Raw genomic sequence first — 112179 nt, 5'->3', positions numbered from 1 at the left:
CATCGCGAAGCTCGCGGCGAAGGTGATGGCCGGCAACGACCTCGACGACCTCGACGCACACGAGCAGATCCCGGAGCAGATCTCGGTGAAGGAGGTCGTCCTCCCGTTCGACCGGCTGGAGGGGAGCGACCCCCGGCTCGGCCCCGAGATGAAGTCGACCGGCGAGGTGATGGGCACGGCGTCGACGTTCGGCAAGGCCTACGAGAAAGCTCAGTCCGCGACGGGCAAGCCCATTCCGACGGCGGGGACCGCCGTCGTCGATCTCTCGGCCGAGGAGTTCCCCGATCCCGACTCCGCGGAGGGCCAGGCGCTCGTCGACGCCTTCGCCGACTTCTACGCCCTCGCCGAGTTCGACTCCGACGAGGCGTTCCGCGAGGCCATTCGGCGGGGAGCGGTCGACCTCATCGTCTCGCGCAACCGTGACGCCCTCGAAGTGGCCGTCGAGGAGGAGGTCACCTACTTCTCGACGCACGCGTCGGCGCGCGCGGCTCTCGAGGCCCGCCGTCACCACGACGACGACCTCGACGTCGTCGCGGTGACCGACCGGGCGAAGCGAACCGCCGAGTGGGGCCGGTAACGCGCCCGTCGCCGAACCTCGCCCGCGAGATCGGCTCCGGCTGACCTCGCCGGTCTCCCACCCCGAACTTCAGTCGAGTTTTCCGAGCGCCTCGAAGAAGTCAGCCGCTGGACCGGCCAGTCGGACGGGCTGGTCGGCCAGCCCGACGTGGACGGTCGTGCCGGCGTCGATCTCGCGTCTGGCGCGTCCGTCGCTCACCACGACGGCGTACTCGACACCGCTGACGGTCACGGTCACGTCGCGGTCGAGCGGGACTATGAGCGGTGGCATCCCGTCGCGCGCGGCCATCTCGTTGATGACGAGTCCGCCAACGTCCGGGTGGACGAGTGGGCCGCGTTCGCTCAGGTTGTACGCGGTCGACCCGGTCGGTGTCGCGACGAGCACCCCGTCTCCGGGACCCGCGCCGTACGTCGACCCGTCGACGCGGACCTCGATCTGACCGCCGCCCCCACGTCCGCGACGCGGCCCCTGGACGACCACCTCGTTCATCGCTGGCTCTCCCCGCCACCCGTCGGTCCGGGCGGCGATCCTCGGGACCTCCTGAACGGTGAGTTCGCCCCGTCGGTAGGCGTCGACCTCGCGCTGGACGGCCGCCTCCGCCTCGTCGGGACCCACGGCGTTCAGAAAGCCGACCTCGCCGAGGTTCACACCGAGGATCGGCGTCCTGTTCGCCTCGCGGGCGGTGAAGAGGAACGTGCCGTCGCCGCCGATGCTCACCACGAGGTCGCAGGCATCGAACGTGTCCACCGGCCGACCCGCGTCGGCACGTCCGAGCGTGGCGGCGGTCGTCGCGTCGAACCGAACCGTGACGTCGCTCTCCCCGAGGCGCTCGCCGAGCGTCCGAGCCAGCGATGCGGCCCGTTCGTTGTCCCGTTGGGCGACGATCCCGACTTCCATACCCCGCGTTGTTCGGGGGGTGAGAAAAGCCCACCGTCACCGCCGTCGCCAGCTCCGATCACACCAAGACTCACAATCGATTCTAACGCGACAACATTCATTACTGGTGGGGTCTCAATGATGGTAATGGCGGCTCCAGTCCCTTCTGTCGACGTCCGCTACGGAGGGGGCCTCCGTGAGTAGCGACGACGACTGGTTCGAGCGCGCGTTCTCGGACGACGCCGACGAGGGCGAGGACTCCACTGAGTCGGACGAGTCGACCGAACCGGACCACCCCGCCGACGTGGCGGCGACGGATTCACCGTTCGATCCACCGGACGGCGAGGGTGACCAGGACGCCCGATCGCCCTTCGGGGAGGACTTCTCGGAGGCGTTCAACAGCGCCCCCGTACCGGACGGCGTCTTCGAAGACGACGGATCGGCAGCCGGCCCGGGGATGGCTCCGAACGGGCAGGCAGAGGCGGACGCGTTCGGTGGGCAAGAGGACGTCGGGTTCTCCAGCGCGGAGTTCAACGAGGCGGAGTTCGACTCGGACCTCGACCGACTCGACATCGGCATCGAAGGCCTCGACAACATGATCCTCGGGGGGGTCCCGAGCCGTTCGCTGATCGCCGCGATCGGCAGCGCCGGGACGGGTAAGACGACCGTCGGGATGCAGTTCCTGCACACGGGGCTCCAACAGGGTGATCGCGGGGTCTACATCACGCTGGAGGAGAGCCGCGACCGCGTGCTCAGTACGGCGGCCGAGAAGGGATGGGACTTCAGGGGGTACGAGGCGGATGGATCGCTCGCTGTCGTCGACCTCGACCCCGTCGAGATGGCCAACTCGCTGGCGAGCATCCGCAACGACCTGACCAGGCTCATCGAGGAGTTCGACGCCGAGCGACTCGTTCTCGACTCGGTCTCGCTGCTGGAGATGATGTACGACCATCCCGCCCGCCGCCGCAGTGAGGTGTTTCAGTTCACGCGGGCACTCAAGCAGGCGGGCGTGACGACGCTCGTCACGAGCGAGGCGAGCGACGCCGATCCGTTCGCGTCCCGGCACGGCATCATCGAGTACCTCGCCGACGCAGTCTTCATCCTCCAGTACGTGCGCTCGAACAGCTTCCAAGAGACGCGGCTCGCCATCGAGATCCAGAAGATCCGCGACGCCAACCACTCCCGACAGCCGAAGCCGTACGAGATCACGAACGACGGGATCAGCGTCCACCAGCAGGCGAACCTCTTCTAGTCCCGTTTCCGGGATCGACACGGCGAACGTCACGACGACGCCGACGGACGGGCGGCTCTGACCGCTGACCCTGCCGTGGCTTCCCGCCAACCGCCGTGCGTTGCGACGCTCTCCCGCCGTCGGCGTCCTACCGGACGATCGTCACGGGCACCGGCGAGTGTCTGACGACCGCCTCGGCGACGCTCCCGAGGACGACCCGCGACACACCCGTTCGTCCGTGACTCCCCATGACGACGTGGTCGGCGTCGGCGGCGGCGTCGACGATACTCGGTGCGATCCGGCCGACCGTGATGATGGTGTCGGGATCGATTCCGGTTTCGGCCGCCAGTTCCGCGAACGTCTCTCGGGCATCGTCCCGGGCACGGTCGTACCAGTCCTCGGCCGCGGTGGGGAGGACGCTCCGTCTCCCGCCCGAGTTGGCGGGGTTGATGACGTTCAACAGGACGAAGTCGGCGCCGGGCCACTCCTCGGTGGCGAACCGGAGTGCGGCCGCGGACTGGGGCGACCCGTCGACGGGGACGAGTATACGCTTCGCCATACCGATCGATACGCGGGGGGACTGCAAGAATCATCGGCCGGGGCGCGTCGATTGCGCGGTGTCGGTGGGCTTCGGCAGAGACGTGGCTCCGTCAGTCCGGCGAGCAGGCGGTGCATCCGCTCCGCGGAGCGGCGCACCACGCTCCCGCGAGCAGCTCCGCGGCACCGGTCAGGACACGCCGACCGGTGGCCGCGTCTTCGGACAAAAACGTTCGTCGCCGACGGTCGAACGCGCAGTCAGCCGTGGCGGGTCACGCAGGCCGACAGTCCCGTCAGTTCGACCGGTTCAGAGTTGTCGGGCGAGTAGATCACCATCTGGCCTTTCTCCATATACGGCACCTTGTCCTCCAGGGTCGACGGGATGTTCACCGACTTGATGGCGTCCTCGTCGCCGAGGTTGAGCACGAGCTTCGTGTTCACCTGTTTGAACACCGGGTCGGCGATGTCCTGTGGATCCTGGGTGATGAGAAAGAGCCCGAGCCGTTCCTTTCGGCCCTGTTTTGCCGCCTCGGTGAACGTCCGGACGACCTTTCGGGCCTGGACGGAGTCGGCGTCGGCGAGGAAGTTGTGCGCCTCGTCCATGCCGACGACGAGCGGGGTCCGCTTGATCCGGTCGTAGGAGGGGTCGTTCGAGAGCTTCTCGTCGACGAGGAGGCTCGCCACGGCGAGCACGACCGTCACCGTCGCCCGGGAGTCGTTGATGTGGTACGTGGGCACCACGGTCAGGCCGCCCGGTCGGACGAACTCGTGGATCTGTTCGGTGATGGGCCGGGCGGACTGGTCGAACACCCGACCGAACGTCGCAGAACGGACCCGCCGCTTGACCGCGTCGAAGGTCGCCTCGTGGACCCGGCCAGTCTCGTGGAGCTCCTCCTTGAGGCCGGGGTCGTCGAGGAAGGTCGTGAACTGATCGTACGTACCCCCGTCCCCGGCCTGCCGGAAGAACCGGTGGATGAGGTTCTCCAGGGCGTTGTACTGGTTGTCGTTGAGCGCCGCGCCGGCGACCAGCCACGGCCGCGCCCGTGTCATCGAGAAAGGAACGGTGAACGAGGCCTGTTCGGCCCGGTGGCCCTCGCCGGGGTACGACGACCCGGCCACCTCGGGGACGAACGCCACGGTGTCGTCGTGGCCGCCGTGGGCGACGCCCTCGCGGTCGAGGCGTCGAGCCGCCTCCGCGGAGAGGCTCGCGTTGTCGTCGTGCATCTGGGCGTACTCGTCCTGGGGGTCGAACTGCACGACGGCGGGGGCGACCTTGCGGCCGTCGTCCATCTCGTACCGGGTGTCGAGGAACTGCCGGAGGACGTTTTTCGAGGCGTGTGTCTTGCCGGAACCGGTGCCGCCGGCGACGAGGGTATGCCGGAAGACGAGCGGGTCGCCGTCGGCGTAGTCGTTCTTCAGCCGGTAGTCGATCGTCGGGGGCGACGCGGCCGTTCGGACCTTCTCGCCGCCGACGGAGAGGTGGCCGAGGAAGATCCCCTCGCGCGGGATCTTCAGGCCCGCCTTGATCTGGGCTGCGTCTGTCGCCTCCTGCACGACGGCGCCCGGCTTGGGGACGCGGTCGGTCATCCGGCGCTTCCACTCGTCGTCGCTCGAATCGTAAAACAGGACGGCGACGGGGGCGAGTTCGGCGACGAACTTGTAGTCGCGCTCCTCGAAGCCGTCGCGGCGCATCGCCCGCCGGGCGGCGATCTCGGTCGCGTCGTCCTCGTGAAACTCCTGGGCGTACTCGAGAGCGGTGATCCGACAGAAGAGCAGTTCGCGGTCGGGGTAGGGAACGAGGAGATACTTCCCTAGCCGGACCGACTCGCGGTTCCCGGTCGTGATGAACGCCTCCATCGCGGTCTCGTCGCCGTCCTCGGCGACCCTGAGCCCCCGGGAGACGGAGACAACGCCGACGCCGCGGTCCTCCCCGGCGGGCGTCACGTCGTACGACTCGAAGCTCGACTCGTCGCCGCGGTCGGCGACCGCATCGTCCCCGTCGGCTGTCGCGGTCGACGCGGGCCGACCGGCCGGCTCCCCGTCGCCGCCCTCGGTGTCGGGGTCGGACGCCGTGGACGAGCCGTCGAAGTCGGTGAAGTCACCGAGGTCGGACATGTCTCAGGCAGGGAGACCCGCGAATAAATCCCTTTCCCCACCCACGGTCACGCGCCGTGACACGACGGTGGCGAACGGTCGATCGGTCCCGGGTGACGCGACCGGACGGGGTGCCGATCCCGCCGCGACGGACAGCGTTTACCCGTCGGAGCCCCTACCGACGCTATGTTGTTGATCTCCGGTCACGGCGGCGGCACGGCGCTCACCGGGACGCTGTACGAGCGCGGCGAGACGCCGCCGACGTTCAGAGGCGCGCCGAACGAGAAAGCGCCGTACGTCTGGGTCTGCGACGAGTTCTACGAGGTCGAAAGCGGCGGCTCCGTGACGACGATCGACGGCCAAGAGATCCACGTCGCGTTCGAGTCGCCGATGCCCCGTGGGTTCGAGACCAAAGAACAGGCGCTCGCCGCGGCGGAAGAACACGTCCGCACGCAGTTCGCTCGGGTCGGCGTCCCCGCCACCGAGGTCCGGATCGAGGTCGAGCACACCGAGCCCTGACCTGCTCGACGCTACATCACCCCCCAGCGCTCCTCGTCGTACCGGCGAACGGCATCGGAGTCGAGGTACTCCTCGAGTTTCCGGCGAAGCGCCGCCTTCTCCCCCTGGCTGACCCGGGCGAGTTCGTCAGCCTTCCCGACGGCCGGCGGCGGGCCGCGGGTGACCGCGACGTCGTGGAGCAACTGCTGGGTGAGCCGTTCTCGCGTCTCGTCGTCGCGGACGAACACGGCCGGGGACTCGACGCGGTAGCAGACGTCCGTCCGAGGGTCGTAGATCGGGAAGAAGGCGACCTCGTACGCCGTCGGGTCGAGTTCGCGGTCGACCCCGAGCGCGTCGCCGCCGGCGGCCATCGTCCGATCGGTGCCGCCGCGGGAGACGAACCAGTCGGTGAAAGTGAGACAGTCGGTCCGGCGCTCGCCCGCCTCGTCGTCCCACCGCTCCAAGAGCCGGGTGAAAAGCGCCGTGTCGTCGCTCCAGGGGGCTTCGACCCCCTTCTTCCTGAGTGTCTGGACGATCCCCCGCGACGCGGGGTTCTTCACGAAGCCGACGAGGGGGATGTCGCGCTCGGCGAACCGTTCGACGAGCCGGACGTAGTTCTCGACGACTTTCCTGGGTGTGGCCTCGCTCGCGAGGTCGCGCAGGGTCGCGTCGCCGTCCTGCCAGGTGAACACCTCCATCGGGTAGACGGGACCGTCGAGCACGAGCAGGTCGTCGACGGCGTCGGCTTGCAAGAGCGCGTGTTCACCCTCCGCCAGGTACAGCGAGAGCGCGTGGACGACGCCCTCCGCGTAGCGGTCGACGCGGGGGGCGTGGAGCACCTTTCTCCTCGAATACCCCTCGTCGTCGACAATCCAGTCCGTCTCGCAGTCGACGGTCGGGTCGTTGGCGTGGACGGTCACGACGAGCGTCCGCGCGCGGTGGAGGTCGAGGTCGGAGGGGACGCCGGCCATCGCCGCCTGCGCCACGTCGAGCACCAGCCCGTTCTTGAACGTCGTCGGGTTGATCGTCCCCGAGTCGAGCCCGTGGACCGACTCGAACGGCGGGTCGGCGAGGGCGACGTCCTCGATGGCGACCGACCGGCGGCGCTTCTCGTCGACGGGTTCGACGACGACGCGGGAGCCGTCCCGAAGCGGGTCGAGAAAGCCCTCCCAGACCTGCGTTGCGAGGTCGCCGTGGTCCGAGTCGTCGACGGCGTTGGCGATGGCGCTCGCCAGGCGCGCGATGCCGTCGACGTGGACGCGGTCGAGAGTCATACCGGGGCTCTCGCGCCCGGCTACCAAAACCCTGTCCTCGTCGATCGGCGGCGTAAACGGAGTCCCGACGGTCCCGACACGGACGTGAAGCCGCCGGTCGGCCGGAGAACGGAGCCCGCCCGTCAGCCGCCGAGGAAGTCCTGGCGGACCTGCGGGTCGTTCAAGAGGGCGTCGCCGGAGTCGACGTAGCGGTTCTCGCCGTTCGCGAGCACGTAGCCGCGGTCACAGCGGCGGAGCGCTTCCTTGGCGTTCTGTTCGACCATCAGGATGGCCGTGCCGTCGTCGTTGATCGCGTCGATGCGGTCGAACATGTCGTCGACGAGGTCGGGGGCCAACCCGGCCGACGGTTCGTCGAGGAGCAAGAGCGCCGGTTCGAGCATCAGCGCCCGTCCCATCGCGAGCATCTGCTGTTGGCCCCCTGACATGGTTCCGGCCTTCTGTTCTTTCCGCTCGCGGAGGATCGGGAACCGGTCGAACACCGCTTCGAGGGCGTCTTCGGGCACCTCGTCGAGGATGTACGCCCCCATTTCGAGGTTCTCCTGGACCGAAAGAGACGTAAACGTGTTGTCGTTCTGCGGGACGTAGCCGATCCCCTCGTGGATGATCTGCTCGGGAATGAGGCCGGTGATGTCCTCGCCGTCGAAGGTCACCGTGCCGCCCATGTGGGCGGTGAGGCCGAAGACGCTCTTCATGAGCGTCGACTTTCCTGCTCCGTTCGGGCCGACGATGGTGACGTACTCCCCGTTCTCGACGAACATGTCGACGTCCGTCAGGATCTGCAGGTCGCCGTAGCCGGCGTCGAGGCTCTCGACGTCGAGCAGACTCATACGTTCCCCCCGAGGTACGCCTCGATGACTTCCTCGTTCGCCTTGATGTCCGCCGGCGTCCCCTCCGTGAGCACCTTCCCCTGGTGGAGGACGATGACGTGCTCACAGTTGTTCATGATGAGGTCCATGTCGTGTTCGACGAGCAGGAACGTGTACCCCTGCTCGCGGAGCTCGTGGATGTGTTCGAGCAGCCGCTTCTCCAGTGACGGGTTGACACCGGCGAAGGGTTCGTCGAGCAACAGCATGTCGGGGTCCGTCAACAGCGCCCGTGCCATCTCCAGCAGCTTTCGCTGGCCGCCCGAGAGGTTGCCGGCCTCCTCCTCGGCGATGTGGTCGATCTCGAAGAACTCGAGCGTCTCCCACGCCCGTTCGAGGAGTTCTTCCTCCTGTTTGATGACGCTCCCTCGCATGCCGGGCGTCACGGACCGCCAGAGGCTCTCGCCGATCTGGCTCTTCGGGGCCAACATCATGTTCTCCAGGACGGTCATCTCCTTGAGTTCGCGCGCGATCTGGAACGTCCGGACGAGCCCCCGGTTCGCCACCTGGTGCGGTTCGAGCTTCGTGATGTCCTCGCCGTTGAACGTCACGGTGCCGGAGTCGGGGGTGTACATCCCCGTGATGAGGTTGAACGTCGTCGACTTGCCGGCCCCGTTCGGCCCGATGAGCCCGGTCAGCGAGCCGTGTTCGACGTCGAAGCTCGCGCCGTCGACCGCCGTGATGCCGCCGAACGACTTGTGGAGGTCCTCGACCACGAGCGGATACTCGTCGTCGATGTCGACCCCTTCGGTCGCGAGCGCCTCCGGGGCGTCGACGTCGTCCGGCGCGCCCTTGCCACCACCGTCGGGGCTCGACTCGGTGTCCGTGGCCTCACTCATCTTCCTCACCCCCGTCGGCGACGGCTGCACGGCCGCGTCTGGCCGAGAGATCGATGCTCGCTGCCGTCTCCTTCCGGTGACCGAGTAAGCCTTCGGGACGGTTGTGCATCAGCCAGATGAGCACGACACCCATGATGACGAGCTGGAGCTGGCGGACGCTGTCGAGCGTGTACCAGATGAACGGCAGAGGATCCGCCTGTGAGATGAGCGGCGAGATGGCCGGCCCGAACGAGCCGGGCGCGTCCGCCGACGGGAGGATCTCCTCGAGCACGTTCTTCAGGTAGCGCGGCCCCTGGTAGAGCACCGCCGCGAACACCGCCCCGCCGACGATGCTGCCGGTGTTCGACCCCGCGCCGCCGATGATGAGCGCGATCCAGACGAAGAAGGTGATGCGCGGCCGGAACGTATTCGGCGTCACCGCGCCCTGCCCCATGAACCAGAGGATCCCCGCCAGGCCCATGAGCGCACAGCCGAGCATGAACGACTTGATCTTGAAGCCGTTGGTGTCCTTCCCGAGCGAGTTGGCGACGTCCTCGTCCTCGCGGATAGCCTTGAGCACTCGGCCGAACGGTGACTCGCCCGTGCGCTTCAGCAACCAAAAGTACCCCGCGACGAAGATCAAGAGGACGAGCCCGTAGACGAGTCCGTCGACGACGGGCTTGGGGTTGGTGGGAATGATCGCCCTCGACGCCTCGACGACTCCCAGGTACGCGTCCCAGAGCCCGAGCGCCGAGAAGAACGCCGCCAGCGGGTCCTGGTAGTTGAGAATGACGCCCGAACCGCCGCCGAAGCCGACTCTCCTCCCGAAGAGCTGGAACTGCTGGAACTGCGAGGAGAGGAAGGTAAAGCGGACGATCTCGGACATCGCGATGGTGACGATCGCGAGGTAGTCTGCCCGCAAACGCAACGCCGGGAGGGCGACAACCAGCCCGAGAAGGGCCGACGCGACCATCCCAGCGATGATGCCGACGATGAGCGGAAGCCCCAGCCCACCGACCTGTGCGGCGCTGCCGGGCTGGTAGATCGGCTTCGAGACGAGTGCCATGACGTAGATCCCGACGGCCATGAAGCCGACGATGCCGATGTTGAACAGTCCGGTGTACCCCCAGTGGAGGTTCAGCGCGAGCGCCAGCATCGCGAACACGCCGATGAAGAAGGTCAACACGGCGAGCGAGTTCAGTTGGCCGCGGAGCGAGAAGCCGAGGACGACCCCGCTGACGATGTACGCGAGGTAGAGCACTGCGAGGAGCAGGAGGATCAGTCCCGCGTCCCCGCCCGGAACGCGTTCGGTGAACCGATCGACGTCGACGCTCATGCGGTTGCCCTCCCGGCGAAGATGCCCTGCGGTTTCACGAGGAGGATGACGATCATGACGACGAACGCCGCGGCGCGGGCGAACGCCGACGGGATCCAGATGACCGACATCGACGCGGTGAGACCGATGATGAGCCCGCCGGCGATCGCGCCGTAGATGGAGCCGATTCCGCCGAGGATCACCGCCGCGAAGATGAGGAGCAAGAGGAGCCAGCCGTCGTTGAAGCCGAGCGTCCCCTTCCAGAGGACGAACATGTAGCCCGCCACCCCGGTGAGGCCGCCGCCGATGATCCACGTCGACCGGACGACGCGTTCGGTCGGGATCCCCGTGATCCGCGCGAGGTCCTCGTTGTCGGCCATCGCGCGCATCGCCTTGCCGAGTTTCGTCGTCTGCAACAGGACGTGGACGCCGAGCATCAGCCCCCCGGCGACGACGACGAGCGCGATGTCGTGCGCCGAGATGAACACCTGACCGTCCCAGAGGTACGGTCCGATCTGTGGGGGCTGTGCCGTCGTCCCGCGGACGTCCGACCCGAAAATGAACTGCATCATGTAGCGAAGCGCGAAGGCGACTCCGATACTGGTGATGAGAAGGGTGATACCGTCCTCGTTCCGGATCGGCTTGTAGATGAACCGGTCGACGCCGAGCGCGAGGAGGATCGTGAATCCGCCGGCGATCACCAGGCCGAGAAGGACGGCCAGTGGCGTCCCGAGCACGCTGATCCCGAGCGCGCCGCCGAACACCGAGCCACCCGCCCCGACGAGCAGGAGCGATCCGACGTCGGAGCGTCCGAGTCCAGCGATCAGGTACGTCGTCGCCCAGCCGGAGAACGCGCCGGCCGTGATGTAATCCCCGTGTGAGAAGTTCGCGAAGTTCAAGATACTGTACGTCATCGACAGCCCGATTCCGGCGAGGCCGATTACGAGCCCACGCATCAGGCCGTCCCAGACGAGTGACCCGATGTCGTGGACCTGTACGTCGCCGGTGCTGAACTGTCGAAACAGGTCGAAGACCAGCACGACGGCGACGAGCGCGATCAGGAGCACACCAGGGCGCTCGATCGCGATCTGTCGGCCGCGGGAATAGGTGTCAGCGATGCCCATGATGATAACTGTCCTCATGGTCCTGCGGTCGTCAAATATGCATAAACCTTTCTTCCCACGGACGTTTCCTTCAACCGAACGACAGTGTCTCCGGCCGGAACGAGACGGATCTAAACGTACGTCCAGTTATCGTAAGAGAATGCACAGTTATGGGCGCACCTGACCCCGAAACGCACATCGAACCGGCAACGCTGACCGATGTCGACCCCCTCGTCGACCTCTGGGTCGAACTCGCGCGCGACCAGCGTGCGTACGACTCACACCTCGCGGGCGAGGCGAACCGGACGCCCGTCCGCGAAGCGCTCGCACAGCACGTCGTCACCGACGGGGTGCGCGTCGCGCGGGCCGACAGCATCGTCGGGTTCGTCATGTTCGGGCTCGAACAGGGCGACTACGAGCAGACGGTCACCCGCGGCGTCGTCCACAACCTCTTCGTCGTTCCGGGGTCTCGCGGTCAGGGCGTCGGGAGCGCGTTGCTCGGGGCGGCGGAGTCGGCGCTCGTTCGCGCCGGTGCCGACGTGGTCTCGCTTGAAGCGATGGCGGCGAACGAGCGCGCCCGACGGTTCTACGAGCGACACGGCTACCGACCACACCGGGTGGAACTGGAGAAACCGGCCCGAAGCGATACACACTCAAAGGAGGACGGATAACTCGAAAGCGCGCCAGGGGAGCATGGGCGGTTCATGCACTCGACTTGTAATCGAGACTTCACGGGTTCGAATCCCGTCCCTGGCTCTTTCTGCGCGTGAACTCCCGTCCGTCTCCTCGGTAGTGCCATCGGGTGAGCGACGAGACGCCCCGAGAACCACCTGCCGGTAGCCGATCAGATCTCCCGTCCGGGCGCTCTCCCGCGAGCTCTCGCGTCGCGGTCGAAGCCCAGCCAGACGCTGAGGCCGCAGGCGACGAGGAGAAGATACGGGGGGACGACGACGACCGCCAGGGCCAACGCTTCGAGCGGTCGGAACACGCCGTACCAGAGACACGCACCGAACGCCGCACACGCGAGGAGCACCGCGACGATCGAGCCGAGGTTGAACGCCTGCGCCGACAGCGGTCCGGGTTTCAGCCTCACTGTTCCCATCTACTGAACGAACGGACGCCGCTGGCACACAAGTAGCTCACGCCCCGGCTCTCAACTGCGATACTCTGCCCGACCCGACGGTCCGGCCGACAGTCCGGCGCGACGCGATAGCGTCGGTCCCGGACGTCCAGTGGTCGTCGACCGGCTCGTCAGGATCGCCACCGCGCGAGCGCGAGCAGCGCGATCAGGGCACCGAGGACGACGAGCGGGCCGAAGCCGGGTGTGGCGGTCGACGTCGTCGGGGAGGCCGTGGGCGAGGCCGTCTCGGTCGGGGTCGCTGTCGTCGTGGGAGTCGCCGTCTCGGTCGGGGTCGGCGTGGTCGTGGGGGTTGGCGTCGGGCTGTCGGTCGCCGTCTCGGTCGGTGTCGGCGTGGTGGGGGTCGCCGTCGGGGTGTCGGTCGACGGTTCGGCCGGCGGAAGCGGGGTCGCCGTTCGGCGCGGTCCCGTCCGGACGGTCACGGTCTGCGTCGCGTCCTCCAGATCGCTCCCTTCGACCGTGATCCGGAACGTCCCCTCGGGTTCGTCGGAGAGATCGAGCGTGACCGAGTCGCCGCTGGTCGTGAACCGATCGCCGGACGCGACCGCGCTCGTCACGTCCAGGCCGTCGGGACTGTCGACGGTGAGGTCGAGTCGATCGGCCGCGTCGAAATTGTACTCGACGGTGACGGTGAGGCGCTCGCCGGTCGGCTCCCAGCCGTTCGTCACGTTGGCTCCGTTCTGGTTCCTGACGACGACCTCGGTCACGCGCGGCTCGACGACCGAGAAGTCCGCTCGGTCGTCGCCGTCGACCTGGACGTCGTATGCGCCGGTCGGCAGCCCGGCGAAGTCGGCGTCGGTCGACTCGCCGAGATCTTCGATGGTGCCGTCGGCATCGCCCGCGACACCGACGAGCGTCACGGAACCCGGGCCGACGGTCCCGCCGCCGGTCAGCTCTACCGCGGAGACGTTGAGCGTCTCGCCGACGAAGACGCGGACGGGCGGTTCGGTGTCCACCGGCTGGCCCCGTGGTGCCGCCACGGCACCGGCCACGCCGGAGACGACGAGGAGAACGACAGCGAACAGGACGGGGAGACGAACGTTCATACGGATCTGGATACGAACTGAACGGTAATCAGCCTGTCCGCGGCGGAGTCGATGCGCGAGACGCGGTACGATCGAGCGGCTGTCGAGACGACGGTCGCCGAGCCGTGCTTCGGGGGCGGTCCCGGAACGGCGAGTGACGGGCCCGTCCGACGGACGACCGAGTAGCCACTCCACCGGTCGGGTACAAAGAACGAATGAGTCGTTGGCTGGCCGGCGAGATGCGGCCGTGACGGATGCGAGGGTCAGAGACGGTACGTGACTGCGTCCGCGACCGGGGACGAACCGTCTGTTCCGCGACGTCAGCGGATCGTGACCCGTGCTCCGCAGGTCGGACAGGCCGGTCCCCCGTGTGCGTCATCCAGTTCGAGTCTCTCGCCGGTCCACCCGCATCCCGGACAGTGGACTATCGTCGTTGTGGCCATTGTGTTCCCCCATGGACGACTATGATGTATCCTGGCAAATAGCTATCGCCGTCTCGCTCGGCGGGCGCATCGGCGGGCGGAGCGGTCGCTGATCGGTTGGTTCCTCCGATAATACGCCGGGAGACAGCGTCAGATCCGTGTACCCCTACCCGTAGTCTGCCGCTGGACCTCCTCGGTCTGCCGTAATGTACCGACGACTGGAATAAATACCTTGTGTCAGACGCTCGTCGGACGAAACCCGGCCGAGATGGCGGTCAGGACTCCTCAGTCGTCGATTCAGTGGCTTCCGGCGTCCCCGAGAGGAACCGCAGTGGCCCCGACTGGAGGACGACGCCCGGATCCAGCGGCCGTTCCTGCAGCGAGGTCACCTTCAAGCAGGCGACGTAGATCGTGAGGTGGCTCGCGGCGTACGCGAGGACGACCTGGACGAGCAACGGGACCTCGAGCCCCGCGATCCCCAGCGAACCGAAGACGAAGAGGACGGCGGCGGCGGTCGCGACGAGGCTCCCGAGCTGGAGCGTCACACCGATGAAGGCGGTGATCGCGGTGTCGACGCGTGAGGTGGTGTACGGCGTGTACAGCGCCGCGGTGACGACGCTCACCGCGACGAGGACGAGCCCGACGGGGAGCGCTACCACCGCGAACGCGGTCTGCATTCGTTTCCGGTAACGGGCGGCAGCGATTTAATTGTATCTGCGTGACTGACTGACACGGAGTCGGACAGATCGAACCGGGAGCGTTCCGGCCATCGCGGTCACCCACCGCGTGCTTCGCCGCTCCGTCCCGGTGCGTCGTCGCGGCCGTCAGCGCCGTTGCCGTCCGATCCCTGCTCGTTCCCCGCGTCGTCCCGGCCTCGTTCGTCGCCGCTCCCGTTCGGCTGTCCCTCTCCCACCGGCCCGCCGTCGTCGGTGGCGTTCTCGCTCCCCGCCTGGTCGGGTGGGCCGTTCGCCGGGGCACCCTGTCCGTCGTCTCGACTGCTTCGGTTCGCCTGGTCAGGGGGGCCACCCGGTGAGTCACCCGCGCCACCGTCGCCACTCCGGCCGGGCGCATCGGCCGCCGGACCGGCCGGTGCTCCCCGGCTCCGGTTCGCCGCGCGGTCGGGACCGAACCCGGATCCGACCGCTGGCCCGGCGACCGACCGGGCGACGGCCGCCCGCTCGGGACCGGTGAGCGCTCCGGCCGCCGAACGGAGCGACCGTAGCTCGGTCACGTTCACCCCGTTCCGTCCGAGGGCTCCGTCCGGGAGTTCGGCCGCGGTCGTCGACGCCCGACCCGTCACCCGCTGGACGGTGACGACCTGCGCGCTCAGCTGTGCGGTTCGGACACGGTACTCGCGTTCGCTCACCGTCCCGTTCTCGTAGGCCGCGTCGAGTCGCGTCAGCTCCGTTCGGAGCGCCGCCAGCCGGCTCCGGCTCTGGTTCGCCTGTCGGGCGAGCACCGCCGCTTTCGAGTCGGCCGATGCCGAGCGGTTCAGCTGGTGGCCGAGCGAGCGTGACTCGACCTCGCCGCCGAGTTCCGCCCCCTGGACGCCGACGGCGCCGGCCAGCCGTGTTCCCGGTGCGGTCTCGGTTCCGTTCTCGCTTGGATCGTCCGTCGGCTCCGTCTGTTCCCAGCCCGTCGCTTCCGTCGGCGCGACCGACGCCGCGGAGCCCACCGCGACGACCGGAAACGAGAGCGCCCCCAAGACGACGAGGGCGACGACGATCACGACGACGGTCCCGATGCGTGTCATCTCGCTCCTCGCTTCGGGCGGCGTCCGCTTATACACCCGCGACCGTCACGGCGAATCAACCCCGATTCATCCGGGTTTACCCCCGTGCCGTCGTCCGGTTCGAGCGATAACGTCACGCTAAGCCGTCGTCGGGGAAGGAGACGACGTTCTCGCGTCCGATCCGGAACGTCTCGACCGTGTCGGCGTCGCGCATCTTCCCGATCACCTGACTCGTCTTCGCGTCCGACCACTCCAACTCCGCGGCGATCGCCTGCTGTTTCATCCGCCCGTCGTTGTGTTCGAGGAGCGCCAGCACGCGTTCCTCGTTACTGAGGAGTTCGTCGGTCCAGGGGGCGGCCGGCTCGTCTCCGCCGTGACGCGTCTCGGCGTCCGAGTCGTGCGGTTCCGCGCTCGCGTCGCGCCCGCTGTCGGGAGCCACCGAACCCGCGTCGCCGTCGGAGCCGTCGGCCGGCTCGGCGCCGCCACCGCTTCGCGAGCGTCGCCAGGCGAGCGCCGCGAGGACGCCGATCGCGACGACCCCGACGGCCACGAGTAGCGACACCGGCTCGCCAGCCGCGGACTCGCCGGCGGCCGAGTCGCCGTCGTCGGGACCGGCGTCGTCGCCGTCACCGCCCTCTCCGGCGGCTGTCGCCGTCTTCGTCTCGGCCGCCGACAGGACGATAGCCGGCTGGCCCGTGTCGAAGTCGAGCGGACCGACCCAGACGACGGCGTCGTCGCGGCGCTCGTCGGGTGAGGGATCGACGGCGGTCGGCCTGTAGCCGTCGGGCCACGCGACGAGGAGCGTCGTCTGGCGGTCGAGGAAGAGGCCGGCGAGCGCGTCGCCGGCCCGGAGCTCGTCGTCCGACGTGGCGGCGAAGCCCGTCCACTCGAAGCCGTACGTGACGACGCCGTACTCCTGTGGGAGCTGCTGGCGGGCGGTGTCGATCGTGACGTTCCGCACGCCCATCTCCCGCCCGGTCGTGTTCTCGGCCGCACGGGCGGTCGCTCGCATCCGCTCGCCGAACGTCGCCGTGTACGCCGTCTCGTTCGCCGCGATGTCGGTCCGGAGCGACTCGAACGCCGCCGTCGTGTTCTCGTCGTTCAGTCGGACCCGGTACTCGACGGTCCAGCGCGCGCTCCCGTCCGCGCGAAGGTCGACGCCCAACAGGACGCCGTCGGGTTCGATTCCAGCGTCACCCAACTGCGTCGCCCCGAAGCCGCCTGACCCGTGGTCGGTCGCCCGCACGTCCCCGGACGCCGCCCCGCCGCCGACGAGGAGCGCCACGGCGATGAACACGACGACGACTCGGCGGCCACGACTCATTCTGTCCGGTCCGATGGCCGGAGCGTTCTTAAACGTTGCAACACCGGGCGACGCGTTCGGGCGTCGAACCCATCTCTCAGAACGAATAATCGACCCACAGATAACAGGCGCTAGCTTGATAGCCCTGAACGATGCACCGACTGATGTGCGCCCCGATGACCCGATCGCCAAGCGGGTTCTGAGCGATTCGCCGTACGAACGCCTCCAGGCCCGCCAGTTCAGTTACTTCGCCCAGCCGATCGACCGAAAACTCGCGCTCCAGAGCTACCTGCTGTTCGCGCTCGCGGCGCTGCTCCCGATCATCGCTGTATTCCCGCCCGGCCTCCGCCGAGCCTACTTCGCGGACGTGGCCGCCGCGTCGCCGAAGGTCGCGTTCATCGCGCTGGTCGCGGTTGTCTTCGTCGCCGGCACCGGCGTCGGTCACGCGATCGTCGAACACGTCCGGCTCCGCCTCCGGCCGCTCGACGAGAACCAGGCCCGGGAACTCGTGACGTTCGAGACCCTCTGTTCGATGCTCGGCTTCGGCACCGGCGGCTTCGCCACCCTCTCGACGTACGTGCTCGTGCTCATGGGCTTCGGCGGTGAGCGACTCCTCGACTCGTTTCTCGCCCTCGGCGGCGGCAACCCGTTCGCCCCCTCGAACCTCGGCGTCAGCGTCGGGACGGTGACGGTCCTGGCGCTCGTGAGCGGCGTCGCGCTCCAGGTACTCTCGGCTCATCTCCACGTCCGGGCGATGCTCGCCGCGGCCGAGTGAGCGGATCGAGCGGTCAGTTTTATCATCGAGACGGTCCTATCTCTGTGTATGGACGGCGCAGATCAGTTCTTTCTCGTCGTCTCGACCCTGTTGTTACTGCTCATCGTGGTCGGCATCGTCATCAGCGTTCTTTGACGGTCCGGCAGACAGTCGGAGATACCGTCACGAATCCGTCAGACCGCCGTCCGACGGCGGGGGAAAAGTTTACAATACGTGTCTCACATCTCCGTCACGTTATGCCGGAGTGCCAGAACTGCGGTTCTTTCGTAACCCCCGCGTATGCCCGCGTCTTCACCCCCGACGGTGTCGAAAACCCCCGTGTCTGCCCGAGCTGTGAGGACATGGTCCGCGACGGAGCGGACGTCAGGCAGGCTCGTTCCCCGCGAAACACGAACTGACTGCGTACCGCCCTCGCTTTCTTTCCACCAGTCCCTGCTCCGAAAGGGTCCGCAGAACGCTGTAGAGTGTCAGCTTCGTCATCGCCAGCCCGGTCTTCAGTTCGCCGACGGTGGCCGACCCCCCGGTCGCGAGGTAGAGGTAGACGAGTTTCGCTCGCGGCGACTGAACGCCCTCGGGCACCTCGATGTGTGTCGACTGCGCTGTCATCGCTCCACGGATACGGTACGACGATACTAAAACCCTCATTCAACGATCGTCGAAAACCGGGCGACGGGTGAGGGTATCCATCGAACGGATCACGGAGTGGAAGGGGCGGGAGTCGAACCACGCGAAGCCAAATATTCGCCGGATGACACGGGGTCGCCCGGCGTGCTCTACCACTGAGCCACCCTTCCACGTGGGTATCGTTCCGGCCGCGTCAAATAGCCGTTGGTGACGACGGGAAGCGAGTCGGTGGAAACGTGCGACTCCGTCAACAACAGGAGGAAAAGCGGGACGGGACGGGACGACTCAGTAGCTCCGGATCTTCGGTTCGTACGCCTTCTCCTCGCCTTCGAGGATGACGGGACGGAACCACACCTCGGGGGTACCGTCGTTCCACGAGAGCATCGTGTGCTTCAGCCACGACTCGTCCTTGCGTTCTTGATGCTCCTTGCGCCAGTGTGCGCCGCGGAACTCGTCGCGAACGAGCGCGCCGAGGGTGATCGCCTCCGCGATGTCGAGGATGTTCCGCGTCTCGATGGTCTGGATCAGGTCGGTGTTGAACGTCCGCGACGGGTCCGAGACGGCGACGTCCTGGTACGCCTCGCGCGCGTCGCGGATGTCGCGCAGCGCCTGCTTGAGCCCCTCTTCCTCGCGGAAGACGTTGACGAAGCGGGTCATCGACTGCTGGACTTCCGCGCGGATGTTCGCGTGGTTCGTCCCGTCGCGGGACATGAGCGCGTCGACGCGGGTCCGTTCGTCGGTGACCGCGCGTTCGACGCACTCGTCGGGGGTAAGTTCCGCGGTGGCACCGCCGTCAGACCTGGTCTCACGTGCTCCCGAACCGTCCGGCTCGTGACCGCCGTCGGGTGCCGCTCCGCCGTCGGCGGCGACGTCGCCCGGCTCACGGCCGGTGACCTCCCCGGGCGTGACCGGGGTGTCGACCTCGCCGACCTCGTACTCGCCGCGCTTACCCGTCTCGATCCGTGCCGTCCCCAGATCACGGCCGGCGGCGTGCTGGCCGGCGCGCTTGCCGAAGACGATGAGTTCCGGCAGAGCGTTGCCTCCCAGGCGGTTGGCCCCGTGGACCGAGGCACAGGCGCACTCGCCCGCGGCGTACAGCCCCGCCACGCAGGTCTCGCCGTTCTCGTCGGTCTCGACGCCGCCCATGGCGTAGTGCTGGCCGGGTTTGACCGGCATCGGCTCGTCGAGGCCGTCGACGCCCTCGAAGTCCTCCGCGAGGTGGAGGATGTTCTCCAGGCGGTCGATGATGCGCTCCTCGCCGAGGTGACGCATGTCGAGGTGGACGTACTCGTCTTCGATTCCGCGCCCCTCGTTCACCTCCGTGAGTTCGGCGCGGGAGACGACGTCCCGCGAGGCGAGTTCCCCGGCGTTGTTCGCGTAGCCGTGTTCGTACATGAACCGCTCGCCCTCGGCGTTGTAGAGGATCCCGCCCTCGCCGCGGACGCCCTCGGAGATGAGCACACCAGTGGACGGAAGCGTCGTCGGGTGGAACTGGATGAACTCCATGTCCTCGATGGGGACGCCCGCACGGTAGGCCATCGCCACGCCGTCGCCGGTGTTGGAGACGGCGTTGGTCGTGTGATCGAACACCTGTCCCAGCCCGCCCGTCGCGAGGACGACGCCCTTGCGGGCGCGGAAGCCGGCGATCTCGCCGGACTGGATGTCGTACGCGACCACGCCGTGGCAGGTTCGGTCCTCGGGGCGCTCGTCGTCGCTCACGGCGAGGCGGGTGGCGTACCACTCGTCGTACACCTCGATGCCGCGTTTGACCAGCTGTTCGTACATCGTGTGGAGCAGCTGGTGGCCGGTCTCGGCTCCTGCGTACGTCGTCCGGGGGAACGAGAGGCCGCCGAACGGGCGCTGGGAGACGCGGCCGTCCTCGTCGCGCGAGAACGCCATCCCCCAGTGTTCGAGCTGGATCGTCTCCTTCGGGCTCTCGGTACAGAGCGCCTCCACCGCCGGGGCGTCGGCGAGGTAGTCCGACCCCTTCATGGTGTCGTAGGCGTGGTCCTCCCAGGAGTCGCCCTCGCGGAGCGCGGCGTTGATGCCGCCCTCGGCCGCGCCCGTGTGGCTTCTGACTGGGTGGAGCTTCGTGACGATGGCCACGTCGGCCCCTTCTTCCTGTGCTGCGATGGCCGCACGCAGGCCCGCACCGCCCGCGCCGACCACGATGACGTCGTGTTCGTACATTGTGTGAGTGAGTGTCCGTGTGTCCCGCGTTCCTTTTAAACGTCCGTCCGTGTGTGCCGGTTAGGACCGGGTGAACTTGAGGGTTTCCGCCGCCGTCCCCTCTGTCACCAGAACTTCAGGTTGTTCTTGACCGCTTCGCGTTTGAGTTCCTGGATGTGCTCCGTCAGGGGGATGTCCTTCGGGCAGACCTCGGTGCAGGAGAACTGCGTCTGACACCGCCAGACGCCGTGTTCCTGCTCGATGATCTCCAGCCGCTGTTGCTTGATGTCCTCGCCCTCGCGTTCGTCCATCGCGAACCGGTAGGCCTTGTTGATCGCGGCCGGGCCGAGGTACTGGTTGTCGCCGGCGGCGATGTTACAGGAGGACATACACGCGCCACACCAGATGCACCGGGTGGACATCTTGACCTTCTCGCGGTTCTCCCTGGTCTGCCGTTGTTCGTCGAGTTCACCCTCCGGGAGGGAGTTGGTCTGGAAGTACGGCTCGACGGCCTCCATCTGGTCGTAGAAGTGCTCCATGTCCACGACGAGGTCTTTCACCACCTCCTGGTGGGGGAGCGGCTCGACGCGGATCGGCTCCTCTAACTCGGCGATCTGGGTCTTGCAGCCGAGCCGCTGTCGCCCGTTGACGAACAGCGCGTCGGAGCCACAGATGGCCTGGCGACAGGAGTGCCTGAAGGTGAGCGACGAGTCGTACGTGTCCCGCGCGTACATCAGCGCGTCGAGGACGGTCATCCCCTTCGTGAAGGGGACGTGAAACTCGTCGAAGCGCGGTTTCTCTTTCTCTGGTACCTCGGGGTCGTAGCGGAACACCTTCAGCTGGACGGTATCCTCGGCTTCACGCGCGCGCTCGGCCTCCTCGGCCTGCCGTTCGCGCTCGCGTTCGGCCGCTCGCCGTCGGCGTTTCGCCCGCCGCTCGTCGCCCTTCGAGGGCTGTTCGGTCTCCGGTTCCGCCTCCTGCGTCTCGGTCTCGGGAAGTTGCGTACTCATGGTGTTAGAACGTCGGGAAGCCCGCCCACGCGTTCGCCGTCCGGATGCCCTGGACGATCAACACGGCGCTGGCGACGAGGAGCACCCCTCTGACGACCTGTAGTTTCGTGCCGGTGAGCCCCTGGTTGACGAGGGCGTTGTAGACGCCGTTGACGCCGTGGAACGTCGCCGTCACGAGGAACAGGATCATCAGCGAGTAGTACGAGAGCTGTTCCATCCTCGCGGAGGACATCGCGAACGTCACCTCGTCGGCGTGGTTGACGAAGTGCAACAGGAAGAAGTGAAACGCGAGCACGATGACGAGAAACGCCGCCGTGATGCGCTGCCAGAGCCACCGACGGCCGCCGGGCTTGAACGACGAGTAGCGCTCGGCCACCGTCAGAACACCCCCGCCAGGAACGTCGGCACGCTCGCGACGACGATCGCGCCCGTCAGCACGAGCGAGGCGTAGAAGCTCTTGTCCTGCGCGTCCAACCCGACGCCGAGATCCACCAGCAACAGTCGGAGACCGTTGAGGATGTGGAACACCGCGACGGCGAGCAGCCCGACCTCGAGGATGCGCACCACGAGGAGGCTCTCGAGCGCCTGGATCGTATCGGTGTACGCCCCGGCACCCGACAGCGCGGTCGACAGCACCGCGATATGGGTGAAGAGATAGCCCACGAGCACCCAGCCCGTGAACTTGTGGAACACCCAGGCCCACATCCCCGCGGAGAACTCCCGCCACCGACCGAAGTCCTCGACGAGACCACGATTGTAATGCTTACTCATGCTCCTGTGTGGCTCTGTACCGGGGTGGTATAGAAGTTACGCGTTCGCCGAGCGCGGGGCTCCTCAGACGTGTGCGTGGTAGTCGGGTGACTGCCGCTGCTCGACGACGCTCCGGGTCTTGTCGTCGAGTTCGACGAGGTGACAGATGGGATTGCCCGGGTAGACGACCGGGTTCTCCAGGATCCCGACGAGCACGCCCGTAAACGGGGCCTCGACGGACGTGTTGTCGTTCTTGAACGGGTTGGTGATCGTACAGATCCGGTCGCCGGCGTGGACGAGCGAGCCGACCTCGTAGTGCATGTCGACGATCCCGCCGGCGTCGGCGCGGATCCAGGTCTTCTCCTTGTCGTCCGTGATGACCGTCCGCCAGCCGGGCCACCGGACGAGCGTCGACTCCCGGAGGCCGTACTCGGCGAACACGGATTCGGCGCCCGCGAGCGCGTCGTCGATCAGCGTCCGCTGGAAGCGGTGGGCCTCGCCCATCTCGACCGTGATCGTCGGCACGCCGGCCTTCGTCGCCTCTCCCCTCAGCGTCCCGTCGGGGCCCTCGCCGTCGATGATGACGTTCGAGCCGAACGCGCGGGCGAGCCGGGCGACCCCCTTGTGGGTCATGTCGGCGCGGACGTGCAGCATGTTCGTCCGTCCCCGCGTCGAGGTGTGGAAGTCGAGGCCGAAGTCGCAGGGCTCGATGAAGTTCTGGAAGATGCGGTAGGCCATCCGCTTCGCCGAGGTGGACTCCTCGTGGCCGGGGAACGACCGGTTGAGGTCGCGGTCGTAGATCGGGAGGTAGCGCTGCTGGGCGAGGAACGCGGGGACGTTCAACACGGGCATACAGACCAGCGTCCCCGCGAGGTTCGAGAGGTCCCACTCGAAGGCGACTTCGCGGACGACCTCGATGCCATTGAGTTCGTCGCCGTGGGCCGCGGCGGTGAGAAACACCGTCGGTCCCTCGCGCTCGCCGTTGATGATGGTCACCGGGATGCGAACGGGGTCACCCAGATACGTCTCGGAGATGCCGTAGCGGATGTTCTGGGTCTCGCCTGGATCGACCCGTCCCCCGTTGTACGTAAACGCCCCGTCGCTCGTCATATATGCGCTACTGACCGCCCGCGTATTTAAATGGTGAGTCACCGGAACCTGCGCTCGATCGACGTGTGCGTTCCCACACGTGTCGTGAGCGCGCGAGTCAGTCACACGGCGGGGCGGCAACCGTCAACACTTTTTCGACCGGTCCGAAACCCCGAGGACATGACCGAAACGGACGACGTACGGGTGGGTGTTCTCAGCCTCCACAACAGCAAGGAGACGAAGGCGATCCTGAACGCTGTCGAGGACCTGGGCCACACGCCTGTGTGGCTCCGCCGTGAGAACGCCGCGATCAACATCGAGGGGAGCGAGGTGACCGTCGAACCGGAGGTGGACATCATCGCGAACCGCCTGCTCCTGTCGAACACCGAAGAGCCCGCGGAGCTCCTGGGGCTGGCGACGACGTTCAACCGCATCCGCCCCATGCTGAACGAACCCGACGCCGTCCTCACCGCGATCCACAAGTTCGCTACGGCCGCGACCCTGGCGAACTGGAACATCCAGGTGCCGGACGCCCTGCTCGCGCTGTCGAACGAACGGCTCAACCAGGGCAGAGAGCGGTTCGGCGACGTCGGCGTCTACAAGACCGCCATCGGTACTCATGGCGGCGGCACGTGGAAGGTCGACCTCACCGAACCCGTCAACCCGAAGGTCGGCAACCGGCAGGCGTTCCTCCAGAGCCTCATCGACCGCGACGAGACCCGGCACCGCGACCTCCGGGTGTACATCGTCGCCGGCGAGGTCGTCGGCGCGATGTACCGCTACGCCCCCGACGGGGACTGGCGGACAAACGTCGCCCTCGGCGGCGCGGTCGAGGACGCCACGGACGACATGCCGACCGAGGCGCGCGAGACGGCGCTGTATGCCGCCGAGGTCATGGGCCTCGACTACGTCGGCGTCGACCTCGTCGAGGGCGACGACGGCTGGTTCGTCCTCGAAGTGAACCCCACCGCGGGCTTCAAGGGACTCCACCAGGCGACGGGGACCAGCGCCGCGCCGCACATCGCCAAACTCGCCATCGAGACGGCCGGCGGCGCGGTCGACGACGCCCGGGTCGAACAGCTCTCCTCGACGCTCGACGACTCCACGCCCTCCTGTAAGCCGCGGTCGGCGATGACCCAGCGCGAGGACACGCCACTCATCGGCTACATCGAGGACGTCGTCGTCTCGGGCACCAGCGGCTCGACGACCACGCTCGCCAAGTCCGACACGGGTGCGACCCGGACGAGCATCGACACGTCGCTCGCCGCGGAGATCGGCGCGGGACCGATCAAGAGCATGACCCGCGTCAAGAGCGGGTCGGTCAAGGGTGGGAAGGCCCGGCCGGTCGTCGACCTCGTCATCGGAATCGGCGGCCGCCAGCACACCGTCACCGCGAGCGTCGAGGACCGCTCGCACATGGACTACCCCGTGCTCTTGGGACGGGACATCCTCCAGCACTACCGCGTCGACGTCCGCCGGCGCTCCGACGCCGAGGACCGCAACCTCGACGAGGAGGAAGAAGAACTGCTGGAGTGAGGGGCACGCCCGGTGGCGGGCCGACCCGCTGCCCCGACTGTGGCGCACGCGACGTCCGCGAGCGCCGCGAGACCGGCGGTGGCTGGCGGCGTGTCTACCGATGTGGGGAATACGGAGCCAGGGTGCTGCCGGGCGGGGGTGACTGACGCCTCGGAGGGCGTTACCGCTCGATGACCTCCGCGACCGACTCGGCGACGTCCTCCTTCGAACGCCAGAGGTAGAGGCTCGCGTAGCTCCGGTAGGGCCGCCACACCTCCGCCTTCTCGACCATCTCCTCGCGGGAGAGGTCGCCGTACAGCGTCCGCATCCCCTTTCGAATGCCGAGGTCCCCGACGGGGAAGACGTCCGGGCGGCCCAGCGCGAACATGAGCTGCATCCGAGCGGTCCAGTCCCCGACCCCCGTGATCGACGTGAGCTCCGCGACGACCGCCTCGTCGTCCATTCCGCTGAAGCGTTCGTGAGAGTAGTCGCGCTCGACGAAGGCCTCGGCGACGTTCCGGACGTAGCGTGTCTTCTGCCGCGAGAGACCGGCATCCTTCAGCACCGTCTCGTCGGCCGCGAGGACGCCCGCGGGCGTCACGTCGACGGCCGCGAAGAGGCGCTCGCGGGTCGCCGCGGCCGAAGCCATCGACACCTGCTGGCGGAGGATCGAGGTGACGAGTCGTTCGAAGAGGTCCTCGGCGGGTTCGATCCCGAGTTCGCCGTGGTCGTCGATGAGCGCCGCGAGCACCTCGTCGGCCGCGCGGAGGTGGTCGTGGGGGGAGTCCGTCGCTGTCACGTCCGAACGTTCGGCGGCGGGGAAATAGCGGTTTCGTCCCCTCACGGTTGCGTCGCGATGTCCCGCTGTCGTCTCGTGGGCTCGATCGGATCCGGCGCCGAAAAGCGGGGTGTAGAAACGGCACGGAGACGGTCGCGGACGCGACGATACGCCACGAACACCGAAGCGGCAGAGCCGCTTCGAGCCTTCACGCCTTGGTTCGCTTCACCCGATCGCTCCCGCGCGCCGACTGCCTCGGTGATGCGGTGGCGCGTGACGTCGCGCGGTTCAGCCGCGCGACTCACGCGCGAGGGATGACCGAACCAGCGGAGCGAGTGAGGGAATCGGCTGGGGAGGTCGTGGCCTCTCGCCGCGCATCGTGAACTGTTCGGCCGTCCCGCTCTACTCACTCTCTCTCGAGTACGGCCGTCCCGCTCCACTCACACCCTCTCGAACGCGACACGACCAGAGGTCAGAGGTCGTTCATAGAGGCCGTGCCCACTCACGGACACGAGGGAAAGGTTCAACAGACGACCTGCCCACGACCGCGCATGGACGCAGACTCGGAGCCGATCACGGCCGACGACATCACGACCGTCGCGGTCCTCGGTGCGGGGAACATGGGCCACGGCATCGCCGAGGTCGCCGCCCTCGCGGGGTTCGAGGTGACCCTCCGCGACATCGACGAGGAGCTCGTCGGCCAGGGGTACGACGAGATCGAGTGGAGCCTCGGGAAGCTCGCCGAGAAGGGCCACGTCTCGCGTGAGGAGGCCGACACGGCGCTGGCGCGGATCACGCCGCTCGTCGACCTCGCGTCGGCGGTCGAGGACGCGGACGTCGTCGTCGAGGTGGTGCCCGAGAAGACCGACATCAAGAAGGACGTCTACGCCGCCGTCGAGGAACACGCCCCCGACCGGGCCGTCTTCGTGACCAACACCTCGTCGCTATCGATCACCGAACTCGGGCGCGAGACCACGAGACCGGAACGGTTCTGCGGGATGCACTTCTTCAATCCCCCCGTCAGGATGCAGCTCGTCGAGGTCATCTCGGGGGCCGACACCAGCGCGGAGACGCTCTCGCTGGTCGAGTCGCTCGCCGAGCGGATGGGCAAGACCCCGGTTCGAGTGAGAAAAGACAGCCCGGGCTTCGTCGTCAATCGGGTGCTCGTCCCGCTTCTCAACGAGGCCGCCTGGATCGTCGACGCCGGCGACGCCACCGTCGCCGAGGTCGACTCGACCACGACGTACGGCCTCGGCCTCCCGATGGGGAGCTTCGAACTCGCCGACCAGGTCGGTCTCGACGTCGCCCTGCACGTCCTCGAATACATGCACGACGAACTCGGCGACGTCTACGAGCCCTGCCCGCTTCTCACCGAGCAGGTCGACGCCGGCGACTTCGGCAAGAAGTCGGGCGCGGGCTTTTACGACTACGCCGACGGCGACGGTGCGGTGATCCCGAACGACCGGGTGCGCGACGACGTCCGCGAGCGACTGCTCGCGGTGATGGCCAACGAGGTCGCCGGGCTGATCGCCGGCGACGTCGCCGACGCTCCGGCGATCGACCGCGCGATGAAGCTCGGTGCGGGCTTCGCCGACGGCCCGGCGAAACTGGCCGACGACGCCGGGCTAGACCACCTCGTCGACCGCCTCGATTCGCTGCACGACGCGACCGGCGCGGCGCGGTACGTGGCCGTCGATCACCTCCGCGACCTCGCCGCGGCGGGCGGACGGTTCCACGCTACCGTGGACGGGGAGACGGTCGACTACGACACCATCGCAGTCGAACGCCGCGACGGAGTCGGCCAGATCGTCCTCGACCGTCCACACCGGATGAACAGCATCGACGCCACGGTGCTGGACGAACTCGACGACGCCGTCACCAGGCTGGAAGACGACGACGAGACCCGGGCGATCCTGCTGTCGGGCGCCGGCGACCGCGCCTTCTCGGCGGGTGCGGACGTCCAGCGGATGGTCGCCGAACTCGACTCGCTGTCGGCCGTCGACCTCTCGCGCAAGGGCCAGCGCACGTTCGGCCGCTTCGAGGAGTCGCCGCTGCCCGTCGTGGCCGCCATCGATGGCTTCTGTCTCGGCGGCGGGATGGAACTGGCGACCTGTGCGGACCTCCGCGTGGCCTCCCGGCGGTCGTCGTTCGGGCAACCCGAGCACAACCTCGGGCTGACCCCGGGCTGGGGCGGCACCCAGCGGCTCGGCCACATCGTCGGCGAAGGGCGCGCGAAGGAGATCATCCTCACCGCCGAGCGGTTCGACGCCGAGACGATGGCTGACTACGGCTTCGTCACCGAAGTCGTCGCGAACGACGCGATCTGTGACCGCGCGTTCGAACTCGCCCGCGACCTGGCCCGCGGGCCGCCCGTCGCCCAGGCGTTCACCAAGCGCGCGATCCTCCGCGGCCGCGACGACACCGAGGCGGGGCTCGAAACCGAGGCACAGGGGTTCGGCCACGTCTTCGGGACCGACGACGTGACGGAGGGGATCGCCGCGTTCGACTCCGATCGCGACCCGGAGTTCACCGGCGAGTGAACCCGCCTCGCACGGGCGGAACGACGGGAAGACGGAACCCTTAAATTGATTCCGTGGTCACAATCGAGTGCCGCTCGGTTGGTGTAGTCCGGCCAATCATCTTGGCCTTTCGAGCCGAGGACAGGGGTTCAAATCCCCTACCGAGCATCCGACGGCTTAGCCGTCGTGCGATTTTCAACCGTGGCATGGAGCAAGACAGAACCATGCCCAAAGCCGAACACATTAGAAGGAATCACACACCCACCGCCGTCATGCGATTGGGGTTCTTGTCAGGCCGAATTTATGTTTCGGAGTGGTCCCGGTGAGTCTCAACGTCGAAGATTTCGCCGTAACCACCAGCAAGAGCCGAGACATGCTGAATCAGAAGGAACTCATCGACTACCGAAGTCAACGAGAAGATTTCATCCGTTGGCTCATCTACCTCGGTAAGGACCCCCAGATGGCTGAAGGGTACAGTCGGGATACCATCAACAAAACTGCCTACCGTACGGAACAACTCAACCGATGGGTCTGGTCGCAGGAAGGTGGCTATACGATGGCACTCACGCACACACGCGAACGAGTATATGCAGGACCTCCTGTACTCCGATACCTCCAGTTCGCACAAGGGGAACACGCAGAAGTCCACCAAACGGTTCTTCAAATTCCTCACCCACGAGAAGAACGGTGACCTGTGGAACCAGACCGGTCCTTCAGTTCTTCCTCCGGGGATGCTGGCCCCCGAGAGTACCTGACTATCGAAGAGCCGAAAAAGATTCGAGAAGCGGCACTGGAGTACGGCTCGATTCCAGCCTACAACAACCTCACTCCAGAAGAACGAGATAACTGGAAGGCCCATCTCGCACAACGCTTCGACAAGCCAAAGAGCGAGGTCGTCCCAGCAGACTGGGACCGAGCGAACGGCTGGAAGTTCACGACGATAGCGTGGACAAGTCTCGATGCCGGCCTGCGGCCTGTTGAGGTAGAACGAGCGAAGGTCAGCTGGGTCGATGTGGACAATGCGGTTCTCCGCATCCCGAAAGAGGACTCCGCGAAGAACGAAGGCAACTGGGTCGTCAGCCTGACCGATAGAACGGCGGAGGGACTGGAGCGGTGGCTTGATGAACGGGAGCAGTATGACCGCTATAATGGCAGGGACGAGCTTTGGTTGACCCGAGAGGGCAACCCGTACCAGTCAACGAGTCTCCGACGTCTCATCCACAAGCTCTGCGACATCGCCGACATTTCAACCGAGAACCGCAAGATGAGCTGGTACGCGCTTCGCCACTCGGTCGGAACGGCAATGAGTCACGAGCGGGACCTTGCGGCGGCGAAGGCCCAACTCCGTCACAAGAGCGAGCAGACGACGATGAAATACGATAACGTGCCTGTTGAGCAACGGCGGGAGGCGTTAGAGCGGATGGAATAGTCTACGAACAGCGGTTCAGCAAACTTCGGACCGCCGTATTGTATAACGGCCTCTGAGGGGTTCGCATTTCACAAACTCACCTATTTCATATTAGAGGCTCTGTTGAAACCCTCAGCCGCTGATAGTTTGTCGAGGACGTGCTGAATACAGAGCGCGAATCGGTCGAGAGATGAACCCTGGAACCTGCCTCGGGAACCACCCAGTGACCCCAGGGGCAGGGTAACTGGAGCCACCACCGTAGGAGATAGCCAGCAGTTGTAGCAGAATCCCTTGACCGCACGACCCGAGCGCACGAGCGCCTGGCTGCCGCACCGTTCGACCAATGGACAGCAATCTTAATGCTGTATAATACCTATCAACACAATAATGAAAATCGACGAATTCGTGGGTTTCAGCCGACGCTGGCCGGTTCTCGACGTACTGCGGGCGGGACCACTCGACCGGCGTGACCTCCAGGAGCAGGTCGGCGTCTCGCGGCCGACGATTCACCGCCAGCTACGAGCGCTCCGAGACGCCGGGCTGGTGACGAAGCGGAACGGGACGTTCACGCTCACTCCCGTGGGTAAAATCGCGGCCACCGAGTTCAGCCGAACGTTCGAGATCATGGACACCGTCTCCACGCTGGGGCAGATCTTGCCGTGGCTTCCGGTCCCGGAGTTCGACTTCGAGTTCGACCGACTGCGAGACGCGGAGGTCACGCTGCCGGGCCGCACTGATCCGTTCGCGCCGACCAGACGGATGTTGCAGACCATCCACGAGGCCGACCACATCCGTATGGTAACATACACCTTTCTGCCGGAAGGTGACCCGGCTGATAGACGGTGTTTCGTCGAAGAGGGGCAGTCCTTCGAGGGAGTCTTGGACTCGACCCTCGTCCGCTCACTCTCCGAGGACCCGGCCTCGGCAGACCACCTCCGAGAGCTCCTCTCACGAGGGATGCGGATCAGTATCGCCCCTGAACCGGTACCCCTCGTCTTGACCATCGCAGACGAGCAGGTCATCATCGGCGCCGTCGATGACGATGGCAGTCCCCGGGGGCTGATCGTAACCGACGACGAGGTGATTCGAGCGTGGGCCGAGGAGACAGTCGACGACTACCTCGCGCGGGCAGAGCAGCTTACTCCGAAGGCTATCGACACCCGAGTAGTGGCCGCCGACGGTGGTGGGTAACCCGTAAGTCCACCAACCTCATTCGGCCCGTTCGGGGAGCGGGCCCAGGAATTCGAAGCCGTATCGCTCACCGGTCGCGAACAGCGACTGTAGCATCTCCTCGGTCGGCTCGATGGGCTCAGGGAGCGACCGGTTGTCGGTCTGCTGGCCGACATCCCTGAAGAAGCCCTCGGCACCACCTGGCGTCATGACCGCGATGACACGACAGACCTCGTCGCCCTCGTTGGCGAAGCCGTGTACTTCACCGCCCGGGACGTAGCCGGACGTGCCCGGGCCGAGCGTCTGGTCCCATCCGTCGACGTGGAGCCGCGCCTCGCCTTCGATGACGTGGAACACCTCGCTCTGTTCGTGCGTGTGAAGCCCGTTCTCGAACATCGGCGGGACCAGCATATCGAGCACCAGGTACTCACCGTCGGTCGTTTCGGCGTCCGCCGTGATCGACAGATTCGCGCCGAGGACGTGGTAGTGTTCAGGTGTGGTTCGGGTATCGGATTCGGGAGTGTAGTTCGACATAGGGCTTTTTTGTGAGGCGGATGCAGGTCCGCAGCTGGACCGTTGAGCCTGCCCGCCCCGTCGACCGTACCAAGGCTCCAACAAGGATTGTAGTTACCCAGTGAGATTCTCTCGCCCGCCGAGACGTGGGCGTCAGACCGACGCGGAGTACTCATTCACAGAAGCTGTGAAAGGTACTGAGCAACGCAGCCAACTGTCGGTATAGAACGCTACGAGTCCCGTTTTCCCGTCTTCTGCATTCACGCTCTGTATCGGTCACGCCGTTTGTATCAACTTCTAAGGGTTTCAACAGAGCCATATTACATAGTTTCTCTTGGTGCGTGTAAGATGTGGGGCGCGTATCCGGCATAGTTGCTCGGCGAAGAGATTTTTATCCAGCGATATGATGCCGTGATATGGACCTCGCCCGGGCCGCCAAGTTCGGTTCCGTCGGAGCCACCGGTGTCATCCTCATCTCTTTTGGGAGCGCTGGCCTGATGGGAATGGCTTGGGCTGACAGGATTAGCGGCTCCGAAGGAATGGCCATCGGCAGCATGATGATGGTTGGTATTGCGGGGACTGCAATTACAGTATTGTTCTTGTTCGTCGTCATCGGGGCATTCCTTGACCGGGAACTGGAAGCGCGAGGACTCGGTAATCTCGAAGAGTAAAGTCCCGACGACTGACCGAAAATAACTAACTCACCTGTAGATACCGGCCTACTGCATACCCTCTGAGTCTTGCACGCTGTTTCTGTCAGAAGTGATACTATCTGCCCGCTGGTGAAGGGATGAACTCGCAAGTCGAGGCTTGAAGTACCACTACGATTCACTCTCTGATTTTGTGTAGAACAAGATCTCCGACTCGATGCAGAGTTCTAACTTGATGGCCGTCCAAGTTGTTGAGATAAGGACAGATCTTGACAGTCAGTATGGCCGCCGAACACTTCTACGGGGAATAGGCGTGACCACGTTGGGGGTCGGTCTTGCAGGATGTACCGGGCCTGCGTGGCCGCCGGAAGATATTCCACATGATAACCCGCTCGGCTTCGGAAGCGAAACACGTTACCGATCGTTTCGTCCGGTTCTCACGAGTGGTGATTATGGGGTAGTTGTATATACGTCGGGTTCCTGAGTCGAGACGTACCCTGGAGGCCCCCCACAGCATGGCTACTCACCCCCAGCTCGTCGGTGACGAACCGGAGCCCGAGCAGTTGACGAAAGACACCGTCTTCTCGGTGTTGAGTAACCAGCGACGGCGGCGGGTCCTCCGGTGTCTCCGCGACGAGCCGGACGGGTCGAACATCCGCGAACTCTCGCGGCGGATCGCCGCGTGGGAGAACGAGGTTCCGGTCGAGGAGGTCACGTACAAACAGCGAAAGCGCGTGTACACGTCGCTCCACCAGACCCACCTCCCGAAACTCGCCGACGCCCACGTCATCGACTACGACCGCGACCGCGGCACGGTCGCGCTCACGGACCACGCGGCGACGCTCGACGACTTTCTCACCGCCTCCGACGCGCCGTCGGTCCCGTGGCCCCGGATCTACCTCGCCGTCGCCACGGCGGGCGTGGTCGCCACCCTCCTCGCCACCGCCGACCTCCTCCCACCCGGAATCCCCGACGTCGCCGTCGCCGGGGCCATCGCGTTCGCGGTCGCCGTCGTCGCCGGGATTCACAGCTACACGGTCGACGGCGGCTCGGTGCTCCCGGTCGTGGGCGACCGCACGTCGGGCGGCGGGAAAGACGACTGATGCGCCGGTCGAACCCTGCCCGTCTCGGGCCCGGCTCCGGCCCGAACGGATGACGTACGCCCGCCCGCTCCTCGTGGCCGTCACCCTCGTCGCGAGCGTTGCCACCGCCGGCAGCCTCTACTTCAGCCTCGGACTCGGGCTCGTCCCCTGTACGTTCTGTTGGTACCAGCGGATCCTGATGTACCCCCTCGTCGTCGTCGCCGGCGTCGCGGCGGTGGAGGCGAGAGCGGACGTCTGGCGGACGGTTCTGCCGCTCTCGCTCGGGGGGACCGCCGTCGCGGCCTACCACGTCTATCTTCAGTTACGCCCAGCGGCGGCCGGCACCTGCGGGATCGACCAGAGCTGTGCGGCGGTGCAGTACCCGATTGCCGGCGGGTTGCTCACCATCCCGCGGCTGTCACTCGTCGCGTTCCTCCTCGTCTCGGCGCTCGCGCTCGTCGTCGCCGCTACCGACCGCGCCGAGTCGACGAACCCCTGGGCCTGAGTGTGGCGCGTGGCCGGCGTGGTGCGATCGAGCCGAGCTACCGGAGCTTCTCGTACGACGCGTCCAGGTCGAGCATCGGCTCGGGGTAGTCGACGCCGAGTTCGACGCCGTGCGCCGCCTGCTCGTCCGCCGACAGCCGCCAGGGCTCGTGGGCGTACTCCGGCGGGAGCGGCTCCAGCACCGGAAGCCAGTGCGTGACGTACTCCGCCCGGGCGTCGTACTGCCGCGCCTGCTTCACGACGTTGAAGTAGCGGTCGCGGGAGTCGTTGCCGACGCCGGCGATGTACGCCCAGTTACCGTAGTTCGAGCAGGGCTCGTAGTCGACCAGTTGCGTCTCGAAGTACGCCGCGCCGCGCCGCCAGTCGATCCGGAGGTTGTTCGCCAGGAACGAGGCGGCGTTCTGTCTCCCTCGATTGGACATGTACCCCGTCTCGTTCAGTTCGCGCATGTTCGCGTCGACGAACGGGATCCCCGTCTCGCCGTGCGCCCACAGATCGAACGCGCGGTCGTCGTCGCGCCAGTCGATGTCGTGTCGCTCGCGGATGCCCGGTCGGGAAAAGAACTGCCCGCCGTGTTTCGCCACCTGGAACTGGAAGAAGTCGCGCCAGATGAGCTCGAAGAGGAGCCAGTACGTCGAGTCGTTTTTTACCCGGAGCTCCTCGTACCGCCGCACTTCGTCGTGGACGTACCGTGGCGAGAGGCAGCCCTCGTTGAGCCACGGCGAGAGCTTCGAGGAGTATCCCTCGCCGATGAGCCCGTTTCGGGTCTCCTTGTACTCGCGGAGGCGGTCCGCGTCCCAGACGTACGATTCGACGCGGTCGAGTGCGGCTGACTCGCCGCCCTCGAACGGGAGCACGCCCCGGCCGTCCGGGTCGGGCGCGCGGGCCGCGGCGACCGTCTCGTCGTCCAGTCCCGGGAGCGTCGCCGGCGTCGGGACGTCTCCGGGGCCGACTGCGTCCCCGACGGCGTCGGGGAGCGGCGGGAGCGACGGCGTGGCTACTTGCTCGCGGACGCTCGCCTCGCGCTCGACCGACTTGCGGAAGGACGTGTACGTGTCCGAGACCTCCGTGTAGGGGGTGGGGAGGTCGTTGACGTGGTACAGCGTGTGCCCCCAGAGCCGCCGCACCCGCACGCCGCGCTCGCGCAGGCGGGCGGTGACGGATGACTCGACCCGCGCCTCCTCGGGTGCGGGCCGGGTGTGCATCGCGACCACGTCGGCGTCGACCGTCGTCGCGAGGTCGGCGAGCACTTCTTCGGGTGGTCCTTCACGGACGACAAGCTCCGAGCCCCGCTCGCGGAACGACGCCCGGAGGTCCGACAGCGCCTCACAGCGGAAGCGAGCCCGGTGGGGGCCGGTTTTCCCGAACCGGAACGAGTCGGGTCCGCCGTACGGTCGATCACCGTACGTACGGGGGTCGACGACGTACACCGGGAGGAGTCGGTCGGCGGCGGCCGCCTCGGAAAGCGCCTCGTTGTCGTGGAGCCTGAGGTCCCGCCGAAGCCACAGGATCGCCGTGGTCGTCATGGCCGGGCTAGGGAGGGGGGTAACTTGAACGCCCCGCCGGCTCGCGAGTTACCGCATCAGTCGTCGAACCGAAGCACGGCGTCGCGCTGGTCGAAGACGTGGTAACCGGCCGACACCGTGACGACGAGAAACAAGACCGTGGCGAGGAGCGTGCTGTCGACGGCTCCGAGGATCGGAACGCCGACCAACTGCCCGACGATCGCCAGCAGGCCCAGCACGCCGAGACCGAAGTAGTACTCGGCCCACGAGATGGCGTTCTTGGGGACGACTTCCATGTACACCGCGACGTCGTCCGCGTTCTCAGCTCTGAGTACTGCCTTCGCGTTCGCGTCGTACTCGACGATGCCGAGGTCGTCGAGTTTCGGGAGGTGAGTCTGGTGGAGCGAGACGTAAACGCTCTGTCTGACGTTCCGCGGCGGCGGCTCTTCCCCGGACTCGACGGTCGCGATGTACTCCGCGAGGTCGCTGACTGTCTGTCGATCTTCCCCCTCAGCGAGCCGTTCGAGGACCAGTCGGCGGCGGTCGTTACGGAGGACGTCGTGGATGTCCGACTCCGCGAGTGTCCCCTCGGGTTCCTCCTGTTGGAGTCCGATGGTCATCCGTCCTCTCGTCACCCGTCCGACTGTATGAAACTACCCCGTTAATTCTCTCTTTCGATACTGTGCGGCGTTCGGGACGGTTCGGAAGGAGTGCGACGGCAGTCGCCGGCCCATGTGTCAACGGTTCACGGACTACCGTTCACGGCTCAGGGAAGACAGGACCGGCCCGCTCGGTATTCGTTACGCGAGCCAGTCGTCGGGTTTGGTGTCGTAGTCCACGTCGGTCGCCTGGATGCGCGATTCGAGCTCGGAGTCGAGCTCGAAGGTCTCGAACCGGTCGCCGTCGAACCGGATCCGTTTGCCGACCTCGACCGGCGTCGGCTCGCGGTTGCGTCGACGCGCGACCTCCACGTCGTGATCGTCGTACTCCTTGACGATCGTCATCAGGTTCACCGGCCGGCCCCACAGCTGGTAGACCCGCTTGAGGACGGCCTTCGCCTGTGGCATGTCGAGCATGATGCCGTTGTACTGGTGACCGAGGAGGAGTTCGCCCCGGTTGTCGAAGTTGCCGTCGTACACCGCGACCGTCGGTTTCCCGAAGTTGGTGAACTGCAGGAGCAGCTTCTTTTTCACGTCCTCGTACTCCGTCGAGGTGACGCGGTAGTCGCCGCTCGTCTGGGTGTACTCGTACGTGAAGTAGTGGTTGTCCGTGACGAACTCTTGCGTGAGGAACTCGTCGAGGAAGGTGACGTCGTTGTGGCTCGCGCGCACCTCCCGCATCCGATCCCAGCCGGCGGTGTAGTCGACGTCCGCGACCGCCTCCTCGACGGTGTCGTAGCGTTCGTCGTCGAACATGTACCGCGAGAGCTGTTCGAGCTCCGACCGACGGATCCGCGAGAGGAACCCGCGGTTCTGCGGTTTGACGAGCGAGAAGTGCCGTTCGGCCAGCCCCGCGTAGCTGAGCAGCTTCCACGGGTACGCCCCGACGTCGATCTCGCCGTCGCGGGCGGCCGCGAGGGCGTCGGCGTCGACCCGGGGGTCGCCCGCGTCGGCCAGTTCTCCCAGCTCGTCGAGCGTCTCGGGCGTGACCACGTCGATCTCCCGATCGGGCCGGAGCAGCTCCTGCACCTCGTCGAAGTCGACGACGTCGCGGAAGTTCCGCCACGAGATCCCACGGACGCGGAGGAGTTTGTCCGCCACCTCCCGCCTGTTGGTCGTGTTCTCGACGTACTCCCAGAGCTCCTTGCCGAGCTTGTACGGGTTCAGCCCCGGCGAGCCGAGCACCCGCGACTGGTGGTCGGCGTAGGTGACGAACTCGTCGGTACCGGCGAACCGCTCGTCGCCCATCATCAACGACTCCCAGTAGGCGGCCCACCCCTCGTTCATCACCTTCGTCATCTTCTGGGCGGCGAAGTAGTACGCCTCCGTCCGCAGCATATCGAGGAGGTCCTTCTGCCACGTCTCCATCTCCACCGCACGCCCCTCCTCGCCGTCGTAGTGCATCCCATGCTCGCGGAGATACGCCATGACGTCCTTGCGGGGCTCGGTAAGCTTCGCCGCGCGCTCTTCGGCCTCGGCGAGGTCGTCGAGCCACTCCTCGTCGAACACCTGCCGCCGGACCTCCTCGGAGATGTTCATCGAGTCGAGCCGCTTGCGGAGGTCCTCGGGCGGCGCCCGCTTGCGCCCCTCGCCCGCCTCCGCGAACGCGCGGTGCTGGTCGATCGTGTCCTCCAGCGTGAGCACCGCGTCGATGAACGCCTCGACCTCCTCGCGGTCGATCTCCGGGTCGTTCATGTACGACGCGATGGCGTCGGCGTGCCGTTCGAGCATCGCCGCCGCGTCGGGGTCGTCGCCCTCGCCGAGGAAGAGCCCGAACCACTCGTTGTTGGCGAAGAAGTCCGCGTGGGCCTCGACGTGGGTGATGACCGCTTTCTGGTCCGCCAGCGAGTTCGAGAGTTGGAGGAACGCGTGGGAGGGGTTGTCGTTGTTGACGATCTCGAACGCCTTGCCCATTCCGAACTGCCCTTGCTTGCGCTGGCGGTCGTACGTCATCCCCCAGCGCCAGTGCGGATACCGCCGCTGGAAACCACCGTAGGCGATGAGTTCGTTCATCTCGTCGTAGTCGACGATCCAGTAGTTCACCGGATACGGTTCCAGGCCGAGTTTGCGGGCGAGGTTGCCCGCCTCCCGGACCGGCTCTTTCAGTTCGTCCGCCTCGCGCTGTTTGTCGACTCTGTCCGAGTTGCTCATTTGCCGTCCTCCGTGCTCAGGATCTCGTAGATCGCGTCCGTGACGTCGTCCGGCGAGGAGACGTACGTGACGACGACGTTCCCCGTGTCGCCGAGCGCCCGGTCGACCTCCTCGGCGTGGGTTGCGTTGATCGCCGTGCCGCCGGGCTGGGTCTCGACGTACGCGTGGAGGTTCGCCGGGATCTCCTCCATCAGTGGGATGACGTTCTCCGTCGTGTCGTTCGACGAGTTCTCCGAGTCGCCCGCCGCGAACACGTAGCGGTTCCACTCGCTCCAGGGGTACTCCTCTTCTAACACCGCCTTGGCGAGTTCGTAGGCGCTGGAGATCTTCGTGCCGCCGCCCGAACGGATGCCGAAGAAATCCCCGCGGTCGACCCGCCACGCCTCGGCGTCGTGGGCGATGTAGACGAACTCCGCGTTGTCGTACTTGCCCGTGAGGTACCAGTCGAGAGGGGTGAAGGTCCGTTCGACCAGCTCGCGTTTCTTCTCGCGCATCGACCCCGACACGTCGCGGATGTTCACCACGACGACGTTCTTCTCTTTCTTCTCGATGATCTCGGGGTGGCGGTAGCGTTCGTCCTCCCGTCTGAAGGGTACCTCGCGGAGGCCGTCGCGGCGGATGCGCTGGATCGCCGTCGTCCGCTCGACGTTGTCGGCCATCTCCTCGAAGGAGTCCCACGTCCCGCGCTCGTCGTCCGGCACCTCCTCGAACGCCTCCTCGACCCACGGCAGGCCGACGAGGATGTGCTGGTCGCGGCACCACCGGAACACCCCGCGGGCGTCGACGCCGGCGACCTTGCACGCCTCTCGGACGTACTCCTCGTCGAAGTCCATCGAGAGCTTCCGCTTCAGCCCCTGCTTGAACAGCTTCTCGAAGTCGAGTGTCGAGTTGGGGCCGACGCGGGTGATGTCGGTGAAGTCGCCCTCGACCTCCTCGACGACCTGTTTCCCCTTCGGTTCGAGTTCGAGCCCGAGCTCCTCGTCGAGCTCTTCGGCGAACTCCTCGGGGTCCATCTCGTAGTACTCGTGCTCGCCGGCCTCCTCGCCGGGCTCGCCCTCCTCGTCGCCGTCGCCATCGCCGTCAGCGGGCTGGGGCTGGCCGACCGGCTGGCCGACGTCGGGCGTCCCGCCCTGCCCCTGGCCCACGCCGCCCTTGTCGAGCTGGTCGTACTCGAACGACGGGAGGTCGACGACTTTGATCGGGATCTTGATGCTGTTCGGGCCGCTCCCGCCGAGGTCGCCGTACGTGATGAACTCCTTGAGGTCCTCGCGGCGCTCCTCGCCGACTTCGCGGAACCGTTCGAGATCGTCTCTCAGCCCCACTGGTAGCTCACCTCGCGCATCACGTCGCGGCTCGCCAACTCGGCCGAGGCACGCGTGTAACCGTTCTCTGTCATGTGATCGATCGTCCGTTGTTTGATCGCTTCCGTGTCCGTGTTCGCCGGTGGGTCGTCCCACTGGTTCGGGTCCAGATCGGGGAACAGCCGGCGAACGTCGTCCCAGTCGTGCGTGTCGAGCACCGCGCGGATGACCGGCATCTCCGAGAAGTCCACGTCGGTGATCGAGAAGTCCTCGTCGCGGTTCTCCCACGCGTAGCGGTTGAGCGCGCTGATGACCTTCTCGCGGCGGAACTCCTCGACCCCGTCGTTTGGCTCGTTGCCGTCGTAGTCCGCATCGCGGAACCGCCCGAGGTGTTCGGTCTCGAACAGCCGCATCAGCAGCGGGTCGGGGTCGACCGGCCCGTGTTCGGTCTCCAACTGGTCGTCACCCGCCCACGCGTACACGTGCTCAACGTACTCCTCGACCGTCTCGGCCTCGACGCCCTTCTCCGCTAAGAGGGCGTCGAGGACGTCCGACTCCTGCCGTTCGTAGATGTAGTCTTTCACCATCGCGAGCCGCGACTCGTACTCCGTCGCCTCGGCGCGCGAGAAGACGGGAGCCTCGGTCAGGTCGCCCGCCATCGCGTCGAGGACGTCCACCGGGGTGATGACCCGCTCGACCGGGAGCGACTCGTGTCGCCGCCCGGTGTCCGCGTGGAGCAAGTCAGCGATGACGTCACGGGTGTACGTCACGGGGATGCCGTGGGTGCCGTCGCCCTTCCCCTCGAACTCGAACTCATCGGCGTCGACCCGCTCGTCGCCCTCCTGGAGGTAGCCCCGGTCGTACAACAGCGCCTTGTCGACCAGATCCAACCCCGCCGAGAGGTCCTCGGCGTCCAGTCTGGAGACCACGGAGTACATCGACGCCGCCTCGACGGCGTGAGGGGCGAGTTCGCGGTCGGTGAGTTCGCCGGCGCTGTCGCGGACGGCGACGACGAGGCCCTCGCGGATCCGCGCCTCGAGCGCCTCGTACGACTCGGCGTCCCACACCGACGTCTCGTTCGTCAGTTCCCGGCGGATGAGCTCCGCTTCCAGCGAGTGATTCGTCAGGTAGCGGAACTCGTGTTTGTTCAGCCGCCGCTTCAGGGCCTTGAGCGGGTCCCGACCGTTCCGGTCGGCGTACTTGTCGAGTTCGGCGTCGAGGTCCGGGTTCGAGATGATGAGCAGTTGCGTGTCGATGTCCATCCCGATCCCCTTGTCGAGTTTGACGTGCCCCTCGTCGGGCACGTTCAGCAGCTTCTGGAGGAGATCCGAGTGCTGGGTGGCGTCCTCGACGATGGTGAGCAGGCCGTTGCCCTGCGAGAGCACGCCGTCGTACGAGAACGCCTGCGGGTTCTTCCGCCCACGCGAGTCGAGTTCGCGGAGCATCCCGGGCATCCACGACCCCACGAGCCGTTCCTTGGGGCTGCCGTCGTCCTCCGAGTGGAGGATGCCGATCCCCCGTCCCACGTCGACGACGTAGTTCTTCACGCGGAGGTGTTTCTCGGCGGCGACCTCGCTGAAGAGGTTCTGCTTGCCCGCCCGACGGTACTGCTCTTCGAGGTGGGTGTACGCCTCGCGACAGAACGGGTCGAGCTCCTCGTCGAGCGACAGGGGGATGTGGTCGGCGGATTCGGCGTTGAGCGTCGCCACGACGTCGCGGCGGACCTCCGCGGGGAACACCGACAGCGGGTGTGACTGGACCGGCGACTCGTACCAGTCCTCCTCGTGGTCGACCTCGTCGCCGTACGACAGCCCGCGGGTGTCGGCGACGTTGGCGATGTTCCACTCGACCGTGTACCGCCGCCCCGCGTCCGTCTTCGAGTACTCGCGCAGCCCGTTGACGAGACACCGCTTGAGCTCGGACTTGCCCGTCGCGGTGGGCCCGTCGAACCAGATGAGCTTCTCCGCTTTGCCCCTGTCGGCGGCGATGGTCCGGAGATCGTCGACGAAGTCGTTCAGGATCTCGGTGTTGCCGAGGACGGCGTGTTCGCCCTCGTTGGCGGGGTCGTCGAAGAAGCGGTAGCGCTCGCGCTCCTCGCCCGTCTCGACCACCGTCCGGGTCCCCATCGACTCGATTGCTTCGACGAGGTACTTCGAGGCGTGCGAAGCGATCGAGGGGCGCTCGAACGCCCGGTCGACGTACTCCGCCAGCGACATCGGCTCCTCGTACGTCCCTCGGAGTTCCTCGTCGGCGGCGCGGATGAAGTCCGGTCGCTCGGGAGAGTCGTGTCGCATCCTCGTTGTATCACTCCCCCTCCAGCTCGCTCTTTGCCACCTCGGCACCGGCGAACTCGAGGACCTCCCGGGCCCCTTCGCGCGAGTAGCCCTGGTCGACGAGCGCGTCGATCCACGCGTTGCGCTCGTCGTCGTCCAGTTCGTTCGCGCTCACGAGCGCCGAGAAGTTGATGTTGTGTTTCTTGTCCTCCCAGAGCTTGCGTTCGAGCGCACGGCGCAGACGGTCGTTGTCCTGGGGGTTGAACGAGGTTCCCTCGCGCGCCCGCCGGGAGACCCAGTTCGACACCTCCTGGCGGAAGTCGTCCTTCCGGTCTTCGGGGATCGAGAGCTTCTCCTCGACGGAACGGAGGAACTTCTCGTCCGGTTCCTGTTCTCTCCCCGTCAGTTCGTCCTCGACGGTGGCGTCGTCGATGTACGCCATGACGTGGTCCATGTACTTCTCGCCCTGGCGCTGGATCTCGTCGAGGTCGTACGCGAGCGCGTGGCGGACGTCCTCGATGGCGCGCTCTTTGTACTCCTCGCGCACCATCTCCAGGTAGTGGTGGTAGCGCTCGATGTTCTCCTCGAGGATGGAGCCGTGGGATTCGAGGTTCTGCTCGAAGTGGTTGAACACCGTCAGCGGCGAGAGGAAGTCTCTCCCCCTGTGCGTCGAGTCCATGATCGCCTCGGCGATCTCGTCGCCGATGAACCGGGCGGAGACACCGTCCATCCCCTCGGCGATGTCGGCCTTGGCCTCTCCTTCTTCCCTGAGCTTCCGCACGTCGAGGTCGTCGCCGTCGTCGACCTCTCCGTTGTAGGCCTTCGCCTTCTGGACGAGCGTCACGTTGCCGCCGTCGGGTTCGGTGGTCCGGGTCAGGACGCCGAACAGCCCCGCCATCTCCATGGCGTGCGGTTCGATGTGCATGTCCGGGACGTCGGCGTTCCGGAGCATCTTGCGGTAGATGTCGGCCTCCTGTTCGTACTCGAGGACATACGGGAAGTCGATCCGCTTGGTCCGATCATTGAACGCCTCCATCTTCTCGTCGCCCTTCTTCTCGCGGTACTCGGGCATGTTGGTCCGGCCGACGATGACCTGGTCGATGTCGATCCGGGGGTTGTTCTTCGGCTTGATCGTCTGCTCCTGGGAGGCGTGCAGGAAGTCGTAGAGGAACTCCCGCTGGAGTTTGAGCAGTTCCTCGCCGGAGAACAGCCCGCGGTTAGCGTTGCAGAACGCCCCGGAGTAGTCGAACGCCCTCGGGTCCGACTCGCCGTAGACGGCGAGCTTCGAGTAGTTGACGTCGCCGGTGAGTTCGGTCTCGTCTTGGTTCTTCTTGTCCTTCGGCTCGAACGTCTCGACGCACTGACGTTTGTTCTCGCTCGCGACGAGGCGGACGACCTCGATGTGGTTCTCCATCACCGACTGGAGGTCGTCGTCGTAGTGCGCGAGCAGGCGGTCCATGTAGAACTCACTGGCGGGGTCCAGCGACTGTTCGTTGCGGACCGTGTACGGCGCCTGGAGGTTCTCGTTCAGCCGTTCGAGGACGATGTCCCGCTGTTCCTGCGGGAGGAGGACGATGGGGTCTTGATTCATCGGCGACTGGACCGTGTCGTCGGCGGGATCCTGGTCGCGGATGACGTCGCCGAGGTGGGTCCACCGGAACGTGTACATCCGGCCGTCCTCGCGCATGGTGTAATCCTCGAAGTACCGCCGCACCATCCAGTCGAAGTGCGACTTGCCCGATCCCACCGGACCGAGGAGGAGTTTGATGCGTTTCTCGGGGCCCAGTCCGCGAGCCCCGGACTTCACCTTGTTGACGAACTCGTGGATCGACTCGTGGACCTCCCGGCCGTAGAAGACGTTCTCGCCGTCGTGCAGCGGGTCTTCGGAGGCCATGAGGTACTCGACGATGCCGGCGTCCTCGTCGTACGTGGTGCCGTAGTAGTCGAACATGTCCGCGACGCGCTGGTGGGCGTTGCGGGTGATCTTCGGGTCGTCGTACACCTCGTCGAGGTACCAGTCGAAACTCTTCGCCTCGCGGAGGTCCGCGGGGACGGACTCGCGGTAATGCTTGCTCAGGTCTTCTAGTGTTTCGAGTTCACTGCTCATTGTTCATGTTCGGAGTCTCTGAACCGAGTTCACACCCACGACTCGGTGACCGTACTCGGGGGGTGACGCGTGATCGGTCGTCGGGGTCGATTGTCGGTCGTGGCATGGATGTTCATACCACCCTTCCGCACGGCGACACGGATCTTCGACGGTTCGCGGAGAACGACGTATTCGGCTAGCGGTCCACAGGGCGGTGACTCGGCCCGGATCCGAGACTACTTAATTGGTGAGTGGTCGATGTAAATAAGCCTTCCTCCGATATGTGAAGTGGTCGCCACGTTTCGAGCGACGACGGGGACCAGCCTGTGCCCGGGTCGCGCCAGACCGCCGCGCTCTTGACTCGGCGGCCCGCTCTAGCGGGTATGAGCGCCGACTACGACGACCTGCCGGACGGCTGGCAGGTGTGGGCGGACGAACACGAGGGACGGAGCGTCCTCACCTACCGTCCGGACGTGTTCAACACGACGGACTTCCCCGCCCCCTGTCTCCCGACGATCTACGTCACGAACGGCTCACGGCGGAAACGTCCCGGTGCCTCCCAGGTCCGGACCGACACGTGGCACGTATCGCTCTTTCTCGAACCCGAGATCGAAGGGCCGGTCGAGCGGTACGACTCGCGCCCTGCGGCCGTCGACGGGGCGGTCGCGCTCGCGGCCCGGTTCACCAGGGGACGAATCGACTACCGCGGGCTCTACCAGGTTCCCCGCGAGGCGTACCTCGACCGCCTCGACGACCTCGTCGGCGGGGACGACGTGCGCGCCGACGAGTCCACCGAGTGAGGCGCGAACGCACGCGCGGCGGTGCGGTCCGGCGCGACACTTAACCGACGGGGTGGTCAACGAGCTGGTATGCCGCAGGTCACCCTCATCGGTTCTCGTCTCGCCACTCCCGGCCAGGAGTTCGTCTACGAGGGTCGGTCGACCGCGTGCGACGGCTGTCCGTACCAACAGCAGTGTCTCAACCTCACCGAGGGCGTCCGCTACCGCGTCACCGACGTGCGCGAGAACGCCCAGACGCTCGACTGTGCCGTCCACGACGTGGGCGTCAGGGCGGTCGAGGTCGAGCGCGCGTCGATCCCCGCCAACGTCGCCTCGAAGGGCGCGTACGCCGGGAGCAAGGCGCAGTTGCCGGGCCCCTGCCCGCACACCGAGTGTCCGAGCCACCCGTACTGCGTCCCCGACGGGGCCGACTTCGACACGGAGTACCGCATCGAGACGATCCACGGCGATCCGCCGCACGACTTCTGTCTCCTGGACCGCGACCTCACGCTGGTCGAGTTCGCACCGCCGGAGGAGTGACCCGTGACCGGTCCCGAGGCCGAACCGGGCGATGCCGAAACCACCCCTGACGATCGGGCCGTCATCGACTGTCCGCCGAGCGGCAAGCGGGTCCGCGTCCGCGAGTCGGCGGCTGACACCGACGGTCGGCGCGTCCGGTTCGACACGTGGCTCGATCCGCCGGAACGCTCCCACGGCCCGATGCTCCACGTCCCTCCCGAACAGGACGAGGACCTCGCCGTCGTCTCGGGATTGCTCGGCGTCGTGGTCGACGGCGACAGCGACATGTCGGAACCCGGCGAGTCGGTGACGATCCCGAAGGGGGTTCCTCACCGCTTCTGGAACGCCGGGTCGGGAACGCTCCACGTCGTCGGCGAGGTCCGGCCGGCGCTCCGGACGGTAGGCGTTCATGCGCGTCACCTACGGGCTCGCCCGCGACGGGCGCTCGACGCCGTCGGGGATGCCGCTGAACCCGCTCCGACTGGCGCCGCTCGTCGAACGGTTCGACGACATGCTCTACCTGGCGCGACTCCCCGTCTCGATCCAGAAACGGGCCGTCTCGCTGCTCGCGCCCGTCGGGCGGGCGGTCGGCTACGGCACCGACTATCCGGCGTACCGGACGCCGGACTGAGACGGATGGCCGGACACCGGCCGCGGGGGTCGTCGACTCCGGCTCCTCTCGGACCAGGAGCGACTGGGCCCGCTCACGTCACTCCAAGGTCCCCACCCGCTCGGCGACGTAGCCGAAGAGCTCCTCGTAGCCGTCGGCCGACAGCAACACGGGGTAGAAGGCCCGGTCCGCGACGAGCGCCTCGCCGTCGGTCGCGGCGAACCGCTCGCCCTCCGCGACCGGCTCGAAGTTGGCGGCGAACACCTCGTGATCGCCGTCCAGCGCCTTCGGGATCGGATCGAGCAGCCGGTAGACGGTCACGTCGTCGCTCCCGTTCGTCGCCGCCCGGGTCGCTCCCGGCGAGCGCTCGTCGTCGGCGTCGAGGACGTCCGTCGCGTCGAGGAACGCCCGCACGAGGTCGTAGGCGTTCTCCGCGGCCTCGTCCGTCTCCTGGAGGCCGCACTCGACCTCGACGGTGTGGGCGTGTTCGATGAGCCGGCCGTCGGTGAACCGGTCGGTCTCGACGACCACGCTCACGGGCAACTGGGGACAGATCGCCCGCGTGACGGCGTCGACGCGGTCGACGAGCGCGAACGGCTCGGCGAACGACCGCGTCGAGTGCAGCGAGAGCGTCGTACAGCCGCGGAGTTCGCGCGCGAGGTGAGAGGCGAGCCGTCGCTCGTGCGAGTCGGCGTCGGGGTCGCCCGGGAACGCCCGGTTGAGGTCCTCGTCGAGGTAGCGGACGCCGGCGTCGAGCGCCTCCTCGTTGGCGACGACGAGCTTCACCGGGCGGCGCACCGGGGGCGATTCGGCGACCAACCGCTCGATCGCCACCTCGCCGCAGGGCTCGTCGCCGTGGATCGAGCCGACGACCGCGACCTCGGGCGTTCCGTCCCCGAGTTCGTAGATTCGCATCGTGACGTAGTGGGCAGTCGACGGTCAAATCGGTTCGGAATCGTCCCGGTCGGACGCGGGGCGTCGACGGGACGACGCCGGTCCGGCTGTCCGGGCCGGCCGTCAGTCGCGGAGGTGTGGGAGGGCGGCCGCGACGAGGAGACCGAGCGCACAGACGACGGCCCACACCACGGGTGAGAGCAGCTCGAACCCGGGGACGCCGGCGACGCCCGCCAGCGCGGCCACGCCGAGCCCGGCCAGCACTGACGACTCCGCGACCGTGCCCGTCGTCTCTACGGCCGTGCCTGTCGTCTCCGGCGGGATCGTATCGGCCATCGCGGTGGCCGTTAGTGTGGCGTCGCCCCCGCCGCCCTCGGCGTCGAGGTACGGGTACAGTCGTGCCGCGAGGCTTCGGAGCTCGATCGTGCCGCGGTTCTTGTCGAAGCCGACGACGCCGGCGGTCGCCAGTTTCGGCAGGTGGCACTGGTAGAGGCCGATGTAGACGCGTTTTCGCTGTTTCGACGTGATCTCCTCGATCGGGAGGTCGTTCTCCTTCGCGGCGATCTCCTCGATCGGGAGGTCGTTCTCCTTCGCGGCGATGTGTTCGGCCATGTCGGAGAGCGTCGCCCGGCCGCCGTTCGTCTTGAGGTAGTCGAGGGCGTCGCGGCGGCGCTGGTTCTTCAGCAATTCGAACAGCGTGTCGGTCGCGATCTCGGTCGCGGCGGCGGCGCCGGCCGCCACGGGCGGCGCTGGTTCGTTCGACGACGCGACCGCGGTCACCACGGCCCCGTCGATCGGGCGTCCGTCGGCGTCGGTCAGCGGCTCCGTGAGTACGTCTTGTGTCATGGTGAGTGAGGGCGTTTCGGGCGCAACGACTCTCGCACGGCCGGCGGCGGCGCACGGAGGAACACTGCGTCGTCTGTGTATCTCCCGCTGAAGATATAAAGATAACAGAATCTTCTTTAACAATGACTGTAAGAGGGTGTCATAGAAGAGTTCTCACACCGTGATCACGGTACTTCCCGGATTGTCTCCACGTTCGTAGTTGGTGATTGCGACGACGAGGCGAAGGCACAGGGCGAGAAACACCTGCGCCCGTGCGTGGACGCGGCCTCGGGCGTGCGTTCGCCCGAGGCCGCAGTCCTTCACTGATTCGTTGGTTCGTTCGACTCCACTACGGCGGTTGTACGTCTCATCCAACGTGGACTGCTTCAACTGAACGTCCTCGCCGTGTTCGGTGATGCGGTCTTCGACCCTGTACTCAATGTCTTTCGGGTCATCAGCGTTCCGGGCGTTGTATGGAGCGACTGGCACGACCCCTGCGGTCAGCAGGTGGTCGTGCCAGTCGAGCGTGTCGTAGGCGCTGTCACCGACCATCCAGATCGGTGTGGCGACGGCGAGCGCGTCACGTGTGACGCGCATCGCCGTCTCTTCTGGCGCTTGCTTACTCTCGGTGAACTCCGCTCCGATCGGGATCTTTTGCCCGGTCGAGACGATCGTACAGCCGTAGCCGTAGTAGTACTCGTCGTCGGTTGGATCGTAGCACTTTGAGGCGTCTGGATCGGCGGGCATCGCCCTCACGTCTGTTGAATCGATACAGTAGGTCAAGTCGAGCAGGCCGCGCCGGGCGGCCTGCTCGACGAGGTGGTCGAACACCTCGTCAACGACGTGTTCAAGATCGGTGAGAAAGCGATCGACCGCGTCTCTCGACGGCGGTCGATCGAATCCACAGCTCAGCCATACGACCGTGTTCCGAAGCTCTCGTTCAACGGGACGAATGCCGTAGATGTCCTTGTAGTAGCAGTGGAGAAAGCCACGCATCAGTTCTGGTGGTTCGTGGTCTCGTGTTCGCCCCGTCTTCGCCGGGGCGAACACGTCGAACTCTTCGAGAAATTCGAAAGAGAGGTGCTCGAACAGCGCTAGCGTCTCTGTCTCCACGGCATTGAAGAACGAGTCTACCGAAGGATCATCTTGCAGGGTCGCTGAACTCATCCACCTCAGCGTTCACCCTGCTCTTTGGTGTGCTAATCGTTCTATGACACCCTCAATGACTGTAAGGAAAGATCCGATTAGGTGCCGAGAGCCGACGGCCGACCGTGCGATGTGGTGAGCGCGGCACGCGGTGCGGTTCGAGGGCGGGTGGACGAGTGACGGGGAGGTCAGTGGTCGTGTTCCAGTCGCTCGACGTAGTCGTAGTCGGCGGGGTACGCCTCCGGCCGCTGGTCGTCGAGCGTGATCCGCCAGCCGTCGAGTGCGCTCGGGTCGGCCAGCGCGGCGTCGAGCGTCGCGCGCACGTCGTCGACGTCGACGCCGTAGAAGTCGTCGGGGACGCCATGGAGGTACTGCAGCGCCGTCCGGAAGAGCGACCGCATCCCGCCGTCGTCTCGGAAGCCGACGTGTTTGTACGCGCCGGCGGCGACCTGCACCATCCCGTGGAGGAACGCGCTTTCGACCGTTCCGGAGCCGTAGTTGTACCACTCGTCCTCGAAACAGTCGTGAGACTCGTGATACTCACCCGCGTTGAACAGCCGAACGCCGTGTTCGGTGGCACGCCGGAGCGTCGCGTGCTCCCACTGCCGGCGGTCTCGATGCCACCCGGTCGGGTTCCCGAGGGGTGGCGCGACGCTCGGGTCTCGCGTGTGGTCGTCCATACGACCGACAGTACTGTGGAACGCGGCCTGAAACTGTCGGTCGCCGCGGTCACGACGCCTCGCGCCGACCACCGACTGGCGGAGCCGCACTCGCTGCCACGGCTGCTAAGTGCACGCGCCGACCCCGACTCCCAGGGGGAGACGAAATCGGTGGGTTAAACCCCTGCGACCGGATACCCCCGTACTGCGCGAGGGTGGCCGAGTCTGGAAAAGGCGGCGGACTCAAGATCCGCTCTCGAAGGAGTCCGTGGGTTCAAATCCCTCCCCTCGCATCGCTTCTGGAACGACAGTGAGCAGAGCGATGCGTCCGGAGGATTCGAATCAGCGAGTGGAGCGAACGGGGTGAGCGGAACGACCGTGGTTCAGATCCTTCCCCTCACACCTTCTGCCGACGCTCACGAGGGGCGTCTCGCGAACGACTCGGTGTGAAACCGTTCCGGAAAGTGAGAACCGGGGTGAAGCGCCGAGGATATCGACACCGGACGTAGGACTGAAACACGACTTCGTGTGGCAGAGGCAGTCGTTGAGGACCGTATTCGACAGAATCGTTGAACCCGACACCATCTCCGTCGAATCATATCATATCTGAGAACTCACAGCGTGGGTTTATCAACATCGTAGTAATTAGCAGCAGTAGCATCGCCCGTGACCACGGAACAGGACCGCTCCGAGACGAGCACCGTGCGCGTTCTCTGCGTCGACGACGACAGGGACCAGCTCGCCTCGCTCACCGAGCAACTCGAAGGCGCCGGGTCGTTCGATGTCGTCACGGAGACGACCGTCGAGGCGGGCCTCTCGCGGGTCCGAGCCGGAGAGATCGACTGCGTGGTCTCGGAGTTCGACCTACCGGAGGCGGACGGGCTCGCGTTCCTGACCGCGGTCCGCGACCACGACCCCGGGGTCCCGTTCGTCCTCCGGACCGACGCGGGGGACGAGGCGGTCGCCGCGGCGGCCATCTCCGCTGGCGTGACGGACTACGTCCGGAAGGACGCCGACGGCCGGGGAGAGACGCTCGCGGATCGGGTCGCCGACGCCGTCGAACGGTCGTGGGGCGACGCGGGGAGCGACGGGACGGCGGCCCGACGCCGCGAGACGTTCGGCCGGATCACCGATTCGTTCCTCTCGATCGACGACGAGTGGCGGATCACGGACGTCAACGAACGGGGGGCAGCCTTCCTCGGCTCGTCCGTCGGCGAGTTGCTCGGGACCGACCTCCGGGAGCTCCCACCGAGCGGGGCGGCGCGGTTTCACGAGAAGTACGCCGAAGCGTTCCGGACGCAGGAACCGGTCTCGTTCGAGGCGGAGTCGCTCACCCAGCCCGGCCGGTGGATCGATATCCGGGCGTACCCCGCCGCGGACGGGCTCTCGATCTACTGGTCCGACATCACGACCGTGCGCCGGCGCGAGCAACTGCTCGCCGACCTGTGCGAGGGAGCGCGCGACCTGCTGTCGATCGGCGACGGCGACTCCGTCTGCGCTCGCGCGGTCGAACTCGTCGAGTCGATGCTCGGCTTCGAGGCCGCGTGTCTACACCGACGCGACGAGCGGGAAGCCGCAGGCGGCGAGCCGTCGGCCCCTCGCGGTCGGACGCCGGCCGCGAGCACCCCCGGGGGCGGCGAGCGTCTCTCCGCCGAGGCGACGCACGCAGTGTTCGAGGCGACCGCGGACCACGACGAACCGCTCGTCGTCGAATCGTCCGCCGAGGGGGCGACGGTAGCGTCGGTCCCCGCGGGCGTGGTCGACCCCGGCCTCTACCTGCCGGTCGGCGACGACCGACTGTTGGTCGCGTGGGATCCGGGCGGAGGGTTCGAGGAGTTCGACGTCTACTGCTTCCAGTTGCTCTCGACGGCGGTCGAGATCGCGCTGACCCGGACCCGTCGGGAGCGGGCGCTGGCGGCGAACCGCAACGCGATCCGCGCGCTGCACGGGTCGGCGATGGAGTTCCAGGCGTGCGAGCGGACCGAGGAGGTGCTCGACGTCGCGATCCGGACCGCGCGTGACGTGGTCTCGTTCGACCGGTGTCTGTTCGCCCGGCACGACGAGGGCACCCTCGAACGCGTCGCCCAGTCGGGCGAACTGCCGACGACCGACCGGCGGCTTCCGGTGACGGCGGGATCGTCGGGGCGAGCCTACCGGACCGGGGAGTCCGTCGTCGTCGACGACGCCCGCCAGGACGACGACGTCAACCAGCCCTGCCCGTTCCCGTCGTTGCTCACCGTCCCGCTCGGCGACTGGGGGGTGTTCCAGGCGGTCGCCGAGGAGCCCGGCGCGTTCGACCCCGAGGACCGTGAACTCGCCGAACTGCTCGTGATGCACGTCCGCGCGGCGCTCGCGCGGGTCCGGTCCGACGAGGCGCTCCGCCGCGAGCGCGACCTGCTCGCGGCCTTCTTCGAGAGTTCGGGCGAGCCCGTGGTTCGCGTGCGGTTCGAGGGGGGCGTCCCGTGCGTCGACCGGGTCAACCCCGCGTTCGAGCGCGTCTTCGGGGTCGACGCCGACGAGATCCGCGACGAACCGCTCGACGACCACATCGTCCCGCCGCACGACCGCGAGGCGGCCCGGTCGATCAACGAGGAGTCGCGAACCGGCGAACCCGTCGAAGCCGAGATCTGCCGAGTCGCGGTCGACGGCCCGCGCGAGTTCCTCTTCCGCTCTGTTCCGTTCCGCGGCGACGACGGGTCGCGGATGGCCTACGGGATCTACGTCGACATCACGGCCCGCAAACGGCGCGAGCGCGAACTCGAACGGTACCGGACCATCGTCGAGAGCACGGGCGATCCGGTGTACACGCTCGACGACGAGGGCTACATCACCTACGTCAACGAGGCGCTCGAGTCCATGACGGGCTACGACGCCGAGGCGCTCGTCGGCGAGCACATGCGGTTGCTCGTCCCCGACGAGGACGTCGAGACGAGCGAGGCGCTCATCCGTGACCTCCTGGGCGACCCCGACCGGACGAACGATACGGTCGAACTCGACATCGTCCGTGCCGACGGCTCTCGCGTCCGGTGCGAGAACCACATCGCGCTCCTGCCCTTCGAGGAGGAGTTCCAGGGGACCGCGGGGGCGATCAGGGACATCACGGAGCGGAAGGCGCGCAAGAGCGAACTGGAGGCGCAGAACGACCGTCTCGACAAGTTCGCGTCCGTCGTCAGCCACGACCTCCGCAACCCGCTCCAGATCGCCCAGGGACACCTCGAACTCGCCGCGGACCGACTCGACGGCGAGGACGAGTCGCTCGACCGCGTCCACGACGCGCTCGAACGGATGGACGCGCTCGTGGCCGACGTGCTGGCGCTCGCCCGGGAAGGCGAGAGCGTCTCGGAGCCGGCGTTCGTCTCGCTGGCCGACACGGTCCGTCTCGCGTGGTCGTCGGTCGACACCGCCGGCGCACGGCTGGTGGTCGAGACCGACGCGACCGTCCTGGCCGACGCCGAACGGCTCCAGCGCCTGCTCGAGAACCTGATCCGGAACAGTGTCGAGCACGGCTCGACGAGCCCGCACTCGCAGACTCGCGAGGACAGCGTCGAGCACGGCTCGGCGGGCAGTCGGTCGGAAGCCGAGGACCGGGAGGTGACGGTTCGGGTGGGAACCCTCGGGAGCGACGGCTCCGACGGAGCAGAGGGCTTTTTCGTGGCGGACGACGGTCCCGGAATCCCTCCGGACGAGCGCGAGCGAGTGTTCGAGGCGGGCTACTCGACGAGCGACGACGGGACGGGCTTCGGGCTCGACATCGTCCGGAGCATCGCGTCGGCACACGGCTGGACCGTCGGCGTCACGACGAGCGACCACGGCGGAGCACGGTTCGAGTTCCGCCTCCCGCCGGACGCGCTCTCCGTCTGAGCCTCGCCTCCGGTCCCGTCGGGACGTGGGGGAACAGCCCGTGCGACGGGCGACGAACCCGTTTTCGACCGACTCCCGGGTGCCGCGGCAATCTGTTACTCGTACGAAACGTTTATGTGGGTTGGTACCATATCTAAGGATCCGCGAGAAGCGGCAAGGGCTAACCGGACGACCGGAACCGTCGTAACAGACGGATACGGCGTCGGTGCAACCACCAAGCGTCCCGTAACGGGGAATCGAGGTCAACGCGCCGACGGAGAACCGCAGCAGCCCACAACCGTCCCACGAACGGTGTGAAGGCCAAGTAGCGAGGAACGCGAAAGCGGACCGAGCGAACTCGGCGGCAGCCGAACCGGCCGTAAAGACTGGGGAATACACAACCAGTCCGCATCCGTTCAGCGAACGGCGGAAGGCCAAGTAGCGGGTCACGTGAGAACAGGGCTCGTGAACTCGGCGGCAGCCGAACTGGCCGAGAGGACCGGGGAAAACACAAACCGAACCGGTCCGACTCCGTTCCGACAGCGGGACAAGGCCAAGTACCGGGTCACGCGCGAGCGGGATCCGGGAAGTCGGCGGCAGCCGAACTGGCCGTAAGGAGCGTGGACAACAGGCAGACCGAAGCGCTCCGAAACCGCTCACGGAACGGCGGAAGACCAAGTAGCGGCTCACACGAGAGTGGAGGTCGTGAAGTCGACCCTTCAGGGTCGAGAAAGGTCGTGAGGCCCGGGGAAAACACCAACCGAACCGGGCCGAATCCGATCGCAGAACGGCGGAAGACCGAGTACCGGGGTCACGCGAGAGCGGGTCCCGCGAAGTCGACCCTTCGGGGTCGAGAAAGGTCGTGAGGCCCGGGGAAAACACCAACCGAACCGGGCCGAAGACGTTCGACAGGGCGGCGAGAAGGCCAACTACCGGACGACGCGAAAGCGGCGTTCGGGAACTCGACGTATCCGGATCTCCGGAATCCGGGGCAAGTCGAACGGGCCGTACGGGCTGCGGAAAACGTCTCCCGACCGGGTCCAAATTGCGGCTTTTCGCGTTTCCTATCGATCAACTGCGAGTCGCTTACCGTCGGCACGTATTACCGTCGGCCGGTCGCGCGAACGTGTGTCGCTCACGACGAACGGTAAGCGGCGTGCGTGTACTGATCGAGGGCGGTCGAGCGGGACTCGACGCGTTGTGCGTGGAACTGGACTGAACGAGCGCAGCTGCCAGGGTGGTTACACCGCCCCCTCCCCAGCCGACTCGCTCGGTCGGTCGCTCATTCCTCGCGCGTGTCGCCGGGCGGAGCCGGCGACGTCGCGCGCAACCGCACTGCGGTCGACACCGAGGAAGCCGGGGGACGAGAGCGGCTCGAAGCGACGCAGTCGCTTCGGTGGATCGAGACAGATTGCCACCGTCGCGCGTCGCCCCCATTCAGTTCGGTTCCCCCGTCCGCTCTCGTCTCTCTCACGCCGACCGCACGAGCCGCTCCATCGCGTCGAGATACTCCGCGGCGACGAGAGGTTCGTCCACCGAGAGCCGTTCGACCGACGCACAGCCGTGTTCGAGTCGCTCGCACAGGAGTCCGGCCGGGACCTTGTTCCGGACGACCGTCTCGACCGTGTCGACGATGGCCGATACTGCCTCCCCCTCGCGGCGTCTGGCCGCCGCGGCCGCCTCCGCGAGCAGTTGCGCGAGCGTCGCCTCGACGTCCGCCGGGAGGTCGGCCCCGACGTCGTCGCCGTCACCTGACACGCCCGCGATCTCTCGCCCGCGAAACAAAAAACCCGAGGGATATACGGTGATGGCGCGAGCGCTCCCGCCATGGACACCAGTTCGGAGTCGGACGCGGCGGCGCGTGCCCGTGTCGCGGAACAGGCCGCACGCGTCGGTGCCGCCGTCGCAGCCGGCTCCTTCCGGCGGGAGATTCCCGTCGAGATCAAGGAGGACAAGACGGACGTGGTGACACAGGCCGACCGCGACGCACAGGCGCGCGTCATCGACTGCATCCACTCGACGTACGAGGCGAACGCCATCGTCGGCGAGGAAGCGGACGAACTCAAGTCGGTCCCCGAGTCGGGACCCGCGTGGGTCATCGACCCGATCGACGGCACCAACAACTTCGTCCGCGGGCTGGGGGTGTGGTGCACGGCCGTCGCCGCGGTCCGAGACGGGGAACCGGTCGCCGCCGCGGTCGCCGCGCCCGAACTCGGCGACGTCTACGTGGCCGACGACGAGGCCGTGACGCGGAACGGCGAGCCCGTCTCGGTCAGCGACCGGGCGGATCCCGAGACCTGTGCGGTCGTGCCGACGATGTGGTGGGAGCCCGATCGGAGAGACGAGTACGCCGCGGCCTGTCGCGCCATCGTCGACCGCTTCGGCGACCTCAGACGGCTGGGCAGCGCCCAGGCGCAGTTGGCGATGCTCGCGGCGGGGACCATCGATGGAGTCGTCACCAACGTGTACGCCAACCCGTGGGACACGGTCGCCGGCGTCCACCTGATCCGGCTCGCGGGTGGGACGGTCACCGACGTCCACGGCGACCGCTGGCGACACGACTCGCAGGGACTCGTCGCGTCGAACGGTGCGATCCACGAGGACCTCCTCGACGCGGCCCAGGAGATCCAGGCGGTCGCGGAGCGGTGAGTGGGATGGCGATCGAACTCGACGAGACGGACCGTGCCATCCTCCGCACGCTCCAGGCGGACGCGCGGACCCCGTTCAGCGAGATCGCCCGCCGGATCGAGATGTCCTCGGCGACGGTCCACGACCGCGTCAACCGCATGAAGGAGGCGGGCGTCATCGAGGGGTACCACGCGAAAGTGAACCCGCAGGCGGTCGGCTACAGCACGTCGGCGTTCGTCGGGCTCCGGATCGAACAGGGCCGCGACGACGCGGTCGCGGGATTCGTCGACCGGCTCAGAGGGGTCGATGGCGTGCAGGAAGTCCACCTGACGACGGGCGACTGGGACGTCCTCCTGCGGGTCTACGCCGAAGATACCGACGGCCTCCGGGAACTGCTGTTCGAGAACGTCGCCAGCACGGAGGGCTTCGCGCGGTCGTACACGATGGTCGTCCTCGGCACCGAACACGACGATCCCGCCCTCCCGCTCTGAGCTTCGCCACCCCTGCCGACGGCTCCCGCCGATTCGGTGGGCGCTGACCCGGGCCGTCGGAGACGGCAGCAGGTCACGGCGCCCGGGGAGTGTTGTGCGCTCAGTCGGCTCAGCCGGCCACGACGGGTGCATCGCGAGCGCACGAGACCACAAGGGTATTAATCGACGGACGCAGGATTCAGGACATGGCAACGGTCGCAGAGCGTGTCGGTCTCGATCCCGAGCGGCTGTGGACCCTCGCGGTGGCGACGCTCGGACTCGCCCTCGTCGGCGGCTCCGTCGCGTTCCCGCGCGCGGTCTACGACGGCTTCGTCTGGCAGTACTTCTGGGGGCCCGTGCAGGCGGACGCCCAGTCGGCCGTCTGTGCGGTGCGTGGCACCGGCGGGACGGAGTATCTCGGGAGCGCGGCCGCCTGTCAGGCCGCGACCGGCGTCGTCGCCTACCCCGGCTACACCCTCGTCTCCGAGGTCGGCTACATGATCGTTCTGCTCATCGCGCTCTCTGGCGTCGTCTTCTTCATGCGTCGGCTCGACATCGGCCGTCAGCGCCGGTTCTTTTACGCCCTCCTGCCGTTCGTCTTCTTCGGCGGCGCGCTCCGGGTCGTCGAGGACGCGAACGACGCGCCCGGCGTCGCCGACGCCCTCATCACCTACCCGCTGAACACGCTGTTCATCAGCCCGATCATCTACTTCACCGTCTTCTTCGTGACGGTCGTCGCCGTCGTCGTCTCGGTCGTGCTCGAACGGCAGGGCCAGGTCACCGACTACCAGCGTCCCCTCTCGGTGATCGGTGTCGCCGTCCTCGCACTCACCGTGGGGTATCTCGGCTCGCTCGCGGTGTCGGGTGAGAACGGCGTGACGTTCTACCCGCAGGTCCTGGTGATCGTCCTCGTCGGCGCGACGCTCACCGCCATCGCAACGTGGAAGCTCGTCGAGCGGTACGCCCCGCAGGTCAACGCCGGGACGGGGCTCATCGGTCTCGTCATTATCTGGGGCCACGCCGTCGACGGGGTGGCGAACGTCGTCGGCCTCGACTGGATGACCGCGATCGGTGCCGGCCCGAACCTCGTGCCGAAACACCCCGTCAACCAGTTCGTGGTCGACTTCACCGCGTCGACGCTCCCCGCCTCGGTGCTCGCGGTCACGGGCGACGCGTGGCCGTTCCTGCTCGTGAAACTCGTCGCGGCCACGTTCGTGATCTGGGTGTTCGAGGAAGGGGTGTTCGAGGAGTCCCCTCGGTACACGATGCTCCTCCTCGTCGCCGTCCTCGCGGTCGGACTCGGGCCGGGGACGCGTGATATGCTTCGGGCGACGTTCGGCGTGTAGCTGCCTCGACAGACAGCTGCCGGGACGTCCGGCCTACGACGTCCCCACGTGTCGGCGTCGACGCCACAGGTAGCGCCCGTCACGACGACGTTCACCAGTGGGGTCACCGCGCCAGGTAGGACAGCCTCTCCCGAGGGAAGAACACAGCGTTCGTCGCCGTGACCGAGGGTTCAAACCGGAAGCTGCGGCCAGACCGCCCGTGCGCTGAGGATCGCCGGAGCGCGTCCCGCAGTCGTGCGGCACGCCGCGCTCCGTCACGAAGCGGGTGCCGCCTGTTCGCAGACAGCGTCACACAGGCGTCGGCGGTTGCTACGGATACGGGTGATACGGTCCGTCCAGCCGCGGCTCGAACCCCAGTTCCCTCGGGACTGTCTCGGCCCGCTCGGCGAAGAACGGTTCGCCGGTGAAGAGCGGTTGTGCCTCGGGAACCAGGACACGAACCGCCTCGAACCCCAGCTCGGCCACGTCGCGCGTCGTCGTCCGCGCGGCGTACGCGTCCAGTCCGGCGTCGGTCACCCGCTCGATCACGGCGTCGAGTTCGGCCGCTCCCTCGGGGAGTCGATCCGGACCGACCGATCCGGCGGGGACGGTCGCGCCGGCGTCGACGAACCGCTGAGCGGCAGGTGGAAACGCCGCGTACTCGCCGATCGCGGCCTTTTCATCTGCCGCTTGCTCGGGACCCATCGCGCGGAGTTCCATCCAGTTCTGGAGCGCCTCGGCGAGCGCCGCGCACGCGGCTGCGACCGGATCGAGAGCCGCCCCCGATCCCATCGCGAACCGCGGCCACGCGTCCTCGTTCTCGTGGTCGGCGTCGCGGTGGACCGCGGCGGCGACGACGGGCACGTCGACGTCCTGCGTCACGAGCAGGGGCGTCACGTCGAGTTCCTCGGCGCGCGCTCGTTTCACGAGCGTTCGGAACCGTTCGTCGTCGACCGCCAGGCCGAGGGGCTCGAACGTCGAGTACCACGCGAGCATCGTCGCGTCGCGTTCGATCACCTCGTACAGTCCCGACAAGAGCGCCTCGACGCCGGAGTTACCCAGCCCCAGCCCCGTCGTGATCGCCGGTTTGTGCCGTTCCTGTGGCGGCGGGTAGTGGACGAACTCCGCCGGCAACGAGACGCGCTCCCCAGTCGCGAGGTGTTCGCCCTCGACCCAGGGGAGCGACTCCTCGCGGTCGACCTGGCGGTATCCTTCGGGACGGGCAAAACGAGCGGGCGAGACCGGCCGTGCGCGGTTCGCCTCCGGCGCGACGACGAACGCCGACTGACGGTAGACGCCGGCACAGTAGCGCTCGAGCCCCTCGCCGAGTGCCTTCATGAACGCGCGATCCCAGTCGGGATCCGCACCGGCGGCGAACTCCGCGGCCCGGGCGTCGCTGTAGCCCGTCGTGTCCGCGGTGGTCGCGAGGTAGTACGGCACGGGGAACGACTCGCGCTCGCCGACCTGCGTGAGGAGCCCGACACGGTCGTCGAGCGCCCGCTCCGCGCGGTCGAGCGACGCTCCGAGGTCGACCGCACGCCACGATCGGTCGAGGGTGCGGTCCCGCTCTGCCTCGGGGGTCGGGAGGAACCGCCGTTCGTCGCCGGGCACCTCGACGACGGTCCCGCCGAGGGGGTCGCCAGCGAGCAGGCGAACGGCGCGCCGCCCGGCGACTGCCCCGGCGAAGCGGACCGCGCTTCGGTCCCCGGAGGGACGCTCCGCCGTCGCGTCAGTGGTCGACGCGACGCGGCGCTGGAGGTCGGAGAACCGTGCGGAATCGTGCGTGAAGACGGAGACGGCGGCGTCGAGAGAATCGAGCGGGTGACCGCCGACCCCGCCGACCTCACACGCGACGAGGCGATCGCAGACGGCGTCGGCGCGGGCGACCTGGTCGGCACCCGCCGGCGCGACGACGACACCGAGATCGGACTCGGCGAGCGATTCCATCCCGGTGGCGACAGTGGCGTCGACGTCCGCAAAGGCGGCCCGGATCGCCGCTTCGGCGGGACCCGAGCCGACGAGTCCGACGTGCATACGCGCACGTCGGGTGAAGAATAAAAAAGCGCGAGGGTTCCGGCTCTTCAGGTGAGAAGGCTCTGGGCGACACCGGCGAGCTGGTCGGCGTCGGCCTGCCGGAGGCGGTCGTCGCCGAGCTTCAGTCGGAGTCGCGGACGACCGACGTCGATGGGGACCTTCTCGGTGTCGATGAGTCCCATGTCCTCGAGCTTCGTTTTCGTCCGGGAGAACGTCGCCTTCGACGCGATCCCGATGTCCTCGCCCCACTTCGAGATGTCGTACAGGAGCACGTCGTTCTTCGCGGCCACGAGGAGGCTGATGGTGACCTCGTCGAGACCCTGCCCGTCGCCGCGGGCGGTCTGCAACGACGAGAGGACGGTGTCGAAGTCGGCGCGGATCCTCTCGGAGATGTCGGCTTCCAGCGACTCCCGGACGACGGAGATCGAGGGTGTGCGAAGCTTGAACTCCGGTGCCTCCTCCGACTGCTCGACGTAGGTCTCGTACGCGGAGTCGACGAACTCCTCGTCGTCGGTCGCGAGCGCCGCGACGCGGTCGCCGGTCGTTACGAGCGCCAGCACGGCGTCCTCCGTGACGATGAGCGAGTTCTCCTCGCTCCCGGCGCCGGTCTTCAGCGAGAGCACGCCCTCGTCGACGAGGTTGGCGGCGTTACTCGCCACGATGAAGTCGTCGACCACGGTCTTCAGAAGCGTGTCGTCGGCCACCACTCGGACCGTCGGCAGGTCGCCGTCGAACGCGGTCGCGACGGAGACGAGTGCCTCGACCGTCTCGGCCGTCGGGTTGATCACGAGGAGTTCGTCGTCACCCGCTGAAAGTACCGTGTGCAGGATATCATCAAGCCCCTCGGCGAGTAAATTCGAGTGGACAACCATGTGATGATTATGTGTGCGTAGCTATTTAATATTATCGAACAACGACCATCGCTGTACGGCTAGTACAGTGTATTTTAATCCGGCTGAAGGCTAAAATACCGATTCACGTTTCAGAAATTATACCATTACAAATCAAGCTGTTTTTTATACGTCGAGCGTACCCTGAAGATCCGTCGACCACTGGATGTCGCCGTCGAAGACGACCGGGAGATCGACACGGCCGACGAACCGCTCGGCTTCGGCCGGCGTCAGCACCGTCTCGGACTCCGCCCCGAACAGGCGAGGGCGGTCGTCGAACGGTTCCGGAAGAGTGAAAACGTCGCCCGTCACCCGTGGCGAGGACGCGTCGAACGTGACGCGGTACGCCTCGCGGTCGTCGGCGGCCGTGATGGTGGCCGCCAGGGGAACCGTCTCCGGCGCACCGCTGAGTTTGTGCGTGCCGTCGCCGACGACGGTGTAGTCGGTCCCCATGATGATCCGACGCCGGGCGAGGTCGAGCGCACGCTCGATGCTGAAGCCGTTGACCAACAGGCGCACGAACATCGTTCCGACGCGCGCCGCGTGGCCGTCGAGAACCTTCTCGAACGTGACCGCCCCGGCGACGCTCCCCTTGGTGACGAGGTCGATCCCCTCGTAGTACGAGCCACAGGCGTTGAGGAAGAACGTCTCGGCACCGGAGTGGCCGATGTCGACCGCCGAGAGGGCACCGTCACGACACCGGAGCCCGGCCTCGTCGCAGTGGCCGATGTAGTGGACGAAATCGTGGTCCGCCTCGAACACCGCGGCGAGTTCCGCACGCGAGAGGCGCTCGCGGACGGAGACGTCGATGTCGAGATCCGCCGTCCCGCGGCGGTAGAGGTCGGCCGCGTCGTCGTGTTCCGAGGACATCTCGACGTCGTTGAGCACCGCGACGACGGACGTCGGCCGGTTCTCGCGTACGCCACGGGAGCGGTGTTCGTACGCTTCGGGAAGCGTCTTGAACACGTCGATCGGAATCCCGTCGGCCAGCCAGCCGTGGACCCGGCCGGGGCCGAGGAGCGGTTTGACGGGCTCGACGTTCGGCGACACCTCGTCGTCGTCGCGGTAGAAGTCGTCGAGCGACCGGGTCAGCCGTTCGTTGCTGCGCAACGGCTGGGAGTCCGGCGTGAAGACGTTCGGGAGGTTCGAGACGACGTGTGGGAGGGTCCGGACGTGGTCGTACGTCGGTTCGACGTACATCGAGAGGTGCCACTCGGGGAGGTCGGGCGAGACGAGGTCGAACGGGGCGTCGAGATACGCCTCGAGGCGTCGGCCGATCGGCGCGTCCGCGAGCCGGTCGGGGTCGAGCGAGAGCCGTCCGAGCAGGTCGCTCTCGGCCAACCGGTCGCTCCCGGGGAGCGCCTCGCGGACGAGACAGTCGAGGAGGAACACGCGCCGCAGCAGCGACGCGGCCTCGTACTGGAACCCCGGCATCGTCTCGAAGGCGTGGTCGACGCCGGGCGTGCGCAACGTCGGCGTCGCGTCCGCGTCGACCCGCACGTCGGCCCCGAGGTAGTGTGCGAGCGACGACGCCGAGAAAGCGTAGTCGAGCCGCGCCGGCAGAGTGAGCGTGACGTCGCGCTCGGTCCGGCGGCGGTCGACCCACTCGGGGAGCCGCGTCTCCGCGGCGAACTCGACGAGCGGGGGATGCTGGCGCATCCGGGAGTGCGAGCGGGCCGCCGTCGTCGTCAGGGTGGTCGCCGACAGCGCCGACAGCGCGGTCGCGACACCCGCCGGAGTCCGCGGCACGCCGATCGACCCCGGCGGATCGTCACCGGTGTCGGCGAACCCCACGCGAACCGCGGTCTCGGCCGGGAAGGAGAGCACCGTGCCGTCTGCTTCGGGCGCGAGTTCGGCAGCGGACGCGAACGCGACCCGGACCTGGACCACCGACTCGGTACACAGTTCGTACGTCCCCGCGGGGAGCGACTCCTCGCCGATCAGATCCCAGGTCTCGTCGGTCACGGCGCGCGTGGCAGTGACCGGTCCCGGCGGGAGCCGCACTGCGGTGGCTCGGCCCACTGCGCTGTCGTCGACCGGCGCTCGGATCGCGGGCGTATCGGTAGCCCCATCCGAGCCGTCGCCAGCCCGCCAGTCGACCGCGCGGACGGCGACGGAGGGCCGCAGGCGGCTGACGGTGACGACGCCGTCGGCCGTGACCTCCGCACGAAGCATCACGTGGTTCAACACTCCCTGGCTAGCGTATATATCTGTCGTAAAAGCGAGTAATTACAATTTGATTACCTGTACGAATCTGTATATGTAATAACAGCTCTGGCGGTCGATCGAGCGCCGATCGAACCGACCATCAGCGCGCCTTGGCCGGGAGGCGAGATGCGGAGTGGACAGGCTTATACCCGACTCACCCCGCAACGTAACCATGCACGACGAGCACGTCCGCTCGGTCGACCCCGAGGTCGCCGAGGCCCTCGCCGGGGAAGCGGAGCGTCAGGAGCAGACCCTCGCGATGATCGCGAGCGAGAACCACGCCTCCGAGGCCGTCCTCGAAGCGCAGGGGTCGGTCCTCACGAACAAGTACGCCGAGGGCTACCCCGACTCGCGCTACTACGCCGGCTGTGAGTACGCCGACGTGGTCGAGAACCTCGCCATCAAGCGCGCCACGGAGCTGTGGGGCGCAGAACACGTCAACGTCCAGCCCCACTCGGGGACGCAAGCCAACATGGGCGTCTACCTGGCGATGCTCGATCCGGGCGACAAGATCCTCTCGCTCGAACTGAACGACGGCGGCCACCTCTCGCACGGCCACCCGGCGAACTTCGCCGGCCAACTGTTCGAGGTCGAACAGTACCACGTCGACGCCGACACGGGCTACATCGACTACGAGGCGCTCGAAGCGACGGCCGAGGAGTTCGAGCCCGACATCGTCGTCTCGGGTTACTCGGCGTACCCGCGGATCGTCGACTGGGAGCGCATCCAGGCGGTCGCCGAGGACGTGGGCGCGTACCACCTCGCGGACATCGCTCACATCACGGGACTCGTCGCCGCCGGCGTCCACCCCTCGCCAGTCGGCGTCGCCGACTTCGTCACCGGCTCGACGCACAAGACGATCCGCGCCGGCCGCGGCGGGATCATCATGACGAGCGACGAGCACGCCAAGGCGATCGACAACGCCGTCTTCCCCGGCGCACAGGGCGGCCCGCTCATGCACAACATCGCGGGGAAGGCCGTCGGCTTCAAGGAAGCGCTCCAGCCCGAATTCGCCGAGTACGCCGAACAGGTCGTCTCGAACGCGAAGACGCTCGCCGACACGTTCGCCAACCACGGACTCGACGTCGTCTCCGGCGGCACGGACACCCACCTCGTCCTCGTCGACCTGCGCGAGTCCCATCCCGATCTCTCGGGTGGCACCGCCGAGGACGCTCTCGAACGGACCGGCATCGTGCTCAACGCCAACACGGTCCCCGGCGAGACCCGCTCGCCGTTCGACCCCTCGGGCATCCGCGCGGGGACGGCCGCGCTCACCACCCGCGGCTTCGAGAACGCCGAGATCCGCGAGGTGGGCGAACACATCGTCCGCGTCGTCGACAACCCCGAGGACCAAGGCGTCATCGGCGAGGTCAGCGACCGCGTGACCGAACTCTGCGCGGGCCACCCCCTCTACCGGTAACGCGCTCGGAAGGTCTCGCGTCGCGCGCACACGACCGCCGGCGGAGTTATTCGGCGGGAGACACTGGGCTCCGACATGGCTCTCGACCTGCTGTCGCGTCGCCGACTCCTCCTGAGTGCCGTCGCCACCGCGAGCCTCGCCGGCTGTAGCGGCGCGCCCGGGGGCACGACAGCGACCGGCGACGCCGGTGACGCCGCCGAGACCAGCGACACCGACGACGCCGCGTCGCCCGACGCGACCGCCTCACCCGGCTCGGTCGACGGCGAGACGACGGACGAAGCGGCGGCGACCGACGACGCTGCGACCGACACTTCCACTCCCGACCACGACGCCACGACGGCCGACGAACGCACGACTGCGGCGGACGGCGACCTGGATCTCCGTGAGGCGAACGTCGTCGGCATCGAGTTCGACTCCGTCGGCGGAGGATACCGCTTCGACGTGACGCTGTATCACGACGACGACGGCGAGTCGGGCTACGCGGACTGGTGGCAGGTCGAGACGCTCGACGGCGACCGCCTCGGTCGCCGCGAGTTGCTCCACGCCCACAGCACGGCCCCGTTTACCCGCTCCGAGACCGTCTCGATCCCCGACGGGACGACCCACGTCGTCGTCCGGGGCCACGACCAGACACACGGCTACGGCGGCCAGGCGATGGTGGTCGGAGTCGACTCCGGCGAGGCCCAACGGGTTCGGCAGGGGCCGGAGCCACGCTCGTTTTCGAGTTTCGAGCCGAGCGCCTGAGTGCGACGGGTCAGCCGCTCGACAGCACTATTAGCCGTCCGTGCCCTACGACAGGTATGGCATCCGTCCGCCGCCTCGTGCTCGACGTTCTGAAGCCCGGAGAGGTCCCGACGGTCTCGTTCGCCGGGGAAGTGAGCGACCTCGACGGGGTCGACGCCACGGCCACCCATCTCGTCGAGACCGACCGCGAGGTGCAGAACATCATCCTCGTCGTCGAGGGACCGGCGATCGGGTACGACGCGGTCGTCGACCGCGTCGAAGACCTGGGGGGGACGCTCCACTCGGTCGACGAGGTCGTCTGCGGCGAACACGTCCCGAGGGCCCACGACGACCACCGGGTCGACGCGACGTGGCTCCGGTGAGTCGGCCGCGGGCGTCCGCCCCGCTCAGTCGTCGCGCGAGGGCTCGTGCGTGAACAGCAAGAGGCGTTCGTCGGCGTGTGCGACGCAGAAGCCGACCCGACGATCCGGACGGAACGACTCCGCTCCGTCCGTCGCGTAGAACTCGTCGAAGCACTCGCCGCAGACGGGACACGCGACGCCGTCGCGGTTCTCGTACAGCACCGACGCGCCGGTGTCGGTGACGAGTTTGAGCCGGTGCCGGACCGCGTGTTCGTCGAACATCTCACAGGAGCCGCGAGAGTCGATCGGCTGCTCTCGCGAGCGCGCTCCCGTCGCCCTCCCGCAGGTACGTCGACACGTCGCGTGTGGCCGTCACCAGCGTCTCGGAGGTGTCGAGCGGGACGTCGCCACCGAGAGCGTGCGTCCGTCTGACGAGGTCGGAGACGGTTCCGAGCGTTTGCCGGGCCTCGGCGTCGGGGTTGTCGTCGAGCCACGAGAGCATCTCTCGCCGGTAGTCGTCGACCGCCTCGGCGACAGCGAGCCCTCGGGCGGCCCGCATCGACTCGGGGACGGTCTCCACGGTGGGACGCTCGCCCGCGTCCGCCCCGCGGAGGAGGTCGAGCAGGTAGAACTCCTCGTCGTCGGTGACGTCCTCGTCGTCGGCGCGGGCGAGCACGTCGACGACGTGGAGTAACTCCGTCGCCGCGAGGAACGTCCCGTCGAGCGGGCGGAGCTCCCCGCCGCGGATGAAGCCGCGTCTGTTCCGATAGCCACGGAGTTCGCGCTTGAGATCGGCCGCGGCCTCCCCGATCCCGTCCGCGTCGACGGCGCGCCGGTGCGGGGAGAGGTCGAGCGAGACGGGGGTGTCGGTGTGACGGGTCCGCTCGTCGACGCCGACGCTCCGGAGGCTCCCGCAGGCGGGACACTCGACCGCGCCGGTGTCGTAGTACGACCAGCGGTGTTCGCAGTTGCGACATTCACGGCGTCCCCGGACTTTCATGCGGGGCATTACGGCATCGACGGGAAAAAGCACGGCGGAGCGATGAAGACGGGGGCGTCCGTAGCCGGCGTATGCGCTCCGAAGCGGAGATCAGAGAGCAGTACGAGTTCCTCGACGAACAGCTCGAATCCCCGGAGATGCGCCACGAGGGCGTCCGTGAGATGTTCACCTACTACCGCCGCGCACTCGGGTGGGTGCTCGAAGAAGAGCACATGTGACCGATCGGCGTCGGCGGCACGGCGGAACAGGCGGGTCCGTGAGTCGATCGGTCATCCGTGATCGATCCGCTAACTCGTTACCGGCCGTGTCGCGGTCCGACATCTTTAAGTAAGAGAGGTCGTTACGTGGAAGTGACGCTTCGCTTTGGAGGGCCGAAGCGTCAGCGGGGACCAATTCAGGGCGGCAAGCATCACGCGATTTTCGCGTGTCTTGCTTCCTTTTCGGACCGATCGACCGCCGAGCGACGCGCTCGTTCCGTCGATTCGCTCGTTCTACCCGAGGGTTACAGAGAGTCACGACACCCCTCCCGCCCGCGTGACTTCCTCCGTCGTCGGTGACGGCTCGGCGAACACCTGCTCTCGGCGCGTGGCGTCCCATCCGGGTGTCCGCTTGCCGGCGCCGGAATAATCACCCTGACAGGTCGGCGACTCGCCGGCGGAGTCGTCACCAGTCGTTCGGCCGACAATCGTCTCGCGGTCCATAGCTCATGTTCGTAACGCGCCGCGAACTCACGGACGCGACGGGTCAGGGGGTATGCACTTTGCGACGACATACCAGAATTTCGATACACTTATTCTACTCGCTGGCTAATTATCAGGACGAATTCACCGATGTACGATCTGACAGGATTTCAGCGTGACCTCCTCTACGTGATCGCGGGACTCGACGAACCGCACGGCCTCGCGATCAAAGAGGAGTTGGAAGACTACTACGAGAAGGAGATCCACCACGGTCGACTCTACCCGAACCTCGACACGCTCGTCGAGAAGGGACTCGTCGAGAAGGGACAGCGCGACCGCCGGACGAACTACTACACCCTGACGCGTCGCGGCCGCCGTGAGATTCGCGCCCGCAAGGACTGGGAAGGCCAGTACGTCGACGAGGAGTTCGACGAGTAACCACTCGGTCCCGATCCCCGGCCGTCGCGCTCAGTCGTCGCCGGGATCGCCAACCGCGTCGCCGTCACCGCCCGGTCCCCCGGTCGGCGTTCGCGTCCCCTCGACCACCTCCCTCTCGGCCGACTCCGCGGCCCCCACCGTCTTCTCGTTGGCGTCCACCGCCGCGTCCACCGTCGGCGGGTCGACATCCACCGTGCCTCCCTCGTCGACGACGCCCGGATCGACCGCCGACGGTTTGATCTCGCTTCCCTGGACGAGCTCCGGGAGCACGAGCCGTGCGAAGTGAAAGACGAGCACGAGGAGCATCGGCATGAGGAAGATGCCGTACCAGCCGAACAGGAGCGGGCCGAACGTGTACGCGATCATCACACTCCCGACGTGGAGGCTCCGGCCGGAGACGTACGGACGGAGGACGAGGTCGGGGATCGTGTCGACGACGACGAGCGAGACGACGGCGAACGCGAGGACGAACCACAGCAGCTGGGGGTCGACGAAGAACGTCACGACGGCCATGTAGAGGGCGACCGGGACGTAGACGAGTTTCATCCCTACGACGGGGATGATGCTGGCGACACCGGCGAGGAGGCCGACGAGTCCCGCGGCGGGAATGCTGGTCTCCGGAACCGGTGCGAAGACGTTGAGGACCGTGTACGCGATGACCCCGATCGTCCCCGTGAGGACGGCGTTGAGGATGTTCCCGAAGAAGATGGTGCTGAGGTCGTGATCGACGGCAGTGCCGTACGCGAGGACGATCCCGCGCTCGTCGCCGAACGTCGAGACGACCCAGTCGCCCAGCCGACGATCGTCGCGGAGGAGGTAAAAGGCGAGCGCGATCATCACGAACAGGTGGACCGCGCCGATGCCGACGAACGCGACCGTATCGACTGCCGAGGTGAGCGAGCGACTGAACTGCCCGACCGTCTCCGCCGACAGGTACGAACCGAGGTCGAGGTCGAGGAGTCGCTGTGGGTCGGTGACGACGACGAGGAGGTCCTGGTCGACGGGGTACCGCGAGAGGTCGAACGCGCCGCTGTTTGTGTATCTGACCGCCTGCCGGACGACGATGAGGAGGGCGTACAGGACGAGCAACAGCGCCGGGAGCGCCAGTGCGAACAGGGAGACGGCGGCGGCGAGACTCGGCGGGCCGATCCGACGGCGGAGCCGGCGGTAGATCGGCCGCGTCGAGTAGTAGAGGAAGAGTCCGAAGACGAAGGTTCCGACGAACGCGTGGAGGACGAAGACGAGCGCACCGGCGAGTGCGAGTCCCAGCAGCCACCACCCGAGGCGGGAGCGCTCGATGTCGGGGAGGGACATGGTGGGGACTGCTCCCGGAGACGGCAAGAATCTACCCCCGACTAGTCGCGTCGGCCCCCCGATGGCATTCGAGCGAACGAGCGATCTCACCGCCGACGCTCGCCGCCACCCGTGGCGCGACGCGAGCGTGACCACCAGGTCGGCGAACGCCTTTTTAGCGCAGTTGGCGTACCAGGCTCATGAACCGAGACACGGCGGAGCCGCGCGTCGACGGCTTCCCCGGTGAGCGCGCCCGCGAGTGGGTCGACTACCACCGATCGACCGCGGCGCCGAGCACGTACGTTTACGACTTCGTCTGGGACCGCACCGCCCCGGCCGAGGGGCCCTTCTGCACCGACCTGGACGGCAACGTCCTGCTGGACTTCACCAGTCACGTCGCGGCCGCCCCCCTCGGTTACAACAACCCCAAGCTCGTGGACCGGCTCCGCGAGTTCGACCTCGTCGACCCGCTCAAGATCGCCGGCCAGGACTTCTACGTCGCCGGCGGCCACCACCATCCGGACGAACAGGACGTGCCCGGGCCGGCGGGGCTGATGGATCGGCTGACCCGTCTCACCGCCCACTACGACATGGACACCGTCTTCCTCTCGAACTCCGGCGCGGAGGCGGTCGAGAACGCCATCAAGGTCGCCTACGACGCCTCGGGCGGGGCGAAACACGGTGTCACCTTCGAGGGGGCCTTCCACGGACGGACGCTCGGCGCGCTCTCGTTGAACCGCTCGAAGGAGAAGTACCGACGGGACTTCCCGGAGGTCGCCGGGATCGTCGACGTGCCCTACTGCGACGACCGGACGTGTACCCCCGAGACGTGTTCCTGTGGCTTCTTCGTCGACGGGGGCGAGGCGTCGCGGATCGGCCGCAAACTCGATCCCGATCGAGGTCACGTCGCCGCCGACGATGTCGCCTACGTGATCCTCGAACCCGTCCAGGGCGAGGGCGGTTACCGGTTCCCCAGCGAGGCTTTTATGAGAGAAATCGCCGCGCTCGCCGACGAGTACGACCTCACGGTCGTTGCCGACGAGATCCAGACGGGCGTCGGCCGGACGGGCGAGTGGTGGGCCTCGGACCACTCGGCGCTCGAACCGGACCTGCTCTGCTCGGCGAAGGCGCTCCGGGTGGGCGCGACCGTCGGCCGCGGCGACCTCTTCCCCGAGGAGGAAGGGCGGCTCTCGTCGACCTGGGGTGCGGGCGACCTACTCGCCGCCGCCGGGGGTGCGCTCACCATCGACGCCATCGAGGAGCACGACCTGCTGTCGAACGCGGTCGTCCGGGGCCGGCAGTTCGTCGAGACCCTCTCGGACGCCGCGCGGTCGACCGTCGTCGACGTTCGCGGGCTGGGACTGCTGCTCGCCGTCGAGTTCGACACGCCGGAGCGACGCGACGCGGTCCAGGAGGCGGCGCTCGCGCGCGGGTTGCTCACGCTCGGCTGTGGCTACAAGACCCTGCGCGTGTTGCCGCCGTTAGACGTCACCGAGCGCGAGATCGAACTGGGTGCCGATCTACTCGTGCGAGCGATCGACGACGCCTCCTGAGCGCGTCCGGGGTTCGGAGACGAATAAAAGAGCCGTCAGCGGAGTTTGAAGTAGAGCCAGCGCCAGACGCCGAGGCCGACGACGCCGACGACGAGCGTGACGCCGAAGAAGATGGCCAGCGAGAGGGGGCCGCCGGTGGCGTCGAACGGCAAGACGACTCTGAGACCGATCCCGATGACGTCGGCGACGACCCACGAGCGGATCGCGAGCGGGATCGCGGCCTTGGCTGATTCGGCCGCGCCCGCGGAGTACGCGCCGACGAGCGGGGCGGCGACGAGCCACCCGACGAGGAAGGGAAGCAGCGTCAGTGCGAGCGCCACCGGCTGTTCAGTGAGGTAGGCGACGCCGTTGTGGCGCGCCGTGCCGAACGACAACAGGAGGACGAGCACCAACACGTCACCCACCGCGAGCGGGAGCGCGGCCGTGTCGATGCGCCCGTTCAGGAACGACCCTGTCGAGGTTGCCATACCCGCCCTTCCGGGGCATCCCTCTTGGCTTCCCCGGTTCGGTCGTCGCTCACGCGGGAACCCGCCCGACGACGACGTAGCCGAACCCCGGTTCGACCACGCGTCCCTCGAGGCCCTCCCGTTCGAGGAAGCGCGCGAGGTCGTCGGGCGTCGAGAAGACGGAGTCGAAGCCGACGTGTCGCTCGGCGGCGACGAGCGCACGCCCGCGGACGGTCGTGGGATCGAAGTCCGCGACGACGACGACCCCGCCGGGGGCGACAGCGCGCCGGGCCTCCCGGACGAGCGCGCGCTGGTCGCGGACGTGATGGAGCGCGTCGACCACCGTGACGGCGTCGACGGCGTCGTCCGGCACCGGGAGGTGGCCGGCGTCCGCCGCGACGCACTCGTGGTCCCGCGAGCGTGCCACACGGAGCATCTCGCGGGAGCGGTCAAGGACGACGACGCGTCCCCGGGCGACCTCGTCGTCGGGGTCGGCGCCGCCGACGAGTCCAGACAGCGTCCGGGCGGCACGGCCGGTTCCGCCGGCGACGTCGAGGACGGTTCGGACGGGCCGGCGCGAGACCGCGAGCGCGTCCGCGAGCGGGGCGGCGCGGGCGGCGGGCATTAGGCGGTCGTACAGCGGTGCGACGCGATCGAAGAAGCGGACGTCGCCGGGGCCGTGATCGAGCATACTGGCCTATCGGGACGCTGCGTCGAGAACGTTGGGCTTCGCGACTGAAGCGCTTCTCCCCCGACTCGTTGAAATTCACTCACTCGTCAGTAAATCTTATTACCCGGTGCTGTTAGCGTTCGAACATGAAATCGTCAGGGCAGTCTGCGGACGACGCGACCGTACCGGCTGGGCTCGACGCCGCCAGCTCGAAACTGGTCTACCTCTGTCTCGCCGAGGCCGACCGGGCGACGATCACGGAACTCGCCGAGACGCTCGACATGCGGAAGCTCGCGCTCTACAGCATCCTCGGCTCGCTGGCCGACCGGGGGTTCGTCGAACGGGAGGGTGAGGCCTACCGGCTCGTCGACTGACCGCCGCGCCGAAAGACACTCGGCGGTCCTCCGTCTGTCGTTGGGTATGGAGTACGCGCTCGTCGGCTGGCACGACGACCCCGGTGGCGGGCCGCGACTGCGGCTGGACTACCGCGCGTTCGCCTACGCCGGCAAGTTCGTGACCTCGTCGACGGGGACCGCCGTCGCTCGCGACGACGACGACCCGTGGGCGCTCGACCACGACCACACCAGCGGCGACGGTGACGTGGACGGACCCTCACGCATCGGCGACCCGACAGTCGTCGCCGCCGTCGCGTTCAACCCGGACCGCACCGACGGCGACACGCTGTGGCTCCGCTACGTCACCGTCCGCGGCGACCGGCGCGGCGAGGGGATCGGCCCACGCCTCGTGGCGTTCGTCCGCGAGCGGGCGTGCGACCGGGGCTACGCGCGGTGTCGGATCGCCGTGAACAACGTCTTCTCGTACGAGGCGCTCTCGAAGGTCGGGTTCGCGTACACGGGGCGGGAGACGGGGCTCGCGGAAGTCGTGCTCGACTGCGACCTGCGAGGAGTGTCGGAGATCGACGCCGGGACGTACCGGCGCGGGCTGGACGTGTTCCGTGAGCGCGACCTCTCCCCAGAGGAGCGGGCCTTTCTGGACGAGCGGGAGGGGGCCGAGCCGCCGACACTCGTCGACCCACCGAACGAGGCGTGAGGCGATCGCATGGCCCAGCGGTGGCGCGGCCGGGGCGACGCCGTGTCGCCCCGCCGCGCGAGGGACGAGGAGCGCAGGGAGCGAGCGAAGCGAGTTCCCGAGCACCGCAGTCGGCTGGGGAGGCTCGTGGCATCACCGCCCTACGTGTCGCACGCCCCTGTGCTCGACCGGTTCCTCGCTCGGCCCACCGAGCGCGGATGCGCCGACGCGGGCACGCTGTGAATCACTCATCGGCGTCAACAACGTCTTCCGGACGGAAACGCCGACAGTATAAGACGCTCGCCCCCCGAACGGTCGACAATGGGAAACGCAGACCTCCGCACGCTGGCGCACCTCTCGGACGTCGCGTGGGACGATATCGCCGGGAGCGTGGTCGCCGTCGACGCGCACAACTGGCTCTACCGGTATCTCACGACCACGGTAAAGTGGACTCGTGACGAGGTGTACACGACGAGCGAGGGAGCGGAGGTCGCGAACCTCGTCGGGGTCGTCCAGGGCCTGCCGAAGTTCTTCGAGCACGACCTCGTCCCCGTCTTCGTCTTCGACGGCGGCGTCACGGAGCTGAAAGACGACGAGGTCGAGAAGCGCCGCGAGGCCAAAGAGCGCGCCAGAGAGCGGCTGGAGGAGGCGAGAGAGCGCGGCGACTCCATCGAGGCCGCCCGCCTCGAGGCCCGCACACAGCGGCTGACGCCCGTGATCCAGGAGACCACCCGCGAACTGCTCGAACTGCTGGACGTCCCCATCGTGGAAGCGCCCGCAGAGGGCGAGGCACAGGCGTCGTACATGGCACGGGCTGGCGATGCCGACTACGTCGGGAGCGAGGACTACGACACGCTGTTGTTCGGCGCGCCGTACACCCTCCGAGGGCTGACGAGCAAGGGCATCCCCGAGCTGATGAGCTTCGAGGCCACCCTGGAGGAGAACGGCCTCACCTGGGAACAGTTGGTCGACGTCGCCATCCTCTGCGGGACGGACTTCAACGAGGGGATCTCCGGGGTCGGCCCCAAGACGGCGATCACGGCGGTCAAAGAACACGGCGACCTGTGGGCCGTCCTCGACGCGCGGGGCGATCACGTCCCGAACGCCGACCGCATCCGCGACCTCTTTCTCGATCCCCCTGTTACCGAGGACTACGCGTTCGACGTCGACCTCGACCCCGACCTCGACGCCGCGCGTCGCTTCGTGGTCGAGGAGTGGGAGGTCGACGAGAGCGAAGTGCGGAAGGGCTTCTCGCGCATCGAGCAGTCGGTCGTCCAGACCGGCCTCGACCGCTGGACCTAGGACCTAGGCGTCGGCCTTGACCACGTGGACCGGGACGTCGGCCACCCGAACCACGCGTTCGGTGACGCTACCGAGGAGCCGGCGGTACTCCCCGCTTTTCCGTTCGGTCCCCATCACGACGAGGTCCGCACCGACCATCGCGACGGCGTCGACGATCGCCTCGTGCGGCCGCCCCTCGACGACGTGGCGCTCCGTGGCCACTCCCGCGGCCGCGGCTCGCGCGGCGGCGGCGTCGAGCGCGTCCACACCTTGCGCTTCGAGCGCCCCCTCGACGCCCTCGATGGCGTCGACACCGGCGTAGTGGTTCACCACGTCGGTGTCGATGACCGAGACGAGATGGAGGGTCGCGTCGTACCGCCGGGCGAGGTCGACCGCGTGTTCGACGGCCAGTTCGGAACCGGCGCTCCTGTCGGTCGGGACGAGGATCGTCTCGTACATCGCGGGCCGGGTTTCGGCGGCGAGCGGTAAATCCGTGTGGGCCGTCGTCGATCGATCGTCGGTCGATCGCGCCGATCGTCCGCCGACGCCCGGCCCGCCCCCGACAGGGTCGGCGTCCTGTCACGGGGCCGCCGTCTCCGGGCGTTCGTTCCGGACCAGATACGCGCCCAGCCCCGCGGCGACGACGGCGATCCCCGCGAGGATGACGAACAGTTCCGCGGGGGCGGCGTACGTCAACACGACGCCCGCGACGGTGCCGCCGAGCGCCCCGACGCCGAAGACGCCGAGGTAGGTGTAGCCGTACGAGAGCCCGCGGGCACCCGCCGGGGTGTACTCGGCGACGGTCGCCTGGTAGAACGGCTGGACGAAAAAGAGGAAGAAGCCGACGACGGCACCGAGCACCGCGAGCGGGGCGACGCCGACGCCGGCGACGGGGAGAAAGAGGACGGCCAGCACCGCGAGCGCCCCGAAGCCGACGACGATCCCCTTCTCGACGTCGATCCTGTCGGAGAGCTTCCCGCCGGCGTACTGGCCGAAGACGCCGACGACGAGCAGGCCGGCGTAGAAGTACCGCTCGGGCCGGACGAGCTGTGAGCCGCCGCCGATCGCCCGGGCGACCTCGGCCGGGAGGACGGCCGAGAGGGGGAACGGCTCGAATCCCGGCACCGACTCCAAGACGCCAGGGAGGAACGTGAGAAAGCCCCGGTAGTACAGCCCCGAACAGAGCGCGACGACAAACACGAGGACGAAGCTCCCCGCGAACAGGCGGGCCGATTCGGCGCGGAACTCGGCGAGCGAGTCGATGCCGGAGGTGGCCTTCGACTCGCCGCCGGAGGTCGCCTCCGACGACTCTCGCCCGCCGTCCACGCGCTCGCCGCCGTCGGTGCTCGCGGCGACGGCGGCCGTCTCGTCGAACTCCGCACGGGAGGCGTAGACGCCGGCGACGAGCGCGGGCACCGCCAGGAGCGCCGCAACGGTCGTCCAGTCGAGAAACAGCAGGAGGATCGTCGTCACGAGCGGCCCGCCGCCCTGACCGACGTTGCCGGCGATGCCGTGGTAGGCGAACCCCGTTCCCCGCTCTTCGACGCCCTTCGACAGCAATGCGAGCCCGGCGGGGTGGTAGACTGAGGCGGCGAGCCCCCAGACGAGCAGCGCGAGGGTGACCGCGACGAGTCCGGGCGCGACCGCCAGGAGGAGAAACGACGCGCCCATCCCGAACAGACAGGCGCGGATGAGCCGCCGCGACCCGACCCGGTCGACGAGCACGCCGCTGGGGAGCGACCCGGCCCCGAACAGCCCGTACCCCGCGGTCACGACGACGCCGAGCGTGGCGGCCGTGACGCCGACTTGGGTAAACCCGAGATCGACCGCCGAGAACTCGACGAGCCAGATGGAGACGAAGATCGGGATCGAGAGCTCGTACGTGTGGACCATCCCGTGTGCGAGGCTCACGAGCGCGACGATCGCGCGGTCGTTCCGGTTCACACCTCGGTTCACACTGTCGATCGATTTACCGCTTCGGATCGCCAGCGGAGCACATCAGTGTTCCGAGCTGTCAGACGAAGCTAACGCTCTCAAAGTGCTGAATTACGGGTTTTAGAGGGCCCTGAGGCGTTTTTATCAATATAACTTATGAGTAAGCACAGGCAATCTCACCCGACTACTACCAGTTGGCCACGGGAAAGAATTATATGCCATGCACCCATACTATGTACTGTATTATGATTGGATATTACGACTACGTGCTCGGTCTCATTCCGCTAACCCTCCTCGGCCTCACGGGCCTGTTACTCCTCACTGGGATGGGACTGACGACCGCAGTACCGCTCGGTGCGGGGGTGTCCGGGCTCGTCGTCGGGCACGCTCTCTTCGTCAACGGACCCGTCGACACGACCGAGATCGCCCCCACCCCGGCCTCCACCGAACCCGCCGACGCTCCGACCTCCCTCCCCGAACAAGCGTAATCCGATCTCGACTCTCCACTCCGTCTCCTCTCTCTCACTCGGCCCATCCCTCTCGCTTCTCCGCTCTTCACCGCGCTCCGTTCTCCCCTCTCTGTTCCCCACCGCCTGCTGGGCGATGCCCCGGCACGCGTCTCCTCGCCCGCCGATAGACCGGTCGATCGCTCCGGATCGCGGGTTCGCTCGTTCGTCGGATGGACTCGGCAGTGACCGGGGGTGCCGGCGACCCATCACGACGTGGCAGTCCCAGCTCGCGCCGTCGTTTCGTCCCGTACGGTTTTGCCGCTCGGCGTCCTTTCGATGGGCATGACCGAGACGCTGTTCCTGTCGAGCGACGACGTCGCGGGGCTGGCGACGCCCGCCGAGTACGTCGAGGCAGTCCGCGACGGCTACCGACAGCGTGGCGAGGGAGCCCCTGCCGAGCCACGAACGAAGTTCCTCCCGACCGACCCGCCGGGCATGCTCACGACCTACGGGGCCGTCCTCCCGGACACCGGCGCGATGGGCGGCTACATGTACAGCGCGGGCTTCGGTGCCCGGGACGCCTGGTTCGTCACGCCGCTTTTCGACGCCGACTCTGGCCAGTTGCTCGCCGTCGTCGACGGTGCACACATGAACCCGTACAAGACCGGTGCCGCCGGCGCGGTCGGAGTCGACGCCCTCGCGCGCGAAGACGCCGCCTCGCTCGCCGTCATCGGCAGCGGCTCACAGGCGAGCGGACAGGTGCGCGCGGTCGCCACCGTCCGCGACCTCGACACGGTCTGGGTCTACTCCCCGACGAAGGAGAACCGCGAGCAGTTCGCCGGCGAGATGGACCGCGAACTCGACGTGAGCGTCGCGGCGGTCGCCTCGGCGGCCGCCGCCGTCGAGGACGCCGACATCGTCGTCACGGCGACGACCGCCTCGGAGCCGGTGTTCGACGGCGATCTCCTCGAACCGGGGACACACGTCACCGCGATGGGACAGTACCACGCCGAGAAACGCGAACTCGATGCGACCACGATCGAGCGTGCGACGTACGTCCCGGACCTCCGCAAGCGCGCGACGACGGACGCGGGATCGTTCCTCCTCGCGATGGAAGAGGGGGCCGTCGACGAGACGCACATCCACGCCGAACTGGGTGAGATCGTCGCCGGCGTCGCCGAGGCCCGGACCACCGAGGAGGAGATCACGGTCTTCGACTCGGGCGGCACCGGTATCGAGACCGTCGCCGCCGGCTTCCTCCTGTACGAGCGGGCCCGCGAGCGGGGGCTAGGCACGACGGTGGAGTTCTCCCCCGCCTCCGAAGCGTTCTAAAAGTGGGGCCGGCCCGACACGTGACCACTCGCCGAGCGTCGGGAGCGTCCGCCGTGCCGCGGTACCGGATCGGGAACCCAGAGCCGACCAGGTCGGCGGCGACCCCTGGATCGGCGGAAACGCCCACGCCGAGGACGACGACTGCGTCGGCGAGTCGGGAGCGGTGATTCACCGGCGGCCGGATCGCTCAGGCCCACGCCGGTTCGGTGCGGGCCAGGCGCTCGATCCGTCCGAGAACCCACGGAAACGGCCAGAGGACGGCGACCGACACCACGGCGGGGACACCGACGCCCGGCCACGGTGACCCCGTGAACAGCTGCGCCTGCACGCCGACGTACGTCGCCGCGCCTACGACGACGCCGTAGTACGCCGCCCGGAGCGGGAGCGTGGCGAAATGTCCCGGCTTCGGCCACCAGCCCACGTCGACGTACCGACCCCGAAACGTACCGACGGCGACCGACGCGACCACCAGTGCCGTCATCGCCGAGAGTGAGACCTCGGCGGGGTGGGCGGCCACCAACAGGAACCACAGCACCGGAAGGACCAGCACGTTCACCTCCATCGCGGCGAAGAACGTGTGATCGAGCCAGCGATCGACCCGCTGGAGCAGCGTCAGCTTCGAGTTCTCTGCCACAGTACTGCTGTGGTGTCGAGGCGCTAAACGGTTACTGCCGACGGTGTGCGCCGCACGAACGTGAACGGGTGCGACGGAGTCGGCGGCGGCAGAGAGCGGATAACCGAGAGCCGAGAGCGACCAGCTGAGGACGTATGGCTCCATCGCCACATCCCCGTCAGTCACGACGAACGGGACAGCTCTCGTGAGCGGTTCTCCCCGCTTACGAGCCGTTCGCGCTCTCCGAAGGGGCCGAAGAGTCGACGCCCATCGCCAAGAACAGTTTGCGGCGGACCGCTTCCTCCGTGAGCTGGAGGAGCGTGTCGCGGTTCCCGTCACCCGTTTCGATCCCCGTGAAGATCCCGAGCGGGATCTCGACGCTCCCCTGTGTGGAGTGGCCGGCGGCCTCGCCGATCCCGGTAAACGCGTCCTGGAGGATGTTTCCGATGTTGATCCGGATGTCCTTCGAGCGCGCCGCGAGATAGATCCGGTCGTCCGCGATGCCGAACACCGCCGTCGTGGTGATGCCTTCGAGATTGAGGAGGTGCTGGGCGGCCTGGGTGAGCGCCTCGCGGTCGCGGATGTACCCCGCGTTGGAGACGAGGTGGCTCCCCTGTACCTCGCGGTTCCGGATGGCCTCGGCGAGCACGTCGAGCGTCTCCGGCGACATCGACGGCGACTCGACCTGTTCGAGCGTGTCGTGGTTCGCAAAGGGGTACAGATACGCCGCGGCGGTGAGGTCCGCGGGCGTGGTCTCGCGCTTGAAGTCCATCGTCTCCGCGCGGATCCCGTACAGCAGCGCCGTCGCGACCGCCTCCGACGGGGAGAGATCGAACTCCTGGATGTACTTCGTGAGGATGGTCGAGGTCGAGGAGACGTTTGGCCGAACGTCGGTAAAGGCGGCGTCCATCCCCTCGTCGGGCTCGAAGTGGTCGATGAAGATGTCGACGTCGACGTCGGCTTCGATGTCGCCCGACTTCATGTGGTCGACGAGTGCGACGGCCCCGTACTCCGCCAGGGATGTCTCCCCGCGGGGGAGCAGTTCGATCCCGAGCAGGTTGACGAACGCGCGGTTCTCCTGGTGGCCGATGTCGCCGGCGTAGACGATGTCCGCCTCGACGTCGTACTCCTCGGCGATGGCCTGCAGCGCCACGGCGCTCGCGATCGAGTCAGGATCCGGGTTGTCGTGGGTCAAGATGGCCAGCGGGCCGTCGGTCTCCACCAGGAGGTCGGCCAACTGGCGCGCCTTGTACTCGAGTTCGCCCGTCTCCAGCGCGCGGAGCGCGGAGTCGGCGATCACCTCGGAGGGGTTGATCACGACGTCCGCACCCAGGTCGAGGAGTTCGTCCTTCGAGACGGGGTCGGAGGCGCGGACGACGATGAACTGGTCGCCGTCGGCGTCACGGATCGTCGACACCGCGGCCTTGTTCGCCTCGACGTCTGAAGAGAGGATGAGGATGACGTCGCGGTCCTCGACCGCTTCACTCACGGACGCGTCCATGATGTCCGTCTGTCGCGCGTTGAGGTCCTGATCGCGGAGCGCTTCGACCCGGTTTTCGTCCTTGTCGAGGATGAGGACCTGCTTCCCCTCCTCGGCGAGTTCCTCCGCCACCGCGTGGCCTACGCTCCCACACCCGAGGATGGCGTAGGTAGACATCGACGAGACGGTGACCCCAGTGCTCATTCGTACCTGAACTAGTCGCGGGGCCGCACTTAACATCCTCCCTTTGCGAAGCGTTCGTCGATCGGCCGACGCAGCGTACGAGCGCGGCGTTCGTGGCGTCTGACGCGTCGCACAGGTGGCTGCGTGACTCGGTTCCTGCCAGCGACCGACCGCCGGTTTACCGCACGAGTTCGCCGTCGTGAAGCCGGATCGCGACCGACGGTGTCGAAGCCGGCTCGCCGCCGACGATCCACCAGTCACCGTCGCGTCGGCGGAGCGTGAATCCGGCAGGCGCTGCCTGTAGCTGCCGGTCGACCAGCCGATCGCCCGTCTCGGCGTCGAAGACGACCAGCCGCCGACGGAGTCCGCGCGACGGCGCCGACGTATCGGGCCGCCGGGGCGACGGCGAGGCTGCCGACGTGGGCCTCGAACCGCCGCGTGAACCGCTCGGTGCCGTCCCGGGTGAACGCTCGGACTCGCGCCCCGGCGTCGCCGGTCCGCTCGTCCAGAAGCCGCTTGTCCCGACTCGCCGCGACGACGAACACGAGGCCACAGGCTGGAACCGACAGGGCGACCAGTCCGGCGACCGTGCGCACGATCGGCGAGACGTCGAGGGATCGAAAGAGGCCCGCGGCCCCGCCGCCCTCGATTCCGACTCCGAGACCGAACAGCGCGAACGGGATCGCCGGACACTGCCGCACGAGGGCCCACCAATGGATGTCGAGCGGTTCGGCGTCGGTTCCCACGGAACCGTCTGTCCGGAGCCGGTCGGGACGGCCCCCGGCTGACGTGCCCGATCGGTCCCCTGAGGAGTGGGTGTGCGTTCGAGCCGACCTGTTTTGACACGCGCTTATACGTCCCCTGGCGTGAGTATCAGCGGTGGGACTGAGACCGGTCGCCCGGGAGGGCGTCACGGAACAAGGAGGCCGTCGCCGAGCCGAAGCGCCGCGTCGGGCGAGGGCTGCGACTCGTCTCCGACGACCAGCCACCGGTCCGCCCCGCTGTCGCGGAACTCGACGGCGTCCGGGTCGCTCGCGATCCCGCGGGCGACGACCTCCGCCCCCGTCGCGCCGTCGAGGACGACGAGTCGGGACGGCGATCGGACGCCGACACCGACGCGGGGGTCGTGCCGACCGCTGACGGCGACGGCGCGTACCTCCCCGTCGAAGCGCCGGTCGGCCACCGTCGTTCCGGTCGGCGAGAGGATCCGGAGTCGCGAGACGCCGTCCCCGTCGGACTCGACGATCGCGACGGTGCCGTCGTCGCCGACGGCGCACTCGCTCAGGCTCACGGCCTCGACCGTCGCCTGCCGCGCCTCGTACTGGAGGAGGAACACCCGCCCGACCGTCTCGCCGGCTTCGTCGACGCCCGCTCCCCACGCGACGCGCCAGCGGCCGTCCGGCGAAGCGACCGACGTACACCGGAAGTCGACGCCGTCGTACCGGACGCTCCGGGACTCGCGTGGCGGTCGGCGGACGGGCGGGCCGAGGTCGACGCCGTCGGACGGGATCGATGCGTCCCCGTCGGACGTACCGGCCGACCGATCTGGCGCACGCCCGGCGTCCGTGTCGTGGTCGGCGTCCGACTCCGTCCCCGTTTCGGCAGTCTCCTGCCCGTTCGTGCGGTCGTCGACCCGATCCCCCGTCGCGTCGTTCGTGCCCCCGGACGTGGAACGCCCGGGCGAGCCCGCCGCGCGCCGGCCTCTTCTGCCGGTGTCACCCGAGGCATCGGCCGACTGCCGCGAGCGTCCGAGCCGCGCGCGCAGGCCCGCAGTCAGGCTCGCGACGCCCGAAAAGACCGTTCCGGCGGCGACGGCGAGCGGAGCGCCGATCCGGCCGACGGCGCGTCCCAACGCCCAACTGGCCTGGGCTCCGCCCCCCGTCGTGTCGGTTCCGCCGCCTTTCTTCGAAGCGTTGCTCCCGTCGCTGTCGGCGTCAGTCCCGCGACGGGCACGCTCGCGGCGGAACAGGTAGCCGGCACCGGCGACCGCTCCGAGAAACGGGACGCATCCGAGCGCGACGACCGGCCGCGACGCCGCCGCGGGACTCCCGCGACCGTCGAGGAAGACGCCGACGGGAACGGCGAGCCACGAGCACAGCGCCACGACGGTCGTCGTGGGGCCGAGCGGTCCGCTCACCCAGCCGACGACCGCGACGAGCCAGCCGATCGTCCCGCCGACGACAGCCCAGTACCACCGCCCCCGCCCCAGCAGTCGCCACGGAACCCGATCGCGCCCGTGAGTTCGCTCGGCCGCCAGCCGGGAGCGGAGGGCGGCGGCGCCGGCGACGGGTGCGAGAACCCGAACCCAGGGCGCGAACAGCAAGCACAGGACGACGACGACCCCGACGGCGGTCCCCTGTCGGCCCCGGTACCCGGCGTACCCCGTCGCCCGCGCGTCGAACAGGACGCCCGCGACGAGCAGGAGATACGAGGGGACGAAGACGGCCGCGGCGGCGGTGCCGCGGATCGACTCGAACAGGGCGGCCGCGAGCAGGCTACCCGCGGTCGACACGACGAGGAGCGTGAACCCGCGACCGCGAGCGAACTCCGTCCGGCCGTCGGCGTCGCTCGGCTCCGCGGCACTCTCGTCGGTCTCCGGCCGTGGCGTCGCGTCGGGGTCCGCGGCCGCCTCCCCCGAGCGCTGCTCGCGGCGGCGACGAAGCCGTTCGCGCGCCGCGGGGCGAGCGAGCACGTAGTCGTCGACGACGTCGACCGCGTCGAGTTGCTCGACGAGGGTGACGAGTCCGCCGACGCCGACCAGTTCGGCCGGGTGGGTTGCGGTCGTGGCGTCGACGGACCGCGGGACCACGACGACGTCGACGCCGATGCCGTCGGAGCGGTCCGCGATCTCGCTCGCCCGTCGCGTCGGACTCGTCACGAGGCGGAGCGTCTCGCCGTTGTCGTGGCGAGCGAGCACGGTCGCCGACCCGTCCGTCCCCGGGTCGACGAGCGCGCAGTCGTAGCCGGCCCGCTCCCAGAGGTCCGCGACGAAGCTCGCGAACACGTCGGGTTCGTACGCCGCGAACTCGCGGATCCGCGCCTCGTCCATCGGCCGTCGATACCGCGCTCGGGATAATAAAGCCGGGTCCACGCGCGGGGTGTCCGCCAGCGGGTGACAGCCCGTGTCGTCCCCTGATCGAATGGAAACGCCTTTTAACGTACCTCCGTTACGCGTAGTCGAGGGCCGGTAGCTCAGTTAGGGAGAGCGACGGACTCTTAATCCGTCGGTCGGGGGTTCAAATCCCTCCCGGCCCGCTTCTTCACCGTTCGATTCAGAGTTGCCACACGGCGAGGAGTTCTCTACAGCACAGCGTTGTGAGCGACGTGCGCCCATCCTCGGGTGAGCGGAGGCGTCAGCCAGTCACGACGCGTCGAGTGTGCCGTCTCGAACAGGAACACGGCCGGCGGCGTCCCGACCGTCGAGACTGGACAGCCGTCCGTCCCTTCGACCCGCCGGCGTTGACCGGGGGCCCGGGAGCGGTGCGACCAGTTAGTCGACGCCGGGGATCGGCTCGCACTCCGCGCGACGAATCTACGGGGCACGGACTCGGCAACCCATCACACCACCCAGCCACTGATCGTGAGCAGATACCGGTCGCCGTCGTACGAGACGTACCACTCGCCGTCGCGCGGCCGTGGGAGCTCCCGGGCCACGGTCAGCCGCTCGCGGAAGCGCTCCAGCGCCGCCGACCCCGGTTCACACTCCTCGTACCGCTCGTCGATCGCCGACTCCGCGATCTCCCGCTCGGCGGAACTGAGGTCGTCCAGCGACACGAGGTACTCGGCGGCGACGAACGACCGGAACGCGGCGGGCGAAGCGCCGATCGGTTCGAACTCGTACCGGTACGTCCGCCGCTCAGTTTCGGTCTCGCCGCCGACGCGAACGTGGTACACGCGGCCCCGCCACTCGACCCACGCCTCGCCGTTGGCGACGATACGGGAGTCGGCCGTCCCGTCGGGGTACGGCGCGGGGAACGCGCGAACGCTCAACCCCTCCTGTGGGTGGCGGTCGAGATCGCGCTCGTACACGGGGCCGAAGACCGCGAGCCGAAGCGCACGTCGGTCGCTCTCCGGTAACGCCGCGTACGACACAGTCGAGGCGTCGTCGGGCGCGTCCTGGCCCGCCTCCCACTGGACGGCGAGCCTCCGCGCCGGCACCGACTCGCGTCCGACCTGCGAGTGGCGGCACCGGTAGAACGAATCCCCGGACCGGACGAAGACGCCGTCGGCGATCGGCGGCCGACCGTACGTCGACACCACGGTGGGTCCCTCGGTGGACCCATCGCCGACCGCGTCGTCGACGATCGGGCGTGCGGGCTCGTCGACGGCAGTGACGACCTGTTCGACCGGGGCGAACGCGTCCGTCGAGACCGTGATCCCCGACTGACAGTCGTCGACCGGACGCTGCTCGGTCGGAGGCCCACTCGAAACGGATCCGGACGGCGATTCCGACCGCGTCCCCGAGCGGTCGGCCGCGGTTGCCGGCGACCGGGAGCCGAGACAGCCGGTACTCGCGAGTGCGGCGGCGCTCACCAGTACGTGTCGGCGGGAGGGCATATCGCCCCGTTACGTCGACCAGGGTATATGTCTTCGGCAGGTGCGTCGTGCCGCCGAACGGATGTCTGTCGAGGCCGACGGGCGAACCTGTCACGGCACTCCGAAGTCGGCATAATTTCAAGAGCCCTCATGTCGAACCGAAGCCGAGTGATTGTGAGTTGGGTGCCGAAGAGACGGAGGATGACGGAGTGAGCGGCGACGAGACGCCGGGAGACGCCGGACCGACGGCCGACGCGTTCGTCCCTGGGGGCGTCGGTGACCTGGTCGAGTACGTCGCGTCGGTCGACACCGAGGTGCTCTTGTTGCGACGGACCGGTGGGGACCGCCGGGGCGAGTTGGTCGTCGACGTCGCGCCCGTCCCGGCCGGCGTGCGGACCGACGTCGCGCCGGCGGTCGACGTGTGGTGCCTCAACGCGGGACCGCCGGTCGCGTCTCCGGTTCCCCTCGCAGAGATCGAATCCATCCGGCCGGTCCCGGACGCCGAGACGGCGACCGCGGCGCTCCCGGCCGACCCTCGCGCCCGCGCCGCCGTCCTCCGTGAACTCGCCAGCCGTGACCCGACGCTGGTCGACGTGGCTGTCGTCCTTCCGGCGCTCGACCGTCGCGCCTCCGCGGACCGGGGGCTCGTGATCGACGCACTGGGCTGTCTCACGAGCGTCGCACACGAGCGTCCCGACGACTGCGTGGCCGCGGTCCCGCAGGTACGGACGCTCGTCTCCGAGACGGTCGACCGGGAGGTTCGGACCGGCGGACTGGCCTACCTCGCGGCCCTCGCGGCGACGCGCCCCGAGGAGGTCGCACCCCACGTCGCGGTCGCGACTCCCTCGCTCGACGCCACGGACCCGGCGGAAGCGACTGCGGCAGTCGCGTGCGTCTCGCACGTCGCGGGCGCAGAGCCCGGTGCCGTCGTCGACTGCGTGGCCGACCTCGTCGCGATGCTCGACACGGACGACTCCGAGCGACGGATGCGAGCGGCGTACGCCATCGGTCGCGTCGCCGTCGTCGACCCCGCGGCTGTCCGGACCGCGGTCCCCCGGCTCGTCGCGACCGTCGCCGACCAGCGCGCACGAACGGCGACGCGGTTGAACGCGACCTGTGCGGTCGGTCGCGTCGTCGGCGACCGACCCGCCGCCGTCGTCGACCACCTCCCGACGTTCGTCGACACCCTCTGCCACGGCGACGCCGGGCTCCGCGCCAACGCCGCCGGCGTCGTCGGCGACCTGGCGGCGACCCACGCCGTCGACGTTCGCCGCCACGTCGCCCCGCTCGTGGCACGGCTCGACGACGAGGACGAGGTCGTCCGGGTGAACGGCTCGACGGCGCTCGCACGCGTCGCTCGCGAGTTCCCCGAGGCCGTCGCCGAGCACGTCGCGGCGCTGATCGACGGCCTCGACGACGAGGCGTCCGTCGTCCGCGAGAACGTCTGCTGGTCGCTCGGCTACCTCCGCGGGCGGGCGCGGACCGCGCGTCCCCCGCTCGAACGCGTCCGCGCCGGCGACGCCGACGGTCGGGTCCGCGACCGAGCATGCTGGGCGCTCGACCGAGTCGAGGGCGGTGCCGACGGGGACGCCGACCACGACGGCGTCGGGATCGGCGACTGAGCCGACAAGGACGGTCGACAGTGAACCGGAACGGGTTTGACGGCCGTCAGTCGACCCCAGGTGTGACCCGTCGTCTCTCCGCGGTCAGTCCTGCCTCCTCCCCGTTCTTCGCGCTCTATCTCGCCCGCTTCGCCGGCGGCTTCGGTTTCATCACCCTCGCGACGCTCCTCCCGAAGTACATCGAGGCGCTCGACCCCTCGGCCGTGACGCTCCTCGGCGTCACCGTCTCGGCGGGGCTCGTCATCGGCCTGTTCACCGCCGGCTTCACGCTCTCGTCGGGGCTCGCCGTGGTGCCCGTCGCCTGGTGGGGCGATCGGAGCGACAAACGCCGAGTCCTGCTCGTGGCGCTCGCCCTCGGCGTCGGCGTCTACGCGGCGTACCCTCTGGTCGAGACGAGCCTCGGGTTCATCGGGCTCCGACTCGTCCAGGGCGTCGTCTTCGCCGGTATCTCGCTCATGGCGCTCGGACTGGTCGGCCAACTCGCCACCGGGGGGACACGCGCGAACTACATCGGTAAGGCGAACGCCTGGGCGTTCGCCGCCTCGATCGTCGGCAGCCTGAGCGCGGGCGTGCTCTACGACCGGTTCGGCTTCGGCCCCGTCTTCACCGTGGTCACCGCCGTCTTCGTGGTGACGACGGCGCTCGTCTGGTGGGCCCTCCCGCCGGACGAGACCGTCGTCGAGGGGTTCCCGTTCTCGGATCTCGCGCTCAACCGCCGGGTCCTCACGATCGCCACCTTCCGGACACAGTACGCCGTCGCCGTCACGCTCGTGCGGACGTGGGTGCCCATCTTCGCCGGCGTCTCCGCCGCGACCGGTGGCCTCGCGTACGGCGGCCTCGCGGTGAGTCTAACCGTCGTCGCCGAGAAGTTCACGAACATGCTCGCTCAGCCGACGATGGGTCGGCTCTCGGACCGTCACGGCCGGGCGGCGTTCGTCGCGTGCGGTGGCGCGTGTTACGGACTCGTCGCCGTCGCCGTCCCGTTCGCTCCGGCGGTCGGCGCGACGCTCGGGCTCCCGGCGACGCTCCCACTCCTGGGCCCGCTGTCGCCCGCGTTCCTCCCGCTCGTCGGGCTGAGCGGGCTGTTGGGCGTGGCCGACAGCCTGCGGGAGCCGGCCAGCATGGCGCTGTTCGCCGACGAGGGGACCGACTCGGGAGGCGTCGCCTCCAGTTTCGGCGTTCGCGACCTCCTCTGGCGGCCCGGGAGCATCGCCGGCCCGCTCCTGGGTGGGTGGCTCATGACCGAGGTCGGCATGGGCTGGGTGTTCTACACCGGTGGCGCGTTCGCGCTCACCGGCGTCGTCTCCTTTCTCGCCACGCTCGTCATCCTCCACGGGCCGAACGCGCTGTCGGAGTGGTGAGACGCTCGCTTCGACCGTCCCGGGTTCCGTGCCCGGACGTCCGACGAGCCGGATCGGGACACACGTATTTGACCATTGACGTGTATCGTCGGGTATGGCGTCTCTGGGATCTAGCGTCCGCCGGTTGGCCGTCACTCGCCCGCTCGTCGCGCTCGCGCTCGCGGTGCTGGCCGTCGAACTCGTCGGCGCGTCCGGAGCCATCTTCACCGCGCAGGGGCTCGGCGAGTGGTACGACTCGCTCGCACGCCCGGCGTTCGCCCCGCCGAACTGGGTCTTCGGCCCGGTGTGGACCGCCCTGTTCGCGCTCATCGGGGTCGCGGTGTGGCTCGTCTGGCGGCAGGCCGACGCCGCGCCGCGGGACGTCCGGCTCGCGTTCGGCGTGTTCATCGTCCACTTCGTGTTCAACCTGGGCTGGTCGGCCGCCTTCTTCGGCGCGCGGCGGATCGGTCTCGGCCTTGCCGTCATCGCCGTCCTCTGGCTGTTGATCGTGGCGACCGCGTGGACGTTCGACCGGGTCGACCGACGCGCGGCGCTGCTCTTGCTCCCGTACCTCCTCTGGGTCTCGTTCGCGGCCGTCCTCAACTACCGCTTCTGGGTGTTGAACTAGCCGCCGATCCCGCCACGTCGACTGCAGTCGCTCCCGTGGGAGCGTTGGAGGCCTGCCGGCCCGGGGATCAGTCGTCGGAGACGGCTTTGGAGGCCTGCTGGTCGGTGTCGTACCCCTCCCGCTCGAGCGCGTCTTCGAGCGCCGAGAGGACGTACTCGACGTTCTTCGGCCGCGCGGAGTGGCCCATACAGCCGATGCGCCAGATCTCGCCGGCGAGGTCGCCCAGCCCGGAGGCGATCTCGAGGTCGTACTCGTTTAGCAGGAAGGAGATGACCGCGCCGTCGTCCACCCCGCCGGGCACGCGCACGGCGTTCAGCGACGGGAGCCAGTAGTCGTCGGGGGCGTTCATCTCCAGACCCATCGCCTCCAGCCCCGACTTCAGGCCGCCCGCGACGGCGAGATGTCGCTCCCAGCGGTTCTCGATGCCCTCCTCGGCCACGAGCCGAAGCGCCTCGCGCAGGGCGTAGACGTTCGTGATCGGGGCGGTGTGGTGGTACGCTCGCTCGTCGCCCCAGTACCCCTCCAGGAGCGAGAGGTCGAGATACCACGAGCGCGGCTCGGTCTCGCGGGAGAGCACCTTCTCCATCGCGCGGTCGTTCAGCGTCAGTGGCGACGCCCCGGGCGGACAGGAGAGACACTTCTGCGGCCCGGAGTAGGCGACGTCGATTCCCCAGTCGTCGACGCGGAACTCGACACCTCCCAGAGAGGTGACGCAGTCGGCGATCACGTACGCGTCGTGGGCGTGGGCGATGTCCGTGAGCGCCGACACGTCGGGCTGTTTCACGCCGGTGGAGGTCTCGGCGTGGACGAACCCGAACACGTCGGGCTGGTGTTCGTCGAACGCCGCCTCGACGTCGGCGGAGTCGAGCGGTTCGCCCCACGGCGCGTCGACGTGGACCACCTCGCCGCCGGCTCGTTCGGCCATCGACTGCATCCGGCCGCCGAAGTAGCCGTTCGTCGGCACCAACATCGTGTCGCCGGGCTCGACGAGGTTGCCGATAGCCGCCTCCATCGACGCCGAGCCGGTTCCGGAGACCGGGATCGTCCACTGGTTGTCGGTGCGGAAGGTGTAGCGGAGCAGCTCCTGCACCTCGGTCATGATCTCGATGAACGACGGGTCGAGATGACCCACGAGGGGCGTGCTCATCGCGCGAAGCACGCGCGGGTGAACGTCGCTCGGACCGGGCCCCATCAGCGTCCGCGTCGGGGGTGTCAGCTCGCCTACGTCTGGTGCTCCGTCCATACTCTCGGTCCACTCTCCCGTTTGAAAAACCGTGCGAATTCCCGCCCGCGGTGTCGTCCACACGGGAACTGTCAATACGCTGTTGTCCCAATCGGTGAGTATGCAGCAGCTCGAAACGCCCGCTGTTCACCGTCTCCTCCGCTCGCCGGTCGGTCGCGCGCTCGACACCCAGTGGCTCGAGCAGCTGAAGACCCGCACGCTCCGCCGCGACTTCGCCGTCCAGCGGGCCCGCGCCGCGGCCGACGTCGCGCTCGGCTCGTCGCCCGAGCGGTACCTCCGTGCCGTCGATGCGCCGCCAGCGCCGAGCCTCCACGACCGCATCGAGGCGGCGCTCGCCCGCTACGCCCCCCGGCGCGAGACTGCGCTGGAGGCGACCGAACGCTGGGAGACCGTCGTCTGGGATCCGGCGTCGACGGTTTCCGAGCGTCTCGCCGCCGAACGCGAGCGCCGCCGGACCGAACACCGACGACGCGACGCCACCGACTGCTTCGGCTTCCTCGTCGACGACCACTACGTCCCGCCCGTCGCGTACGACGTCCCCGATCCGGGGACGACGATCACGAAGTACCACACCGGGCTCGCCTCACCCGAGACCGTCTACCGGTACCCCGAGCGCCCGCCGCGCGTCGAGCGCTCCGGCTGGGTTCCCGGACCCGACACCGTCGAGTACTGGCTTCGCTTCCCGTCGCCGTCTCCGTTCGTCGGCGACGACGCGGTCGCGCGCGTCTACGAGCCGGCCGACGCTGGCGGCGAGGTTCCGACGCTCGTCTACTACGGCGGGCTCGGCATGGCGAACGACTGCGTCGACTACTGGCCCGAGGAGGCGTTCCTCGGCCGCACGCTCGCGCCCGACGGCGTGCGGGTCGTCCTCCCCGACGCGCCCTGGCACGGCCGGCGCGAACCGCTCGGGCGGTTCAGCGGCGAGGCGTACCTCGCCCGGGCACCCGAGTCCATGCTCCAGCTGTACGCGACGGCCGCCGTCGAGGCGGGGGTCTTCGTCGAGTGGGCACGCGGCGAGGGGTCGTCCGTCGTGCTCGGCGGCATCAGCCTCGGCGGAATCGTGACGATGCACGTCGCCGGGCGCTGTGACGCGTGGCCCACGGCGGCCCGGCCCGACGCCGTCCTCCCGGTGGCGGCGACGGGCGACGTCGACGCGGTCCTCGTCGAAGGGGGCCTCACGCCGCTTTTGGACCTCGACGACGTGCTCGGGGGTGCCGGCTGGTACCCGCGTCTGCACGAACTGGGGCCGGTACTGAACCCGCCCGCGTCCTGCGGGATCGACCCGGACGGCGTGTTTCCGGTGTTCGGGTGCCGCGACGACCTCGTCCCCACGCACACGCTCACGGCGACGCTCGACGCGTGGGACGTCCCTCCGGCGAACCGCACGGCGTGGGAGACCGGCCACTTCGGCGTCCTCCTCCGTGCGATCCGCGGAGATCTCGAGGGGGTCGTCGGGTCGGCGCTCGCGTTCGCCGTCGACGGCGCGGATGGCGCGAATGGCGTGGACCCCGTGGTGAGACGGTCCGACGACGCGCACGGGCGGGCAACGCCGAAGTAGTTCGGGCGCATTCTCTCCCCCGTGATCCACAATATCGCACGCGACGTGGAGGCGTTCACGAGCAACGCCTTTCTCGTGTCACCCGGCGAACGCGGCGACCACGGCGCGGACGGCCGGACGGTCCTCGTCGACGCCGGCGCGAACTTCGACGCCGTGTCGCATCTCGACGGGGACATCGACCACCTCGACGCGGTCGTGCTTACTCACACCCACCCGGACCACGTCGGCAACGTCGACTCCCTTCGCGGGCGGTTCGGCGTCGAGACGTGGGGATTCGACGCCTCTCACGAGGCGGTCGACCACGCCATCGCGGACGGCGACGTGGTCCGCATCGGCACCGACGAGTATCGCGCGCTCCACACGCCCGGCCACGCCGTCGACCACCTCTGTCTGTACGCGCCCGACTCGGGAGTCCTGTTCGCCGGCGACCTCGTCTTCGCCGGGGGTGGGTTCGGTCGGACCGACCTGCCGGGGAGCGACCGCGCGACGCTCGTCGAGAGCATCGAACGCGTGGTCGAGACGGTGGGCTCCGACGTGCAGGTGTTGCATACGGGGCATGGACCCAGTGTGGTCGACGACCCGTCGGGGGCGCTGGAACTGGCGTTGCAAGCCGCACGTACGAGGTGAGCCGCGGGCGCGCCGACCGCGAGCCTATCCCGCGAGCCTAATCCCCCCGGCTCAGTCGTCGCCGCGTTCGTCGTCCAGCGCCTCGACGGCCGCCTCGCTCACGCCGAAGTAGCCCGGTTCGTCGCCTTCGGGGTCGTTGATCACGAGCTCGTCCTGGTTGTACACCAGCCAGGGGATGGTCCAGGCGATGATGCGGGCCTCGGTTTCCTCTTCGAGGTGGGTGTCGGGCGCGAGGTCCTGCAGGCGACGGCCGATCTCGGGGACCGTGTACAGCAGGTCGGGCTCGAGGATCTCCGCGGGCGTGTACATCTGGTAGGGGTAGAGCGTGTCGAACTCCGCTTTCGGACGGGGCATGGGCGGGGATTCGACGCGGCCCGGTAAACGTGTGTCCTCTCCGATCGGCCGGACCCAGGGTGAATTCATCGCCCGTACCGCAGGTACGAGTAGACGAGGAAGGCCAGCACCACGCCGACACCGAACCCGAGAAAGAACCCCGGCGGGCCAGCGAACCGCCAGACGACCGTTCCCCCGACCACGCCTACGAGGGTGACTCCGAGCACGACGAAGAAGCCGGTCTGCCACTCCTCGACGAACTCGACGACAGTCTTGCCCGGCATGTCCCGATCAACCGACGGGCCGGTGTTAGCCGTACCGACGGGGCGGGGGGAGCCGCGGCGTCACGCGCCGCCACACCGCGCTGTCGGCGCGCGAGGAACGAGCGAATCGGCGGGGGAGGTCTCCGTGAGCGAGTAACGCGAGCGAACGAAGGCTCGAAGCGGCTTGCCGCTTCGGTGGTCGTGGCATCACCGCCCTGGCGACTGTCTCTGTCCTCCCTGGCTGGCTTCGGCTCTCTCTTCCCCGATCGACCGATCGTCGGGCCAACGGTTCCGAGGACACCGTCACGCGCCTCTACGAGGTGCGGGAACGATCAGACCGGCTCGTCGTCTCCGACAGTCCCAGCTGTCGGATCGCGTCGTGACGACCGCAAAAAAACGAATCGAAGGTTGACCGGGTCTGCGCTTACTCGAACAGCTCGACGGCCTGCTCGTAGCGGGCCGACGGCTCCTCCCAGTCGACGACGTCGAAGAACGCGGAGATGAAGTCACCGCGGGCCGGGCCGTAGTCGTAGTAGTACGAGTGTTCCCAGACGTCCAGCGCGAGGATCGGATGGCTGCCCCAGAGGGCGCCCTGGTCGTGCTTGTCGACGACCACGTTGCGCAGCTGGTTCGAGAACGAGTCGTACACCAAGAGCGCCCAGCCGCTCGCCGCGCCGCCGGCGGCCTCGAACTCACCCTTCCACGCCTCGTAGGAGCCGAAGTCCTCCTCGATCCTGTCGGCGAGTGCGCCGGAGGGCTCGTCGCCACCTTCGGGCGACATGCACTGCCAGAAGAGGTCGTGGAGGATGTGCCCACAGCCGTTGTGGGTGACGTTGCGGATCGCACCCGCAGAGGAGCCGAACTCGTGGTTCTCGCGGTTCTCCGCCAGCGTCTCGTCGGCGGCGTTCCACCCGTTCACGTAGCCCTGGTGGTGCGTGTCGTGGTGCCACGTCAGCACCTGTTCGGAGATGCTGCCTTCGAGCGCGTCGTAATCGTACGGTAATGGGTCGAGTTCGTAGCTCATGATTTGGCCTCCGATATTCAGGTGGGGCGGAGCGCTGTTAAACCTTGAGGATCCCTATGTTAACAGTAGACATACACTTTCGGGGGCGGCGGAGTCTCGCGGTTTGTGCCTCGAACGAACCCGGAGCGCACTTGTGTCCGCTCCACCGAACCCCGCGTGTGACGTGGCGAGGTGTCGGAGTCGTGAGCGGCTGGCAGGTCACCGCGAGCCTCTGCTTCTACGCGGTGTTCGCCGCCACCGCGTCGATCCGCGGAACGTTCGGCGTCTCGCGCACGCTCGTCGGCGTCGCGCTGACGATCACGCTCGCCGGCTACACCGTCTTCCTCTTCGGGGCGGGGGCGGCCGTCGACGGCTTCGGCGAGCGGCCGACGATGATCGCCGGCCTCGTGGGCCTCGGGGTCGGGATGGTCGGCGTCGCGCTCGCCCCGTCGTACGCCCTCTTGCTCGTCGCGCTGGTCGTCGTGGGTGGGGCGTACGCGACGGCGATGCCGGCGACCAACAGGGCGGTGCTCGTCGTCGCCCCCAAGGGGCGGCGGAACCTGGCGATCAACGTCAAGCAGGTGGGCGTCACCGCCGGAAGTGGGCTCGGTGCCGTTCTCGTCACCGTCGCGGCGGGCACGCGGTTCGGCTGGCAGGTCGGCTTCGCCGTCGCCGCCGCCCTCGCGGCGTGTGTCGCCGTCGTCTTCGCCGCGGTCTACCGCGGGCGCGACGGCTCCGGAGTGCTGGCACCGCCGGACGTCCGCGGGCTCGCCGGGTTCGACGGCTACGCTTCGCTCGTCGGGGCTGGCTTCTTCCTCGGCGCGGCCGTGTTCACCACGACCGGCTACGTCGTCCTCCACCTCACGGAGTCGGTCGGGACGGCCGCGGCGTTCGCGGGAGCGGTCCTCGCGACGCTCCAGGTGACGGGGAGCGTCGGCCGCCTCGTGGGCGGGAGCGTCGCCGACCGGCTCCCGGGCAGCAACGTACAGGCCTCCGCACGGGTGCTCGTCGCGCAGTCCCTGCTCGCGTGCGTCGCGTTCGGCGGCGTCGTCGCCGCCGACACGTCGCTCGGGGGAGCGGTCGCCTTCGGCGTCCTCGGCCTGTTCGTGCTCGGATTCCCGGGCGTCTACTACGCCTGTCTCACCGCGCTCGTCCCCGACGAACGGGTCGGCGCGGCCACGGCGGGCGGACAGACGGCGCTCAACCTCGGCGGCCTCGCCGCACCGCCCGTCTTCGGCTACCTCGCCGACACCGTCTCGTACGACGCCGGCTGGACGGTCCTCGCGGGAGCGGCCCTCGTCGCGGGGATGTTACTCGTCGGTCTCGCCCGTGACGACGACGCCTGAGGCGTCGCGGTCGTACTCCAGTTCGGTCGCGACCGCCGTGGCGGCCGCAGCGCCGCACCACCGTTCGACGAGGTGGAGCGCGAGGTCCAGCCCCGACGTGATGCCGCCAGCGGTGAGCACGTCGCCGTCGTCGACGACGCGGGCGTCGACGACCGTCGCCCGCGTGGCTCGCAGGTCGTCCATCGCGCCGCCGTGGGTGACCGCGGACCGCCCGTCGAGCAGTCCCGCCTCGGCCAGCAGCATCCCGCCCGTACAGACCGACGCGACCGTCGCGCCCGCCTCGTGCGCCTCCCGGACCGCCGCGGGGACCGCCCCTCGTTCCGCCTCGCGACGCGCCCCGGGGCGGTCGTCGCCCGCGTTCCACCCGCCACCGGGAACGACGAGCACGTCCGGCTCTCCCAGGCGACCGTCGACGCCGACCCGGAGACCGTGGCTCGCGGTCACCCACTCGGCGTCGTCGAGCGCGACCGTCCGCGCCTCGACGGCGGATCCGAACGCCGCCGCCGTCTCGAACACCTCGTACGGCCCGACGCCGTCGAGTTCGTCGAACCCCTCGTAGAGCAGTACCTCGATCCGAACCGGCTCCGTCTCACCCTCCATCGTGTGCTGTCGTCACCTCGGCTCCCCCGCTGAAAACGTTTGCCGGACGAACACGTGTCATATGGCTCATAAATGCAATACGTTATTACACACCGCGTCCCAAAGATACTGAATAAACGTTCAGTCACTCCCATGTCTCAGAAACTCCTCACTGTCGTCCTCGCTCTCGCAATCGTGTTCTCCGGGGTGCCGCTCGCCGCGGCGGCGGAGAACCAGGTCATCGGTCGCCCCGAACTCTCGCTGTCCGTTCCCGACAATCGGGTCGAACCGGGGGAGACGAAGACGCTGAACGTCTCGATCGTCAACGACGGGACCCTCGTTCGCGGCGGTCCCGAGGCGTTCACCACCCGGGTGACGACGGCCCGTGCCGTGCGCCTCGACATCCAAGAGGTCCCCGGGCTCGACGTGCAAACCGACGACATCGCCGTCGGACAGGTGGCCGAAGGCGTCACTGGTCCGGCTCAGATCGCGGTCACGGTGCCGGAGGACGTTCCGCCCGGAACCTACCGGCTCCCGGTCGAACTCTCGTACACGTACACCAGCGTCGTGACCTACGACGAGGCGAACCCGAACAACAACCCGAAGTTCAACGACCGCTCGGCCACCCAGCGCGTCACGATCCCGATCGTCGTCCAGGATCGGGCCCGGTTCCGGGTGGTCGACGTGGAGACGGACACCCAGATCGGTGACAACGGAACGATGGTCGCCTCGGTGCGTAACGTCGGCACCGACCCCGCCCGCGAGGCCAGCGTCCAGCTCACCTCCCAGAACAACGACCTGCAGTTCGGGCGGGCGGAGACGGCCGAGAGCTTCGTCGGCGAGTGGGCACCCGGCGAGACCAAGCAGGTGACGTTCCCCGTCGACCTCGCCGACAGCGCCGAACTCAGGGACTACACCGTCATCGGGCGGGTGACGTACACGGACACCGACGGAATCGTCCGGAGCTCGAACGAGCTCCGCGCGAGCGTCCGACCGCTCGAAGAGCAGTCGTTCGCGCTCTCCGCGGTCGAATCGACGCTCCGCGTCAACTACGAGGGAACCGTCACGGGAACGGTGACGAACCAGGGCCCCGGGACGATCAGCGACGGCGTCGTCGTCTACCAGCCCGCGAGCGAGAACTTCGACGCGAGCGAGACCGAGTACGCGATTCCGGACCTCGCGCCGGGCGAGTCCGCGGAGTTCGCCTTCGACATCGAGGTGTCGAGCGCCGCCGACCCCGGGTCACGCCAACTCCGGTTCCTCGTCCAGTACGAGAACGAGGGCGGCGACAGCCGGCAGAGCGGTCCGCTCAACGCCCGGGTCGCCGTCGACGCCGAGCGCGACCCCTTCACCGTCGAAGCGTCGGAGGCGACCGTCGCCGCGGGCGACTCCGGTCGGCTCACGTTGACGGTCACCAACGCCGAAGACGAGACGCTGTCGGACATCTCCGCGAAGCTGTTCGTCGACGACCCCATCTCCTCGAACGACGACGAGGCGTTCATCGGCGAACTCGGTCCCGGCGAGTCCGCGGAGATCACCTTCGAGGTGAGCACCGCCGGCTCGACGTTCGCGAAGGACTACCCGGTCTCGGTCGACTTCGAGTACGACCGCGAGGACGGGACGACGCAGGTCTCGGACACGTTCCGACTGCCCGTCACCGTCGAGACAGGCGGCGGGGGCGACCTGCCGATCACCCTCGTCGCCGGGCTGGGTGCCCTCGTGCTGATCGGGGTCGCGGTCGTCGTGGTCCGGCGGAGGTAAGCGATGCCCGCGAAGGTCGACTACCAGCGGTTCATCGACGCGGCCGACGACTGGATCACCGGCCGGCCCGGCACCGTCGTCCTCGCGTTTCTCGTGCTAACCGCGGGGTTCGCTGTCGGGCTCCCGGCCGTGTCGACCGAGTCCGGCACCGAGCAGTTCTCCGAGGACATCCCCGCCGAACGGGCGCTCCAGGACGTCAACGACAAGTTCTCCGACCCGTTCGCGCCGGACGAAGGCTCGACGCAGCTGATCCAGCGCGACGAGAACGTCCTCTCGAAGCAGGGGCTGTTGCGGATGCTCACCGTCCAACAGCGCATGGCCGAGGACCCCGACATGCGCGTCGTCGAGACCGAGAGCGCCGCCCGCATCGTCGCCCGCCAGCTCGATCCCTCGGCGTCGACGCTGGAAGCGGAGATCGACGCGGTCGAACGTGCGACCCCGGGCGAGATCCGGACCGCGGTCGGGACGCTGGCGCGGGAGAACCCCGGCTTCGCCTCGCTGTTGAGCGACGACTTCAACCCCACCGCGCCCTCGGCCTCGGCGACCGTCGGGATCGTCCGCCACGAGGTGCCCGCGGGGATCTCCAGCGGGTCGGGCCAGGGCGGCTCCAGCCCGCTCGAACCGATCCAGGTCGAGGCGATCTACGTCGCCGACGCCGCCGGCGGCGACATCGTCGTCTTCGGCTCCGGCGTCATCGCCCAGGAGTTCGGCACCGTCATCGGTGACTCGCTGTTGATCGTCGTGCCCGCGGCGGTCTTTTTCATCATCCTCTTTCTGATCGTCGCCTACCGCGATCTCGTCGACCTCCTCCTCGCGACGGTCGCACTCGGAATGGCGATCGTCTGGACGTTCGGCTTCATGGGCTTCGCCGGCATCGCCTTCTCGCAGATCCTCATCGCTGTTCCACCCCTGCTCCTCGCCGTGGGGATCGACTTCGGCATCCACGCCATCAACCGCTACCGCGAGGAGGGCTTGGACGAAGACGACCCCGTCCGGGCGATGCGCACGACGACCGATCAACTCCTGGTGGCCTTCTTCATCGTCACCACGACGACGGTCATCGGCTTCTCCTCGAACCTCGTCAGCGGACTGCTCCCCATCCGGGAGTTCGGCGTCGTCGCCTCCATCGGGATCACCTTCACCTTCCTCATCTTCGGCGTCTTCCTCCCCGCGCTGAAGCTGTACACCGACGGGCTCCGCGAGCGCTACCCCATCCCGACGTTCTCGCAGGCTCCGATCGGCTCCGAGGGCTCGTCGCTCGGCGGTGTGCTCTCCCTCGGCGTCGAGATCGCAAAGCGCGCTCCCGCCGTCTTCCTCGTCGTTGTGCTCCTCTCGGCGGGCTTCGCGGGCTACTACGCCACCGGCATCGACACGACGTTCTCCCAGGAACAGTTCCTCCCGCCAGAGGAGACCGCCGACTTCTACGACGTCCTCCCCGAGCCGTTCAGACCCAGCGACTACACCATCACGGCCACGATCAACTTCCTCGAAGACAACTTCGAGTCGAGCGAGGACGACGAGACGGTCGTCTACGTCGAGGGGCCGATGGAGCGCAACTCGGCGCTGGAGTCGATTTGGCGGGCGGGCGAGGATCCCCCAGAGAGCTTCGTGAAAGACGGCCGTCACGCCCGCGAGACGTCGGTCGTGACCGTCATCCGCGACTATCAGGAGCGCGATCCGGCGTTCGATGCGCTCGTCGCACGAAACGACCGCAACGCCAACGGCATCCCCGACCAGAACCTCGGCGAGGTGTACGACTATCTGCTCTCCTCGCCCGCCCGCGAGCGGACGCTCAACTACCTGACCGAGGATCGCCGCAACGCCCGCGTGGTGTACGCCGTGCAGGCCGACGCGACCGACACCGAGGTCACGGCCGACACCCGTCTGGTCGCGGATCGCTACCGCATGGGTGCGACCGCGACCGGCAACATCGTCGTCTTCAAAGCCATCTCGGACATCATCTTCGAGTCCGCCATCGTCAGCCTCGCGCTCGCCATCGCCGGCACCGCCGTCTTCCTGTTGTTCATCTACTGGGTGCTCGAAGGCCGGGCGTCGCTCGGCCTCGCGAACCTCGTTCCCATCGTCGTCACCGTGGCGTTCGTCGCCGGGTCGATGCGCTATCTGGGCTTCTCGCTCAACGCCTTCACCGCGACGGTGCTCGCGATGACCATCGGGCTGGGGATCGACTACTCCGTCCACCTGACCCACCGGTACATCGACGAGCGCCGCGTCCAGCCGACGGTGCTCACGGCGCTCTCGCGGACCGTCTACGGCACCGGCGGCGCGCTCCTCGGGAGCGTACTCACGACCGTCTTCGGCATTGGCGTGCTCGTGCTGTCGGTGTTCCCCGCCATTGGAGACTTCGGTCTCCTTACCGGACTCTCGGTCATCTACGCCTTCCTCTCGTCACTGCTCGTGTTGCCCGCCGCGCTGGTCGTCTGGGAACGGCTCTTCGGCGTCGGCGACGTCGACGCCGAGACGCCCGGCAACGGGTCGGGGGCTCCCCCGACAACGCCCACCGTGGAGTGACGCCACTGTCGGTCTCACGACTGAGAACCGAGGCGCAAACGTATAGACGGTTCGCACCCGTCCTCGGACGAAGGTGACGCTCCCCACGACACAGCTGCTCTACGTCACGACGTTCGCGCTCGCGACCGTCGGCTGTCTGGCCGGCGCGTGGCGCGCCGCCGAGCGCCTGCGGGGCGACGTGCGCTGGGGACTCGTGTCGCTGTTCTGCACGTCGGGGCTCTGGGCGGCGCTGACCGTCGCACAGCTCGTCGCGACGACCGAATCCGCGAAGGCCGCGCTGTTCACTGTCGGCCTCGTCGTCGGCTTCGCCACCGTCGGCTGCTGGCTCTACTTCGTCTCGGCGTACTCCGGGCGAGCGTTTCACCGCGACCCGGCGCTTCGCCTGGTCGCCCTCGTAGGGTTTCTCGTCGTCACGTCGGTCAAACTCTCCAACGTCGCCCACCACCGATACTTCAGCCACACCCTCGAAGTCGACCCGTTCCCACATCTGGTGTTGATGCGCCACTGGCCGCACTGGGTCGTCACAGCCGTCGCGTACACGCTGGTCGCGGCCGGCTTCGTCCTCCTGGTTCGAATGTACGCCCGGTCGGGTCAGGATACGGGCCGCGTCACTCTGCTCGCGGGTGCGGCCGGGGTGCCGATCGTCCCCGACGTCGTGTCGGTGTTGCGGCCGGACCTCCTCTTGGGGGTGACGTACGAGCCGGTCGGGGTGGCCGTGTTCGCTGTCGGCTCGCTGTTCGTCGTCGAGAGCGACTTCGATCGACTCCGCACACCGGCGCGCACGCAGGTCATCGACGACCTCCGCGACCCGGTCGTCGTGCTCGACGATCGTGACCGCGTCCAGGACCACAACCCGGCCGCCGCCGACCTGTTCGCGCCGGCGGCCGAACGCCTGGCCGTCGGTGAACCGGCCCCGGCGGCCCTCGCCGAGACGGCCGATGGCGCGATGGACGAGACGCCGGTCGTCCTCACGGTTGACGGTCGCCCGCGGCACTACGTCGTCCGGCGCTCTCCCGTCGACCTCGGCCCACATCGGCTCGGGCGCGTCTGTGTGCTCACCGACGTCACACGGATCGAGAGTCAGCGGCGGGATCTGCGACGACAGCGACAGGAGATGGACAACTTCGCCGAGGCGGTCGCCCACGAACTCAGAAACGACCTCAACATCGCGGCCGGCTACGCCGACATCCTCGGCGACCGGCTGACGGCCGACACGACGGACGCGACGGCGATGCGGGCGGCCGACGCGATCGGCGCGGCCCACGGGCGGATCGACGACGTCGTCGGCGATCTCGCGACGCTCGCCGAACTCGCCCAGTCGACGTTCGAGGTCGAACCGCACGCGCTCGGATCGGTGGTCGACGACGCCCGGGCAGGGCTGGACCACCAGGACGTGCGGGTCGTCGCTGGCGGCGACGGCACCGTCGTCGCCGAGGGGAGACGGCTCCGGGAGCTACTGTCGAACCTCCTCGCGCACGCTGCGGCGCGGGACGCCGAGCGGGTGACCGTCGCGCCGACCCACGACGGCTTCGTCGTGCGACACGACGGGCGGCCGATCCCGCACGACAGAGCGGCCTCGGCGTTCCGGTACGGTACCGCCGTGACGGAGGGGATCGCGCTGGCGAACGCGGGAGCGCTCGCGCGGGTCCACGGCTGGTCGCTTGACCTCTCGACGACCGCGACCGGCGAGACCGAGATCGCCGCTCACGGGGCCGAGACGACCGTCGGATCGGCGCGTGGGCCGGTCCCGGCCGCGGAGTCGAGGGCAGGGGCAGGGTCAGGGTCGGGGTCGGGGTCGATCGAGGAGGCGACCAGGGAGGCCGGTCAGTCCTCGCCGCGCGCCCGCTCGAACATCGACAGCGCCGCCTCGCGGCGCTCGGAGTGATCGACGATCGGCTCGGGGTACGCCGGCGCGGCGTTCCGGCGCTGGAGGGGTGAACACTCGTGCCACGAGTGCACGACGGAGGGGTCGACGCCGCGCAGTTCCGGCACGTACTCCGCGATGTACTCCGCGTCGGGATCGTAGCGCTCGCCCTGGGTCATGGGGTTGAAGATGCGGAAGTACGGCTGGGCGTCGGTGCCCGTCGAGGCGGCCCACTGCCACCCACCGTTGTCGTTCTGCGTATCGTGATCCGCCAGCTTCGCTCGAAAGTGGGCGTAGCCGTGCCGCCAGTCACAGCGGAGATCCTTCGTGAGAAAGGAGGCGACGATCATCCGCACGCGGTTGTGCATGTACGCCTCCTCGCGGAGCTGACGCATCCCCGCGTCGACGATGGGGTAGCCCGTCTCGCCCGCGCGCCACGCCGCCAGCTCCTCGGGGTCGTCCCGCCACTCGATTTCGTTCTCGTACTCCTTGAAGTTCTCCGTGACGACCTCGGGGTTGAAGAAGAGGACGTGCGTGTAGAACTCGCGCCACGCCAGCTGTGACTGGAACTCCGCGACCGACTCCTCCGCTTTTTCCTCGCCCGCCTCGGCCATCGCCGCCGCCGTCGCCGCGTACACCTCGCGGACGCCGATCGTCCCCCACTTGAGATCCGCCGAGAGCCGCGAAACCGCGTCGCGCGTCGGGTAGTCTCTGTCCGATTCGTACCGGAAGACGGCGTCGTCGCAGAACCGGTCGAGCCGCTCGCGGGCCGCCGCCGTCCCCGCGGTCGGGACCGTCGCGTCGGGTGCCTCGAAGCCGAGGGCTTCGATCGAGGGGAGGTCGCCGGTCGTCTCGGCGTCGACCGCGGCGAGCGCCCCCTCGTCGGGGTCGGGGTACGGATCGGCCTTCTCGCGGTCGCGCCACTTCTTCCAGAAGTAGGTGTACACCGAGTACGGATCGCCCTTGTTCGTCGTGATCGAGCCGGGTTCGTGGTGGAGGTGGTCGTGGACGGACTCCCGCGCCACGTCGGCGCCGTCCAGCGCCCGCCGGACCGCCGCGTCGCGCTCGCGGGCGAGCCCCGAGTAGTCCTTGTTCCAGACGACTCGGTCGGCGTCGAATTCGCGGGCGACGCGGACGACGACCTCGCGCGGGTCGCCGCGGCGGACGACCAGATCGGAGCCGAGCGCCCGGTAGCGCTCGCGCAGTTCCGCTAGCGCGTCGAGCATGAACCGGACCCGCGGCGCGCCGGCGTGTGCGAGTACTGCGTCGTCGAAGACGAAGAGGGGGACGGTCGGGCCCGCGTCCGTCGCCACGGAGAGTCCTCGGTTGTCCGCGGTTCGGAGGTCCCGGCGGTGCCAGTGAACCTGCATACCGGCCCCAAGGACGGACTCGTGGTGAAGTTACCGACCCACCGGTCGGCGTTCGTACCTCGCGACGGTCGGGGGTCGTGACTGGTCACACGGCCGTCCGGTCCGCTCGACGGCTAGTGCGGACGGCGTCAGTCAGGCGATCCGACCGGTTCACGGCGTCCTACCGGGCCGAACCGTCACGTAATCCGTTAGTATCCGGTTCATACCTAACTCCGGATCCGGCGAACTCCCGAACGACGCCCGGCCACGGGCCAGCTCCACCTATGCACCTTCGCGCGTTCGTCGGCTCGCTCGCCCACCCTGCATACACCGGGCAGGCCCGCGACCCCGGGTTCGTCGTGGCGAACGTGCTGGTCGTGAGCCTCCTCGCGGTCGCGGCCGAGTCGCTCGTCCCTCTCGCCGGGTCGGTGCTCATCGCGGTCGGCTTCGCGTTGCTCGTCGGGCGCGGCTACGCCATCCCGGGGACGCCGTGGGCACTCCGGGCTGTCGAGCGGCGCGCGGACGCGCTCGCCACACCGGGGCCGGAACGGATCCCGCGGGACGAGCGGGAGCTCCTCCGGGCCGGCGTTTTCGCGGTCCGGGGCGACGAGTTCCGACCGACCGAGTCGTTCGCCGCCGCCTGGAGAACCCACGTCGTCACCGCGGGGCGGCGCGAGAACGACGCCCGGTCGCTCGCCGTCGTGCTCGGGCTCCCGTCGGACGCGGTGCGCGTCGCCCCGGTCGGCGAGTTGCTCGTGGCCGAGGCGCGGGAGCGACGGCTCGGCGCGTGGCTGTCGCGGGCTGCCCTCGTCGCCGACACGGCCAGCATCGCCGAACTGCGCCGGTTCTGTCCGCAGTGGGACCTGCTCTCGCCGCGGCTCCGCGGCGCGATGCTCGCTACGCTCCGACTGTACCTCGACGTCTGCCCCGTCTGCGACGGCGAGCTCAGCCTCGACCGCGCGACCAGTCGCGTTCCGGGCGCGGTGGACACCGTCGTCGCGGTGACCTGTACGGGGTGTGACGCGCGTCTGTTCGAGAGCGGCTTCGTCGCGAGCGTCGCCGTGGCCGACGACGACACCTCGCCGTCGGTCGTCGGCCACTGACCCCCTGGGACCCGATCCCATCCGATCCGACCCGATCCGACCCGATCCGACCTGCGCCGACCGTGCGACCCTGACTCTCGGATCAGAGCGGATCGCGGTGACCGTCGAGGACGGCGTAGCGCTCGTCGCGGCGGTCCTCCAGCCAGGTCAACAGGCGTGCGGCCCACCGGAGCTTCTCGGCTTTCATCGCGTCGACCCCGGGGTCGTCGAACTCCCAGCCGACGAAGACGAGCGACCCCGCGCCGAGGTGGTCGGCGAGGAAGGCCGCCCGGTCGCCGTCGGTGAAGCCACCGAAGTTCTCGACCGGGGGGACAGGTGCCGCCTGCGTCGTCGGGATCGTGTCGCCGAGATCGAACTGGGGGAGCCACTCGCGGACCGCGGGGACGTTGTCGCCGTGGGCGTGCGCCGCCACCGGCGTCCCGGCGCGGGTGAGCGCGACGGCCGTCTCGGGGTTCTTGTCCAGATCGGTCACCATGAGGTCGACGACCACCCCGTGGTCGCGGCAGACGTCCGCGGCGGTCGAGGCGGCGAAGACGTGGTCGGCCGCGGCCGCCCGGTCGACCTCCGCCGCCAGCGAGGGCGCGGCACCGACGACCGCGACGGTGTCGCCCGCGACGCGCCCCCCGAGCGTCTCGGTGTCGAAGCACGCGCGATCGGAGACGAGCGATTCGAGAACGTCCCGGGCCCGCTCGTCGGCTGCGCGCTCGAAACCGAACGCCGCGAGGATCTGCTCGTACACCGGTTCCCATTCGGCGAAGTTCATCGGTGTCCCTCCGGGGGCGCGTCGCGACGAGGCCGCCGCTGGCGAGCGAAAAATAACGAACCGCACGAGCCGGAGTGGCAGCGTGTACCCCTACCCGCGTGCCCCTCCGGCCTCCGCATTGTCGGTTTACGGTAACCCTGCATAAGTTTTCTCGTCCGTGAATGTCGGTCGGGATGGCTGTTCAGTTCGTCGGAAGCCGTTCGAGCGCGGCGTCGAGGGCGTCGGTCACACCGCTGCCGGCCGATCGGAGTCGTGCGTACCCCCCAGGCGTGCCGAACAGCAACAGGCGGTCGCCGTCGGCCGCCGTCACGAGCGTCACGCCGGCCTCGCGGGCGGCGTCATCGAGCGCCGCGCGCTCGTCGGTCGACGCGCCGGTCAGTTCGACGGTCCTGACGACGCTCTCGGCCGCCGTCTCGGTCGCTCCGCCGACCCGATCGAGGTGGCGTGTGGCGTCGCCGGGGGTCGCCACGTCGAGTTCCTCCACGTCGATCTCTCCCGCGACGCACACTCGGTCGCGCGTGAACGCCCGGCCGATGAGCGCCGCGTCACGCGTCTCGGCGACGTCGTGGGTGCGAATCACGTGTGCGCCGCGCTCGACCGCCATCGACGTCGCCGCCAGCGAGGCCGGCAGCGCCTCGTCGGTCGAGCGGCCGGCAACCTCGCGGAGGAAGTTCTTGCGGTTGATCGAGACGAGGATCGGGCGGCCGTACCCCCGGAACTCCCGGAGGCGACGGAGCGTCTCGCGGTCCTGGTCAGTGGTCTTCGCCTCGGACCACCCGCCGAACGCCGGATCGACGATGGTCTTGTCGGTAAAGCCGTTCAGCGCCAGGGCGTCGTAGATGTCGTCGACCTCCTCGACCGCGCCGGGCCGTTCGAGGTCCGGGGGAGAGGCCATCTTGGCGACCGCGACGTCGTGCTCCTCGCAGACGCGCGGCATCTCGGGGTCGGCGAAGCCGCAGATGTCGTTCACCATGTCGAACCCCCCTTCGAGGGCCGCCTCGGCGACTTCGTGGTAGCGCGTCTCGATCGAGAAGACGGCGTCGCCGGAGACGCTGTCGAGCACCTCCAGTGCGGTTTCGAGCCGATCGAGTTCGCCCTCAGCGGAGAGCACCTCGAACTTCTTGTTCGCGGATTCGAGCCCGACGTCGACGATGTCCGCCCCCTGGTCGATGAGTTCGGTGTCGACGTACTCGGCCGCCGCACCCGCGTCGTCGAAGACGCTCGGCTTGTACGGCGACTCCTTCGAGACGTTCAACACACCCATGATCCGCGGCGGGGCGTCGTCACCGATCTCCAGGCCGGCAGCGTTGACCGTTCGCATACGCCCGCTGAGGACTCGGTGAACATATGCCGACCGGTCGCGGCGACGGCCGTGCGGCGGGTCCGGCGTCGACCGACCGGGTGACGGACTCGCGAGTCACGCTCTTTTTGTCCGCCGCCCCGGTACGACGAGTATGGCGAAGGTCAGCATCGGGCTCCGCGGCTGGCGGTTCGAGGAGCGCGAGGTGTTCACTCAGGAAGGGGAGTTCCGACCGCTCACCGAGATCCCCGAGGAGGCCCGACAACGGCTCGTCCGGCTGTCACTCATCGTCGAGCGCGCCTGCGACGCCTGTTATCTCGTCCACGGCGACGAGGAGAAAAAGCGGTGCCGGCAGGCGACGATCGTCTACGGCGAACCGCTCGACGAGGTGTTGCTCTGTGACGACCACGAGGCCGACTTCCTCTACTGGTTCCGCGAGGAGAGTGGGCGCGAGCTCGTGGGCGACGACGAGTTCCGCGACGCCTTCCACGAGTGGTTCGCCGGCGGCGGCCGCGCACCCGACGGATACGCCGGGCTCGACTACGTCGAGACCGACCCCGACGCGCTGCCGGAGCCGCCGGATCCGAGCGAGATCCAGCGGCGGCTCGAGGAGGCGAACGAGTTCGAGGGCGAGCGGATCGACCTCCGCGAGGGAACGGGACTCGACCGCGGAACGGGCGACGGGGCCGACGACACCGATGAAGAGGGCGACGACGCCGACGCGGGCGACGAGGAGAGCGAGACCGACCGGGAGTTCGCCGACGTCGACTTCGGAGCGGACTACCCGACGCGATGAGCTCGGAGCCGCCCGCCGCGCCCGTGGTCGTCGTGGTCGAGCCGCAGACGCCGGGGAACGTCGGGACCATCGCCCGCGCGATGAAGAACTTCGGCTTCTCGGACCTCAAGCTCGTCGACCCCCCCGAGATCGACCGCGAGAGCGAGGCGTACGGCTTCGCCGGCCACGCCCGCGAGGACGTCCTGCCGGCGGCCGACGAGGTGACGTTCGACGAGGTCGTCGAAGGGTACCACACGGTCGGGTTCACCGCGATCACCAACGAGGACGCCCGCCGGCACGTCCGCTTTCCGTTCCGAACGCCGAGCGAGCTCGCCGACTCGCTCGCCGCGGTGGAGACGCGGACGGCGCTCGTCTTCGGCCGGGAGGGGACGGGGCTGTCGAACGCCGAACTCGAACGGCTCGACGAGGTGTGTTCGATCCCCGCCTCCGCTGAGTACCCCGTGTTGAACCTCGGCCAGGCCGCGACCGTCGCGCTGTACGAGTTGCGGACGCTCACGCTCGGGCCCGACGGCGACCGAACGCAGTTGCCGGACGTCGAGCGCGAGCGCGCGGCCGAGGCCGATATCGACCGATTTCACGAGTTCTTCGGCTCCTTCCTCGCCGGCGTCGAACACCGCGAGCACAAGCGCGAGAAGACCCTGCGGATGATGCGGCGACTCGTCGGGCGCGCCCACCCCACTGAGCGCGAGATCACCACGCTCACCGGCCTGTTCCGGAAGGCCACGGAGCGGGTCGATCCGCCCGACTCCTGAGCTAGCGCTCGCGGCGGGCGAACAGCACGTCGGCGAGCATCGAACACACCGTCTCGTCGGCGTCGTTCGTCGTCACGATCGACAGGCGGACGAGCCCGCGCTCGGGCCGTTCGGCCTCGCGATCGACCACCTCGATCGTCGCGGTGAGCGTATCGCCCGGCGTGACGGGCCTGCGCCAGCGGAGTTCGTCGACGCCTTTCGCCCCGAGCGCGGCCGAGTCGGCGAAGAAGCCGTCGACGAGCAGCCGCATCGTCATCGCGGTTGTGTGCCACCCGCTCGCGATGAGCCCGCCGTAGATCGACTCTTCGCGGGCGCGCTCTGGGTCGGTGTGGAACCACTGTGGGTCGTACTTTTCGGCGAACTCACGGATCTCCGACTCGGTCACGTCGTACGAGTCGAGCGCGAACGTGTCGCCGACCGCGAGGTCCTCGAAGAAGACGGTCATGGCCGAGGGTTCGCCGGTCGGACCCAATAGCCTGTCGTCGCTCGGTGGAGACGTGATCGCCGGGCGATCCGCCCGAGGACCGGCTCAGCAGTCGGGGACGGCGCGGCGTGATCTGACGAGCCGGCAGAGCGTATCGCGTTTGAGGAGCGCGAAGCCGACGAACACGACGGCGAAGCCAGTCACGGCAGTCGCGCCGAGGACCTGCCCCAGGAGAGCCCAGCTCACGACCGCCGCGACGACCGGGACGAGGTAGTTGACCAGGTTGAGTTCGGCGGGGCCGACCCGATCGAGGAGCTCGAAGTAGAGCAGGTAGCCGAAGACGCTCGACGCGAGGACGAGATACGCGAACGCGGCGAACAGGGTCGGGGTCCAAGTGGCCGCCCACGCCTCGCCGCGGACGGCGCTGGCGACGTGGAGGACGACTCCCCCGGCGAGCATCGTCCAGGCGATGTGTGCGGTCGCGGGGAGTCGGCTCCGGAGCGGACGGCTGGCGACGCTGCCGAACGCGAAACTCGCCGCGGCGAGGAAGACGAGCGTGACGCCGACGAGCGCCGTCGAGCCGAACCCGATCGCGGTGGGGTTCGCGACGACGGCGACGCCGACGAAGCCGAACGCGAGCCCGGCACCGCCGACGGTGTCGACGTCCCCGTCACCGAGCAGGGAGTAGTCGAACAGGACCGTCAGGAGCGGAACCAGGCTGACGACGATGGCGGCGATGGCTCCCGAGACGTAGCCCTGGCCGAGGTACAACAGCGCGTGGAAGGCGGCGATGAGCAAGACGCCGTCGACGGCGACCGAGAGCCACTCCGAGCGTCGGGTCGGGAGCCACCGCTCGCGGGTGATCGCCGCGTAGCCGAGGACGATCGCGCCCGCGACATCGTAGCGGAGCGCGGCGAACAACAGCGGAGGGAGGCGTTCGAGTCCGACCTCGATCGCGACGAACGACCCACCCCAGATGGTCGCAAGGAGGACGAACAGAACCGGTGCAGATTGGAGGTTTCTTTGGCCGAATCTCATTCTATCGAATCTACTTCGGTTTCAGAGCCGGAGAGTTGTTAAATGCTTCTACAAAGAGACGAGTTGTTGTTGAATGTTCCTCCCAGTTCGGCGCGGTTCGTTGGCTGTCGCTCGCGCGGACGCGGTCGAGGTGATACGGAGATTCAAGACCCCCAGGCCGGTAGCGGGGTGCATGGACGAACGCGACGTCAGGCTGTTGAAGGCCATCTCGGACCTCGGGACGGGGAGCCCGGATCGGCTCCACGAGGAGACGGGCATCCCGGTCTCGACGATCCACTACCGGCTGAACAACCTCCGCGAGGCGGGCGTCATCGAGAACGACCTCTACGACCTCGATCTCGACGCCGTCGGACTGGGCGTGACAGTCATCGTCGAGGTGCTCGCGGACTACGACCGCTACGAGGACATCTCGGAGAAGCTCCTCGCCGTCGAGGGCGTCACGCAGCTGTACTTCACGATGGGCGAGACGGACTTCGTCGTCGTCGCCCGCCTCCCCGACAGCGACGACGTCGAACGGCTCGTCCGTGACTTCGAGTCGATCCCCGAAGTCGAGCGGACCAACTCGACGTTCGTCATCGCGAGCCTGCGCGACAGCGCCCGCCCGCTCCAGAGCTACGGCCTCGACAGCCTCCTGGAGGCGCTGGTGGACGAGTGAGACGGACCCGGGCGAACCGGCGAGTGGGTGATGGCGGAGCTGGTACATGAGTCAGTGAGCGGGCCGCGTCCCGCGCTGCTCACTCACCCCTCGCGAGCCGCGAGGCTGGGGAGGTTCGAGGGGTATCGCCGGGCCCGGATGCCGTCTCTCCCCGTCTGTCTCAGTCGCTGATTTTCGCCTCAAACGGTGCGCGTTACGGACACAGGGTCTCTCACGCCGACGCTCCCGGACGTCGAAACGTGTCAGCAGACAGTACGAGCAACGCGGCGAATCCGCTTCAGGCGCGCTTCTGGATCTCCTCGCGCAGGACGTCGCTCACCTGGCCGCCGTCGGCCTTCCCTCTGAGCGCGCCCATCGCCTCGCCCATGAGCGCCGAGAACGCGCCCATCCCCTCCTCGTCGATCTGGTCGGCGTTGCGCTCGACGACTCCGACGACCGCCTCGCGGACCTCCTCGTCGCCGACGCCGGCGAGGCCCGCCTCCTCGACGGCCGCTTCGGCCGTGAGGGATGGGTCGTCGGCGAGCACGGTCAGCACCTCGCCGATCCCCTCCTTCGCGAGGTCGCCGCCGTCGACCAAGAGCAAGAGGTCCAGGAGATGCTCGTCGGTCAGACGGTCGACGGCGACGTCGTCCCGGCGGAGTTCGGTCAGCGTCGACTCCAGCGTGTTGGCCGCCAGCGTCGGGTCGACGCCCTGCTGTACTGCTGTTTCGAACAACGTGAAGCGGCGGCCGTACGCCACCTGTTCGGCGAGCCCGGCGTCGAGGCTGTGCTCGCGCTGGTAGCGCTCGGTCTTCTCGGTGAGCAGTTCGGGGACCTCTACCTCGGAGGGATCGGGGTCGACGGGCGGGACGTCCGTCTCGGGGTACATCCGCGCCGCGCCCGGCAGGGGACGGAGGTAGCGCGTGGTTCCCTCCTCGGTGGCGTCCCGGGTCTCCTCGGGGACGCCGTCGAGCGCCGTGCGGGCGCGTTCGGCGACCGCGTCGATGGCGATCTCGGCCGTCGCCGTCCCGTCGGCGACGAGCGCCACGGCGTCGTCGGGCCCGGCCCCGACCGCCTCGCGCAGGGCCGCGACTTCCCCCTCGGTCACGCCGTAGGCCGGCAGTTCGTCGGTGTGGAAGACGCCGCCCGCGCCGTGGCGCTTCGCGTGGTCCGACAGTTCGGTGCCGAGTCGGCGATCGGGCTGGAGCTCGTGGCCGACGAGAGCGTCGAAACCGGCGAGGCGGACGGCCTGGACCGACCCGCCCGCCGAGAGCGCCCCGGCGATGACGCCCGACTCCGTGTCTGCGAAGACGTCGGTGACGTCCTGCGGTTCGCCCACCGACGCCTCTCGCTCGTGCAAGCGATCGCGGATCTCCAGCAGCTCGACCTGCCGCTGTACTTCGAGGCGAACGATCTCGTCGATCTGGTCGAGCGCCTGGACGCCCTTGATCTCCACGCGGGCACCGTCGGCGATCGAGACGTTGACGTCCTGCCGGATGGTCCCGAGCCCCCGTTTGACGTTCCCCGTCGAACGGAGCAACATCCCGATGGTCTCGGCGGCCTCCCGCGCCTGCTCGGGCGAGGAGATGTCCGGCCCGGTGCCGATCTCCACCAGGGGGATCCCCAGACGGTCGAGCGACCACCGCACGCCCGCCTCCGTGGCTTCGACGCGCTGGGCCGACTCCTCTTCGAGCAGGAGGTCCTCGATCGAGACCGGCCCCTCGGAGGTCGAGATCTCGCCGGCCTGTGCGACGAGCGTCGTCCGTTGAAACCCGGAGGTGTTCGAGCCGTCGATGACGAGCTTCCGCATGACGTGGGCCTGATCGACGACGTCCATCTCGAGGAGGGCGGCGATCTGCATCGTCACGTCGAGCGCCTCGCGGGAGAGCCGCGACGGCGGCTCGTCGTCCTCCTCGACCAAGCAGGTCGTGTCGAATCCGAGGTACTCGAACTCGCGGTCGACCCGGCTCTCCTCGAGGGCGGCGTCGTCGAGTTCGCCGAGTTCGCTCTTCGTCGGGTGGAGATAGCGGGTGAGCGTCCGCTCGGCCTCGTCGGGCTCGCGTCGCTCGGTGGGACACTCGCAGAACAGTTTGCGCGAGGTGTCCAGTTGCTGGTGGATCTCGAGCCCGGCGACGAGCCCGAGGTCCGCGTAGTCGTGCGCGCTCATTGGTGTCCTCTCCGAACGGCGGGCCTAAAAAAGGCTCCAGTTCCGCCGTTCGCTACGTCCGGAGTGGTCCGTCGGGTGCTTCCGGACGGAGATCCCGCCAGGCCGCCTGTTGAAGTAGCCGCCGGGCGTACACCCACGCATGTCCCCGTCTCGGACGTGCATCCGGACGGCCGTGGCCGTCCTCGTCGCCCTCCTCGTGGTGCAGGTCGTGGCGACGCCCGTCGCCGCCGTCGACGGCGGCGGGACGGCCCCGCCGACAACCACCACGGATCCCGCGGACGCGGATGCCGGTGGTCCGTTCGCGGACCGCCACGCGCCGAACGGGCCCGCGGTCAACACGAGCTACACGTTCGCGTCCGACGAGCGAGCCGGGGTCGTGCGACTCACCGTCGCGTACACCCTGCCCGACTCGGTCACGGTGTTCCGCGTCCGACTGCCCGGAATCGCTGGGTCGTCGGTGTCGGTCGCCGACAGCGACGGGTTCGACCGACGTGACCAGACGACGTTCGAGTGGACGCGGTCGGCGTCGACGCGGACGCCGACGCTCGATCTGCGGCTGACGGTTCCGACTGACCACATCGCCGCCGGGAGTCGGGGCGTCGAACGGGACGAGTGGGCGTTCGCGACCGCCCCGCGGACCGGGGTCGGCATCACGTACAGCGGTCCCCGGCCGCGGTTCGTCTCGACGACGACGGTCGAGAGGACGGGCTACGGAGCCGACCGGATGGCGTTCATGGGGCCACACGACGTCGTCGAGACGGACGAGGGCACCGAAGCGGTCACGTTCGTGGTCGGCAACGACACGGCGGCGGCGAACCTCTCGTCCGCCCGGGCGTTCCTCGACCGGGCGCGGGGCCGGTTCGACTTCGGCGTGCGTCGCGACCGGCTGGTCGTCTTCGTGCTGCCGACGGAGGACCACGCCGCCGCCGCCGAGGGGACGTTCGTGACGGGCGAGGCGTCCGGCGACGCCTTCTGGGTGACCGCCGACGCCACCAGGGTCACCGAGCCCGAGAACGCCTTCGCACACGAGTACGTCCACTCGCGACTGGGCGGGGTCGGCAACGGCTCAGCCGCGTGGCTCACCGAGGCCACCGCGGAGTACTACGGCTACCTCTCGACGCTGAACGCCGGCGGCGCGTCCTACGAGGCGTTCTACGGGGCGACGACCGCAGAGCGCTTCGCCCCGAACCGGACGGCGGTGGTTCTCGCGGACCGGGAGAGCTGGCGCGGGACGCTCGGCGACTACGAGAAAGGGGCGCACGTGCTGGCCGCGCTGGACGCCGAGATCCGCGACCGAACGAGAGGCGAGCGGACGCTGTACGACGTGTTCGTCACGACCCGGGCGTTCGACGACTACGACGCCTTCCGGGCGCAGGTGGTCGAGACGACGGGTGACGACGCGATCGGCCCGTGGCTCGACCGCTACGTCACGACGGACGCGCTCCCACCCGTCCCCGACGACCCGACACGCTACGTCCACGGTCCCGACCTGGATCCCGACGGTGACGGTCTCACCAGTCGGGCGGAGGTCGAGAACGATCCGGAGACGAACCCCTTCACGGCGGACACG

104 protein-coding genes, 5 tRNA genes and 1 pseudogene (2 of these 110 cut by a window edge) are annotated in these 112179 nt (G+C 68.2%); 50 read left to right on the top strand and 60 right to left on the bottom strand.

Annotated elements, in window-relative coordinates; translation table 11 throughout:
* On the top strand, nt 1–577 hold the final stretch of the coding sequence (gene carB, locus NKJ07_RS04400) for a carbamoyl-phosphate synthase large subunit (RefSeq protein ID WP_318569377.1). 2657 nt of this gene lie to the left of the window's left edge; only the last 577 of its 3234 coding nucleotides appear in the window; its start codon lies off the left edge, out of view; it ends in the stop codon at nt 575–577.
* Between the two features lie 69 nt (nt 578–646).
* On the opposite strand, the gene NKJ07_RS04395 is transcribed toward carB, so the two are convergent.
* Nucleotides 647–1474: an NAD(+)/NADH kinase gene (locus NKJ07_RS04395; protein WP_318569376.1), complete on the bottom strand. Its 828-nt coding sequence runs from the start codon at nt 1472–1474 to the stop codon at nt 647–649.
* Nucleotides 1475–1649: 175 nt separating this feature from the next.
* On the opposite strand from NKJ07_RS04395, the gene NKJ07_RS04390 reads away from it, so the two are divergent.
* Nucleotides 1650–2705, top strand: a complete 1056-nt coding sequence (locus tag NKJ07_RS04390) for a KaiC domain-containing protein (RefSeq protein WP_318569375.1) — start codon at nt 1650–1652, stop codon at nt 2703–2705.
* Between the two features lie 127 nt (nt 2706–2832).
* Here NKJ07_RS04390 and NKJ07_RS04385 read toward each other — a convergent pair whose 3' ends face one another.
* Nucleotides 2833–3243 (bottom strand): universal stress protein, encoded by a 411-nt coding sequence (locus tag NKJ07_RS04385; protein ID WP_318569374.1) that lies wholly within the window; start codon nt 3241–3243, stop codon nt 2833–2835.
* A gap of 236 nt (nt 3244–3479) precedes the next feature.
* Nucleotides 3480–5336: an ATP-binding protein gene (locus NKJ07_RS04380; protein ID WP_318569373.1), complete on the bottom strand. Its 1857-nt coding sequence runs from the start codon at nt 5334–5336 to the stop codon at nt 3480–3482.
* Nucleotides 5337–5501: 165 nt separating this feature from the next.
* Between NKJ07_RS04380 and NKJ07_RS04375 the strand changes: the two genes are divergently transcribed.
* On the top strand, nt 5502–5834 hold the full coding sequence (locus tag NKJ07_RS04375; RefSeq protein ID WP_318569372.1) for a DUF7113 family protein: 333 nt from the start codon (nt 5502–5504) through the stop codon (nt 5832–5834).
* A gap of 11 nt (nt 5835–5845) precedes the next feature.
* Here the strand turns inward: NKJ07_RS04375 and NKJ07_RS04370 are convergent, their stop codons facing one another.
* From NKJ07_RS04370 to NKJ07_RS04350, 5 genes are all read right to left on the bottom strand, one after another.
* Nucleotides 5846–7087, bottom strand: coding sequence for a DNA double-strand break repair nuclease NurA (locus tag NKJ07_RS04370; RefSeq protein WP_318569371.1), 1242 nt, complete (start codon nt 7085–7087; stop codon nt 5846–5848).
* A 122-nt stretch (nt 7088–7209) separates the two neighbouring features.
* Nucleotides 7210–7914: an ABC transporter ATP-binding protein gene (locus tag NKJ07_RS04365; RefSeq protein WP_318569370.1), complete on the bottom strand. Its 705-nt coding sequence runs from the start codon at nt 7912–7914 to the stop codon at nt 7210–7212.
* Complete coding sequence (locus tag NKJ07_RS04360; RefSeq protein WP_318569369.1) at nt 7911–8789, bottom strand: ABC transporter ATP-binding protein; 879 nt, start codon at nt 8787–8789, stop codon at nt 7911–7913. Before NKJ07_RS04360 ends, NKJ07_RS04365 begins: the two co-directional genes overlap by 4 nt.
* Complete coding sequence (locus tag NKJ07_RS04355) at nt 8782–10104, bottom strand: branched-chain amino acid ABC transporter permease (protein WP_318569368.1); 1323 nt, start codon at nt 10102–10104, stop codon at nt 8782–8784. The genes NKJ07_RS04360 and NKJ07_RS04355 overlap by 8 nt, the downstream gene beginning before the upstream one ends.
* On the bottom strand, nt 10101–11039 hold the full coding sequence (locus tag NKJ07_RS04350) for a branched-chain amino acid ABC transporter permease (RefSeq protein WP_318570530.1): 939 nt from the start codon (nt 11037–11039) through the stop codon (nt 10101–10103). Before NKJ07_RS04350 ends, NKJ07_RS04355 begins: the two co-directional genes overlap by 4 nt.
* A gap of 317 nt (nt 11040–11356) precedes the next feature.
* On the opposite strand from NKJ07_RS04350, the gene NKJ07_RS04345 reads away from it, so the two are divergent.
* Together NKJ07_RS04345 and NKJ07_RS04340 are read left to right on the top strand one after the other, a co-directional pair.
* Entirely contained in the window at nt 11357–11857 is a 501-nt protein-coding gene (locus NKJ07_RS04345; protein WP_318569367.1) for a GNAT family N-acetyltransferase, read from the top strand.
* Between the two features lie 11 nt (nt 11858–11868).
* A tRNA-Thr gene (locus NKJ07_RS04340) sits at nt 11869–11942 on the top strand.
* A gap of 88 nt (nt 11943–12030) precedes the next feature.
* Here the strand turns inward: NKJ07_RS04340 and NKJ07_RS04335 are convergent.
* The 5 genes from NKJ07_RS04335 to NKJ07_RS04315 form a co-directional block, all read right to left on the bottom strand.
* On the bottom strand, nt 12031–12288 hold the full coding sequence (locus tag NKJ07_RS04335) for a hypothetical protein (protein ID WP_318569366.1): 258 nt from the start codon (nt 12286–12288) through the stop codon (nt 12031–12033).
* A 149-nt stretch (nt 12289–12437) separates the two neighbouring features.
* Entirely contained in the window at nt 12438–13370 is a 933-nt protein-coding gene (locus NKJ07_RS04330) for a hypothetical protein (protein ID WP_318569365.1), read from the bottom strand.
* Between the two features lie 676 nt (nt 13371–14046).
* Nucleotides 14047–14448, bottom strand: a complete 402-nt coding sequence (locus NKJ07_RS04325) for a DUF8133 family membrane protein (protein WP_318569364.1) — start codon at nt 14446–14448, stop codon at nt 14047–14049.
* Nucleotides 14449–14546: 98 nt separating this feature from the next.
* Nucleotides 14547–15524 (bottom strand): hypothetical protein, encoded by a 978-nt coding sequence (locus NKJ07_RS04320; RefSeq protein WP_318569363.1) that lies wholly within the window; start codon nt 15522–15524, stop codon nt 14547–14549.
* Nucleotides 15525–15636: 112 nt separating this feature from the next.
* Nucleotides 15637–16827 (bottom strand): helix-turn-helix transcriptional regulator, encoded by a 1191-nt coding sequence (locus tag NKJ07_RS04315; protein ID WP_318569362.1) that lies wholly within the window; start codon nt 16825–16827, stop codon nt 15637–15639.
* A gap of 145 nt (nt 16828–16972) precedes the next feature.
* Here NKJ07_RS04315 and NKJ07_RS04310 point away from each other — a divergent pair, with 145 nt between their 5' ends.
* The gene (locus tag NKJ07_RS04310; RefSeq protein WP_318569361.1) at nt 16973–17581 is read left to right on the top strand and encodes a hypothetical protein; all 609 of its coding nucleotides are present in this window, start codon (nt 16973–16975) and stop codon (nt 17579–17581) included.
* Nucleotides 17582–17817: 236 nt separating this feature from the next.
* On the top strand, nt 17818–17979 hold the full coding sequence (locus NKJ07_RS24385; protein WP_425504719.1) for a DUF7563 family protein: 162 nt from the start codon (nt 17818–17820) through the stop codon (nt 17977–17979).
* Here NKJ07_RS24385 and NKJ07_RS04305 read toward each other — a convergent pair.
* The 7 genes from NKJ07_RS04305 to NKJ07_RS04275 form a co-directional block, all read right to left on the bottom strand.
* Nucleotides 17945–18187 carry a helix-turn-helix domain-containing protein gene (locus tag NKJ07_RS04305; protein ID WP_318569360.1) on the bottom strand — a complete coding sequence of 81 codons (243 nt, stop codon included), beginning with the start codon at nt 18185–18187 and terminating at the stop codon, nt 17945–17947. The genes NKJ07_RS24385 and NKJ07_RS04305 overlap by 35 nt on opposite strands.
* A gap of 97 nt (nt 18188–18284) precedes the next feature.
* Nucleotides 18285–18375 (bottom strand) — tRNA-OTHER (locus NKJ07_RS04300).
* 115 nt (nt 18376–18490) lie between these two features.
* Entirely contained in the window at nt 18491–20395 is a 1905-nt protein-coding gene (locus NKJ07_RS04295) for an FAD-binding protein (RefSeq protein ID WP_318569359.1), read from the bottom strand.
* 104 nt (nt 20396–20499) lie between these two features.
* Nucleotides 20500–21384 carry a succinate dehydrogenase/fumarate reductase iron-sulfur subunit gene (locus tag NKJ07_RS04290; RefSeq protein WP_318569358.1) on the bottom strand — a complete coding sequence of 295 codons (885 nt, stop codon included), beginning with the start codon at nt 21382–21384 and terminating at the stop codon, nt 20500–20502.
* Between the two features lie 4 nt (nt 21385–21388).
* On the bottom strand, nt 21389–21760 hold the full coding sequence (locus NKJ07_RS04285) for a succinate dehydrogenase hydrophobic membrane anchor subunit (protein WP_318569357.1): 372 nt from the start codon (nt 21758–21760) through the stop codon (nt 21389–21391).
* Nucleotides 21761–21762: 2 nt separating this feature from the next.
* Nucleotides 21763–22155, bottom strand: a complete 393-nt coding sequence (gene sdhC / locus NKJ07_RS04280; RefSeq protein WP_318569356.1) for a succinate dehydrogenase, cytochrome b556 subunit — start codon at nt 22153–22155, stop codon at nt 21763–21765.
* 63 nt (nt 22156–22218) lie between these two features.
* The gene (locus NKJ07_RS04275) at nt 22219–23244 is read right to left on the bottom strand and encodes a succinylglutamate desuccinylase/aspartoacylase family protein (protein ID WP_318569355.1); all 1026 of its coding nucleotides are present in this window, start codon (nt 23242–23244) and stop codon (nt 22219–22221) included.
* Between the two features lie 159 nt (nt 23245–23403).
* Here NKJ07_RS04275 and NKJ07_RS04270 point away from each other — a divergent pair, with 159 nt between their 5' ends.
* Entirely contained in the window at nt 23404–24759 is a 1356-nt protein-coding gene (locus NKJ07_RS04270; protein ID WP_318569354.1) for a putative ATP-dependent zinc protease, read from the top strand.
* Nucleotides 24760–24919: 160 nt separating this feature from the next.
* On the opposite strand, the gene NKJ07_RS04265 is transcribed toward NKJ07_RS04270, so the two are convergent.
* Complete coding sequence (locus NKJ07_RS04265) at nt 24920–25537, bottom strand: DNA-3-methyladenine glycosylase family protein (RefSeq protein ID WP_318569353.1); 618 nt, start codon at nt 25535–25537, stop codon at nt 24920–24922.
* Nucleotides 25538–26088: 551 nt separating this feature from the next.
* Here NKJ07_RS04265 and NKJ07_RS04260 point away from each other — a divergent pair.
* From NKJ07_RS04260 to NKJ07_RS04245, 4 genes are all read left to right on the top strand, one after another.
* A complete protein-coding gene (locus NKJ07_RS04260) occupies nt 26089–28056 on the top strand; it encodes a 3-hydroxyacyl-CoA dehydrogenase/enoyl-CoA hydratase family protein (protein ID WP_318570529.1) in 1968 nt (655 codons plus the stop codon).
* Nucleotides 28057–28128: 72 nt separating this feature from the next.
* A tRNA-Glu gene (locus NKJ07_RS04255) sits at nt 28129–28203 on the top strand.
* Nucleotides 28204–28729: 526 nt separating this feature from the next.
* Nucleotides 28730–29464: a tyrosine-type recombinase/integrase gene (locus NKJ07_RS04250; RefSeq protein ID WP_318569352.1), complete on the top strand. Its 735-nt coding sequence runs from the start codon at nt 28730–28732 to the stop codon at nt 29462–29464.
* Between the two features lie 366 nt (nt 29465–29830).
* Nucleotides 29831–30634, top strand: coding sequence for a helix-turn-helix transcriptional regulator (locus NKJ07_RS04245; protein ID WP_318569351.1), 804 nt, complete (start codon nt 29831–29833; stop codon nt 30632–30634).
* 18 nt (nt 30635–30652) lie between these two features.
* On the opposite strand, the gene NKJ07_RS04240 is transcribed toward NKJ07_RS04245, so the two are convergent.
* Nucleotides 30653–31147, bottom strand: a complete 495-nt coding sequence (locus tag NKJ07_RS04240; RefSeq protein ID WP_318569350.1) for a cupin domain-containing protein — start codon at nt 31145–31147, stop codon at nt 30653–30655.
* 395 nt (nt 31148–31542) lie between these two features.
* Between NKJ07_RS04240 and NKJ07_RS04235 the strand changes: the two genes are divergently transcribed.
* The 3 genes from NKJ07_RS04235 to NKJ07_RS04225 all read left to right on the top strand — a co-directional run bounded on the left by NKJ07_RS04235 (nt 31543) and on the right by NKJ07_RS04225 (nt 33363).
* The gene (locus NKJ07_RS04235; RefSeq protein WP_318569349.1) at nt 31543–31797 is read left to right on the top strand and encodes a hypothetical protein; all 255 of its coding nucleotides are present in this window, start codon (nt 31543–31545) and stop codon (nt 31795–31797) included.
* A 494-nt stretch (nt 31798–32291) separates the two neighbouring features.
* On the top strand, nt 32292–32879 hold the full coding sequence (locus tag NKJ07_RS04230) for a DUF7344 domain-containing protein (protein ID WP_318569348.1): 588 nt from the start codon (nt 32292–32294) through the stop codon (nt 32877–32879).
* Between the two features lie 49 nt (nt 32880–32928).
* Nucleotides 32929–33363 (top strand): disulfide bond formation protein B, encoded by a 435-nt coding sequence (locus NKJ07_RS04225; RefSeq protein WP_318569347.1) that lies wholly within the window; start codon nt 32929–32931, stop codon nt 33361–33363.
* Between the two features lie 37 nt (nt 33364–33400).
* On the opposite strand, the gene NKJ07_RS04220 is transcribed toward NKJ07_RS04225, so the two are convergent.
* The 6 genes from NKJ07_RS04220 to NKJ07_RS04195 form a co-directional block, all read right to left on the bottom strand.
* Complete coding sequence (locus NKJ07_RS04220) at nt 33401–34888, bottom strand: DASH family cryptochrome (protein ID WP_318569346.1); 1488 nt, start codon at nt 34886–34888, stop codon at nt 33401–33403.
* A 56-nt stretch (nt 34889–34944) separates the two neighbouring features.
* A complete protein-coding gene (locus NKJ07_RS04215; RefSeq protein WP_318569345.1) occupies nt 34945–35487 on the bottom strand; it encodes a DUF7344 domain-containing protein in 543 nt (180 codons plus the stop codon).
* Nucleotides 35488–35667: 180 nt separating this feature from the next.
* Nucleotides 35668–37677, bottom strand: a complete 2010-nt coding sequence (locus tag NKJ07_RS04210) for a SpoVR family protein (protein ID WP_318569344.1) — start codon at nt 37675–37677, stop codon at nt 35668–35670.
* A complete protein-coding gene (locus tag NKJ07_RS04205) occupies nt 37674–38999 on the bottom strand; it encodes a YeaH/YhbH family protein (protein ID WP_318569343.1) in 1326 nt (441 codons plus the stop codon). The genes NKJ07_RS04210 and NKJ07_RS04205 overlap by 4 nt, the downstream gene beginning before the upstream one ends.
* A complete protein-coding gene (locus NKJ07_RS04200; RefSeq protein ID WP_318569342.1) occupies nt 38990–41272 on the bottom strand; it encodes a PrkA family serine protein kinase in 2283 nt (760 codons plus the stop codon). The genes NKJ07_RS04205 and NKJ07_RS04200 overlap by 10 nt, the downstream gene beginning before the upstream one ends.
* A 10-nt stretch (nt 41273–41282) precedes the next feature.
* Nucleotides 41283–43358, bottom strand: coding sequence for a PrkA family serine protein kinase (locus NKJ07_RS04195; RefSeq protein ID WP_318569341.1), 2076 nt, complete (start codon nt 43356–43358; stop codon nt 41283–41285).
* Nucleotides 43359–43720: 362 nt separating this feature from the next.
* Between NKJ07_RS04195 and NKJ07_RS04190 the strand changes: the two genes are divergently transcribed.
* From NKJ07_RS04190 to NKJ07_RS04180, 4 genes and pseudogenes are all read left to right on the top strand, one after another.
* Nucleotides 43721–44137, top strand: a complete 417-nt coding sequence (locus tag NKJ07_RS04190) for a DUF5820 family protein (RefSeq protein WP_318569340.1) — start codon at nt 43721–43723, stop codon at nt 44135–44137.
* Nucleotides 44138–44206: 69 nt separating this feature from the next.
* Entirely contained in the window at nt 44207–44656 is a 450-nt protein-coding gene (locus NKJ07_RS04185) for a UPF0179 family protein (RefSeq protein WP_318569339.1), read from the top strand.
* Nucleotides 44657–44836: 180 nt separating this feature from the next.
* Nucleotides 44837–44944, top strand: a pseudogene (locus NKJ07_RS24380) (hypothetical protein); the annotation flags it as partial.
* 100 nt (nt 44945–45044) lie between these two features.
* The gene (locus tag NKJ07_RS04180) at nt 45045–45266 is read left to right on the top strand and encodes a hypothetical protein (RefSeq protein ID WP_318569338.1); all 222 of its coding nucleotides are present in this window, start codon (nt 45045–45047) and stop codon (nt 45264–45266) included.
* A 78-nt stretch (nt 45267–45344) separates the two neighbouring features.
* Here the strand turns inward: NKJ07_RS04180 and NKJ07_RS04175 are convergent, their stop codons facing one another.
* The 4 genes from NKJ07_RS04175 to NKJ07_RS04160 form a co-directional block, all read right to left on the bottom strand.
* Nucleotides 45345–46160, bottom strand: coding sequence for a M14 family metallopeptidase (locus tag NKJ07_RS04175; RefSeq protein WP_318569337.1), 816 nt, complete (start codon nt 46158–46160; stop codon nt 45345–45347).
* A 102-nt stretch (nt 46161–46262) separates the two neighbouring features.
* Complete coding sequence (locus NKJ07_RS04170) at nt 46263–46985, bottom strand: DUF7344 domain-containing protein (RefSeq protein ID WP_318569336.1); 723 nt, start codon at nt 46983–46985, stop codon at nt 46263–46265.
* Nucleotides 46986–47138: 153 nt separating this feature from the next.
* Entirely contained in the window at nt 47139–48131 is a 993-nt protein-coding gene (locus NKJ07_RS04165) for a transposase (protein ID WP_318569335.1), read from the bottom strand.
* A 167-nt stretch (nt 48132–48298) separates the two neighbouring features.
* Nucleotides 48299–48790 (bottom strand): DUF309 domain-containing protein, encoded by a 492-nt coding sequence (locus tag NKJ07_RS04160; RefSeq protein WP_318569334.1) that lies wholly within the window; start codon nt 48788–48790, stop codon nt 48299–48301.
* 188 nt (nt 48791–48978) lie between these two features.
* Between NKJ07_RS04160 and NKJ07_RS04155 the strand changes: the two genes are divergently transcribed.
* Nucleotides 48979–49062: transfer RNA gene (locus NKJ07_RS04155), tRNA-Leu, on the top strand.
* Nucleotides 49063–49435: 373 nt separating this feature from the next.
* Nucleotides 49436–52630: a PAS domain S-box protein gene (locus tag NKJ07_RS04150; RefSeq protein ID WP_318569333.1), complete on the top strand. Its 3195-nt coding sequence runs from the start codon at nt 49436–49438 to the stop codon at nt 52628–52630.
* A 1220-nt stretch (nt 52631–53850) separates the two neighbouring features.
* Here NKJ07_RS04150 and NKJ07_RS04145 read toward each other — a convergent pair.
* Both NKJ07_RS04145 and NKJ07_RS04140 read right to left on the bottom strand, forming a co-directional pair.
* Nucleotides 53851–54027, bottom strand: a complete 177-nt coding sequence (locus NKJ07_RS04145) for a hypothetical protein (RefSeq protein ID WP_318569332.1) — start codon at nt 54025–54027, stop codon at nt 53851–53853.
* A 52-nt stretch (nt 54028–54079) separates the two neighbouring features.
* The gene (locus NKJ07_RS04140) at nt 54080–54367 is read right to left on the bottom strand and encodes a DUF8101 family protein (RefSeq protein ID WP_318569331.1); all 288 of its coding nucleotides are present in this window, start codon (nt 54365–54367) and stop codon (nt 54080–54082) included.
* 69 nt (nt 54368–54436) lie between these two features.
* Between NKJ07_RS04140 and NKJ07_RS04135 the strand changes: the two genes are divergently transcribed.
* The 3 genes from NKJ07_RS04135 (at nt 54437) to NKJ07_RS04125 (ending at nt 57053) form a co-directional block, all read left to right on the top strand.
* The gene (locus NKJ07_RS04135) at nt 54437–55258 is read left to right on the top strand and encodes an inositol monophosphatase family protein (RefSeq protein WP_318569330.1); all 822 of its coding nucleotides are present in this window, start codon (nt 54437–54439) and stop codon (nt 55256–55258) included.
* Between the two features lie 11 nt (nt 55259–55269).
* On the top strand, nt 55270–55728 hold the full coding sequence (locus tag NKJ07_RS04130) for an Lrp/AsnC family transcriptional regulator (RefSeq protein WP_318570528.1): 459 nt from the start codon (nt 55270–55272) through the stop codon (nt 55726–55728).
* A gap of 185 nt (nt 55729–55913) precedes the next feature.
* Complete coding sequence (locus NKJ07_RS04125) at nt 55914–57053, top strand: DUF63 family protein (RefSeq protein ID WP_318569329.1); 1140 nt, start codon at nt 55914–55916, stop codon at nt 57051–57053.
* Between the two features lie 309 nt (nt 57054–57362).
* Here the strand turns inward: NKJ07_RS04125 and NKJ07_RS04120 are convergent, their stop codons facing one another.
* The 3 genes from NKJ07_RS04120 to NKJ07_RS04110 form a co-directional block, all read right to left on the bottom strand.
* The gene (locus NKJ07_RS04120) at nt 57363–59066 is read right to left on the bottom strand and encodes a YcaO-like family protein (RefSeq protein ID WP_318569328.1); all 1704 of its coding nucleotides are present in this window, start codon (nt 59064–59066) and stop codon (nt 57363–57365) included.
* Nucleotides 59067–59113: 47 nt separating this feature from the next.
* Nucleotides 59114–59938, bottom strand: a complete 825-nt coding sequence (gene tbsP / locus NKJ07_RS04115; protein ID WP_318569327.1) for a transcriptional regulator TbsP — start codon at nt 59936–59938, stop codon at nt 59114–59116.
* A gap of 144 nt (nt 59939–60082) precedes the next feature.
* Nucleotides 60083–62131, bottom strand: coding sequence for a hypothetical protein (locus NKJ07_RS04110; protein ID WP_318569326.1), 2049 nt, complete (start codon nt 62129–62131; stop codon nt 60083–60085).
* Nucleotides 62132–62336: 205 nt separating this feature from the next.
* Between NKJ07_RS04110 and glyA the strand changes: the two genes are divergently transcribed.
* The 3 genes from glyA (at nt 62337) to NKJ07_RS04095 (ending at nt 64690) form a co-directional block, all read left to right on the top strand.
* Nucleotides 62337–63584, top strand: a complete 1248-nt coding sequence (gene glyA, locus NKJ07_RS04105) for a serine hydroxymethyltransferase (RefSeq protein ID WP_318569325.1) — start codon at nt 62337–62339, stop codon at nt 63582–63584.
* 75 nt (nt 63585–63659) lie between these two features.
* Complete coding sequence (locus NKJ07_RS04100) at nt 63660–64328, top strand: hypothetical protein (RefSeq protein ID WP_318569324.1); 669 nt, start codon at nt 63660–63662, stop codon at nt 64326–64328.
* 56 nt (nt 64329–64384) lie between these two features.
* Entirely contained in the window at nt 64385–64690 is a 306-nt protein-coding gene (locus NKJ07_RS04095; protein ID WP_318569323.1) for a DUF211 domain-containing protein, read from the top strand.
* A gap of 24 nt (nt 64691–64714) precedes the next feature.
* On the opposite strand, the gene NKJ07_RS04090 is transcribed toward NKJ07_RS04095, so the two are convergent.
* A complete protein-coding gene (locus tag NKJ07_RS04090) occupies nt 64715–64951 on the bottom strand; it encodes a DUF7385 family protein (RefSeq protein WP_318569322.1) in 237 nt (78 codons plus the stop codon).
* A 1-nt stretch (nt 64952) separates the two neighbouring features.
* Complete coding sequence (locus NKJ07_RS04085; protein WP_318569321.1) at nt 64953–65669, bottom strand: DUF7117 family protein; 717 nt, start codon at nt 65667–65669, stop codon at nt 64953–64955.
* A 71-nt stretch (nt 65670–65740) separates the two neighbouring features.
* On the opposite strand from NKJ07_RS04085, the gene NKJ07_RS04080 reads away from it, so the two are divergent.
* The gene (locus tag NKJ07_RS04080) at nt 65741–65887 is read left to right on the top strand and encodes a hypothetical protein (protein WP_318569320.1); all 147 of its coding nucleotides are present in this window, start codon (nt 65741–65743) and stop codon (nt 65885–65887) included.
* A 612-nt stretch (nt 65888–66499) separates the two neighbouring features.
* Nucleotides 66500–66787, top strand: a complete 288-nt coding sequence (locus tag NKJ07_RS04075) for a helix-turn-helix transcriptional regulator (protein ID WP_318569319.1) — start codon at nt 66500–66502, stop codon at nt 66785–66787.
* Nucleotides 66788–66817: 30 nt separating this feature from the next.
* Here NKJ07_RS04075 and NKJ07_RS04070 read toward each other — a convergent pair whose 3' ends face one another.
* Nucleotides 66818–68101 (bottom strand): AI-2E family transporter, encoded by a 1284-nt coding sequence (locus NKJ07_RS04070; protein ID WP_318569318.1) that lies wholly within the window; start codon nt 68099–68101, stop codon nt 66818–66820.
* Nucleotides 68102–68280: 179 nt separating this feature from the next.
* Between NKJ07_RS04070 and NKJ07_RS04065 the strand changes: the two genes are divergently transcribed.
* Complete coding sequence (locus tag NKJ07_RS04065) at nt 68281–69633, top strand: class-III pyridoxal-phosphate-dependent aminotransferase (protein ID WP_318569317.1); 1353 nt, start codon at nt 68281–68283, stop codon at nt 69631–69633.
* Between the two features lie 35 nt (nt 69634–69668).
* On the opposite strand, the gene NKJ07_RS04060 is transcribed toward NKJ07_RS04065, so the two are convergent.
* A complete protein-coding gene (locus NKJ07_RS04060; protein WP_318569316.1) occupies nt 69669–70100 on the bottom strand; it encodes a DUF3054 domain-containing protein in 432 nt (143 codons plus the stop codon).
* Between the two features lie 49 nt (nt 70101–70149).
* Nucleotides 70150–70770: a class I SAM-dependent methyltransferase gene (locus tag NKJ07_RS04055; protein WP_318569315.1), complete on the bottom strand. Its 621-nt coding sequence runs from the start codon at nt 70768–70770 to the stop codon at nt 70150–70152.
* 125 nt (nt 70771–70895) lie between these two features.
* Here NKJ07_RS04055 and NKJ07_RS04050 point away from each other — a divergent pair, with 125 nt between their 5' ends.
* The 3 genes from NKJ07_RS04050 (at nt 70896) to fen (ending at nt 73080) form a co-directional block, all read left to right on the top strand.
* Nucleotides 70896–71123: a helix-turn-helix domain-containing protein gene (locus NKJ07_RS04050; protein WP_318569314.1), complete on the top strand. Its 228-nt coding sequence runs from the start codon at nt 70896–70898 to the stop codon at nt 71121–71123.
* A gap of 46 nt (nt 71124–71169) precedes the next feature.
* Complete coding sequence (locus NKJ07_RS04045; RefSeq protein ID WP_318569313.1) at nt 71170–71799, top strand: GNAT family N-acetyltransferase; 630 nt, start codon at nt 71170–71172, stop codon at nt 71797–71799.
* A gap of 300 nt (nt 71800–72099) precedes the next feature.
* Nucleotides 72100–73080, top strand: coding sequence for a flap endonuclease-1 (gene fen / locus NKJ07_RS04040; protein WP_318569312.1), 981 nt, complete (start codon nt 72100–72102; stop codon nt 73078–73080).
* Nucleotides 73081–73083: 3 nt separating this feature from the next.
* On the opposite strand, the gene NKJ07_RS04035 is transcribed toward fen, so the two are convergent.
* Nucleotides 73084–73518 (bottom strand): universal stress protein, encoded by a 435-nt coding sequence (locus NKJ07_RS04035; protein WP_318569311.1) that lies wholly within the window; start codon nt 73516–73518, stop codon nt 73084–73086.
* 120 nt (nt 73519–73638) lie between these two features.
* Nucleotides 73639–75003 carry an MFS transporter gene (locus tag NKJ07_RS04030; protein ID WP_425504717.1) on the bottom strand — a complete coding sequence of 455 codons (1365 nt, stop codon included), beginning with the start codon at nt 75001–75003 and terminating at the stop codon, nt 73639–73641.
* Nucleotides 75004–75239: 236 nt separating this feature from the next.
* Between NKJ07_RS04030 and NKJ07_RS04025 the strand changes: the two genes are divergently transcribed.
* Both NKJ07_RS04025 and NKJ07_RS04020 read left to right on the top strand, forming a co-directional pair.
* Nucleotides 75240–75482, top strand: coding sequence for a DUF8015 family protein (locus NKJ07_RS04025; protein ID WP_318569310.1), 243 nt, complete (start codon nt 75240–75242; stop codon nt 75480–75482).
* A gap of 303 nt (nt 75483–75785) precedes the next feature.
* On the top strand, nt 75786–76775 hold the full coding sequence (locus NKJ07_RS04020; protein ID WP_318569309.1) for an ornithine cyclodeaminase family protein: 990 nt from the start codon (nt 75786–75788) through the stop codon (nt 76773–76775).
* 187 nt (nt 76776–76962) lie between these two features.
* On the opposite strand, the gene NKJ07_RS04015 is transcribed toward NKJ07_RS04020, so the two are convergent.
* From NKJ07_RS04015 to NKJ07_RS04000, 4 genes are all read right to left on the bottom strand, one after another.
* Nucleotides 76963–77409, bottom strand: coding sequence for a DUF8215 family protein (locus NKJ07_RS04015; RefSeq protein ID WP_318569308.1), 447 nt, complete (start codon nt 77407–77409; stop codon nt 76963–76965).
* Between the two features lie 202 nt (nt 77410–77611).
* Entirely contained in the window at nt 77612–79072 is a 1461-nt protein-coding gene (locus tag NKJ07_RS04010) for a DHH family phosphoesterase (protein ID WP_318569307.1), read from the bottom strand.
* Nucleotides 79073–79308: 236 nt separating this feature from the next.
* A complete protein-coding gene (locus NKJ07_RS04005; RefSeq protein WP_318569306.1) occupies nt 79309–79797 on the bottom strand; it encodes a hypothetical protein in 489 nt (162 codons plus the stop codon).
* 164 nt (nt 79798–79961) lie between these two features.
* On the bottom strand, nt 79962–82100 hold the full coding sequence (locus tag NKJ07_RS04000; protein ID WP_318569305.1) for a hypothetical protein: 2139 nt from the start codon (nt 82098–82100) through the stop codon (nt 79962–79964).
* Nucleotides 82101–82232: 132 nt separating this feature from the next.
* On the opposite strand from NKJ07_RS04000, the gene NKJ07_RS03995 reads away from it, so the two are divergent.
* Nucleotides 82233–82306, top strand: a tRNA-Lys gene (locus NKJ07_RS03995).
* Between the two features lie 303 nt (nt 82307–82609).
* Here NKJ07_RS03995 and NKJ07_RS03990 read toward each other — a convergent pair.
* Entirely contained in the window at nt 82610–83608 is a 999-nt protein-coding gene (locus NKJ07_RS03990; protein WP_318569304.1) for a hypothetical protein, read from the bottom strand.
* 158 nt (nt 83609–83766) lie between these two features.
* Here NKJ07_RS03990 and NKJ07_RS03985 point away from each other — a divergent pair, with 158 nt between their 5' ends.
* From NKJ07_RS03985 to NKJ07_RS03975, 3 genes are all read left to right on the top strand, one after another.
* The gene (locus NKJ07_RS03985; protein ID WP_318569303.1) at nt 83767–85209 is read left to right on the top strand and encodes a HEAT repeat domain-containing protein; all 1443 of its coding nucleotides are present in this window, start codon (nt 83767–83769) and stop codon (nt 85207–85209) included.
* 62 nt (nt 85210–85271) lie between these two features.
* A complete protein-coding gene (locus tag NKJ07_RS03980; protein ID WP_318569302.1) occupies nt 85272–86570 on the top strand; it encodes an MFS transporter in 1299 nt (432 codons plus the stop codon).
* A gap of 94 nt (nt 86571–86664) precedes the next feature.
* Nucleotides 86665–87177, top strand: a complete 513-nt coding sequence (locus NKJ07_RS03975; protein WP_318569301.1) for a TspO/MBR family protein — start codon at nt 86665–86667, stop codon at nt 87175–87177.
* 67 nt (nt 87178–87244) lie between these two features.
* Here NKJ07_RS03975 and NKJ07_RS03970 read toward each other — a convergent pair whose 3' ends face one another.
* Entirely contained in the window at nt 87245–88420 is a 1176-nt protein-coding gene (locus tag NKJ07_RS03970; protein WP_318569300.1) for a pyridoxal-phosphate-dependent aminotransferase family protein, read from the bottom strand.
* A gap of 100 nt (nt 88421–88520) precedes the next feature.
* Here NKJ07_RS03970 and NKJ07_RS03965 point away from each other — a divergent pair, with 100 nt between their 5' ends.
* A complete protein-coding gene (locus NKJ07_RS03965) occupies nt 88521–89978 on the top strand; it encodes an alpha/beta hydrolase family protein (RefSeq protein WP_318569299.1) in 1458 nt (485 codons plus the stop codon).
* 21 nt (nt 89979–89999) lie between these two features.
* Entirely contained in the window at nt 90000–90605 is a 606-nt protein-coding gene (locus NKJ07_RS03960) for an MBL fold metallo-hydrolase (protein ID WP_318569298.1), read from the top strand.
* A 51-nt stretch (nt 90606–90656) separates the two neighbouring features.
* Here NKJ07_RS03960 and NKJ07_RS03955 read toward each other — a convergent pair whose 3' ends face one another.
* From NKJ07_RS03955 to sod, 3 genes are all read right to left on the bottom strand, one after another.
* Nucleotides 90657–90959: a DUF5827 family protein gene (locus NKJ07_RS03955; RefSeq protein WP_318569297.1), complete on the bottom strand. Its 303-nt coding sequence runs from the start codon at nt 90957–90959 to the stop codon at nt 90657–90659.
* A 65-nt stretch (nt 90960–91024) separates the two neighbouring features.
* Nucleotides 91025–91222 carry a DUF8144 family membrane protein gene (locus NKJ07_RS03950; RefSeq protein WP_318569296.1) on the bottom strand — a complete coding sequence of 66 codons (198 nt, stop codon included), beginning with the start codon at nt 91220–91222 and terminating at the stop codon, nt 91025–91027.
* Between the two features lie 403 nt (nt 91223–91625).
* Nucleotides 91626–92225, bottom strand: coding sequence for a superoxide dismutase (sod, locus tag NKJ07_RS03945; protein WP_318569295.1), 600 nt, complete (start codon nt 92223–92225; stop codon nt 91626–91628).
* 182 nt (nt 92226–92407) lie between these two features.
* Between sod and NKJ07_RS03940 the strand changes: the two genes are divergently transcribed.
* Nucleotides 92408–93550: an MFS transporter gene (locus NKJ07_RS03940; protein ID WP_318569294.1), complete on the top strand. Its 1143-nt coding sequence runs from the start codon at nt 92408–92410 to the stop codon at nt 93548–93550.
* Here the strand turns inward: NKJ07_RS03940 and NKJ07_RS03935 are convergent.
* On the bottom strand, nt 93515–94150 hold the full coding sequence (locus NKJ07_RS03935) for a DJ-1/PfpI family protein (protein WP_318569293.1): 636 nt from the start codon (nt 94148–94150) through the stop codon (nt 93515–93517). The two genes, NKJ07_RS03940 and NKJ07_RS03935, sit on opposite strands and share 36 nt — an antisense overlap.
* A 132-nt stretch (nt 94151–94282) precedes the next feature.
* Here NKJ07_RS03935 and NKJ07_RS03930 point away from each other — a divergent pair, with 132 nt between their 5' ends.
* From NKJ07_RS03930 to NKJ07_RS03920, 3 genes are all read left to right on the top strand, one after another.
* Nucleotides 94283–95890 carry a COG1361 S-layer family protein gene (locus NKJ07_RS03930; RefSeq protein WP_318569292.1) on the top strand — a complete coding sequence of 536 codons (1608 nt, stop codon included), beginning with the start codon at nt 94283–94285 and terminating at the stop codon, nt 95888–95890.
* Between the two features lie 3 nt (nt 95891–95893).
* Nucleotides 95894–98419, top strand: a complete 2526-nt coding sequence (locus NKJ07_RS03925; protein ID WP_318569291.1) for an efflux RND transporter permease subunit — start codon at nt 95894–95896, stop codon at nt 98417–98419.
* A 73-nt stretch (nt 98420–98492) separates the two neighbouring features.
* A complete protein-coding gene (locus NKJ07_RS03920; RefSeq protein WP_318569290.1) occupies nt 98493–100304 on the top strand; it encodes a sensor histidine kinase in 1812 nt (603 codons plus the stop codon).
* On the opposite strand, the gene NKJ07_RS03915 is transcribed toward NKJ07_RS03920, so the two are convergent.
* A complete protein-coding gene (locus NKJ07_RS03915) occupies nt 100244–101653 on the bottom strand; it encodes a cryptochrome/photolyase family protein (protein ID WP_318569289.1) in 1410 nt (469 codons plus the stop codon). The genes NKJ07_RS03920 and NKJ07_RS03915 overlap by 61 nt on opposite strands.
* Before the next feature lie 263 nt (nt 101654–101916).
* On the opposite strand from NKJ07_RS03915, the gene NKJ07_RS03910 reads away from it, so the two are divergent.
* Nucleotides 101917–102735 (top strand): DUF8054 domain-containing protein, encoded by an 819-nt coding sequence (locus NKJ07_RS03910; RefSeq protein WP_318569288.1) that lies wholly within the window; start codon nt 101917–101919, stop codon nt 102733–102735.
* Between the two features lie 82 nt (nt 102736–102817).
* On the opposite strand, the gene NKJ07_RS03905 is transcribed toward NKJ07_RS03910, so the two are convergent.
* Together NKJ07_RS03905 and NKJ07_RS03900 are read right to left on the bottom strand one after the other, a co-directional pair.
* On the bottom strand, nt 102818–103498 hold the full coding sequence (locus tag NKJ07_RS03905; RefSeq protein ID WP_318569287.1) for a 6-hydroxymethylpterin diphosphokinase MptE-like protein: 681 nt from the start codon (nt 103496–103498) through the stop codon (nt 102818–102820).
* Between the two features lie 181 nt (nt 103499–103679).
* Nucleotides 103680–104819: a dihydropteroate synthase gene (locus NKJ07_RS03900; RefSeq protein WP_318569286.1), complete on the bottom strand. Its 1140-nt coding sequence runs from the start codon at nt 104817–104819 to the stop codon at nt 103680–103682.
* 133 nt (nt 104820–104952) lie between these two features.
* On the opposite strand from NKJ07_RS03900, the gene NKJ07_RS03895 reads away from it, so the two are divergent.
* Together NKJ07_RS03895 and NKJ07_RS03890 are read left to right on the top strand one after the other, a co-directional pair.
* Entirely contained in the window at nt 104953–105594 is a 642-nt protein-coding gene (locus NKJ07_RS03895; RefSeq protein ID WP_318569285.1) for a DUF8114 family protein, read from the top strand.
* The gene (locus tag NKJ07_RS03890) at nt 105591–106346 is read left to right on the top strand and encodes an RNA methyltransferase (RefSeq protein ID WP_318569284.1); all 756 of its coding nucleotides are present in this window, start codon (nt 105591–105593) and stop codon (nt 106344–106346) included. The genes NKJ07_RS03895 and NKJ07_RS03890 overlap by 4 nt, the downstream gene beginning before the upstream one ends.
* A gap of 1 nt (nt 106347) precedes the next feature.
* On the opposite strand, the gene NKJ07_RS03885 is transcribed toward NKJ07_RS03890, so the two are convergent.
* Together NKJ07_RS03885 and NKJ07_RS03880 are read right to left on the bottom strand one after the other, a co-directional pair.
* Nucleotides 106348–106791, bottom strand: coding sequence for a MaoC family dehydratase (locus NKJ07_RS03885; protein WP_318569283.1), 444 nt, complete (start codon nt 106789–106791; stop codon nt 106348–106350).
* A gap of 84 nt (nt 106792–106875) precedes the next feature.
* Entirely contained in the window at nt 106876–107808 is a 933-nt protein-coding gene (locus NKJ07_RS03880; protein ID WP_318569282.1) for a DMT family transporter, read from the bottom strand.
* Between the two features lie 172 nt (nt 107809–107980).
* Here NKJ07_RS03880 and NKJ07_RS03875 point away from each other — a divergent pair, with 172 nt between their 5' ends.
* Complete coding sequence (locus NKJ07_RS03875) at nt 107981–108463, top strand: Lrp/AsnC family transcriptional regulator (protein ID WP_318569281.1); 483 nt, start codon at nt 107981–107983, stop codon at nt 108461–108463.
* 277 nt (nt 108464–108740) lie between these two features.
* On the opposite strand, the gene gatE is transcribed toward NKJ07_RS03875, so the two are convergent.
* Nucleotides 108741–110609 carry a Glu-tRNA(Gln) amidotransferase subunit GatE gene (gene gatE / locus NKJ07_RS03870; RefSeq protein WP_318569280.1) on the bottom strand — a complete coding sequence of 623 codons (1869 nt, stop codon included), beginning with the start codon at nt 110607–110609 and terminating at the stop codon, nt 108741–108743.
* A 139-nt stretch (nt 110610–110748) separates the two neighbouring features.
* On the opposite strand from gatE, the gene NKJ07_RS03865 reads away from it, so the two are divergent.
* Nucleotides 110749–112179 carry the 5' portion of a hypothetical protein gene (locus tag NKJ07_RS03865; RefSeq protein ID WP_318569279.1) on the top strand. The gene runs 435 nt beyond the window's last position, so 1431 of the gene's 1866 nt are visible here — the first part of the coding sequence; the start codon lies at nt 110749–110751; its stop codon lies beyond the right edge, outside the window.

This window comes from Salinigranum marinum (assembly GCF_024228675.1).
GTDB lineage: Archaea > Halobacteriota > Halobacteria > Halobacteriales > Haloferacaceae > Salinigranum > Salinigranum marinum.
Note: the sequence above shows the minus strand (reverse complement) of the source record. Positions and strands in the feature narration are given on the sequence as shown.

Excerpts from the sequence above, each read along its gene's own strand:
- NKJ07_RS04395 (WP_318569376.1), bottom strand. The coding sequence starts at position 1,474 with ATGGAAGTCGGGATCGTCGCCCAACGGGACAACGAACGGGCCGCATCG.
- NKJ07_RS04385 (WP_318569374.1), bottom strand. The coding sequence starts at position 3,243 with ATGGCGAAGCGTATACTCGTCCCCGTCGACGGGTCGCCCCAGTCCGCG.
- NKJ07_RS04380 (WP_318569373.1), bottom strand. The coding sequence starts at position 5,336 with ATGTCCGACCTCGGTGACTTCACCGACTTCGACGGCTCGTCCACGGCG.
- NKJ07_RS04375 (WP_318569372.1), top strand. The coding sequence starts at position 5,502 with ATGTTGTTGATCTCCGGTCACGGCGGCGGCACGGCGCTCACCGGGACG.
- NKJ07_RS04370 (WP_318569371.1), bottom strand. The coding sequence starts at position 7,087 with ATGACTCTCGACCGCGTCCACGTCGACGGCATCGCGCGCCTGGCGAGC.
- NKJ07_RS04365 (WP_318569370.1), bottom strand. The coding sequence starts at position 7,914 with ATGAGTCTGCTCGACGTCGAGAGCCTCGACGCCGGCTACGGCGACCTG.
- NKJ07_RS04360 (WP_318569369.1), bottom strand. The coding sequence starts at position 8,789 with ATGAGTGAGGCCACGGACACCGAGTCGAGCCCCGACGGTGGTGGCAAG.
- NKJ07_RS04355 (WP_318569368.1), bottom strand. The coding sequence starts at position 10,104 with ATGAGCGTCGACGTCGATCGGTTCACCGAACGCGTTCCGGGCGGGGAC.
- NKJ07_RS04350 (WP_318570530.1), bottom strand. The coding sequence starts at position 11,039 with ATGCGTGGGCTCGTAATCGGCCTCGCCGGAATCGGGCTGTCGATGACG.
- NKJ07_RS04345 (WP_318569367.1), top strand. The coding sequence starts at position 11,357 with ATGGGCGCACCTGACCCCGAAACGCACATCGAACCGGCAACGCTGACC.
- NKJ07_RS04335 (WP_318569366.1), bottom strand. The coding sequence starts at position 12,288 with ATGGGAACAGTGAGGCTGAAACCCGGACCGCTGTCGGCGCAGGCGTTC.
- NKJ07_RS04330 (WP_318569365.1), bottom strand. The coding sequence starts at position 13,370 with ATGAACGTTCGTCTCCCCGTCCTGTTCGCTGTCGTTCTCCTCGTCGTC.
- NKJ07_RS04325 (WP_318569364.1), bottom strand. The coding sequence starts at position 14,448 with ATGCAGACCGCGTTCGCGGTGGTAGCGCTCCCCGTCGGGCTCGTCCTC.
- NKJ07_RS04320 (WP_318569363.1), bottom strand. The coding sequence starts at position 15,524 with ATGACACGCATCGGGACCGTCGTCGTGATCGTCGTCGCCCTCGTCGTC.
- NKJ07_RS04315 (WP_318569362.1), bottom strand. The coding sequence starts at position 16,827 with ATGAGTCGTGGCCGCCGAGTCGTCGTCGTGTTCATCGCCGTGGCGCTC.
- NKJ07_RS24385 (WP_425504719.1), top strand. The coding sequence starts at position 17,818 with ATGCCGGAGTGCCAGAACTGCGGTTCTTTCGTAACCCCCGCGTATGCC.
- NKJ07_RS04305 (WP_318569360.1), bottom strand. The coding sequence starts at position 18,187 with ATGACAGCGCAGTCGACACACATCGAGGTGCCCGAGGGCGTTCAGTCG.
- NKJ07_RS04295 (WP_318569359.1), bottom strand. The coding sequence starts at position 20,395 with ATGTACGAACACGACGTCATCGTGGTCGGCGCGGGCGGTGCGGGCCTG.
- NKJ07_RS04290 (WP_318569358.1), bottom strand. The coding sequence starts at position 21,384 with ATGAGTACGCAACTTCCCGAGACCGAGACGCAGGAGGCGGAACCGGAG.
- sdhC (WP_318569356.1), bottom strand. The coding sequence starts at position 22,155 with ATGAGTAAGCATTACAATCGTGGTCTCGTCGAGGACTTCGGTCGGTGG.
- NKJ07_RS04275 (WP_318569355.1), bottom strand. The coding sequence starts at position 23,244 with ATGACGAGCGACGGGGCGTTTACGTACAACGGGGGACGGGTCGATCCA.
- NKJ07_RS04270 (WP_318569354.1), top strand. The coding sequence starts at position 23,404 with ATGACCGAAACGGACGACGTACGGGTGGGTGTTCTCAGCCTCCACAAC.
- NKJ07_RS04245 (WP_318569351.1), top strand. The coding sequence starts at position 29,831 with ATGAAAATCGACGAATTCGTGGGTTTCAGCCGACGCTGGCCGGTTCTC.
- NKJ07_RS04240 (WP_318569350.1), bottom strand. The coding sequence starts at position 31,147 with ATGTCGAACTACACTCCCGAATCCGATACCCGAACCACACCTGAACAC.
- NKJ07_RS04235 (WP_318569349.1), top strand. The coding sequence starts at position 31,543 with ATGGACCTCGCCCGGGCCGCCAAGTTCGGTTCCGTCGGAGCCACCGGT.
- NKJ07_RS04230 (WP_318569348.1), top strand. The coding sequence starts at position 32,292 with ATGGCTACTCACCCCCAGCTCGTCGGTGACGAACCGGAGCCCGAGCAG.
- NKJ07_RS04225 (WP_318569347.1), top strand. The coding sequence starts at position 32,929 with ATGACGTACGCCCGCCCGCTCCTCGTGGCCGTCACCCTCGTCGCGAGC.
- NKJ07_RS04220 (WP_318569346.1), bottom strand. The coding sequence starts at position 34,888 with ATGACGACCACGGCGATCCTGTGGCTTCGGCGGGACCTCAGGCTCCAC.
- NKJ07_RS04215 (WP_318569345.1), bottom strand. The coding sequence starts at position 35,487 with ATGACCATCGGACTCCAACAGGAGGAACCCGAGGGGACACTCGCGGAG.
- NKJ07_RS04210 (WP_318569344.1), bottom strand. The coding sequence starts at position 37,677 with ATGAGCAACTCGGACAGAGTCGACAAACAGCGCGAGGCGGACGAACTG.
- NKJ07_RS04200 (WP_318569342.1), bottom strand. The coding sequence starts at position 41,272 with ATGCGACACGACTCTCCCGAGCGACCGGACTTCATCCGCGCCGCCGAC.
- NKJ07_RS04195 (WP_318569341.1), bottom strand. The coding sequence starts at position 43,358 with ATGAGCAGTGAACTCGAAACACTAGAAGACCTGAGCAAGCATTACCGC.
- NKJ07_RS04190 (WP_318569340.1), top strand. The coding sequence starts at position 43,721 with ATGAGCGCCGACTACGACGACCTGCCGGACGGCTGGCAGGTGTGGGCG.
- NKJ07_RS04185 (WP_318569339.1), top strand. The coding sequence starts at position 44,207 with ATGCCGCAGGTCACCCTCATCGGTTCTCGTCTCGCCACTCCCGGCCAG.
- NKJ07_RS04180 (WP_318569338.1), top strand. The coding sequence starts at position 45,045 with ATGCGCGTCACCTACGGGCTCGCCCGCGACGGGCGCTCGACGCCGTCG.
- NKJ07_RS04175 (WP_318569337.1), bottom strand. The coding sequence starts at position 46,160 with ATGCGAATCTACGAACTCGGGGACGGAACGCCCGAGGTCGCGGTCGTC.
- NKJ07_RS04170 (WP_318569336.1), bottom strand. The coding sequence starts at position 46,985 with ATGACACAAGACGTACTCACGGAGCCGCTGACCGACGCCGACGGACGC.
- NKJ07_RS04165 (WP_318569335.1), bottom strand. The coding sequence starts at position 48,131 with ATGAGTTCAGCGACCCTGCAAGATGATCCTTCGGTAGACTCGTTCTTC.
- NKJ07_RS04160 (WP_318569334.1), bottom strand. The coding sequence starts at position 48,790 with ATGGACGACCACACGCGAGACCCGAGCGTCGCGCCACCCCTCGGGAAC.
- NKJ07_RS04135 (WP_318569330.1), top strand. The coding sequence starts at position 54,437 with ATGGACACCAGTTCGGAGTCGGACGCGGCGGCGCGTGCCCGTGTCGCG.
- NKJ07_RS04125 (WP_318569329.1), top strand. The coding sequence starts at position 55,914 with ATGGCAACGGTCGCAGAGCGTGTCGGTCTCGATCCCGAGCGGCTGTGG.
- NKJ07_RS04120 (WP_318569328.1), bottom strand. The coding sequence starts at position 59,066 with ATGCACGTCGGACTCGTCGGCTCGGGTCCCGCCGAAGCGGCGATCCGG.
- tbsP (WP_318569327.1), bottom strand. The coding sequence starts at position 59,938 with ATGGTTGTCCACTCGAATTTACTCGCCGAGGGGCTTGATGATATCCTG.
- NKJ07_RS04110 (WP_318569326.1), bottom strand. The coding sequence starts at position 62,131 with ATGCTTCGTGCGGAGGTCACGGCCGACGGCGTCGTCACCGTCAGCCGC.
- glyA (WP_318569325.1), top strand. The coding sequence starts at position 62,337 with ATGCACGACGAGCACGTCCGCTCGGTCGACCCCGAGGTCGCCGAGGCC.
- NKJ07_RS04100 (WP_318569324.1), top strand. The coding sequence starts at position 63,660 with ATGGCTCTCGACCTGCTGTCGCGTCGCCGACTCCTCCTGAGTGCCGTC.
- NKJ07_RS04095 (WP_318569323.1), top strand. The coding sequence starts at position 64,385 with ATGGCATCCGTCCGCCGCCTCGTGCTCGACGTTCTGAAGCCCGGAGAG.
- NKJ07_RS04090 (WP_318569322.1), bottom strand. The coding sequence starts at position 64,951 with ATGTTCGACGAACACGCGGTCCGGCACCGGCTCAAACTCGTCACCGAC.
- NKJ07_RS04085 (WP_318569321.1), bottom strand. The coding sequence starts at position 65,669 with ATGAAAGTCCGGGGACGCCGTGAATGTCGCAACTGCGAACACCGCTGG.
- NKJ07_RS04080 (WP_318569320.1), top strand. The coding sequence starts at position 65,741 with ATGCGCTCCGAAGCGGAGATCAGAGAGCAGTACGAGTTCCTCGACGAA.
- NKJ07_RS04075 (WP_318569319.1), top strand. The coding sequence starts at position 66,500 with ATGTACGATCTGACAGGATTTCAGCGTGACCTCCTCTACGTGATCGCG.
- NKJ07_RS04070 (WP_318569318.1), bottom strand. The coding sequence starts at position 68,101 with ATGTCCCTCCCCGACATCGAGCGCTCCCGCCTCGGGTGGTGGCTGCTG.
- NKJ07_RS04065 (WP_318569317.1), top strand. The coding sequence starts at position 68,281 with ATGAACCGAGACACGGCGGAGCCGCGCGTCGACGGCTTCCCCGGTGAG.
- NKJ07_RS04060 (WP_318569316.1), bottom strand. The coding sequence starts at position 70,100 with ATGGCAACCTCGACAGGGTCGTTCCTGAACGGGCGCATCGACACGGCC.
- NKJ07_RS04055 (WP_318569315.1), bottom strand. The coding sequence starts at position 70,770 with ATGCTCGATCACGGCCCCGGCGACGTCCGCTTCTTCGATCGCGTCGCA.
- NKJ07_RS04050 (WP_318569314.1), top strand. The coding sequence starts at position 70,896 with ATGAAATCGTCAGGGCAGTCTGCGGACGACGCGACCGTACCGGCTGGG.
- NKJ07_RS04045 (WP_318569313.1), top strand. The coding sequence starts at position 71,170 with ATGGAGTACGCGCTCGTCGGCTGGCACGACGACCCCGGTGGCGGGCCG.
- fen (WP_318569312.1), top strand. The coding sequence starts at position 72,100 with ATGGGAAACGCAGACCTCCGCACGCTGGCGCACCTCTCGGACGTCGCG.
- NKJ07_RS04035 (WP_318569311.1), bottom strand. The coding sequence starts at position 73,518 with ATGTACGAGACGATCCTCGTCCCGACCGACAGGAGCGCCGGTTCCGAA.
- NKJ07_RS04025 (WP_318569310.1), top strand. The coding sequence starts at position 75,240 with ATGATTGGATATTACGACTACGTGCTCGGTCTCATTCCGCTAACCCTC.
- NKJ07_RS04020 (WP_318569309.1), top strand. The coding sequence starts at position 75,786 with ATGACCGAGACGCTGTTCCTGTCGAGCGACGACGTCGCGGGGCTGGCG.
- NKJ07_RS04010 (WP_318569307.1), bottom strand. The coding sequence starts at position 79,072 with ATGAGCACTGGGGTCACCGTCTCGTCGATGTCTACCTACGCCATCCTC.
- NKJ07_RS04000 (WP_318569305.1), bottom strand. The coding sequence starts at position 82,100 with ATGGACGAGGCGCGGATCCGCGAGTTCGCGGCGTACGAACCCGACGTG.
- NKJ07_RS03990 (WP_318569304.1), bottom strand. The coding sequence starts at position 83,608 with ATGCCCTCCCGCCGACACGTACTGGTGAGCGCCGCCGCACTCGCGAGT.
- NKJ07_RS03975 (WP_318569301.1), top strand. The coding sequence starts at position 86,665 with ATGGCGTCTCTGGGATCTAGCGTCCGCCGGTTGGCCGTCACTCGCCCG.
- NKJ07_RS03970 (WP_318569300.1), bottom strand. The coding sequence starts at position 88,420 with ATGGACGGAGCACCAGACGTAGGCGAGCTGACACCCCCGACGCGGACG.
- NKJ07_RS03965 (WP_318569299.1), top strand. The coding sequence starts at position 88,521 with ATGCAGCAGCTCGAAACGCCCGCTGTTCACCGTCTCCTCCGCTCGCCG.
- NKJ07_RS03955 (WP_318569297.1), bottom strand. The coding sequence starts at position 90,959 with ATGCCCCGTCCGAAAGCGGAGTTCGACACGCTCTACCCCTACCAGATG.
- NKJ07_RS03950 (WP_318569296.1), bottom strand. The coding sequence starts at position 91,222 with ATGCCGGGCAAGACTGTCGTCGAGTTCGTCGAGGAGTGGCAGACCGGC.
- sod (WP_318569295.1), bottom strand. The coding sequence starts at position 92,225 with ATGAGCTACGAACTCGACCCATTACCGTACGATTACGACGCGCTCGAA.
- NKJ07_RS03935 (WP_318569293.1), bottom strand. The coding sequence starts at position 94,150 with ATGGAGGGTGAGACGGAGCCGGTTCGGATCGAGGTACTGCTCTACGAG.
- NKJ07_RS03930 (WP_318569292.1), top strand. The coding sequence starts at position 94,283 with ATGTCTCAGAAACTCCTCACTGTCGTCCTCGCTCTCGCAATCGTGTTC.
- NKJ07_RS03925 (WP_318569291.1), top strand. The coding sequence starts at position 95,894 with ATGCCCGCGAAGGTCGACTACCAGCGGTTCATCGACGCGGCCGACGAC.
- NKJ07_RS03915 (WP_318569289.1), bottom strand. The coding sequence starts at position 101,653 with ATGCAGGTTCACTGGCACCGCCGGGACCTCCGAACCGCGGACAACCGA.
- NKJ07_RS03910 (WP_318569288.1), top strand. The coding sequence starts at position 101,917 with ATGCACCTTCGCGCGTTCGTCGGCTCGCTCGCCCACCCTGCATACACC.
- NKJ07_RS03905 (WP_318569287.1), bottom strand. The coding sequence starts at position 103,498 with ATGAACTTCGCCGAATGGGAACCGGTGTACGAGCAGATCCTCGCGGCG.
- NKJ07_RS03900 (WP_318569286.1), bottom strand. The coding sequence starts at position 104,819 with ATGCGAACGGTCAACGCTGCCGGCCTGGAGATCGGTGACGACGCCCCG.
- NKJ07_RS03895 (WP_318569285.1), top strand. The coding sequence starts at position 104,953 with ATGGCGAAGGTCAGCATCGGGCTCCGCGGCTGGCGGTTCGAGGAGCGC.
- NKJ07_RS03890 (WP_318569284.1), top strand. The coding sequence starts at position 105,591 with ATGAGCTCGGAGCCGCCCGCCGCGCCCGTGGTCGTCGTGGTCGAGCCG.
- NKJ07_RS03885 (WP_318569283.1), bottom strand. The coding sequence starts at position 106,791 with ATGACCGTCTTCTTCGAGGACCTCGCGGTCGGCGACACGTTCGCGCTC.
- NKJ07_RS03880 (WP_318569282.1), bottom strand. The coding sequence starts at position 107,808 with ATGAGATTCGGCCAAAGAAACCTCCAATCTGCACCGGTTCTGTTCGTC.
- NKJ07_RS03875 (WP_318569281.1), top strand. The coding sequence starts at position 107,981 with ATGGACGAACGCGACGTCAGGCTGTTGAAGGCCATCTCGGACCTCGGG.
- gatE (WP_318569280.1), bottom strand. The coding sequence starts at position 110,609 with ATGAGCGCGCACGACTACGCGGACCTCGGGCTCGTCGCCGGGCTCGAG.